At 73.6% G+C, this 114,429-nt stretch carries 98 protein-coding genes, 2 tRNA genes and 2 pseudogenes (2 of these 102 cut by a window edge); 35 read left to right on the top strand and 67 right to left on the bottom strand.

Going from position 1 to position 114,429, the window contains the following annotated elements; all coding sequences use genetic code 11:
- From ABD981_RS27050 to ABD981_RS27015, 8 genes are all read right to left on the bottom strand, one after another.
- A protein-coding gene (locus tag ABD981_RS27050) for an RNA polymerase sigma factor (protein ID WP_420865730.1) crosses the window boundary here: on the bottom strand, positions 1-385 show its 5' portion. It extends 698 nt beyond the left edge of the window; only the first 385 of its 1,083 coding nucleotides appear in the window; the start codon lies at positions 383-385; its stop codon lies off the left edge, out of view.
- Positions 386-503: 118 nt separating this feature from the next.
- Positions 504-2,402, bottom strand: a complete 1,899-nt coding sequence (dnaG, locus tag ABD981_RS27045; RefSeq protein WP_046905708.1) for a DNA primase — start codon at positions 2,400-2,402, stop codon at positions 504-506.
- A 22-nt stretch (positions 2,403-2,424) separates the two neighbouring features.
- Positions 2,425-3,696, bottom strand: a complete 1,272-nt coding sequence (locus tag ABD981_RS27040) for an NAD(P)/FAD-dependent oxidoreductase (protein ID WP_046905746.1) — start codon at positions 3,694-3,696, stop codon at positions 2,425-2,427.
- 147 nt (positions 3,697-3,843) lie between these two features.
- Positions 3,844-5,154, bottom strand: a complete 1,311-nt coding sequence (locus ABD981_RS27035; RefSeq protein ID WP_046905707.1) for a deoxyguanosinetriphosphate triphosphohydrolase — start codon at positions 5,152-5,154, stop codon at positions 3,844-3,846.
- A gap of 58 nt (positions 5,155-5,212) precedes the next feature.
- Positions 5,213-5,659: a WD40 repeat domain-containing protein gene (locus ABD981_RS27030; protein ID WP_046905706.1), complete on the bottom strand. Its 447-nt coding sequence runs from the start codon at positions 5,657-5,659 to the stop codon at positions 5,213-5,215.
- Between the two features lie 6 nt (positions 5,660-5,665).
- The gene (locus ABD981_RS27025) at positions 5,666-8,743 is read right to left on the bottom strand and encodes an NB-ARC domain-containing protein (RefSeq protein ID WP_123954111.1); all 3,078 of its coding nucleotides are present in this window, start codon (positions 8,741-8,743) and stop codon (positions 5,666-5,668) included.
- Between the two features lie 84 nt (positions 8,744-8,827).
- Positions 8,828-9,652, bottom strand: a complete 825-nt coding sequence (locus tag ABD981_RS27020) for a sirohydrochlorin chelatase (protein WP_123954110.1) — start codon at positions 9,650-9,652, stop codon at positions 8,828-8,830.
- Positions 9,653-10,116: 464 nt separating this feature from the next.
- Positions 10,117-10,818 (bottom strand): hypothetical protein, encoded by a 702-nt coding sequence (locus tag ABD981_RS27015; RefSeq protein WP_046905705.1) that lies wholly within the window; start codon positions 10,816-10,818, stop codon positions 10,117-10,119.
- Positions 10,819-10,896: 78 nt separating this feature from the next.
- Here ABD981_RS27015 and ABD981_RS27010 point away from each other — a divergent pair, with 78 nt between their 5' ends.
- The 3 genes and pseudogenes from ABD981_RS27010 (at position 10,897) to ABD981_RS27000 (ending at position 14,726) form a co-directional block, all read left to right on the top strand.
- Positions 10,897-11,706, top strand: coding sequence for an aquaporin (locus tag ABD981_RS27010; RefSeq protein ID WP_123954109.1), 810 nt, complete (start codon positions 10,897-10,899; stop codon positions 11,704-11,706).
- An 87-nt stretch (positions 11,707-11,793) separates the two neighbouring features.
- Positions 11,794-12,483, top strand: coding sequence for a SanA/YdcF family protein (locus ABD981_RS27005; protein WP_046905704.1), 690 nt, complete (start codon positions 11,794-11,796; stop codon positions 12,481-12,483).
- Positions 12,484-12,555: 72 nt separating this feature from the next.
- A pseudogene (locus tag ABD981_RS27000) lies at positions 12,556-14,726 on the top strand (molybdopterin oxidoreductase family protein).
- Here ABD981_RS27000 and ABD981_RS26995 read toward each other — a convergent pair.
- From ABD981_RS26995 to ABD981_RS26980, 4 genes are all read right to left on the bottom strand, one after another.
- The gene (locus ABD981_RS26995) at positions 14,713-15,099 is read right to left on the bottom strand and encodes a gamma-glutamylcyclotransferase family protein (RefSeq protein WP_046905702.1); all 387 of its coding nucleotides are present in this window, start codon (positions 15,097-15,099) and stop codon (positions 14,713-14,715) included. The pseudogene ABD981_RS27000 and the gene ABD981_RS26995 sit on opposite strands and share 14 nt — an antisense overlap.
- Entirely contained in the window at positions 15,096-15,413 is a 318-nt protein-coding gene (cutA, locus tag ABD981_RS26990) for a divalent-cation tolerance protein CutA (RefSeq protein ID WP_046905701.1), read from the bottom strand. The genes ABD981_RS26995 and cutA overlap by 4 nt, the downstream gene beginning before the upstream one ends.
- On the bottom strand, positions 15,410-19,714 hold the full coding sequence (locus ABD981_RS26985; protein WP_046905700.1) for an nSTAND1 domain-containing NTPase: 4,305 nt from the start codon (positions 19,712-19,714) through the stop codon (positions 15,410-15,412). The genes cutA and ABD981_RS26985 overlap by 4 nt, the downstream gene beginning before the upstream one ends.
- Positions 19,715-19,906: 192 nt before the next feature.
- Entirely contained in the window at positions 19,907-20,506 is a 600-nt protein-coding gene (locus ABD981_RS26980) for an NADPH-dependent FMN reductase (RefSeq protein WP_046905699.1), read from the bottom strand.
- 68 nt (positions 20,507-20,574) lie between these two features.
- Between ABD981_RS26980 and ABD981_RS26975 the strand changes: the two genes are divergently transcribed.
- The 3 genes from ABD981_RS26975 (at position 20,575) to ABD981_RS26965 (ending at position 22,818) form a co-directional block, all read left to right on the top strand.
- Positions 20,575-21,366, top strand: a complete 792-nt coding sequence (locus ABD981_RS26975) for an aminotransferase class IV (RefSeq protein WP_046905698.1) — start codon at positions 20,575-20,577, stop codon at positions 21,364-21,366.
- A gap of 218 nt (positions 21,367-21,584) precedes the next feature.
- Entirely contained in the window at positions 21,585-22,112 is a 528-nt protein-coding gene (locus ABD981_RS26970; protein ID WP_046905697.1) for a hypothetical protein, read from the top strand.
- Positions 22,113-22,197: 85 nt separating this feature from the next.
- Positions 22,198-22,818: a class F sortase gene (locus ABD981_RS26965; protein WP_046905696.1), complete on the top strand. Its 621-nt coding sequence runs from the start codon at positions 22,198-22,200 to the stop codon at positions 22,816-22,818.
- Positions 22,819-22,858: 40 nt separating this feature from the next.
- Here the strand turns inward: ABD981_RS26965 and ABD981_RS26960 are convergent, their stop codons facing one another.
- Genes ABD981_RS26960 through ABD981_RS26950 form a run of 3 tightly spaced genes read right to left on the bottom strand, consistent with a single transcriptional unit; the run spans position 22,859 to position 25,167 of the window.
- Entirely contained in the window at positions 22,859-23,644 is a 786-nt protein-coding gene (locus ABD981_RS26960) for a sulfite exporter TauE/SafE family protein (RefSeq protein WP_046905695.1), read from the bottom strand.
- 37 nt (positions 23,645-23,681) lie between these two features.
- Positions 23,682-23,876, bottom strand: coding sequence for a hypothetical protein (locus ABD981_RS26955; RefSeq protein WP_046905694.1), 195 nt, complete (start codon positions 23,874-23,876; stop codon positions 23,682-23,684).
- Positions 23,869-25,167, bottom strand: a complete 1,299-nt coding sequence (locus ABD981_RS26950) for a ferredoxin reductase family protein (RefSeq protein ID WP_046905742.1) — start codon at positions 25,165-25,167, stop codon at positions 23,869-23,871. The genes ABD981_RS26955 and ABD981_RS26950 overlap by 8 nt, the downstream gene beginning before the upstream one ends.
- A 369-nt stretch (positions 25,168-25,536) precedes the next feature.
- Here ABD981_RS26950 and ABD981_RS26945 point away from each other — a divergent pair, with 369 nt between their 5' ends.
- The 6 genes from ABD981_RS26945 to ABD981_RS26920 all read left to right on the top strand — a co-directional run bounded on the left by ABD981_RS26945 (position 25,537) and on the right by ABD981_RS26920 (position 32,529).
- Complete coding sequence (locus ABD981_RS26945; protein WP_123954108.1) at positions 25,537-26,754, top strand: NAD(P)/FAD-dependent oxidoreductase; 1,218 nt, start codon at positions 25,537-25,539, stop codon at positions 26,752-26,754.
- A 1-nt stretch (position 26,755) separates the two neighbouring features.
- A complete protein-coding gene (gene nirB / locus ABD981_RS26940; protein WP_046905693.1) occupies positions 26,756-29,296 on the top strand; it encodes a nitrite reductase large subunit NirB in 2,541 nt (846 codons plus the stop codon).
- Complete coding sequence (gene nirD / locus ABD981_RS26935) at positions 29,293-29,643, top strand: nitrite reductase small subunit NirD (protein WP_046905692.1); 351 nt, start codon at positions 29,293-29,295, stop codon at positions 29,641-29,643. The genes nirB and nirD overlap by 4 nt, the downstream gene beginning before the upstream one ends.
- A 29-nt stretch (positions 29,644-29,672) precedes the next feature.
- Entirely contained in the window at positions 29,673-30,257 is a 585-nt protein-coding gene (locus tag ABD981_RS26930) for a TetR/AcrR family transcriptional regulator (protein ID WP_046905691.1), read from the top strand.
- A gap of 89 nt (positions 30,258-30,346) precedes the next feature.
- Positions 30,347-31,726: an MFS transporter gene (locus ABD981_RS26925; protein WP_046905690.1), complete on the top strand. Its 1,380-nt coding sequence runs from the start codon at positions 30,347-30,349 to the stop codon at positions 31,724-31,726.
- Between the two features lie 38 nt (positions 31,727-31,764).
- The gene (locus ABD981_RS26920) at positions 31,765-32,529 is read left to right on the top strand and encodes an SDR family NAD(P)-dependent oxidoreductase (protein ID WP_046905689.1); all 765 of its coding nucleotides are present in this window, start codon (positions 31,765-31,767) and stop codon (positions 32,527-32,529) included.
- Positions 32,530-32,609: 80 nt separating this feature from the next.
- Here the strand turns inward: ABD981_RS26920 and ABD981_RS26915 are convergent, their stop codons facing one another.
- A complete protein-coding gene (locus tag ABD981_RS26915; RefSeq protein ID WP_046905688.1) occupies positions 32,610-33,020 on the bottom strand; it encodes a VOC family protein in 411 nt (136 codons plus the stop codon).
- Positions 33,021-33,139: 119 nt separating this feature from the next.
- Positions 33,140-34,723 carry a right-handed parallel beta-helix repeat-containing protein gene (locus ABD981_RS26910; RefSeq protein WP_046905687.1) on the bottom strand — a complete coding sequence of 528 codons (1,584 nt, stop codon included), beginning with the start codon at positions 34,721-34,723 and terminating at the stop codon, positions 33,140-33,142.
- A gap of 224 nt (positions 34,724-34,947) precedes the next feature.
- Between ABD981_RS26910 and ABD981_RS26905 the strand changes: the two genes are divergently transcribed.
- The gene (locus ABD981_RS26905) at positions 34,948-36,105 is read left to right on the top strand and encodes an alkaline phosphatase PhoX (protein ID WP_046905686.1); all 1,158 of its coding nucleotides are present in this window, start codon (positions 34,948-34,950) and stop codon (positions 36,103-36,105) included.
- Here ABD981_RS26905 and ABD981_RS26900 read toward each other — a convergent pair.
- From ABD981_RS26900 to dusB, 3 genes are all read right to left on the bottom strand, one after another.
- Positions 36,075-37,097 (bottom strand): ArsR/SmtB family transcription factor, encoded by a 1,023-nt coding sequence (locus ABD981_RS26900; protein WP_046905685.1) that lies wholly within the window; start codon positions 37,095-37,097, stop codon positions 36,075-36,077. The genes ABD981_RS26905 and ABD981_RS26900 overlap by 31 nt on opposite strands.
- Before the next feature lie 608 nt (positions 37,098-37,705).
- Positions 37,706-40,417: a pyruvate, phosphate dikinase gene (gene ppdK, locus ABD981_RS26895; RefSeq protein ID WP_046905684.1), complete on the bottom strand. Its 2,712-nt coding sequence runs from the start codon at positions 40,415-40,417 to the stop codon at positions 37,706-37,708.
- A 356-nt stretch (positions 40,418-40,773) separates the two neighbouring features.
- Positions 40,774-41,910 (bottom strand): tRNA dihydrouridine synthase DusB, encoded by a 1,137-nt coding sequence (dusB, locus tag ABD981_RS26890; RefSeq protein WP_046905683.1) that lies wholly within the window; start codon positions 41,908-41,910, stop codon positions 40,774-40,776.
- Between the two features lie 52 nt (positions 41,911-41,962).
- Between dusB and ABD981_RS26885 the strand changes: the two genes are divergently transcribed.
- Positions 41,963-43,459 carry an MFS transporter gene (locus tag ABD981_RS26885; protein WP_046905682.1) on the top strand — a complete coding sequence of 499 codons (1,497 nt, stop codon included), beginning with the start codon at positions 41,963-41,965 and terminating at the stop codon, positions 43,457-43,459.
- A 196-nt stretch (positions 43,460-43,655) separates the two neighbouring features.
- Here ABD981_RS26885 and ABD981_RS26880 read toward each other — a convergent pair whose 3' ends face one another.
- On the bottom strand, positions 43,656-44,630 hold the full coding sequence (locus tag ABD981_RS26880) for an MmyB family transcriptional regulator (protein ID WP_046905681.1): 975 nt from the start codon (positions 44,628-44,630) through the stop codon (positions 43,656-43,658).
- 110 nt (positions 44,631-44,740) lie between these two features.
- Here ABD981_RS26880 and ABD981_RS26875 point away from each other — a divergent pair, with 110 nt between their 5' ends.
- From ABD981_RS26875 to ABD981_RS26865, 3 genes are all read left to right on the top strand, one after another.
- Positions 44,741-46,177, top strand: a complete 1,437-nt coding sequence (locus tag ABD981_RS26875; RefSeq protein ID WP_046905680.1) for an MFS transporter — start codon at positions 44,741-44,743, stop codon at positions 46,175-46,177.
- A 110-nt stretch (positions 46,178-46,287) separates the two neighbouring features.
- Complete coding sequence (locus ABD981_RS26870; protein WP_046905679.1) at positions 46,288-47,322, top strand: aldo/keto reductase; 1,035 nt, start codon at positions 46,288-46,290, stop codon at positions 47,320-47,322.
- A gap of 17 nt (positions 47,323-47,339) precedes the next feature.
- The gene (locus ABD981_RS26865) at positions 47,340-47,927 is read left to right on the top strand and encodes a TetR/AcrR family transcriptional regulator (RefSeq protein ID WP_046905678.1); all 588 of its coding nucleotides are present in this window, start codon (positions 47,340-47,342) and stop codon (positions 47,925-47,927) included.
- 85 nt (positions 47,928-48,012) lie between these two features.
- Here the strand turns inward: ABD981_RS26865 and ABD981_RS26860 are convergent, their stop codons facing one another.
- Positions 48,013-49,392 carry a glycine--tRNA ligase gene (locus tag ABD981_RS26860; protein ID WP_046905677.1) on the bottom strand — a complete coding sequence of 460 codons (1,380 nt, stop codon included), beginning with the start codon at positions 49,390-49,392 and terminating at the stop codon, positions 48,013-48,015.
- Positions 49,393-49,458: 66 nt separating this feature from the next.
- Positions 49,459-50,928, bottom strand: coding sequence for a hypothetical protein (locus ABD981_RS26855; RefSeq protein WP_046905676.1), 1,470 nt, complete (start codon positions 50,926-50,928; stop codon positions 49,459-49,461).
- A 74-nt stretch (positions 50,929-51,002) separates the two neighbouring features.
- Here ABD981_RS26855 and ABD981_RS26850 point away from each other — a divergent pair, with 74 nt between their 5' ends.
- The 4 genes from ABD981_RS26850 (at position 51,003) to ABD981_RS26835 (ending at position 54,212) form a co-directional block, all read left to right on the top strand.
- Complete coding sequence (locus ABD981_RS26850; RefSeq protein ID WP_046905675.1) at positions 51,003-51,983, top strand: metal ABC transporter substrate-binding protein; 981 nt, start codon at positions 51,003-51,005, stop codon at positions 51,981-51,983.
- Between the two features lie 47 nt (positions 51,984-52,030).
- Positions 52,031-52,807, top strand: coding sequence for a metal ABC transporter ATP-binding protein (locus ABD981_RS26845; RefSeq protein ID WP_046905674.1), 777 nt, complete (start codon positions 52,031-52,033; stop codon positions 52,805-52,807).
- Between the two features lie 29 nt (positions 52,808-52,836).
- Positions 52,837-53,730, top strand: coding sequence for a metal ABC transporter permease (locus ABD981_RS26840; RefSeq protein WP_046905673.1), 894 nt, complete (start codon positions 52,837-52,839; stop codon positions 53,728-53,730).
- Positions 53,731-53,801: 71 nt separating this feature from the next.
- On the top strand, positions 53,802-54,212 hold the full coding sequence (locus ABD981_RS26835) for a Fur family transcriptional regulator (protein ID WP_046905672.1): 411 nt from the start codon (positions 53,802-53,804) through the stop codon (positions 54,210-54,212).
- A gap of 67 nt (positions 54,213-54,279) precedes the next feature.
- Here the strand turns inward: ABD981_RS26835 and ABD981_RS26830 are convergent, their stop codons facing one another.
- Positions 54,280-55,104: an isoprenyl transferase gene (locus ABD981_RS26830; RefSeq protein ID WP_046905671.1), complete on the bottom strand. Its 825-nt coding sequence runs from the start codon at positions 55,102-55,104 to the stop codon at positions 54,280-54,282.
- A gap of 13 nt (positions 55,105-55,117) precedes the next feature.
- Positions 55,118-55,867 carry a DNA repair protein RecO gene (gene recO / locus ABD981_RS26825; RefSeq protein WP_046905670.1) on the bottom strand — a complete coding sequence of 250 codons (750 nt, stop codon included), beginning with the start codon at positions 55,865-55,867 and terminating at the stop codon, positions 55,118-55,120.
- 82 nt (positions 55,868-55,949) lie between these two features.
- On the opposite strand from recO, the gene ABD981_RS26820 reads away from it, so the two are divergent.
- Positions 55,950-56,489, top strand: coding sequence for a hypothetical protein (locus ABD981_RS26820; RefSeq protein WP_046905669.1), 540 nt, complete (start codon positions 55,950-55,952; stop codon positions 56,487-56,489).
- A 53-nt stretch (positions 56,490-56,542) separates the two neighbouring features.
- On the opposite strand, the gene ABD981_RS26815 is transcribed toward ABD981_RS26820, so the two are convergent.
- Together ABD981_RS26815 and ABD981_RS26810 are read right to left on the bottom strand one after the other, a co-directional pair.
- Positions 56,543-57,121 (bottom strand): DUF1707 SHOCT-like domain-containing protein, encoded by a 579-nt coding sequence (locus tag ABD981_RS26815; protein ID WP_046905668.1) that lies wholly within the window; start codon positions 57,119-57,121, stop codon positions 56,543-56,545.
- Positions 57,118-57,747: a TetR/AcrR family transcriptional regulator gene (locus ABD981_RS26810; RefSeq protein ID WP_046905667.1), complete on the bottom strand. Its 630-nt coding sequence runs from the start codon at positions 57,745-57,747 to the stop codon at positions 57,118-57,120. The genes ABD981_RS26815 and ABD981_RS26810 overlap by 4 nt, the downstream gene beginning before the upstream one ends.
- A 226-nt stretch (positions 57,748-57,973) precedes the next feature.
- Between ABD981_RS26810 and ABD981_RS26805 the strand changes: the two genes are divergently transcribed.
- From ABD981_RS26805 to ABD981_RS26795, 3 genes are all read left to right on the top strand, one after another.
- Positions 57,974-58,816, top strand: a complete 843-nt coding sequence (locus ABD981_RS26805; protein WP_046905666.1) for a DUF3592 domain-containing protein — start codon at positions 57,974-57,976, stop codon at positions 58,814-58,816.
- Positions 58,817-58,982: 166 nt separating this feature from the next.
- Entirely contained in the window at positions 58,983-60,356 is a 1,374-nt protein-coding gene (locus tag ABD981_RS26800; protein WP_046905665.1) for an FAD-dependent oxidoreductase, read from the top strand.
- 85 nt (positions 60,357-60,441) lie between these two features.
- Entirely contained in the window at positions 60,442-62,094 is a 1,653-nt protein-coding gene (locus ABD981_RS26795) for a LuxR family transcriptional regulator (protein WP_123954107.1), read from the top strand.
- On the opposite strand, the gene ABD981_RS26790 is transcribed toward ABD981_RS26795, so the two are convergent.
- From ABD981_RS26790 to leuA, 3 genes are all read right to left on the bottom strand, one after another.
- On the bottom strand, positions 62,081-62,776 hold the full coding sequence (locus ABD981_RS26790) for a tellurite resistance TerB family protein (RefSeq protein ID WP_046905664.1): 696 nt from the start codon (positions 62,774-62,776) through the stop codon (positions 62,081-62,083). The two genes, ABD981_RS26795 and ABD981_RS26790, sit on opposite strands and share 14 nt — an antisense overlap.
- 184 nt (positions 62,777-62,960) lie before the next feature.
- Positions 62,961-64,277, bottom strand: a complete 1,317-nt coding sequence (locus ABD981_RS26785) for a choice-of-anchor A family protein (RefSeq protein WP_046905663.1) — start codon at positions 64,275-64,277, stop codon at positions 62,961-62,963.
- 264 nt (positions 64,278-64,541) lie between these two features.
- A complete protein-coding gene (gene leuA, locus ABD981_RS26780) occupies positions 64,542-66,305 on the bottom strand; it encodes a 2-isopropylmalate synthase (RefSeq protein ID WP_046905662.1) in 1,764 nt (587 codons plus the stop codon).
- A 295-nt stretch (positions 66,306-66,600) separates the two neighbouring features.
- Here leuA and ABD981_RS26775 point away from each other — a divergent pair, with 295 nt between their 5' ends.
- Positions 66,601-67,650 carry a M4 family metallopeptidase gene (locus tag ABD981_RS26775; protein WP_046905661.1) on the top strand — a complete coding sequence of 350 codons (1,050 nt, stop codon included), beginning with the start codon at positions 66,601-66,603 and terminating at the stop codon, positions 67,648-67,650.
- 20 nt (positions 67,651-67,670) lie between these two features.
- Entirely contained in the window at positions 67,671-67,937 is a 267-nt protein-coding gene (locus ABD981_RS26770) for a protealysin inhibitor emfourin (RefSeq protein WP_046905660.1), read from the top strand.
- Between the two features lie 11 nt (positions 67,938-67,948).
- Here ABD981_RS26770 and era read toward each other — a convergent pair whose 3' ends face one another.
- The 6 genes from era to ABD981_RS26740 all read right to left on the bottom strand — a co-directional run bounded on the left by era (position 67,949) and on the right by ABD981_RS26740 (position 73,544).
- Complete coding sequence (gene era / locus ABD981_RS26765) at positions 67,949-68,899, bottom strand: GTPase Era (protein ID WP_382748331.1); 951 nt, start codon at positions 68,897-68,899, stop codon at positions 67,949-67,951.
- 21 nt (positions 68,900-68,920) lie between these two features.
- Positions 68,921-69,910 (bottom strand): WxL protein peptidoglycan domain-containing protein, encoded by a 990-nt coding sequence (locus ABD981_RS26760; RefSeq protein ID WP_123954106.1) that lies wholly within the window; start codon positions 69,908-69,910, stop codon positions 68,921-68,923.
- A gap of 63 nt (positions 69,911-69,973) precedes the next feature.
- Complete coding sequence (locus ABD981_RS26755) at positions 69,974-71,311, bottom strand: WxL domain-containing protein (RefSeq protein ID WP_046905658.1); 1,338 nt, start codon at positions 71,309-71,311, stop codon at positions 69,974-69,976.
- Between the two features lie 202 nt (positions 71,312-71,513).
- Positions 71,514-72,005 carry a hypothetical protein gene (locus ABD981_RS26750; RefSeq protein WP_046905657.1) on the bottom strand — a complete coding sequence of 164 codons (492 nt, stop codon included), beginning with the start codon at positions 72,003-72,005 and terminating at the stop codon, positions 71,514-71,516.
- 216 nt (positions 72,006-72,221) lie between these two features.
- Positions 72,222-72,584 (bottom strand): hypothetical protein, encoded by a 363-nt coding sequence (locus tag ABD981_RS26745; RefSeq protein WP_046905656.1) that lies wholly within the window; start codon positions 72,582-72,584, stop codon positions 72,222-72,224.
- A gap of 138 nt (positions 72,585-72,722) precedes the next feature.
- Positions 72,723-73,544: a helix-turn-helix transcriptional regulator gene (locus tag ABD981_RS26740; protein ID WP_123954118.1), complete on the bottom strand. Its 822-nt coding sequence runs from the start codon at positions 73,542-73,544 to the stop codon at positions 72,723-72,725.
- 158 nt (positions 73,545-73,702) lie between these two features.
- Between ABD981_RS26740 and ABD981_RS38950 the strand changes: the two are divergent.
- Positions 73,703-75,117: pseudogene (locus ABD981_RS38950) on the top strand (MFS transporter).
- Position 75,118: 1 nt separating this feature from the next.
- On the opposite strand, the gene ABD981_RS26725 reads toward ABD981_RS38950, so the two are convergent.
- From ABD981_RS26725 to ABD981_RS26705, 5 genes are all read right to left on the bottom strand, one after another.
- On the bottom strand, positions 75,119-75,472 hold the full coding sequence (locus ABD981_RS26725) for an MmcQ/YjbR family DNA-binding protein (protein WP_046905653.1): 354 nt from the start codon (positions 75,470-75,472) through the stop codon (positions 75,119-75,121).
- Entirely contained in the window at positions 75,469-76,776 is a 1,308-nt protein-coding gene (locus tag ABD981_RS26720; protein WP_046905652.1) for a hemolysin family protein, read from the bottom strand. Before ABD981_RS26720 ends, ABD981_RS26725 begins: the two co-directional genes overlap by 4 nt.
- Positions 76,777-76,786: 10 nt before the next feature.
- Positions 76,787-77,284 (bottom strand): rRNA maturation RNase YbeY, encoded by a 498-nt coding sequence (gene ybeY / locus ABD981_RS26715; protein WP_046905651.1) that lies wholly within the window; start codon positions 77,282-77,284, stop codon positions 76,787-76,789.
- A 12-nt stretch (positions 77,285-77,296) separates the two neighbouring features.
- Positions 77,297-78,382: a PhoH family protein gene (locus ABD981_RS26710; RefSeq protein ID WP_123954105.1), complete on the bottom strand. Its 1,086-nt coding sequence runs from the start codon at positions 78,380-78,382 to the stop codon at positions 77,297-77,299.
- A 136-nt stretch (positions 78,383-78,518) separates the two neighbouring features.
- Complete coding sequence (locus tag ABD981_RS26705) at positions 78,519-79,661, bottom strand: carbohydrate kinase family protein (protein WP_382748338.1); 1,143 nt, start codon at positions 79,659-79,661, stop codon at positions 78,519-78,521.
- 240 nt (positions 79,662-79,901) lie between these two features.
- On the opposite strand from ABD981_RS26705, the gene ABD981_RS26700 reads away from it, so the two are divergent.
- Positions 79,902-81,104, top strand: coding sequence for an MFS transporter (locus ABD981_RS26700; RefSeq protein ID WP_123954104.1), 1,203 nt, complete (start codon positions 79,902-79,904; stop codon positions 81,102-81,104).
- Positions 81,105-81,236: 132 nt separating this feature from the next.
- Here ABD981_RS26700 and ABD981_RS26695 read toward each other — a convergent pair whose 3' ends face one another.
- From ABD981_RS26695 to hrcA, 7 genes are all read right to left on the bottom strand, one after another.
- The gene (locus tag ABD981_RS26695; RefSeq protein ID WP_046905649.1) at positions 81,237-82,232 is read right to left on the bottom strand and encodes an adenosine deaminase; all 996 of its coding nucleotides are present in this window, start codon (positions 82,230-82,232) and stop codon (positions 81,237-81,239) included.
- 19 nt (positions 82,233-82,251) lie between these two features.
- Positions 82,252-83,154 carry a ribonuclease Z gene (locus tag ABD981_RS26690; protein WP_046905648.1) on the bottom strand — a complete coding sequence of 301 codons (903 nt, stop codon included), beginning with the start codon at positions 83,152-83,154 and terminating at the stop codon, positions 82,252-82,254.
- Between the two features lie 14 nt (positions 83,155-83,168).
- Entirely contained in the window at positions 83,169-83,528 is a 360-nt protein-coding gene (locus ABD981_RS26685) for a histidine triad nucleotide-binding protein (protein ID WP_046905647.1), read from the bottom strand.
- Between the two features lie 103 nt (positions 83,529-83,631).
- A complete protein-coding gene (locus ABD981_RS26680; RefSeq protein WP_046905646.1) occupies positions 83,632-84,375 on the bottom strand; it encodes a 16S rRNA (uracil(1498)-N(3))-methyltransferase in 744 nt (247 codons plus the stop codon).
- Positions 84,372-85,451, bottom strand: a complete 1,080-nt coding sequence (locus ABD981_RS26675; protein ID WP_046905645.1) for a nitronate monooxygenase — start codon at positions 85,449-85,451, stop codon at positions 84,372-84,374. Before ABD981_RS26675 ends, ABD981_RS26680 begins: the two co-directional genes overlap by 4 nt.
- Positions 85,452-85,596: 145 nt before the next feature.
- Entirely contained in the window at positions 85,597-86,733 is a 1,137-nt protein-coding gene (gene dnaJ, locus ABD981_RS26670) for a molecular chaperone DnaJ (protein ID WP_046905644.1), read from the bottom strand.
- The gene (hrcA, locus tag ABD981_RS26665; RefSeq protein ID WP_046905643.1) at positions 86,734-87,753 is read right to left on the bottom strand and encodes a heat-inducible transcriptional repressor HrcA; all 1,020 of its coding nucleotides are present in this window, start codon (positions 87,751-87,753) and stop codon (positions 86,734-86,736) included.
- Between the two features lie 155 nt (positions 87,754-87,908).
- Here hrcA and ABD981_RS26660 point away from each other — a divergent pair, with 155 nt between their 5' ends.
- Together ABD981_RS26660 and ABD981_RS26655 are read left to right on the top strand one after the other, a co-directional pair.
- Entirely contained in the window at positions 87,909-88,631 is a 723-nt protein-coding gene (locus tag ABD981_RS26660) for an MBL fold metallo-hydrolase (RefSeq protein ID WP_046905642.1), read from the top strand.
- Positions 88,632-88,737: 106 nt separating this feature from the next.
- Positions 88,738-89,541: a DUF3097 domain-containing protein gene (locus ABD981_RS26655; RefSeq protein WP_046905641.1), complete on the top strand. Its 804-nt coding sequence runs from the start codon at positions 88,738-88,740 to the stop codon at positions 89,539-89,541.
- A gap of 84 nt (positions 89,542-89,625) precedes the next feature.
- On the opposite strand, the gene hemW is transcribed toward ABD981_RS26655, so the two are convergent.
- The 3 genes from hemW to lepA all read right to left on the bottom strand — a co-directional run bounded on the left by hemW (position 89,626) and on the right by lepA (position 94,897).
- Positions 89,626-90,858, bottom strand: coding sequence for a radical SAM family heme chaperone HemW (gene hemW, locus ABD981_RS26650; protein WP_046905640.1), 1,233 nt, complete (start codon positions 90,856-90,858; stop codon positions 89,626-89,628).
- Positions 90,859-90,943: 85 nt separating this feature from the next.
- Complete coding sequence (locus ABD981_RS26645) at positions 90,944-92,821, bottom strand: AMP-dependent synthetase/ligase (RefSeq protein ID WP_046905639.1); 1,878 nt, start codon at positions 92,819-92,821, stop codon at positions 90,944-90,946.
- Between the two features lie 204 nt (positions 92,822-93,025).
- Positions 93,026-94,897 carry a translation elongation factor 4 gene (lepA, locus tag ABD981_RS26640; protein WP_046905638.1) on the bottom strand — a complete coding sequence of 624 codons (1,872 nt, stop codon included), beginning with the start codon at positions 94,895-94,897 and terminating at the stop codon, positions 93,026-93,028.
- A gap of 186 nt (positions 94,898-95,083) precedes the next feature.
- Between lepA and rpsT the strand changes: the two genes are divergently transcribed.
- Positions 95,084-95,350: a 30S ribosomal protein S20 gene (rpsT, locus tag ABD981_RS26635; RefSeq protein WP_030494120.1), complete on the top strand. Its 267-nt coding sequence runs from the start codon at positions 95,084-95,086 to the stop codon at positions 95,348-95,350.
- A 183-nt stretch (positions 95,351-95,533) separates the two neighbouring features.
- On the opposite strand, the gene holA is transcribed toward rpsT, so the two are convergent.
- Positions 95,534-96,523 carry a DNA polymerase III subunit delta gene (gene holA / locus ABD981_RS26630; RefSeq protein WP_046905637.1) on the bottom strand — a complete coding sequence of 330 codons (990 nt, stop codon included), beginning with the start codon at positions 96,521-96,523 and terminating at the stop codon, positions 95,534-95,536.
- 56 nt (positions 96,524-96,579) lie between these two features.
- Here holA and ABD981_RS26625 point away from each other — a divergent pair, with 56 nt between their 5' ends.
- Positions 96,580-96,825 (top strand): hypothetical protein, encoded by a 246-nt coding sequence (locus ABD981_RS26625; protein WP_046905736.1) that lies wholly within the window; start codon positions 96,580-96,582, stop codon positions 96,823-96,825.
- A gap of 68 nt (positions 96,826-96,893) precedes the next feature.
- Here ABD981_RS26625 and ABD981_RS26620 read toward each other — a convergent pair whose 3' ends face one another.
- From ABD981_RS26620 to ABD981_RS26580, 9 genes are all read right to left on the bottom strand, one after another.
- Positions 96,894-97,778: a YceI family protein gene (locus ABD981_RS26620; protein WP_046905636.1), complete on the bottom strand. Its 885-nt coding sequence runs from the start codon at positions 97,776-97,778 to the stop codon at positions 96,894-96,896.
- A gap of 128 nt (positions 97,779-97,906) precedes the next feature.
- A complete protein-coding gene (locus ABD981_RS26615) occupies positions 97,907-99,166 on the bottom strand; it encodes an MFS transporter (RefSeq protein ID WP_046905635.1) in 1,260 nt (419 codons plus the stop codon).
- Between the two features lie 3 nt (positions 99,167-99,169).
- Entirely contained in the window at positions 99,170-99,766 is a 597-nt protein-coding gene (locus tag ABD981_RS26610) for a winged helix-turn-helix domain-containing protein (protein ID WP_046905634.1), read from the bottom strand.
- A gap of 54 nt (positions 99,767-99,820) precedes the next feature.
- Positions 99,821-102,349 (bottom strand): ComEC/Rec2 family competence protein, encoded by a 2,529-nt coding sequence (locus ABD981_RS26605; RefSeq protein ID WP_046905633.1) that lies wholly within the window; start codon positions 102,347-102,349, stop codon positions 99,821-99,823.
- Complete coding sequence (locus tag ABD981_RS26600) at positions 102,346-103,008, bottom strand: ComEA family DNA-binding protein (RefSeq protein ID WP_046905632.1); 663 nt, start codon at positions 103,006-103,008, stop codon at positions 102,346-102,348. Before ABD981_RS26600 ends, ABD981_RS26605 begins: the two co-directional genes overlap by 4 nt.
- 459 nt (positions 103,009-103,467) lie before the next feature.
- The gene (locus tag ABD981_RS26595; protein WP_046905631.1) at positions 103,468-104,313 is read right to left on the bottom strand and encodes a DegV family protein; all 846 of its coding nucleotides are present in this window, start codon (positions 104,311-104,313) and stop codon (positions 103,468-103,470) included.
- Positions 104,314-104,367: 54 nt separating this feature from the next.
- On the bottom strand, positions 104,368-105,135 hold the full coding sequence (locus tag ABD981_RS26590) for a hypothetical protein (RefSeq protein WP_046905630.1): 768 nt from the start codon (positions 105,133-105,135) through the stop codon (positions 104,368-104,370).
- A 173-nt stretch (positions 105,136-105,308) separates the two neighbouring features.
- Positions 105,309-108,179, bottom strand: a complete 2,871-nt coding sequence (leuS, locus tag ABD981_RS26585) for a leucine--tRNA ligase (protein WP_046905629.1) — start codon at positions 108,177-108,179, stop codon at positions 105,309-105,311.
- A 270-nt stretch (positions 108,180-108,449) separates the two neighbouring features.
- Positions 108,450-108,522: transfer RNA gene (locus ABD981_RS26580), tRNA-Ala, on the bottom strand.
- Between the two features lie 132 nt (positions 108,523-108,654).
- On the opposite strand from ABD981_RS26580, the gene ABD981_RS26575 reads away from it, so the two are divergent.
- Positions 108,655-110,001 carry a glycosyltransferase 87 family protein gene (locus ABD981_RS26575; protein WP_046905628.1) on the top strand — a complete coding sequence of 449 codons (1,347 nt, stop codon included), beginning with the start codon at positions 108,655-108,657 and terminating at the stop codon, positions 109,999-110,001.
- Here the strand turns inward: ABD981_RS26575 and ABD981_RS26570 are convergent.
- The gene (locus tag ABD981_RS26570; protein ID WP_005317760.1) at positions 109,980-110,213 is read right to left on the bottom strand and encodes a hypothetical protein; all 234 of its coding nucleotides are present in this window, start codon (positions 110,211-110,213) and stop codon (positions 109,980-109,982) included. The genes ABD981_RS26575 and ABD981_RS26570 overlap by 22 nt on opposite strands.
- A 165-nt stretch (positions 110,214-110,378) precedes the next feature.
- Positions 110,379-111,812 (bottom strand): MFS transporter, encoded by a 1,434-nt coding sequence (locus tag ABD981_RS26565; protein WP_205628099.1) that lies wholly within the window; start codon positions 111,810-111,812, stop codon positions 110,379-110,381.
- Between the two features lie 101 nt (positions 111,813-111,913).
- On the opposite strand from ABD981_RS26565, the gene ABD981_RS26560 reads away from it, so the two are divergent.
- Positions 111,914-112,774 carry a helix-turn-helix transcriptional regulator gene (locus ABD981_RS26560; protein ID WP_123954102.1) on the top strand — a complete coding sequence of 287 codons (861 nt, stop codon included), beginning with the start codon at positions 111,914-111,916 and terminating at the stop codon, positions 112,772-112,774.
- A gap of 131 nt (positions 112,775-112,905) precedes the next feature.
- Here the strand turns inward: ABD981_RS26560 and ABD981_RS26555 are convergent.
- The 4 genes from ABD981_RS26555 to ABD981_RS26540 form a co-directional block, all read right to left on the bottom strand.
- A tRNA-Ala gene (locus ABD981_RS26555) sits at positions 112,906-112,978 on the bottom strand.
- Between the two features lie 95 nt (positions 112,979-113,073).
- Positions 113,074-113,727: a histidine phosphatase family protein gene (locus ABD981_RS26550; protein ID WP_046905626.1), complete on the bottom strand. Its 654-nt coding sequence runs from the start codon at positions 113,725-113,727 to the stop codon at positions 113,074-113,076.
- Positions 113,724-114,191 (bottom strand): ribosome silencing factor, encoded by a 468-nt coding sequence (gene rsfS / locus ABD981_RS26545; protein ID WP_205628098.1) that lies wholly within the window; start codon positions 114,189-114,191, stop codon positions 113,724-113,726. Before rsfS ends, ABD981_RS26550 begins: the two co-directional genes overlap by 4 nt.
- A 50-nt stretch (positions 114,192-114,241) precedes the next feature.
- A protein-coding gene (locus tag ABD981_RS26540) for an LCP family protein (protein WP_046905624.1) crosses the window boundary here: on the bottom strand, positions 114,242-114,429 show its 3' end. It continues 1,564 nt past the right edge of the window; only the last 188 of its 1,752 coding nucleotides appear in the window; the start codon falls outside the window, past its right edge; the stop codon is at positions 114,242-114,244.

Here is a 114,429-nt window from a genome sequence, read left to right as displayed (position 1 = left end):
CGATGAGCCGGCGTTTGGCGATCCGGCCGAGCACCACGAGCCGGTCCAGGTCGAGGGCCAGCCGGGTGTCCAGGTCGGGGGTGCGGGCCAGTTTCTCCTCGGCGAAGAGCCCCGCCTCGACCCGGCGGGCGAGTTCGACCTCCTCCGCCGCGGTGAGCAGCGGGACGCGGCCTATCTCGCGGAGGTACTGCCGGAAGAGGTCGGAGGAGGGGCCGCCGCTGCCGCCGGGATCCACGCGGCGGCGCTGGGGCGGGACTTCGGGTTCCTGCTCGACGGCGCCGAGTTCGGCCGGAGTGGGGTCCTGGGACACGGGGACGGTCTGGGTCTGCACGGGGGGCGACCTCCAGGGTGGGTGATCGCTGCCGGTTCGGGGGCGTGACGGCAGCGGGACTGCACCGTCACCCAGTGTGCGGTACGACACATCGCCGCCACGAGGGGCGTGCGGTGACTTTTTGAGTCCGGTCCGTGACCGAACGTGTGGCGGCGGGCGTCCGCGCCCGTTCTCAGAGGGCCGCGGCGCCGTTGTTGCGCAGCGACTGCCCGTACTGGGTGAGCACCCACAGCTCGTTCTGCACGGCCGTCACCCGTCCCGGGTCGCCGTTGCCGCCGAGCCGCGCCAGGGTGCCCTGGACGTCGCGGATGCGCCGGTCGACGGCGCGCAGCCGGACGGTGACGAGCTGGTCGCCCGCGTAGGCCTCGTCGACGGTCCTGGCGAAGATCGTCTCGACGGCGAGCTCGGTGACGAGCGCGCGGACGGTGTCGTCGGGCGCGGCCTCGCGGACCGCGTCGAGGTAGTCGGAGGGGGCGTCGGTGGCGCCGCCCGCGTCCTGGATGCACTGCCGGACGGCTGCGTAGGGCGGGGCGGTGAACTCGTCGATGCCGTAGGCGTCGAAGGCCGGGGAGACCAGCTCCGGGCGCTGCAGGGCCAGCTTGAGCAGTTCGCGCTCGGTGCGGTGGGCGGGGCTGCGCAGGTTGAGCGCGGGCCCGGCGGGGGCGACGGGGGCCTGGACCTCGCCGTAGGTGCGCTGCTTCCGGGCGCCGTCGCGCGCCGGGCCCTGGTCCTTGCCGCCGCCGCGCTGCCAGCGGGCGATCTGGGCGACCCGGCGGACGACGAACTGGGTGTCGAGGATGCCGAGCATGCCGGCGAGCTGGACGGCGACCTCGTGCTGCGAGGCGACGTTCTTGATCCGGGCGACGATCGGGGCGGCCTCGTCGAGGGCGGCGGCCCGGCCGGAGGGGATCTCCAGGTCGTAGCGGCTCACGATGTGGCGCAGCGCGAACTCGAACAGCGGGGTGCGCGGCTGGACGAGGTCGGCGACGGCCTCGTCGCCCTTGGCGAGGCGGAGTTCGCAGGGGTCCATGCCGTCGGGGGCGATGGCGATGTAGGTCTCGGCGGCGAACTTCTGGTCGTCCTCGAAGGCGCGCAGGGCGGCCTTCTGGCCGGCGGCGTCGCCGTCGAAGGTGAAGATGACGCGGGCCGAGCCGTTGTCCATGAGGAGGCGGCGCAGGATCTTGATGTGCTCGCCGCCGAAGGCGGTGCCGCAGGTGGCGATGGCGGTGGTGACGCCGGCCAGGTGGCAGGCCATGACGTCGGTGTAGCCCTCGACGACGACGGCGCGGCTGACCTTGGCGATGTCCTTCTTGGCCAGGTCGATGCCGTAGAGCACCTGGGACTTCTTGTAGATCGGCGTCTCGGGGGTGTTGAGGTACTTGGGCCCGTTGTCGTCCTCGCGGAGCTTGCGGGCGCCGAAGCCGACGACGTCGCCGCCGACGTCCTTGATCGGCCACATGAGCCGGCCGCGGAAGCGGTCGATGGGGCCGCGGCGGCCCTCCTGGGAGAGGCCGGAGAGGATCAGCTCGCGGTCGGAGAAGCCCTTGCCGCGCAGGAAGCGGGTGAGGTGGTCCCAGCCGGCCGGGGAGTAGCCCACGCCGAAGTGTGCGGCGGCGGCCTGGTCGAAGCCGCGCTCGGCGAGGAACGTGCGGCCGATCTCGGCCTCGGCGGAGCCGAGTTGCTCGGCGTAGTACTGCGCGGCGGCCTGGTGGGCCTCGACCAGCCGGGTGCGTTCGCCGCGCTGGTGGCCGGGGTTGTACCCGCCCTCCTCGTAGCGCAGGGTGATGCCCGCCTTCGCGGCGAGGCGCTCGACCGTCTCCGAGAAGGAGAGGTGGTCGATCTTCATCACGAAGGCGATGGTGTCGCCGCCCTCCTGGCAGCCGAAGCAGTGGAAGAGTCCCTTGCTCGGGCTGACCTGGAAGGAGGGCGACTTCTCGTCGTGGAAGGGGCAGAGACCCTTCAGGTTCCCGCCGCCCGCGTTGCGCAGCTGGAGGTACTCGGACACGACGGCGTCGATCGGGACCGCGTCCCGTACCGCCTTCACGTCGTCATCGTTGATCCTGCCTGCCACGCATGAATTCTACGGGCCCGACTCAGCCGACTCGGTCGGTCAGGTCCTCCAGGGGGACGGACGGGTCGGCCAGGGCGTCGGTGTCCACGGCGGCACGGGAGCGGATCAGGTCCTGGATCCGCTCTGTGACGTCCCACACATTCACGTTCATCCCGGCGAGCACCCGGCGGTCCTTGAGCCAGAAGGCGATGAACTCCCGCTTGCCGACGTCCCCGCGGAGCACGACCTGGTCGTACGAGCCGGGGGGCGCCCAGCCCGAGTACTCCAGGCCGACGTCGTACTGGTCGGAGAAGAAGTACGGGACGCGGTCGTAGGAGACGTGCCGGCCGAGCATGGCGCGGGCGGCGGCGGGGCCGCCGTTGAGGGCGTTGGCCCAGTGCTCGACGCGCAGCCGGGTGTGCAGCGACGGGTGGTGGGCGGCGGCGACGTCGCCCACGGCGAAGATGTCGGGGTCCGAGGTGCGCAGCGACTCGTCGACGGCGATGCCGCCGCCGTCGGCGCGGTCGACCAGGGCGAGGCCGGAGTTCTCGGCGAGGGCGGTGCGCGGGGCGGCGCCGACGGCGGCGAGCACGTCGTGGGCCGGGTGCTCCTCGCCGTCGTCGGTGCGGACGGCGAGGACCATGCCGTCCTGGCCGGTGATCTCGGTGATCTTGGCGCCGAAGTGGAAGCGGACGCCGTGCTCGGCGTGCAGGTCGGCGAAGAGCTGGCCGAGTTCGGGGCCGAGGACGTGGTGCAGCGGGGTGGGGGCGGGCTCGATGACGGTGACCTCGGCGCCGTACTCGCGGGCCGCGGCGGCGACCTCCAGGCCGATCCAGCCGGCCCCGGCGATCACCAGGTGCCCGTTGTCGCGGCCGAGGGCGGCGAGGACGTGCCGCAGCCGCTCGGCGTGGGCGAGGCGGCGCAGGTGGTGGACGCCGGCGAGTCCGGTGCCGGGGACGTCGAGGCGGCGCGGCTCGGCGCCGGTGGCGAGGAGCAGCTTGTCGTAGCGGATCACGGTGCCGTCGCCGAGGCGGACGGTGCGGGCCTCGCGGTCGATGGAGACGACGGTCTGGCCGAGGTGGAGCTCGATGTCGGCCTGCGCGTACCAGGCGGGCTCGTGGACGAAGACGGAGTCCCGGTCCTCCTTGCCGAGGAGGAAGCCCTTGGAGAGGGGTGGACGCTCGTAGGGGTGGTCGCGTTCGTCGCCGATGAGGATCACCCGGCCGTTGAACCCCTCGGCGCGGAGGGTCTCCGCGGCCTTGGCTCCGGCGAGTCCCCCGCCGACGATGACGAAGGTCTGATCTGCGTCGACCACGTTCATTCCTCCTCGTTGCGACCGGTTCACTACGCTACGCCCCCCTGCCCGGCCCGGGCCGCACCTCCTCGGGGCGTGCATGCGAGGGTCCCGCACGACCGTGGGGCGCGGAAAGGGGGCGAACGGCCCTGACCGGTGGGACGCCCCCTAGCGGCGCGGGGTCCTGAAGCGGGCGTGGAGGCTGCGGGCGGAGGCGTCGGTGAGGGAGGCGATCTGGTCGACGATCACCCGCTTGCGGGAACGGTCGTCGGGGGCGGTGACGAAGAGGGCGCGGAACTGCGGGTCGAGCCCCTCGGGGGCACGGGCGGTGAGCGCCTCCGCGAGCTCGGCGAGGACGATCCGCTGGTCGGCGCGGAGCGCCTCCTGTTCGGCGCGCTGCATCACGTAGCGGTCGGCGACGGCCTTGAGGACGGCGCATTCGTTGCGGGTCTCGCGGGGGACGACGAGCTCGGCGCCGTAGCGGGTGAGGCGGCCGGAGCCGAAGGCCTGCCGGGTGGCGCCCTCGGCGGCGAGGCAGAAGCGGCCGATGAGCTGGCTGGTGGCGTCCTTGAGGCGGGCCTGGGCGACGGCCGATCCGTCGTAGCCGTGCGGCCACCAGTCCTGGTCGAGGAGCCGGTCGAGGGCGTCGGCGAGCTCCTGCGGGTCGGTGTCCTCGGGTACGTAGCGTCCGAGGGCGACGGCCCAGATGTCGGCGCGCTCGGGCTCGGCGAACAGCATGTTGGGGTCGATGTGCCCGGCGTGCAGGCCGTCCTCGACGTCGTGCACCGAGTAGGCCACGTCGTCGGACCAGTCCATCACCTGGGCCTCGAAGCACTTGCGGTGGGCCGGGGAGCCGGCCCGGATCCACTCGAAGACCGGCAGGTCGTCGTCGTACACGCCGAACTTCGGCGAGCCGGGGTCGGTGGGGTGGCCGCCGCGCCCCCAGGGGTACTTGGTGGCGGCGTCGAGGGCGGCGCGGGTGAGGTTGAGTCCGACGCTGAGCGGCCGGCCGGTGTCGGGGTCGGCGATGAACCGCTTGGGCTCGATGCGGGTGAGCAGGCGCAGCGACTGGGCGTTGCCCTCGAAGCCGCCGCAGTCCTTGGCGAAGTCGTTGAGGGCCTGCTCGCCGTTGTGCCCGAAGGGCGGGTGGCCCATGTCGTGGGCGAGACAGGCGGCCTCGACGAGGTCGGGGTCGCAGCCGAGCGCGGCCCCGAGCTCGCGGCCGACCTGGGCGCACTCCAGGGAGTGGGTGAGCCGGGTGCGGGGGCTGGCGTCCCAGGCGTGGCTGAGGGTGCCGGGCGTGACGACCTGCGTCTTGCCGGCGAGCCTGCGCAGCGCGGCGGAGTGCAGGACCCGGGCCCGGTCGCGCTGGAAGGCGGTCCGCCCGGGCCGTTTGTCGGGCTCTGCGGCCCAGCGCTCGGTGGCGGCGTCGTCGTAGCCGGGGGTGTCGTGGTCCGTGGGTTCCGTGATGCCTTCCATGCGTCGACGGTAACGGGCGGGACGGACAAGTGGGGCGAGGACGCGACGCGGGACGCGATCAGGCGCGGAACTCGTAGGCGTACAGGCCGCGTTCACCGACGGCGACGAGTCCCCGGCCGTCGGGGAGCCAGGCGCAGGAGGTGAACGGCGTCTCGGCGCGGGCGCCGGCGACGGTGCGGCCGGAGGCGGCGTCCCGGACCCGGAGCATGGCACCGGCGGTGGCGATCCACGTCCCGTCGGGGTGGACGGAGAGCCCGTGGACCGGGCCGTCGGGGTCGGTGACGGAGGCGAGGAGGGCGCCGGTGCGGGGGTCCCAGTGGCTCACGGCGCCGGCGGAGGAGGCGGTGAGGAGGCGGGTGCCGTCGGGGGTGGGGGCGAGGGCGGTGAGCCGCTCGCTGGAACGTATCTCGACCTGGTGGGTGGCGGCGGTGCGGTCCGGCGCGAGGTGGACCACGTACACCGCGGAGGCGTCCCCCGCCGCGCGGGACGGGTGGTGGCGCAGCACGGCCGCTCAGGACCCGTCGGGCGCGACGGCGACCGTCTCCGCTCGTCCCGCGGAGGCCCGGGGGCCCGGAACGATCGCAGTCCGGCGCTCTGGGGAGCGGTCCCACAGCTGGAGGCGGCCTTCGGAGTCCGCGACCGCGAGCCAGGTGCCGTCCGGTGCCACGGCCAGGGCGTGCGCCGAGGTGCCGGCGCCGAGATCGAGATCGGAGACGGGCGCTCCCGGTTGCGGGAGGGTGTTCCTGATCCGGACCCCGTAGCCGTCACGGACGACGGCCGCGTACCAGTCGCCGTGCGGGGCGAAGGCGACCGGCCCGTCGAGTTCTCCGTCGCGTGCTCCGTCGGGCGACGACAGCGGGCCGCCGCCGTCCTCGCCGGCCCCGTCGTGGAGCCGCGTCCGGCCGTCCGTGTGCCCGACGGCCAGTCGTCCGGCGACTCCCACGACCGTGACCGTGCGCATTCCCCCGCCGTCGCCGGACCGCGGCCGCGCGAGTTCCCGGCTGTCCCAGACCCGGACCGCGCCGTCCTCCCCGGCGCTGACGAGCCGATCGCCGTGGGGTGTGACGGCGACGGCGTGGACCGGACCCCGGTGGGCGCGGTAGCGGGCGCGACAGGCGCCCGTCCCCCGGTCCCAGACCGCGACGGAGCCGTCCTCGCCGCCGCTGACCAGCCAGGTCCCGTCGGGCGAGACCGCCACGGCGGTGGCGGGGCCGTGGTGCGCGGAGATCCGCGAGACGGTGTGGGGCGGTGTCTCGTCCCAGATCTGGAGCACCCCGTCCGCTTCGGCGGTGACCATCCAGCCGCCGTTCCGGGCGAGGGCGACGGCGTTCACCGGCGCTCCGGCGGTGGGGCCGCGGCGCTCCGTGTCGGCGAGGTCCGAGGACATCAGCCAGACGTGCCGACGGCCGCCGACGGCCAGCCATCCGCCGCCGGGGGCGAAGGCCACGCAGGTGTACTCGTCGCCCCGTTCGGGGACGGCCTGGCCGAGGTGCTGCCCGCTGCCGGAACCCCAGATCTCCAGGGTGCCGTCCGTGGCGACGGTCGCGACGCGGCCCCCGGAGACCGCCAGGGCGCGCACGGAGGCCCCGCGGCCCCCGACCGGGCCGAAGGCGCGGACCGGCGGGGTGGCGCGGTCCGGGCTCCAGGTGTGGAAGGTGCGACCGGACCCGCCCGTCGCCAGCGCGCCGCCGTCGGAGTCGACCGCGAGGACCCGGAAGCGTCCGCCCCGGACGTCGAGGTCGAACTCGCCGCCGCTCTCCGGGTCGAGCCCGCGGGCCATGCCGTCGGCTCCGACGGTGACGAGCGAGGTGCCGTCCGGGGTGACCCCGACGGACCATACGGGCCCGGTGTGGCCGAGGAAGGTGCGGAGCAGGGCCGGTTCGGGCAGGTCCGGTGGGGCGCTGCGGTGGAGGAGCTGGGGCCGGGAGGCGCAGTCGGGGTCCCAGCGGCGGGCGGCGATCCGGCCGCTCCACAGGGGCAGCGACTCCAGGCGGTCGTGCAGGACGCCGGTCAGAAGCTCCGGCGGATCGGTCGGGGTCAGCAGGTGGGCGGCGCGGGTGAGGTCGTCCGCCATGCCCGCGGCCAGTTCGGTGGGGACGTCGAACAGGTCGGCCCAGGCCGCCATGGGGCCGCGCTGGTGGAGCCGGGTCTCGATCCAGCGCAGGTCGCTCGCGACCCGTTCCGCGTCCTGCGTCCGGCCGGCGGCGAGAAGGTGCTCGATCGCGTGGTCGAGGACGTAGCCGCGGACGTCGTCGCCGGGGTTCCAGGGCGTGGCGCCCATGGTGTCGGCCAGGGTGCCGTGGAGGGCGGTCGCCGCCGGGTCGCCCAGCTCCTTGTGCAGATAGTCGCGGAGCACGTCGTGGAGGGTGAGGCGGCCTCCGTGGTCCGGGGTGAGCGAGACGAGGGACAGGCGGTCGAACTCGGCGCACAGCGACCTGGCACCGGCCTCCGTCAGGCCGCCGGTGGCCGCCCACAGGCGGGCGACCAGCGGGACGGGGATCGACTCGTCCTCGGCGAACACGGCGAGTTCCGCGAGGCGTCGGGCGCCGCCCGGGGGCAGCAGGGTCCTGGCCGCCTCGACGGTCGCCCGTACCGCTCGGGCACGGCGTACCGGATCGTCGAGGTCGGGCGGGGCGGTGTCCGCGTCCACGGCGGCCGGACCGTGCGCCGCCAGGTCGCGGAGGGTCTCCGTCGCGGCCGCGACCGGATCGGTGCCGGTGGACGTCCGGCCGGCGATCAGGCGGTTGGTGAGGCGCAGCAGGAGGGCCCAGCCGCCGGTGGCTTCCAGGAGGTCGCGTACGAGGGTCTCGGGGAGCGGCGGCAGTTCCCGGGTGAGGACGGCGCGGGCCTGGTCGGGCGTCATCCGGTCGACCGGGACCCGCTCCGTGCCGCGCGGCAGGACGCCGGGGACGCGGGTGGTGACGAGGCGGACGCAGCGGGGGCCGCCGCGCAGGAAGGGGTCGAGCTGTTCGGCGTCCCAGACGTCGTCGATGAGGAGCAGGGTGCGCGGCCGCCGGGCGAGGAGGCGGCCGAGGTGGTCGCCGGCGAGGCCGGGGTCGTCGAAGGCGGTGCTGTCGTCGGTCACGAAGCGCGTCACCTCGGCCACCTTCGCCGCGATCGCGGCGCGGCCCCGGACGTCCCGCCCGATGGTGACGGTGTAGACGCGGCCCCGGAAGCGTCGCTGTACGCGGGGGCTCGCTGCCACCGCCCGGGCGAGGACGGTCTTCCCGAAGCCGCCCGCGCCCTCCAGCGAGGTGGTGAGGGCGACGGTGCGCCCGCGGCAGACCGCCTTGACGGCGCGGGCGCGTTCGGTGCGGTCGACCACCCAGTCCGGGACGCTCGGCGCCGCCGGCGGGGGCGGGTCGCCCGCTGCCCCTGGGCCCCGTTCCTGCCGCCAGGCCATGGCGACGGCCGCCAGCACGCCGACGGCCGCGAGTCCGGCGACCCACCACCACGGCTGCTGCCGGATCCGGTCGAGCGCGCCGGGCCAACGGTCCTCCGAGGTGGCCGCGTTGGCCGCGAGCGAGGCCACGGCGGCGACGGCCGCGGCGAGCGCGGCGAGCGATGCTCCCTTGACGGCACCGCGCACGGGCCACCTCCCCTGTCCCGACCGGTCCGACGATAACCAGGGGGCGCGGAGGCGCGGTGCCGATTCGGCCGGGCGTGGCCCGTATCACGGGGCGGAGGCGGCGAGTTCCCGCTGGGGTGTGTGGGACACGGCCTCCTCGTAGCGGTGCAGGACCAGCCGGGCCAGGGCCGGGTGGTCGCCCAGCGGTTCGGCGGCGATCCAGGGGGCGTGGGCGGCGCTGCGGGTGGCGAAGAGGCCGGGGGCGGTGAAGCAGGAGGCGACGGCGACCCGGTGGCGACCGCGGGCGGCGAGGGCGCGCAGGGCCTCGGGGACGGTGGGCGTGGCGGCGGAGGCGTAGGCGGGGACGACGGGCACGCCCCCGAGCCGCTCGCCGAGCAGGGCGGCGAGCCGGCGCGTGTCGGCGCCCGACTCCGGGTCGCGCGAGCCGGCGGCGGCCAGGACCACCCCGGTGGCCCGGGAGGCGCTGTCCTCGGCGGTCCAGCCCGCCTCGGCGAGCCGCTCGGCGAGGGCCTCGACGAGCAGGGGGTGCGGGCCGAGCGGGGCGGCGACCCGGGTGCCGGCCGCGAGCGCGGCGGCGGCGGGCAGGTCGTGCTTGACGTGGTGGCCGCGGGCGAGGAGCAGCGGCACGAGGACGGCTCCCTCGACGAGCGCGTCCGGGAGCAGCGGCGGGTTCAGCTCGATGTGCGCGAGGCGGACGTCGAGGCCCGGGCGCAGTTCGCGCACCCGGTCGACGAGGAGGCGGAGGGTGGCGGCGGCGCGGGGGTCGCGGCTGCCGTGCCCGACGGCGATCAGGGCGGGTCCGCGCTCCCGCGGGCGCACCTGCCGCAGGCGCTCGCCGAGCCGGGTCCCGATCCGGCCGAGCAGGTCGGCGCTTCCGGCGAACGCGAGGTCCGGCTCGTACGTCGTCATACGGCGATTCTGCCGGGCCCGGATTGCCTGGCCGTTTCACCGGGGTCACGGTCGATTGCGACGGCCTCACGCGGGCGCGGGCGGGGCCGTCAGGCGCGGGGCCGTCAGGCGCGGGGCCGTCAAGCGCGGGGCCGCACCAGCCCGTCGGGCGTCCGGGCCACGCACGGGCGGGAGCCCCGGGCCACGCACGGGCAGGAGCGCGAGGCCGCGGGCGGGAGCCCCGCGCCCCGCACGGGCGGGAGCCCCGGACCACGCACGGGCAGGAGCGCGAGGCCGCGGGCGGGAGCCCCGCGCCCCGCACGGGCGGAAGCCCCGGGCCACGCACGGGCGGGAGCCCGGGACCGCGGGCGGAAGCCCCGGGCCACGCACGGGCGGGAGCCCGGGACCGCGGGCGGAAGCCCCGGACCACGCACGGGCGGGAGCCCGGGACCGGGTCCCGCCCGTATCGCGCGGGCCGCCGTCCGCTACGCGTCCAGCCACACCCTGAGCGGGCCGATCGTCTCGAAGCCCGCTTCCAGGGCCGGGGCGAGGTCGTCGCCCGACTCGTAGCCGACGGCGGCGCGGTCGGGGGCGAGGTGGGAGAGCGCGGCCGCCCAGGCGGTGGAGGGCTCGGTGCCGGGGGTGGTGAAGAGGTTGGAGACGCCCGTGACCGTGCCGCTGTCGGTGAGGACGGCGCCGCCGAGGACCCGCCCGTCGGGGGCGTGGCCCACGATGATCCGCGTCGCGGGGTCGGCGAGGAGCTCGGGGCGGAAGAGGGCCGCCTCCTCCTCGCCGCCGTCGCTCCAGGCGAGGGCCCAGGCGGCGAGTCCTGCCGGGTCGGTGACGGGGCGCCAGCCGGCGGGCGCGGCGGGGCGCGGGAGGCCGGCGGGACGGTGGATCCAGCGGGCCTCGAAGAGCAGCCGGAAGCCCTCGGCGGCCAGGTCGAGCCGGGCGTGGCTGTCCTTGACGGAGGCGCCGGGGACGCTCCGGTCGATGCCGGCCAGGACGTCGGCCGCGTCGGCGCTCGCGGTCAGGGTGACGGCGTCCGGGTAGTAAAGCGGGGTGCGGCGGGAGCTGGTCCAGGCGCGGGCGCCGAACTCGCCGGCCCGCCCGTGGGCCCGGCACATGGTGTCGCACCAGACCGCGTTGTTGCGGACGGCTTCGTCGAGCACGGCTTCGATGATCATGGGCGGATCGTAAGGGGGCGGGGCGGGGTGGCACCCACCCCCTTTTCGGGTTCCACTCTGCGGAATATATTTTCCACCATGAGAATGTCCCCCGCGCCGCTCCCCCGGCGCGTCACCGCCGAGTTCACCGGCACCGCCGCCCTCGTCGCCGTCATCGTCGGCTCCGGCATCCGCGCCGACTCCCTCAGCCAGGACATCGGCGTCCGGCTGCTCGCCAACGCCCTCGCCTCCGCCATCGGGCTCGGCCTGCTCATCGCGCTCCTCGGCCCGCTCTCCGGCGCCCACTTCAACCCCGTCGTCACCCTCTCCGAGTGGTGGTCCCGCCGCGGCGAGGGCGAGAGCGGCGGCGGGCGCGGCGGGGAGGCGGCCGGGTACATCGCCGCCCAGCTCGCCGGCGCCGTCGCGGGCGCCCTGCTCGCCGAGGCGATGTTCGGGCGGGCACCCGGCGCCCTCGCCACCGAGCCGCGCGCCGAACCGCACCTCCTGCTCGGCGAGGCCGTCGCCACCGCCGGGCTCGTCCTCGTCGTCCAGGGCCTGCGCCGCATCGGCCGCCCCTCCCTCGCCCCGGTCGCCGTCGCCGGCTACATCGGGGCGGCGATCTGGTTCACCTCCTCCGGCTCCTTCGCCAACCCGGCGGCCACCGTCGGCCGCTCCTTCTCCGACTCCTTCACCGGCATCGCCCCCGGCTCCGTCCCCGCCTTCGCCGCCGCCCAGCTGCTCGGCATGCTGCTGGGGATGGGCCTGGCGGCCGCGCTCTACGGCACCCGGGCAGGGACCCGGGCAGGGACCGGGGCAGGGACCGGAACCGGGACCGGGACCGACACCACGACCGGCATCGACACCGGCATCGACACCGGCATCGGCACCGACACCGGCGGCCGCGGCTGACACGGGATCGGCGCGCCGGGTGAACCGAACGGCGTTCGTACGCGTCGGAGCAGGTGACCGACCCCGCACCACCCACGGAGGACCCCCATGCGCGGCGTACGCCTGTCGCTCCCCCGGACCACCCGGGCCCGCCGCCGTACCGTCCAGGCCGTGATGCTCGGCGCCGTGCTCGCCCTCGCCCCCGCCACCTGGATGCACACCACCACCGGGGACCGGCTGCGCACCACCGCCGACGTGCCCGCCCAGGACGTCGGCGTCGTGTTCGGCGCCGGCCTGTGGAAGGGGCGCCCCACCCCGTACCTCGCGCACCGCCTCGACGCCGCCGCCGAGCTCTACCGCACCGGCAAGGTCCGGGTCCTGCTCGTCACCGGCGACAACAGCCGCACCGAGTACGACGAGCCCAGCGCCATGCGCACCTACCTCGCCGCCCGCGGGGTCCCCGACGACAAGGTCGTCAGCGACTACGCCGGCTTCGACACCTGGGACTCCTGCGTCCGCGCCAAGAAGATCTTCGGCGTGGACCGGGCCGTCCTCGTCACCCAGGACTTCCACATCAAGCGGGCCGTCGCCCTCTGCGGGGCGGCCGGCGTCGAGTCGTACGGCGTCGGGGTCCCCGAACCCCACGACTCCGTCTGGTACTACGGCACCACCCGCGAGCTCGCCGCCGCCGGGAAGGCCGCCCTCGACGCGGCCCTGCGCCCGGACCCGCACTTCCTCGGCTCCCGCGAGGACGGGGTCGCCGAGGCGCTGGCCGCCTCACCCGGGACCCGGCCCTGACCTGAGCGCTTGGCACCCCGCCCGTAATGCGGCGGGAGCCCGCCCGTAACACGGCGGCCGCACCCTCGGTCCATGCCCGAGGCCACCACCGTCCCCACGCACTGCCCCTACTGCGCCCTGCAGTGCGGCATGAACCTGCGCCCCACCCCGGACGCGGAACTCCCCGTGGAGGTGACCGAACGCCCCGACTTCCCCGTCAACCGGGGCGCGCTGTGCGGCAAGGGACGGACCGCGCCCGCCGTGCTCTCGTCCCGGGTCAGACTGACCGGACCGCTGGTCCGCGACCCCGCGACGGGCGAGCTGGTGCCCGCCGGCTGGGACGAGGCGCTCGCCGCCGTCGCCGACGGACTGCGCCGGACCCGGACCGGCCACGGCCCCGACGCCGTGGGCGTGTTCGGCGGCGGGGGGCTCACCAACGAGAAGGCGTACGCGCTCGGCAAGTTCGCCCGGCTGGTCCTCGGCACCTCGCAGATCGACTACAACGGGCGCTTCTGCATGTCCTCCGCGGCCGCCGCCCACCAGCGGGCCTTCGGCCTCGACCGGGGCCTGCCGTTCCCCCTGGAGGACGTCCCCCGGACCGGCTGCGTGATCCTCGTCGGCTCCAACCTCGCCGAGACCATGCCGCCCGCGCTGCGCTACCTCACCGAGCTCAGGGAGAACGGCGGCAGGCTGATCGTCGTCGACCCCCGGCGCACCCGCACCGCCGAACAGGCCGACCTGCACCTCGCGCCCCGCCCCGGCACCGACCTCGCGCTCGCCCTCGGCATGCTCCACCTCGTCGTCGCCGAGGGCCGGGTCGACGAGGAGTTCGTCGCCGCCCGCACCGACGGCTGGCCCGCCGCCCGCGCCGGGGCCATGTCCCACTGGCCCCGAACACGTGGAACGGCTCACCGGGATCCCGGTACCGCTGCTGCGCGAGGCGGTACGGATGTTCTGCGAGGCCGACGGCGGCATGGTGCTCACCGCCCGCGGACCCGAGCAGCAGGCCAAGGGCACCGACACCGTGGGCGCCTGGATCAACCTCTGCCTCGCCACCGGCAGGGCCGGCCGGCCGCTCAGCGGCTACGGCTGCCTGACCGGCCAGGGCAACGGCCAGGGCGGGCCGCGAGCACGGCCAGAAGGCCGACCAGCTCCCCGGCTACCGCAAGCTCGACGACCCCGCCGCGCGGGCGCACGTCGCCGGGGTGTGGGGGGTCGCGCCGGAGTCCCTGCCGGGGCCCGGGCGCAGCGCGTACGAACTCCTCGACGCGCTCGGCGGCGACGTCAAGGCGCTCCTGCTCATGGGCTCCAACCCCGTCGTCTCCGCGCCCCGCGCCGGCCACGTGGAGGAGCGGCTGCGCTCCCTCGACTTCCTCGCGGTCGCCGACGTCGTCCTGTCCGAGACGGCCGCGCTCGCCGACGTGGTGCTGCCGGTGACCCAGTGGGCCGAGGAGACGGGCACGACGACCAGCCTGGAGGGGCGGGTGCTGCTGCGCCGCCGGGCCCTCACCCCGCCGCCGGGGGTCCGCGGCGACCTGGAGGTGCTGCACGGGCTGGCCGCGCTGCTCGGCTGGGAGAAGGGCTTCCCGACCGACCCGGAGGAGGTCTTCGACGAGCTGCGGCGTGCCTCGGCGGGCGGGCCCGCCGACTACGCGGGGATCGGCTACCGCCGCATCGAGGAGGAGCAGGGCGTCTTCTGGCCCTGCCCGGAGACCGCCCCCGGCGAGCCGCCGCACCCCGGCACCCCGCGCCTCTTCCTCGACCGCTTCGCGACGCCGGACGGGCGGGCCCGCTTCGTGCCCGTCGTGCACCGCCCGTCGGCGGAGGAGACCGACGCCGACTACCCCGTCGTCCTCACCACCGGCCGGGTCGTCTCCCAGTACCAGTCCGGCGCGCAGACCCGGCGGGTCGCCGAGCTCAACGCCGCCGCGCCCGGGCCCTTCGTGGAGCTGCACCCGCGGCTCGCCGAGCGCATCGGCGTCACCGAGGGCCGGCCGGTCGCCGTGCACTCGCGGCGCGGCACGGCGGTGGCGCCCGCCCGGATCACCACCGCGATCCGCCCGGACACCGTCTTCATGCCCTTCCACTGGCCCGGCGAGGGCCGTGCCAACACCCTCACCAACCCGGCGCTCGACCCGGTCTCCCGGATGCCCGAGTTCAAGGTGTGCGCGGTCCGGCTGGAGGCCGTGGAGCCCGCGGAGTCCCCGAAGGCCTCTGAGCCCCTCGGGCCCCCGGAGTCCGCCGGGGACGCTACGGGCGCCTGAACCAGTCGCCGCCCGCGATCACCGGCCCGAGCGGCGCGCCGGGCGCCGCGAGGTACACCCAGGCGGCCAGGTGCGCCCCGTCCCCGGACCGCACCACCTCCCGCACGACCCGCTCGTACCCGGCGGGCTCCTCCAACCGGTCCAGTACGGCGAGCAGTTCGCCGTACCGGCCGGGCGCGGCCGTCAGCAGCGCCCCCGCGACCCGGCCCTCGCCGGGCACCGCGAACGGATACCCGGGCCCGTCGTGCAGGAGCGCGCCCGGCAGCACGGCGTCCTCCTCGGCGCCGGTGCGGCCGAGCAGGAAGCGGTCGTGGTTGTACGCGCCCGGGCGCAGCGTCCCGTACACGAAGAACGGCAGCACGTCCGCCGTCACGGGGCGGCGGTCTCCCGCTCGACCCAGCGCGCGTAGTCGGCGCTCGCCCGCGCCACCGGGGTCGCGAGGATCTCGGGCGTCTCGTAGTCGTGCGCGGCGAGGAGGTGCGCCTCCAGGTCGGCGTACCGCAGCTCGGTGGTCTTGAACACCACCTGCCACTCCTGGGCGGAGTCGACCGCGCCCCGCCACCGGTAGACGGACGTGACGGGACCGGAGACCTGCGCGCAGGCGGCGACCCGGGCCTCGACGGCCCCGCGGGCCAGGGCCTCGGCCTTGGTGCGGGAGTCGGTGGTGGTGAGGACGGTGAGGATCACCCGCCCACGGTACGACAGGGCGGCCCGCCCTCGGCCCCCTCCGGCAGCAGGGCGCGCTCGGCCTCGGTGAAGTCCCGGTCGAGCCCGCTCCGGCAGAGGGCCTTCGCCATCTCCTCCGGGCGCAGGTCGACGGCCTGGTGCCAGCCGTCGCCCGCGGCGAGGAGGCGGCTGCCCTGGAGGGAGATCCCGAGGCCCGCGGGCAGCGGGAGGTCGGCGAGGAGGAGGCCGGTCCCCAGGTCCCAGACGCGGGGGTCGCCGTCGGGGCCGGTGGTGAGGAACACGCCGTCGGGGCCGAAGCCGATGAGCCGGGTGAAACGGTCGGCGGTCGCGAGGGGCCGGCCGGTCCGGCGCCCGGTCTCCACGTCCCAGAAGCGCACGAACCCGTCGCCGTGGAGGGCGGCCAGCGTGCGGCCGTCCGCGCTGAACTGGAGGCGGGGCAGGCCGCCGAGCTCGCTCGCGTAGCCGAGGGCCCCGAGGGTGAGCGTGCGCAGGCGGACCCCGTCGCGCAGGTTCCACAGCTCCACCCGGCCGGCCTCCGTGCCGGTGCCCACCACGACGGCGGCCTCGTCGGGGCGGCCGGGGCGGGCCCGCACCTGGCCGGTGGCGAGGAAGAGGTCGGACCGCTCGGCCTCCGTCCTCTCCTCGGCCCGGACGACCGGGGCGAGCCGACGGCCCGTGGCGGCGTCGAAGAGCATCAGCCGGCCGTCGGAGGTGAGGACGGCGACCTCGCTGCCGGTCAGCGGCTCGATCGCCTCCACGGCCCGCGCCCCGGTGCCCCAGGCGCCCAGGTCGAGGTCGACGCGTCTGCGGGGGTCGGCGGCCGAGAAGGCCGAGACCGTGGCGTCGGCCAGGCCCAGGACGATCCAGCGGGAGTCCGCGGTCCAGAACGGGACGCCGTCCACGCCGGGTTGCGCGGGCGCCCTCCTCCCGCGCCCCGTCGCGGTCTCGACCACCTCGACGAAGCCCTCGCCCGAGCGGGCGAGGAGGGTGCCGTCGGGAGACGGTCCGCCCTTGACGAGTTCGCTCGTCGCGGTGTGCCCCGGCAGCGCCGCGAGCGGAGCGGCCCGGGCGGTGAGCAGGGTGTCCCCGGCGGGGAGGAGCACCCTGGCGTCCCGCCCGTCCGGGACGACGGCGACGGACCGGTCCAGGTCGGTGGCGCTCGCCGCTCCCGGCACGGGGAGCCTGGTCCGGTACAGGTGGCCGGTGCGCAGCTCGACCAGGGTCACCTCGGCCCGTCGCCCCTTCTCCAGGTTCTGCGCGAGGACGGCGAACCCGCCGCTCCGGTCCGGGTCGACGACGCCCTCCACCTCGGGAGGCAGGAGGACGGGACGGCCGGGGGCGCCGCTCGTGGTGAAGCTCCGGAGGGGGGTGCCCTCGGGGTCGGACGGACGCCCTCCGACGACGAGGCGCTCGCCGCCCGCGGCGATCGTCCCGTTCCGGTAGTCGGCGTCGAAGGAGCGGACCTCTCGGCCCGTCGCCAGTTCGCGGACGACCGTCTTCCCGCCTTCCTCGTCCGGGAGGAGGACGACCTGACCGGGGTCGGCCGTGAAGGCGGCGTAGCGCGGGTCCCCCGGGAGGAGGCCGGGCGCGGTGGGGAGGCGGCGGCCCGTCGTCAGGTCCCAGGCGGAGAGGGCCGCGTAGCGGTCCCGGGCGCTCTTGGCGCCCTTCCCGTCGTAGAAGGCGAGCATCCGCAGCAGCCGGCGTCCGTCGCTGCTGATGTCCAGGTGGACCCCGTTGACCCTGCGGCCCGCCGCGTCGGCGGACGTCAGGACGCGGGGCCGCGCGTCCGGGCCGGCTCCCGGGAGGTCCCACAGCCACACCCGGCCGTCCCCGGCGGCGAGGGCGAAGGTCCGCCCGTCCGGGCCGAGCTCGCTCGTGGAACCGTGGCCGGCGTCCTCCAGGGCCTCCGCCGGGACCTGCCGCAGGGGCCGCGAGCGCGGGCCGTCCCCGTCGAGGCCCGTCACCACGGACACGGCCCGCGTCCCGTCGTCCCGCATCGAGACGACCACCGCCGTCCGCCCGTCCGGCGTCACGTCCATGCTCTCGAAGGCGCCCGGCCACAGGCCCGGGTGGCTGCCGGTCAGGGACTGGCCGCGGGCGTACTGGCGGAGCAGTGCCCCGTACGTGTCCGGGCTCGGGTCCGTCGCGCGGGCCGCGAGGGCCAGTTGGAGGGCGGAGGCGGGTTCGGCGGCCTCGCGGCGTTCGGCGGTGGCGGCGAGGAGGCGCCCGGCCTGCTCCCGCAACTGCCCCTGGTAGCGGGCGTTGTTGTACAGCGCCCAGCCCGCGAGCCCGCCGGCCGTCAGCGCGAGCGCGGCGACGAAAGCGATCACCGCGTACAGCCGGCGGGTGCCGCGCCTGGCCTGGCGGTCGCCGAGGAGGATGTACGCGCGTTCCGCCTCGCCGACGTCCTCCGGGTGGCGGGCCAGCCGGTCGAGGGCGGTGGCGAGGCTGGAGCCGCGGAGCAGGGCGGCGGGCTCGCGGTCCTGGTCGCGCCAGCGGGTGAGGTCCCTGCGGAGCTGTTCCTGCCAGGCGCGGAAGTCGCGGGACTCGGTGAGCCAGTCGTGCAGGCGGGGCCAGAGGGTGGTGAGGGATTCGTGGGCGAGTTCGACGGTCTCCGCGGCGGGCCCGGTGCGGCCGGGGTCCTCGCCGCCCGCCGTCCCCAGGACGACGAGCTTCGTCGGGGCGAGCCGACGGGCGAGTTCCGCGAGGGCGGGGGCCAGTTCGGCGGTGCGGGCGGGGCGGCGGGCGAAGGAGCCGCCGGCCGCGGGGCGGGCGAGCTGGACGAACAGGCGGCGGGCCAGTGGCTCTTCGCCGGGGCGGAGCAGCTCGGCCAGGGCTTCCTCGGCGTAGCCGACGAGGGCGCCCGCGACGCCGCCGACGGCGTCGTAGGCGGCGTGGGTGAGGGTGCCGGCCTCGCGCGCCTCCCACAGGCGGGTGAGGGCGAACTGGACCAGCGGCATGCGGCCCGGCTCCTCGCCCGCGTCGGCGACGATCCGTTCGGGCAGGCCCGGTTCGAACCAGAGGCCGGGCAGGGCGGCGACGGGTCCGGTCACGGCCCGGAGCAGTCCCTCGGCGGAGAGCGGGGCGAGCAGCCGGGTCGCGTCGCTGAGCACGTCGGCGGCCTCGGGGGTGACCAGGACGCCCAGGGACTCGGCCCGGGCGGTGGCCACCACCCGTAACGCGGGCCGGCCGGGCTGCCCGGCGCCGAGGGCGACGAGGAGCCGGGTCAGGGCGCGGGCGGCGGCGGGGTCGGCCGTCGCGTACTCCTCCAGCTGGTCCACGAAGAGGACGTGTCCGCCCTCGCCCGCGTGGGCGAGGACCCGGTCCCGCACGGCGGCGGGCAGCCCGTCCGCGCTGTCGAGGAGCCGGGTGAGCTCGGCCGTCCTCCGCAGCCGGGCGAGCTCCCCGAGCTCCGGTTCGAGGACGGGCGCGAGGGCGTGGGCGAGGGCGGCGGCGGGGCGGGTGCCGGGGACGGCGCGGAGTTCGCGGACGGTGGTCCCGGCGGCCCGCAGCGCGGGCAGCAGTCCGGCCCGGACGAGGGAGGACTTGCCGGAGCCGGACGGGCCGACGACGAGGGTCAGCGGGCGGCGGGCGGCGGCGGCCAGCAGGTTCCGGGTCTCCTCCTCGCGGCCGTGGAAGACCCCGGCGTCCGCCTCGGCGAAGGGGGCGAGGCCGCGGAACGGGTTGCGCGGCGGCAGCACCGCGGGGTCGAGCAGGGTGCCGAGCGGGACGAGGTACGCGGTGGTGGAGCCGGCCGCGCCGTCGGCGGCGACCGTCATGCCGGCCACCCCGCCCAGCGTCTCGTCCCACACGGGGGTGCCGCTGAAGCCGGGGACGATCCGCTGTCCGGGCAGGGCGGTCTCCATCTGGACCCAGCCCTCGCCCTGCGGGCCGCGCAGGGTGCCGGTGGCCCAGACGCCGCCGTCGGAGTGCGCGGGGAAGCCGAGGGCCCGGAAGGGGTGCTGCCAGACCCGGGCGCCGCCGGCGTCGGCCGGGGGGACCGGGCGGCTGCCGGGGACGGGGGCGTCGAGCCGGAGCAGCGCGATGTCGTCCCGCTCCCGCCAGGTCAGGACGGTCGCGCGGGCCCGGGCGCCGCCGTGCAGCGGGAAGTCGAGGTGGACCGGCCCGTCCGGGGGCGTGGCGGGGACGCCGGACTCCCCGGCCGCCTCGGCGACGACGTGGGCGCAGGTCGCCACCGTGTCCGCGTCGACGAGGAAGCCCGCCCCGACCACCTGGCCGGAGCGGGTGCGGACGCGGACGACGGAGCGCGCCAGGTGCTCTTCCTCGTGGACGGCGGCCACGGCGGTCCCCCCTCGTCGCAGCGGTCCCGGAGGGGAGGCCGCGGGGTTCCGCCGCGCTCCCGCTCCGGTCCCGCCACGATAGGCGAACTGCCTTTCCTATGCCGCCCCTTGGGCGAACCGCGCCGCGTGCGGCCGGGCGCGGGGGCCGAGCCGGGCGGCGACGAGCCGGAGCGGCATGACGGGATTGCCCGGTCAACCGGCGTACGGGCGGACCGACTTGGCGTCACGGAGGGCGTGGGCCCACCAGGCGAGCTGGTCGAGCATGGACTTCGCGGCGGCGTCGGGGCCCTCGGGGTCCCGGGGGGTTCCGTCCTCGTGGAAGCGGCCGTGGGCGCCGTGGAAGGAGACGGTGTCGCGGACCGTGACGGCGTGCATCTCGGCGTACACCTGGCGGAGTTGCTCGACCGCGCGCAGGCCGCCGGACATGCCGCCGTAGGAGACGAAGCCGACGGGCTTGGCCTGCCATTCGGTGAAGTGCCAGTCGATCAGGGACTTGAGGGAGGCGGGGAACGAGTGGTTGTACTCGGGGGTGAGGACGACGAAGGCGTCGGCGGCGGCGAGGACCGGGGTGACCTTGGCCAGCTCGGCGCGGACGGCGGGGGCGGGGTGGTGGGAGAGGGCGGTGGGCAGGTCGACCTCGGCGAGGTCGACGAGGTCGACGGCGAAGTCGTCGCGCTCGGCGGCGCGGGCGGTGAACCAGTCGGCGACGACGGGGCCGAAGCGGCCCTCGCGGTTGCTGGCGACGATGACGGCGAGGCGGAGGGGACCCGGCTGGGCGTTCGTGATGTCCATGCCGAGGATCGTGGTACCTCAAGTTAAGTCGAGGTCAAGCCCCGGTCTCCGGGCATACGGTGGAACCCATGACCACCCCCGCCGCACCCGCCACGCCGCCCGCCGAGACCCCTGCCCTGCACGTCGAGGTCGACGGCTCCCCCGTCGCCGACCCGGAGCTCCTCGCGACCCTGATGAGCGGCTACGGCCACTTCACCGCCATGCAGGTCCGCGACGGCCGGGTCCAGGGCCTCGGCCTGCACCTGGACCGCCTGGACCGGGCCACCCGCGAGCTGTTCGACCGGGGCCTGGACGGCGGCCGGGTCCGGGCGCTGGTCGGCGCGGCCCTGGAGGCGGCCGGGCGGCGGGACGCCTCCGCGCGGGTCTACGTGTACGACGGCGCCCGGACCGTCGTGACCGTACGGGCGCCCTTCCCGCCGGACCGCACCCCGCAGGCGCTGCGCTCGGTCACGTACTGGCGTCCCGCCGCGCACATCAAGCACCTGGGCGGCTTCGGCCAGACCTTCCACGGCGAGGCGGCCCGCCGGGCGGGCTTCGACGAGGCCCTGCTGACGGGGCCGGACGGCGAGATCGCCGAGGGCGCGGTCACCAACATCGCCTTCTGGGACGGCACTTCGGTGATCTGGCCGTCGGCACCCTGCCTGGCCGGCATCACCATGGCCCTGCTCGCCCCGCGGCTGCCCTCCACCAGCCGCCGGGTGACCCTGGCGGACCTGCCCTCCTTCCGCTCGGCCTTCGTGACGAACTCGCGGGGCATCGCCCCGGTCTCCCGCATCGACGGGGTCGGGCTCGTGGTCGACGAGGAGCTGATGGACCGGGTGTACGCGGCGTACGGCGCGGCGCCCTGGGAGACCCTCTGACCCGGGCGCGGCGCCCGCTCACCCGTTCGGCACGCCCCGTCAGCTGACGCGGCGGAACCCGCCCTGAGCTGCGAAAACTCCCGGACTCCAGGCGACGCGCCGTACCGGACGGAGCAATTCTGATGGGACATCAGCAGGCGCCGGTCCCGGGCGGGCGCTTATCTCGGTCCTACGGAAGCCCCTTTCCGGAAGACCGTCCGCGCGCCACGGAGGCCCCCATGCGCCGCACCCCTGTCCCCCTGCTCACCGGTACCGCGCTGACGCTCGTCGCCCTCGGAGCCTTCGCCGCGCCCCTGGCGTACGCGAACAACGACGGGCACGACGGACGCCCCGAGGCGCTGGAGATCTACCCCTCCTCGGCCGACCCGGGCACCGAGGTCACCGTGAACACCCTCGCCTGCGGCTCCCACGGCCACGGCGTCGGGGACGCGAACTCGCTCGGCGCGGGCGACTTCCAGCTCAACCCCAGTACCCACAAGGAGGTCGTGGTCGGCCAGTTCAGGGTGCCCCACCACGCCAAGGCAGGCACCTACGGCATCAGCGTCGCCTGCGACAACGGGCGGACCGCCCGCGGCGACCTCGTCGTCAAGCACAAGAGCCCGAGCGGCCATGTGCAGACCGGCGTCGGCGGCAGCGTGGGCCCCGACACCGCCCAGGTCACGGCAGGCGCGGCGGTGCTGGCCGCGGCTGCCGTAGGCGGTACCTGGCTCCTGCGCCGCCGGGCGAGCGGCGCGCAGGGCGACTGACCGTACCGCCACCCCTCCTGCCCCCGCCGCGTGCCCGCTGACGGCCCGGCGGGGGCAGGACCACACCGCCCGTGGGAGAACGTCCGTGAGCAACAGCAGCAAGGGCTGGGGCATAGCCGTCGCCGCCTGCGCGGGCCTCTGGCTGATCCAGAACGGCTCGGGCGACGTCACCCCGCCCGTCCCGTCCGCCGCCCAGGCCTTCGCCGCCGGGCCCAGCGTCCACACGGACGCCGCCGCGGACCCGCTCCCGCCCTCGGCGCCGCTGCGGCTGCGCATCCCCGAGATCGACGTCGACGCCCCCGTGACCGGGCTCGGGCTCGACGCCGCGGGTGCCCTGGAGGTGCCGCCGGCGGCCGACCGCAACCTGGCCGGCTGGTACGAGGACGGCACCCGGCCCGGCGCCGAGGGCACCGCGATCGTCGCGGGACACGTCGACAACGACCGGGGACCGGCGGTCTTCTACGCGCTGGGCGCGCTGAAGAAGGGCCACCGGATCGAGGTGCTCCGACAGGACGGCCGGACCGCGGTGTTCACGATCGACGCGGTCGAGGTCTACGACAAGGAGCACTTCCCCGACGCCAAGGTGTACGGGGAGGCGGACCGCGCCGAGATCCGGGTGATCACCTGCGGCGGCGGCTTCTCGAAGAAGGCCGGCGGCTACCAGGGCAACGTGGTCGCCTTCGGCCATCTCATCGGGGTCCGGTAGGGACCGGCCACGGCGGACCGGGGGCGGCCGGCCACGGCGCTCACGCCCACTGGTCGAAGGCCAGCTTGGCGACCAGCGAGAAGACCACCACCAGCAGCACCCCGCGGACGAACTCGGCCCCCTTGCTCAGCGCCATCCGCGCGCCGATCATCCCGCCCGTCAGGTTGAACACGGCCATGACCGCCGCCAGCTGCCACAGCACGCTGCCGTGGTAGGCGAACATCGCGAGCGCGCCCACGTTGGTGCAGACGTTGACGATCTTGGCGGTGGCGGAGGCCGTCACCAGGTCCAGGTGGAGCACGGCGGTCAGGGCGAGCACCAGGAAGGTGCCGGTGCCGGGCCCGAACAGCCCGTCGTAGAAGCCGATGCCGCCGCCGACCACGACGATCGCGGTGACGATCCGGGCCCGGGTGAGCGGCGGCGCCGCCTCGCCCTCCACCCGGGTGCCGAAGGAGGGCCGGAAGAGCACGAAGGCGGCCACCCCGACCAGCACCACCATGATCACCGGGCGCAGCACCTCGCTGCTGATCCCGGCCGCGAAGAAGGCCCCGCCCATCGAACCGGCGAGGGCGGCGAGACCGATCCGCACCGCCCGGCCCACCTGCACGGGCGCCTTGCGGACGTAGGTGACGGCCGCGCCCGAGGTGCCGACGATCGCGACGGCCTTGTTGGTGCCGAGGATCTGGGCCGCGGGCAGGTGCGGCAGCCCGAGCAGCAGCGCGGGCAGCAGGAGCAGCCCGCCGCCCCCGACCACGGCATCGATCCAGCCCGCCACCAGCGCGGCGAGGCAGAGCAGGACAAGGGTGGTCAGGGATATGTCAGGCATGCCCGCGAGCCTAGAGCCGCGATGGCTGTGTGTTCCATCAATCCCGGGAGAGTTGAGCTTCGCCAGAGCTTACGGAGGTCAGGGTGGCGGGTTCGCGGTCCGGGGCCGGCGGGGCGGCCGGATGGAGCGCGGTGGTCAGGAACGTGGCGGCGAGCGCGCCGAAGGAGAGCAGCCCGGCGGCGGTCCGGCGGCGGGTCCGCTCGCCCGTGGCCCGGCGGTGGTGCTTAGGCATGACTGAAGTCCTCGCTGTGGATGCGGCCGGCCGGCACACCGGCCTTGATCAGGGACGCGGTCGCCGCCCGCGCCATCCCGGGCGGCCCGCACAGGTAGACGTCGTGCGCGGCCAGGTCCGGCACCAGGTCGCGCAGCGCCCGGGGCGCGAGCGGGTCGAAGGGGTCGTCGGACCGGCCGAGCAGGAAGTGCAGGGCCGCCCCGCGCTCGTACGCGATGGCCTCCAGCTCCTCGCGGAGGACGACCGCGCCGGCGTCGGAGGCCCGGTAGAGCAGGGTGAGGTCGCCGGGACCGCCGTCCAGGGTCTCGAACAGGGCCCGCAGCGGGGTGATGCCGACGCCGCCGGCGAGCAGCAGCACCTTGCGCCGGGTGCGCCGGTGGGCGGTGAGCGCGCCGAAGGGGCCGGTGGCCACCACCCGGGTGCCGGGGCGCAGCCGCCGGATCCGGCGGGTGTGGTCGCCGATCGCCTTCACCGTGATGCGCAGGGTGTCGTCCCGGACGGGCGCGGAGAGCGAGAAGGGCAGGGCGGTGGAGCGCAGCCCGGGCCGCAGGAAGCGCCAGCGGAAGAACTGCCCGGGCTCGGCCTGCAGCTCGGCCACTCCCCTGCCGCGGACCAGTACGGAGACCGTGTCGGGCCCCTCGGTGACGACCTCGACGACCCGCAGGTCGTGCCGGAGCGCCCGCCGGACGGGGACCACGATCCGGTACCAGACGAGCAGGACGCCGACCGTCGCGTGGGCCATCGCCCAGATCCAGCGGGTGAAGGGGCCCACGAGGTCCGGTCCGGCGAGCTGGTGCACGAAGCCGAGGGCGGCCGCGAGGTGGGTGAGCAGATGGACCCGGCGCCAGGTCTCGTGCCGGATGCGCCCGCGTACGGCTCCGGCGGAGGTCACCCCCACCGCGACGAAGAGGACCGTGCCCGCGCAGGCCGCGGCCACCCACGGGTAGCCGAGCAGGCCCTGGACGGCGGTGAGCAGGTCGGTGCCGGTGTGGACGGCGTAGCCGCACAGGGCGAGCAGGCCGTGGGCGGCGACGAGACCGAGGGCGTACCGGCCGCCGTGGGCGTGCCACCGGGCGAGCCGGTCGGCTCCGACGCCGTGTTCGAGCGCGGGGATCCGGGCCATGAGCAGCAGCATCACGAGCACGCCGTACCCGGCGAGCAGGCCGGTGAGGTGGGCTCCGGTCGCGAACAGGGCGTCGAGCCGGGCGGACGGGCGGGCCTGCACGCCCCAGCAGAGGGCGACCGCCCCGGCGCCCGCGACGACGGCGGTGCGGAGCCGGTCCGGGGACAGGCGGGGCGGCTCGGGCTCGGGCTCGGGGCCGGGGCGGCGCGCCGCGGGGGCGGGGCGGCGGCGCGGCTCGGGCTCGGGGCGGCGGGGCGGCTCGGGGCGGCGGCGCGGCTCGGCGGCGGCCTTCACCGGTACGGAGAGCGGGGCGTAGAGAGGGTGCGGAGCCTCGGTGGTCACGTGCGGCACCCTAGGTCGGCCGACCGGCGCCGACCGGCCGTTCGCGGCCTCCCGGACGATCCTTAAGGCCCCCTTGAGCAGGCCCTCACCGCCGGTTAATCCTCACAGTGCGGCCCCGCCGAGGTGAGATCGGCGTTCCGCACGGGAAACAGCGGGGATGCCACCGGGTAACACCCTCCGCGCACGCTGTCGGGCATGAGGACACGGATCGTGGTGGTCGGCGGCGGAACGGCGGGCGCCCGGCTGGCCCAGCGCCTGCCGGTGACGCTCCTCGGCGAGGAGCCGCACGCGCCGTACAACAGGGTGCTGCTCGCGGAGGCCCTCGCCGGCCGGTACGCCCCCGAGGTCATCGCGCTGCCCGGGACGCGGGAGCCGGCCCGGCTCGGCGTCCGGGCGGTGCGGATCGACCGCGCGGCCCGCACGGTGGAGTGCGCCGACGGCTCGCTGGTCGCATACGACCGGCTGGTCCTGGCGACCGGCTCGGCCCCGGTGCTGCCGCCGCTGCGCGGCCTGCGCGGCGCCGAACTCCCCGTGGGCGTGCACCCGTTCCGCACCCTGGACGACTGCCTGGCGCTGCGGGGGCTGGTCCGTCCCGGCACCCGGGCGGCGGTGATCGGCGGCGGCCTCCTGGGCGTCTCGGCGGCCCGCGCCCTGGCGGCGCTGGGCGCCGAGGTGATCCTGACCCAGCAGGCCGAGCACCTGATGGAACGCCAACTGGACTCCCAGGCCTCGGTCTTGCTGCGCGAGCACCTGACGTCCCTGGGCGTGGAGGTCCACACCGAATGCCGGGTGACCGGCCTGCGGACGCGGGACGGCGCCGTGACCGCCCTGGAACTGGCGGACGGCTACGTCCTGGACGCCGACGTGGTGGTCCTGGCCTGCGGCGTCCGCCCCCGGGCGGCGCTGGCCCGGGAGGCCGGTCTGGAGGTGCACCGGGGCATCGTGGTCGACGACGAGCTGCGCACCTCGGACCCGTCCGTCCACGCGATCGGCGACTGCGCGGAGCACCGGGGCCGGATCTACGGCCTGGCGGGCCCGGCCCTGGACCAGGCGGACGTCCTGGCGGAGCTGCTCCTGGCGGAGGAGGCCGGCGAGGGCTCGCCCCCGGCCGCGCCCCGCTACACGGGCACCCGCGCCCTGACGAGGCTCACCCTCACCGGCCCGCTCGCCCCCCTCGACGTGGCGACGTTCGGCGACCCGACCCCGGCCCCGGGCGACGACGTGGTGCAGCTCACCGACGCCACCCGCCGCGCCTACCGCAAGGTCGTCGTCCGCGGCGACCGCCTCGTGGGCGGCGTGCTCCTCGGCGACCTGGCCGCGGTCGGGACGCTGGCCCGGACCTGGGAGGGCGACGAGCCCCTCCCCGACGACGCCCCTCTGCTTCATCTGCTCACTCACGACGGAGGTTCCTGACATGACGACCCCGCCCACCCCCACCCTCGTCCTGGTCGGCCACGGCATGGTCGGCCAGCGTTTCCTGGAGGCGCTGGCGGACCGGGGCGTCGCCGCGCGGACCAGGATCGTGGTGCTCTGCGAGGAGCCGCGCCCCGCCTACGACCGCGTCCAGCTGACCTCGTACTTCGCGGGACGGACCCCCGAGGACCTGTCCCTGGTGGAGGAGGGCTTCTTCGAGAGGCACGGCATGGAGCTCCGTACGGGCACCGCGGCGGCGGCGGTCGACCGTGAGGCCCGCACGGTCACCACGACCGACGGCGAGGTCATCCGCTACGACACCCTGGTCCTGGCCACCGGCTCGTACCCGTTCGTCCCGCCGGTGCCGGGCAAGGACGCCAGGGGCTGTTTCGTGTACCGCACGATCGAGGACCTGCTGGCGATCGAGGCGTACGCGAAGGGCGCCACGACCGGCGCGGTGGTGGGCGGCGGTCTGCTGGGCCTGGAGGCGGCGGGCGCGCTCCGGGGCCTGGGCCTCGACACCCACGTGGTGGAGTTCGCGCCGCGCCTGATGCCGGTGCAGGTGGACGAGGGCGGCGGCGCGGCCCTGCTGCGCACGATCGAGCGGATGGGCCTGACCGTCCACACCGGGACGGGCACGCAGGAGGTGGTCACCGAGGACGGCGCGGTGACGGCCATGAAGCTCTCCGACGGCTCCGAACTGGCGACGGACCTGGTGGTGTTCTCGGCGGGCGTCCGCCCGCGCGACCAGCTGGCCCGCGACTGCGGCCTGGCGGTCGGCGAGCGCGGCGGCATCGCGGTGGACGCGCACTGCCGCACCTCCGACCCCTCGGTCTTCGCGATCGGCGAGTGCGCGCTCGCCCCGGACGGCCGGGTGTACGGCCTGGTCGCGCCGGGCTACGAGATGGCGCAGACGGCGGCGGCGACGATCGCCGAGGAGGACACCGCGGGCTTCACCGGCGCGGACCTGTCGACCAAGCTGAAGCTGCTGGGCGTGGACGTGGCCTCGTTCGGCGACGCGCACGGCACCACCGAGGGCTCGCTGGACGTCGTGTACTCCGACTCGCGCTCCGGGGTCTACAAGAAGCTGGTGGTCGACGCGGAGGGCACGCTGCTCGGCGGCGTCCTGGTCGGCGACGCCGACGCGTACGGCCTGCTCCGCCCGCTCACGGGCACGAAGCCGCCGGTCTCCCCCGAGCGGCTGGTGCTCCCGGCGGGCGCGGGCGCGCCGGCCGCGCTCGGGCCGTCCGCGCTGCCGGACGACGCGGTGATCTGTTCCTGCCACAACGTCACCAAGCACGCGATCGGCCGGTGCGCGAGCCTGTCCGAGGTGAAGAGGTGCACCAAGGCGGGTACGGGCTGCGGCAGTTGCGTGAAGGTGATCGAGAAGCTGCTGCCGCCGCCCGCCATCGCGGGCCTGTGCGGCTGCTTCCCGTACACCCGCAGCGAGCTGTACGAGATCGCCCGCACCCTCCGGGTGACCTCGTTCGCCGCGCTGCTGGACTCGCACGGCCGGGAGGAGGCGAAGGGCGGCGAGGGCTGCGAGGTCTGCAAGCCGACGGTCGGCTCGATCCTGGCGAGCCTCGCCCCGGCGATCGGGGCGGAGGGCTACATCCTGGACGGCGAGCAGGCGGCGCTCCAGGACACCAACGACCACTTCCTGGCCAACCTCCAGCGCAACGGCTCCTATTCGGTGGTGCCGCGCATCCCGGGCGGCGAGATCACCCCCGAGAAGCTGATCGTGATCGGCGAGGTGGCCCGCGACTTCGGGCTGTACACGAAGATCACCGGCGGCCAGCGGATCGACCTGTTCGGCGCCCGGGTGGAGCAGCTCCCGTCGATCTGGACCCGGCTGGTGGACGCGGGCTTCGAGTCGGGGCACGCGTACGGCAAGGCGCTGCGGACGGTGAAGTCCTGCGTGGGGCAGACCTGGTGCCGCTACGGCGTGCAGGACTCGGTGCGGATGGCGATCGGCCTGGAGCTGCGCTACCGGGGGCTGCGCGCCCCGCACAAGCTGAAGTCGGCCGTGTCGGGCTGCGCCCGGGAGTGCGCGGAGGCCCAGTCGAAGGACTTCGGGGTCATCGCGACGGCCAACGGCTGGAACCTCTACGTGGGCGGCAACGGCGGCGCGACCCCGCGCCACGCGGACCTGCTGGCCCAGGACCTGTCGGACGCGGAGCTGATCCGGCTGATCGACCGGTTCCTGATGTTCTACATCCGCACGGCCGACCGCCTGGAGCGCACCTCGGTGTGGCTGGACCGCCTGGAGGGCGGCCTCGACCACCTGCGGGACGTCGTCGTGCACGACTCGCTGGGGCTGTGCGACGAGCTGGAGGCGCTGATGGCGGCGCACGTGGCCGGCTACCGGGACGAGTGGGCGGAGACGCTGGACGACCCGGAGCGGCTGCGGCGCTTCGTGTCGTTCGTGAACGCGCCGGAGGCGCCGGACCCGACGGTGCGGTTCGTGCCGGAGCGCGACCAGATCAAGCCGGACCTGATGGTCCTGACCATCGGCACGCGTGAAGGGACCCTGACCCGATGATGCTCGAACTCTCCCACTCCGAAGGCGCGTGGACGCCGGTCTGCGAGGAGCGCCGGCTCACCCCGGGCCGGGGCGTGGCGGCCCTGCTGCCGGACGGCCGGCAGGCCGCGGTCTTCCGGGACCGCGCGGGCCGGACGTACGCGATCGACAACCGGGACCCGTTCACGGGCGCGCAGGTGCTGTCGCGCGGGCTGACCGGCTCCGCGGGCGGGCGCCCCTTCGTCGCCTCGCCGCTGCTGAAGCAGCGCTTCGACCTGGAGACGGGCCGGTGCCTGGACGACGAGGAGGTGGCGGTGGCGGTGTACCGGGTCCGCGTCGCCTCCCCGGAGGGCCAGCCTATTGACTGATCGTTCCAGAAAGGCGTAGCGTCCTCCGCATGGCCAGAACGAAGGAATTCGACCCGGACGCGGCGCTCCGCTCGGCCCTCGACCTGTTCTGGGCCCGGGGCTACGAGGCGACGAGCATGGCCGACCTGGTCGAGCACCTCGGCATCGGCCGCGCGAGCCTCTACGCGACCTTCGGCAACAAGCACGAGCTGTACCTGAAGGCGATGGAGCGGTACGCGCAGACGCAGGACCCGCGCCTGTTCGCGGAGCTGTCGGCGCCGGGGCCCGCCCTGCCGGCCGTCCGCGGCCTGGTGCGCCGCTTCGCCGCCGAGTCCGGCGCGGACGAGACCCGGCTGCGCGGCTGCCTGGTCACCAACTCGGCCGCCGAACTGGGCCCGCACGACGCCGGCGTGGCCCGCCGCGTGGAGCGCAGCTGGGAGCAGCTGGAGACGCTGCTGCACGCGGCGCTCGCGCGGGCCGTGGCGCAGGGGGAGCTCCCGGCCGACCGGGACCCTCGGGCGCTGGCGCGGATGCTGCTGGTCCTGCTGCAGGGCCTGCGGGTGGTCGGCAAGGCGTCGAGCGACCCGGGCCGGGTGCACGACGCGGCGGAACAGGCCCTGACGCTGCTCGACTGACACCCGCACGACCGGGAGGGGGCGCCGATCCGGCGCCCTTCTCTTCGGACTCCATTCTGGAATGTACGGTCCATTACAAGGGGGGGTTCATGCCCAGTACCACCACGGCGAAGGCCCCACCGGCCCCGTCGCCCGCACCGCCTCCGGCGCGGCGGCGCCCCGGCCCCGCCTTCGCCCTCCTCGGCACCGTCCAGGCGACGCTGATCTTCACCCTCGCCTCGCTCGCCGTGCCGCTGCCCCGGATCGGCGCCGAACTGCGCCTGGACCGGGCCGACCTGATCCTGCTCAGCGCCGCGTACGGACTGGCCTTCGCCGGACTGCTGCTCTTCGGCGGCCGGCTGGCCGACCGCTGCGGCGGGCGCCGGGCACTGACCGCGGGGCTCCTCGTCTACGGCGCCGCCTCCGCCCTCGCCCCGCTCGCCCCCGGCTACGGCACGCTGCTCGCCGCCCGGTTCGCCCAGGGACTCGGCGCCGCGCTCGTCGCGCCCGCGGCCATGGGGGTGCTGCGGGACCTGTATCCGGCGCCCGCCGCGTACGGCCGGGCCATGGCGACCTGGGGCGGGCTCTCCGTCCTGGGCGCGACCGCGGGCAACCTGCTCTCCGGGGTGATCTCGGCCGCCGCCTCCTGGCGCTGGAGCTTCGCCGTCCCCGTCGCGGTCACGGCCGCCGCACTGCTCCTCGGGCGGCACCTGCTGCCGCCCGCCACGGAGCAGGGCGCCGCCCGCGGGCTCGACCTCCCCGGAGCGCTGCTCGCCACCACCGGGATCACCCTCGCCAGTTACGGGCTCGTGCTGACCGACGCCCGCCCCTGGGGCTCGGCCGCCGTCCTCGTCCCGCTGCTCGGCGGAGTGGCGCTGCTCGCGGGCTTCGCACTCGTCGAGCGGCGGACCGCCGACCCGCTCCTGCCGCCCGCCTTCCTGCGCGACCGGCGGCGGGGCCTGGGACTGGCCGGCGTCGCACTCACCGCCGCCGGCACCGCGGGCGTCTTCGTCCTGCTGTCGCTCGGACTCCAGGAGGGGCGCGGCTGGTCCGCGCTGCGCACCTCGGGCGCCTTCGTGCCCTTCGCCGCCGCGCTGCTGCTCGCCGGCCGGGCCGCCGGGCCGCTGATCCGGCGGTACGGGGCGGGGCGCGCGACCGCCGCCGGGCTCGGCACCGGCGCCGTGGGCCTCGGGCTGCTGGCGGCCACCGGCTTCGACCCGGCGGTGCCCTACGCCCACGGGCTGCTGCCCGGCCTGCTGCTGCTCCCGGCCGGTGCGGCGGTCTCCTTCGCCGGGTCGAGCGTCCTGGCCACCGAAGGGGTCCCGGCCCGGCAGGGCGGCCTCGCCGGCGGCGTCCTGAACACCGCCATGGAGCTGGGCCCCACCGTCGTCTTCGCCGCCGTGCTGACCCTCGGCACGGACGCCGCCTCGCTGGCGGCGACGGCCCTCGGCTTCGCGGCCCTGGCCGCGGCGGCCGCCCGTACCCAGTGAACGTCCCCCGACCACACCCTTCCCACCCAGGAGTCACCATGACGTCCGCCCGATTCACCGACCGCACCGTCCTCGTCACCGGCGCCGGGACCGGCCTCGGCCGGGCCATCGCGCTCGCCTTCGCCGCCGAGGGCGCGAAGGTCGCCGTCGCCGGCCGCAGCGCCGCCACCCTCGACGGGACCGTGGCGCTGATCGAGGCCGCGGGCGGCACCGCCGCCGCCTTCACCGCCGACGTGGCGGACGCCGCGTCCGTGCGGCGCCTGGTGGACGCGACGGTCGCGGCCTTCGGCGGACTCGACGTCGCCGTGAACAACGCGGGGGTGTTCCGCGGCGGCCACGCGGCGGCCGACTTCCCCCTGGAGGACTGGCACACCCTCCTCGACGTCAACGTCACCGGCGTGCTGCACGCGCTCCAGGCCGAGGTCGCCCACATGCGCGCCCACGGCGGCGGGGCGATCGTCAACATCTCGTCCAACCTGGGCCCGCACGTGCGCATCCCGGGCGTCTTCGGCTACCAGGTCTCCAAGGCCGCGGTCTCCGCGCTCACCCGGGCCGCCGCCCTCGACCACGTCGCCGACGGGATCCGGATCAACGCGGTCAGCCCGGGGGCCTCGGAGTCCTCGATGTCGCTGCGGCCCGGCGAGACGGAGGCCGAGCGGGCGGTGCGGATGAAGGAGGAGTCGCCGCTGGGGCGGATCTCCTCGGCGGCGGAGGTGGCGGCGGCGGTGCTGCACCTGGCCTCCGACGCGGCCGGTTCGACGGTCGGGGCGGACCTGGTCGTGGACGGCGGCGTCTCCGCCTGACGCCGGCGGCGGAGGCCGGGTCCGGCGCCCGACCGGGCGGGCGGGCGGACCGGCCGGCCCGCCCGGACCCGCTCCGGGGCTCAGCCCTGGACGGCGGCCGGGTCCATCCAGAAGACCTCCCAGTGGTGGCCGTCCAGGTCGGTGAAGGAACGCCCGTACATGAAGCCGTGGTCGAGCGGCTCCTTCGCCGCGCCGCCGCCCGCGGCGAGCGCCGCGTCGGCCAGCTCGTCGACGGCCTCGCGGCTGTCCCGGCTGAGCGTGATCAGCACCTCGGTGCTCTTCGTCGCGTCGGAGATCTCCTTGCCCGGCGCGGTGAAGGAGCGGAACTTCTCCTCGGTGAGCAGCATCGCGAAGATCGTGTCGCTGATCACCAGACAGCCGGTCGAGTCGTCCGAGAACTGCGGGTTGAAGGAGAAGCCCAGCTTGTTCCAGAAGGCCTTGGTGGCGTCGAGGTCCTGTGCGGGCAGGTTCACGAAGATCATCTGAGCCATGGTGTCGTCTCTCTTCCGTTCCGTACGGGTCTGTCTGTTCCGTAGTGGCGCTTACGAGAGTGAAGACCGGGCGCGGCGGGGAAACTCATCGCCACGCCCGGAGTTTTTTCCGACCGGTCTCAGACCGCGTTCTGGACGGCCGTCGTCCCGGTCCCCGAGTCGACGATCGCGGGCACGCCGGCGCCCCGTCCGGTGAGGTCGTTGCCGACCACCCAGGTGTCGGTGGAGCCCGCCATGACGCCGATCGCGACCCCGGAGGCGCCGCCGGTGACGGTGCCGACGGTGTTGCCCTGGACGAAGGTCCCGGCCGCGTTCCCGCCGACGCGCACGGCGTAGGTCGCGGCGCCGGTGATCCGGTTGCCGCGCAGGGTGGCGCCGCCGACGCCCGCGCTGATGCCGTGGCCGGTGGTGGTGAGGATCGTGTTGTCGGCGACGAGGGTGCCGGTGGCGGCGGAGTCCACGCCGATGCCGTCGCCCTGGACGTCGGAGACGCTGTTGCCGGTGACGATCGCGTTCGGGGAGTTCTGGACGTGGATGGCCTGGCAGTTGCCGGTGGGGCTGGTGCGCAAGGTGGTGGTGACGGTGTTGCGGCTGATGGTGAGGCCGTCGGTCTGCGTCGCGTAGATCCCGGCCTCGCCCTTGACCGACGTGATCGTGTTGCCGCTGACGGTGACGGACCGGTGGCGGGCGCCGCCGGTGCCGACGGTGACCGAGATGCCGCCGCTCCCCTCGACGTCGCGGATGGTGTTGCCGGTGACGGTGATGCCGCTGAGGGCGTTGCCCTGGGGCGAGTTGAGGTAGACCGCGTGCGAGGCGGTACCGCTGATCACGTTGTCCGCGATGACCGAGTCCTGCCAGTCGGCGGCCCGGATGCCGTAGGCGCCGCTCTTCTCGACGGTGTTGCCGATGACCCGGATCCGCCGGTGGGAGACGCCCTTGGCGCCCCAGTGGTCCCCGCACAGCGCGCCGAACGGCCCGGTCGTCGTGCCGGGGCGCAGGGTGCAGCCGGTGATGAGGACGTCCTCGCAGGGGGTGGCGTCGTACGCGGGGGCCGGCAGGTTGCCCTCGGTGGCGCAGGTGATCTGGACGGCCTCCTTCATGGTGAGGCTCGCCCCGTCGCCCGGGTGGTGCCCGTCGAAGACGCAGTTCACGACGGCCGCGTTCTTCACCGCGTTCAGCTCGATGGCGTGCGCGGACGGGGTGTCGACGAAGGTGCAGTCCTTGATCAGCACGCCCTCGCAGTGGGCGAAGCCGATGGCGTCGCTCTGGGTGCTGAAGACGCCGCCGCGCATGTCCCAGGTGCCGCCGAGGACGGCGATCGAGCCCGCGCCCTGGTACCCGTACACGGGCGTGACGGAGTCGAAGTTCTTCAGCAGGCCGCCGTTGTTGCCGGTCCGGACGATGCGGGCGCCGTACGCGGAGACGGTGGTCCCGGCGCCGACGACGAGCCCGGCACCGGTGCGGTACGTGCCCGGCGGTATCAGCAGGGTCGCCGGACCCGCCACGGCCTTCAGGGCGACGAGCGCGCTCTTGAACGCGGCCGTGTCGTCGGCGGTCCCGTCGCCCTTGGCCCCGTGGGCGGTGACGTCGACGACGGTCCCGCCGCCGGTCACGGCCGCGGCGGCCGGCCCCGCACCGAGGACACCGCCTCCCAGGGCTCCCACGAACCCGCCCATGGCCAGCATCAACGAACGACGTTCCACGTCGCACTCCCCCTCGTCTCGGTGTTCCGGAGGAGGAGGCTACGTCAGAAGTCGATCTCCTCCCCGACCGGCCCCGACCGGCCCCGACCGGCCCCGCCCCCGCCGTTCCCCCGTCACCGGCCGTTGGCGCCCGGGCAATTCCGCCCTCCTAGGTTCCGGAGGCGCGCGACCCCGTCGCCGACCGGTGCGGCGGGGCGGTTCACACCTCGCATCAGGAGTGGAACGTGGAGCGACGCAGTTTCCTGCGTGGAGCGGTCATCGGCACGTCGGCCGCCGCCTTCGGCGGCACCTTGTGGCGCGGGGCGGCCTTCGCCGCGCCCGCCCAGCCCGGGGTCGGTCCGTACGGGGCGCTCGGCGCCGCGGACGCGAACGGCATCCAGCTGCCCACCGGATTCACCAGCCGGGTCGTGGCCCGGTCCGGCCAGGCGGTCGCGGGCACCTCGTACCTGTGGCACAGCGCGCCCGACGGCGGCGCCTGCTTCGCCGACGGGACGGGCTGGATCTACGTCTCGAACTCGGAGATCAACCCGAGCGGCGGCGCGAGCGCGGTGCGCTTCGACGCCTCCGGCGGCATCACCGGCGCCTACCGCATCCTGTCCGGCACCCGGCAGAACTGCGCGGGCGGCAAGACCCCGTGGAACACCTGGCTGTCCTGCGAGGAGGTGTCGCTGGGCTACGTCTACGAGTCGAACCCGTGGGGCGGCACCGCCTACCGCCGGGACGCCATGGGCCGGTTCAAGCACGAGGCGGCCGCGGCCGACCCGGTCCGCCGGGCGGTCTACCTGACCGAGGACGAGACCGACGGCTGCTTCTACCGCTTCCTCCCCACCACCTGGGGCGACCTGTCCGCCGGCACCCTGCAGGTCCTCAAGGCCGGCACCGCGACCTCGGGCGGCTTCACCTGGCAGACCGTGCCCGACCCGGACGGCTCCCCGACCGCCACCCGCGGCCAGGTCTCCGGCGCCAAGCGCTTCAACGGCGGCGAGGGCTGCCACTACGCCGACGACACCGTCTGGTTCACCACCAAGGGCGACAACCGGGTCTGGCAGGTGAACCTCGCCGCCGGGACCTACGAACTGGCCTACGACGACTCGCTGGTGACCGGCGGCGGGGCGCCGCTCACCGGGGTCGACAACATCACCGGCTCCTCCTCCGGCGACCTGTTCGTCGCGGAGGACGGCGGCACCATGGAGATCTGCGTCATCACGCCGGACGACGTGGTCGCGCCCTTCCTCCGGATCACCGGCCAGTCCGGCTCCGAGATCACCGGACCGGCCTTCTCCCCCGACGGCCGGCGCCTGTACTTCTCCAGTCAGCGCGGCACCAGCGGCAGCTCCTCGGGCGGCATCACCTACGAGGTGACCGGCCCGTTCCGCGCGTAGCACCGCGTCTCACGGGGACTCTGGGCGCCGCCGAGCAGGGCGGCGCCCAGCGGCGTGAGGGTGTGCAGCACCGCGTTGCCGTGGCGCAGCGTGGCGACCAGGCCGGCCTCGCGCAGCACGCCCGCGTGCTGGCTCGCGGAGGCGAGGGAGACCCCCGCCCTGCGGGCCAGTTCGCTGGTGGTGCCGCCGTCGCCGATGGCGCTGAGGACGGCGGAGCGGGTGTGCCCGACGAGCTTGGCCAGCGAGGGCAGGCCCGGCTCGCGCACGGTCGGCGCCTCGGAGTGGGTGACGGGATAGACCAGCACCGGCGGCAGCCCGGGGTCGCGGAGCACGACCGGGGTGCCGCGGCAGAAGTACGAGGGCTGGAGCAGCAGCCCTCGCCCGTCGAGGTGGACGTCCCGCTCGACCGGGTAGTCGGCCTCCAGGACGGGGCTGCGCCAGCGGAGCATCGGCGGCAGCGAGGCCAGGAGTTCCTCCGCGCCCCCGTCGAGCAGGGCCCGCCCGCGCAGCGCCCGGTCCGCCTCGACCCGGGCCTGGATGTGCGACCAGTACGGTTCGACGGCGGCCCGGTGGTAGCCGCGGAGGGCCGCGACGAGCCGCCCGAGGGGCTCCGACGCGCCCTCCGCGAGGGCCCGCAGCGCGGCCGGCACGGCGGGGCGTCCGGCGCGGGTGGCGCCCAGCAGGGCGACCTCCGCGTGGATGCGGCCGGGCGGGGTGGCGCGGATGGCGTCGAGGGCCTCATCGACTCCCAGGATGCCCTGCGGCGGGGTCAGGAAGTCGGGGAAATAGCCGCGGCCCGGAACGAGCGCGGCGAGCAGCCGGGTCTCGGCGCCCAGTCGTATGCGTGCTTCCGACCGCCATTCGCGGTAGACCACCGATCCACGTCGGTCCCTTAAACGGTGAAAACTGAGAATCGTTTCCCAGAGAACGTCCGGCCGGGCGGCCATCCGGACCCCGGCCAAGTCGTTTCCGCTGAAATGAATCCGCAGCATGGAACCCCCACCTGTGCACTCGCAACCACCCCCGACGACGAGTATGCACAGCATCACTGCACGTTACCAGGGTGTTTCAGCCACACTTGAAAAGCCTCGCGGCGAACACGGGTCAACCGAAAAGCTGTGCGTGTCGGGCAGGAAACCTTCAGGACCGAGGTGACGTGGCGAAGACCGTGGGGGGCTTCGTCTCGTCCGGCGGCGGTCGGCGAGGTTGCGGCTCACCTGCCCGATGAAAAATGGGCGCGGCCTCCGGGTGGGGATCCGGAGGTCGCGCCTGTCTCATTCTTTGCGAAAGTTCAACGTCGTTTGAACGGCGTTCGACACCGCTCATTGTCGTTCAATGTCCAATAAACCGAAGTCTCGCATTCGAGCATGGACTTGAACAGGAACTCACATTTATCCAACGATCATGTAACGCCGCACCCGGACGCCGCCGGGGGCGCCCCCGGGGCACCGACGGGACACCCCCAGGACACCCCCGGGACGACATACGACGGGGCGGACACCTCCGCACAAGGTGTCCGCCCCGCCCCTCTTGCGAACCGGAGCCGCCGCCCATCGGTATTGAGGGTCGGGGACGAGCGGCGGCTCCGGTGGTCATCGGGTCAGCGGCTGTCGCTGCCCTTCGCCTCGGCCGCCGCGCGGCCGGCCTCCAGGCGCGCCACCGGGATCCGGAAGGGCGAGCAGGAGACGTAGTCGAGGCCCACCTCGTGGAAGAAGTGCACCGACTCCGGGTCGCCGCCGTGCTCGCCGCAGACGCCCAGCTTGATGTCGGGGCGGGTGGCACGGCCGGCCTGGACGGCGCTGCGGACCAGGGCGCCGACGCCGTCCTTGTCGATGGTCTCGAAGGGGCTGACGCCGAAGATGCCCTTCTCCAGGTACGCGGTGAAGAAGCTGGCCTCCACGTCGTCGCGGGAGAAGCCCCAGACCGTCTGGGTCAGGTCGTTGGTGCCGAAGGAGAAGAACTCGGCGGCCTCGGCGATCTGACCGGCGGTCACCGCGGCGCGCGGCAGCTCGATCATGGTGCCCAGGGCCAGCTTGAGCTCGATGCCGGTCTGCGCCTGGACCTCGGCGATGACCTCCTCGGCCTCCTCGCGGACCAGCTCCAGCTCCTGGACGGTGCCGACGAGCGGGATCATGACCTCGACGCGCGGGTCGCCCTTGGCGTCGATGCGCTGGGCGGCGGCCTCGGCGATGGCGCGGACCTGCATGGTGAACAGGCCGGGGATGACCAGGCCGAGGCGGACGCCGCGCAGACCCAGCATCGGGTTCTGCTCGTGCAGCCGGTGCACGGCCTGGAGCAGGCGCAGGTCGTTCTCGTGCGGCTCCTTGCGGGCCTCGGCGAGGGCGACGCGCACCGAGAGCTCGGTGATGTCGGGCAGGAACTCGTGCAGCGGCGGGTCGAGCAGCCGGACGGTGACGGGCAGGCCGTCCATCGCCTCGAAGAGCTCGACGAAGTCCTGCTTCTGCAGCGGGAGCAGCGCCTTCAGCGACTCCTCGCGCTCCTCGTCGGTGTCGGCGAGGATGAGCCGCTCGACGTACTGGCGGCGCTCGCCGAGGAACATGTGCTCGGTGCGGCACAGGCCGATGCCCTGGGCGCCGAAGCGGCGGGCGCGCGAGGCGTCCTCGGCGTTGTCGGCGTTGGCGCGGACGCGCAGCCGGCGGACGCGGTCCGCGTAGGCCATGATCCGGTGGACCGCCTGGACCAGCTCGTCGGCGTCGTCGGCGCCGGCGTGCATGCGGCCCTCGAAGTACTCGACGACCGGGGACGGTACGACGGGTACCTCACCGACGTACACCTTGCCGGTGGAGCCGTCGATGGAGACGACGTCGCCCTCCTCGATGACCACGCCGGAGGCGGTGGTCATGCGGCGGCGCTTGGTGTCGACCTCGAGCTCCTCGGCGCCGCAGACACAGGTCTTGCCCATGCCGCGGGCGACGACGGCGGCGTGCGAGGTCTTGCCGCCGCGGGAGGTGAGGATGCCCTCGGCGGCGATCATGCCGTCCAGGTCGTCCGGGTTGGTCTCCCGGCGGATGAGGATGACCTTCTCGCCGGAGCGGGACCACTTGACGGCCGTGTACGAGTCGAAGACGGCCTTGCCGACGGCCGCGCCCGGGGAGGCGGCGATGCCGCGGCCGATCTGCTCGACCTTGGCGTGCTCGTCGAACTTGGGGAACATCAGCTGGGCGAGCTGGGCACCGTTGACCCGCTGCAGCGCCTCGGCCTCGTCGATCAGGCCCTGGTCCACGAGCTGCGTGGCGATGCGGAAGGCGGCACCGGCGGTGCGCTTGCCGACGCGGGTCTGGAGCATCCAGAGCTGGCCGCGCTCGATCGTGAACTCGATGTCGCAGAGATCCTTGTAGTGGGTCTCCAGCGTGTTCATGATCTGCATGAGCTGGTCGTACGACTTCTTGTCGATCGACTCGAGCTCGGCGAGCGGCACGGTGTTGCGGATGCCGGCGACGACGTCCTCGCCCTGCGCGTTCTGCAGGTAGTCGCCGTAGACGCCGGCGTGGCCGGAGGCGGGGTCGCGGGTGAAGGCGACGCCGGTGCCGGAGTCGGGGCCGAGGTTGCCGAAGACCATCGAGCAGACGTTGACGGCGGTGCCGAGGTCGCCCGGGATGCGCTCCTGGCGGCGGTACAGCTTCGCGCGGTCGGTGTTCCAGGAGTTGAAGACGGCCTCGATGGCGAGGTCCATCTGCTCGCGCGGGTCCTGCGGGAAGTCGCGGCCGGTCGCGGTCCTGACGATCTTCTTGAAGTGCTCGACGAGCTTCTTCAGGTCGTCGGCGTCGAGGTCGGTGTCGCTGGTGACCCCCTTCGCCGCCTTGGCCTCGTCGAGGGCGTCCTCGAAGAGCTCGCCGTCCACGTCGAGCACGGTCTTGCCGAACATCTGGATGAGGCGGCGGTACGAGTCCCAGGCGAAGCGCGCGTTGTCGGCCTGGGCGGCGAGGCCCTCGACGGAGACGTCGGAGAGGCCGATGTTGAGGACCGTGTCCATCATGCCGGGCATGGAGAACTTGGCGCCGGAGCGGACGGAGACCAGCAGCGGGTCGTCGGCCTGGCCGAGCTTCTTGCCCATCTGGCGCTCGAGGGCGTCGAGGTGCGCGGTGACCTCGTCGCGGAGCTCGACCGGCTCGGAGCCGCTCTCCAGGTAGACCTTGCAGGCCTCGGTCGTGATCGTGAAGCCGGGGGGGACCGGCAGACCGAGGTTGGTCATCTCGGCCAGGTTCGCGCCCTTGCCACCGAGAAGGTCCTTGAGGTCCTTGTTCCCCTCGGTGAAGTCGTAGACGAACTTCTGATCATTAATTTCCGACACGGGTCCCGACTCCTCGACGACTCGGTTGGCTGCCCTGACGGCGAGGAACATACCCAGATCGAAGGCTTCTGGGGAGGTACGCCTACCGGTCACCCGGTCTTAACCACCCGTCCGCCAGCACTTCGAAAGTAACCGACCGGTAGCTTCCGCTTTCACGCCCCGAAGCCCGTTTGACTCAAACCAGAGCTTCCGCGCTCAGGTGAGCGCCCAAAAGAGCATTTGCGTTCAACTCTTGAACGCAAAAAGGGTGGCACTCCGTGCCACCCTTCAAGCGGAAGATGGACCCGTAACATGCTCATCTGAGCACTACCCCTATCAAGGGTGGCGAGGATCACTCGCCGAGAAGGGCCCGAATCTCAGCCGCCGGACGTGTCCAGCTCCGCGTCCTCGCTCACTCCGGCGCAGTCGTACGGGTCCTTCAGCCAGCCATCCGGCAGGACAACCCGCCCATTTCCGGACGTACGACCCCGGGGGCCGTCGGCACCCGTCGGCCAGGGCTGCTCCAGGTCCAGCTCGCTCAACTGAGCGCTCAGTTCGTCCAGGGAGGAGGTGATGGCCAGCTTCTTGCGCATCTCCGAGCCGACCGAGAAGCCCTTGAGGTACCAGGCGACGTGCTTGCGGAAGTCGACGACACCCCGCGACTCGTCGCCCAGCCACTCGCCGAGCAGGCGCGCGTGCCGCACCATCGTGTCCGCGACCACCCGCAGCCCCGGCTGCGCGTACGCTCCGGTGCCCTCGAAGCCCGCCACGAGGTCGCCGAAGAGCCAGGGGCGTCCGAGGCAGCCCCGGCCCACGACCACGCCGTCGCAGCCCGTCTCGCGCATCATGCGGAGCGCGTCGTCGGCGGACCAGATGTCGCCGTTGCCGAGCACCGGGATCTCCGGCACGTGCTCCTTGAGCCGCGCGATCGCGTCCCAGTCGGCGGTGCCGCCGTAGTGCTGGGCCGCGGTCCTGCCGTGCAGGGCGATGGCGGTGACGCCCTCCTCGACGGCGATCCGGCCGGCGTCCAGGAAGGTGATGTGGTCGTCGTCGATGCCCTTGCGCATCTTCATCGTGACCGGCAGGTCGCCCGCGTTGGTCACGGCCTCGTGCAGGATCGCCCGCAGCAGCGGCCGCTTGTACGGGAGGGCCGAGCCGCCGCCCTTGCGGGTCACCTTGGGGACGGGGCAGCCGAAGTTCAGGTCGATGTGGTCCGCCAGGTCCTCGTCCACGATCATGCGGACGGCCTTGCCGACGGTCACCGGATCGACGCCGTACAGCTGGATCGAGCGCGGCTTCTCGGTCTCGTCGAAGCGGATGAGCTGCATGGTCTTCTCATTGCGCTCGACCAGCGCCCTCGTCGTGATCATCTCGCTGACGAACAGGCCCTTCCCTCCGGAGAACTCACGGCAGAGGGTGCGGAACGGGGCGTTGGTGATGCCGGCCATCGGCGCGAGCACCACCGGGGGCTGCACGATGTGCGGCCCGATGGCGAGGGGGGAGAACGCGGTCATCCGCCCATTGTCGCGCACTGCGGAGGTCGTTAGACAGCCGTACTATCCGCACATGTCCGAGCTCACACCCGCGCGGCTCGCCGCCGCCCCGCTCCCCCGGCGCCGCCGGCTGCTGGTGCTGGCGATCTGCTGCCTGAGCCTGCTGATCGTCAGCCTGGACAACACCGCCCTCAACGTGGCGCTCCCCGCCATGGGCCGAGAGCTGCACGCCTCGGTCTCCGGACTGCAGTGGACCATCGACGCCTACACCCTGGTGCTCGCCTCGCTGCTGATGCTCTCCGGCTCCACCGCCGACCGGATCGGCCGCCGCAAGGTCTTCACCACCGGGCTCGTGCTCTTCGCCCTCGGCTCGCTGCTCTGCTCGCTCGCGCCCAGCCTGGAGGCGCTGGTCGCCTTCCGGATGGTGCAGGCCATAGGCGGCTCCATGCTCAACCCGGTCGCCATGTCGATCATCACCAACACCTTCACGGACCCGGCGGAGCGCGCCCGGGCCATCGGCGTCTGGGGCGCGGTCGTCGGCGTCTCCATGGCGGCGGGCCCGCTGGTGGGGGGCCTGCTCGTCGGGTCGGTCGGCTGGCGTGCGATCTTCTGGGTCAACCTGCCGATCGGCCTGGCCGCGCTGCTCCTCACCCTCCGGTACGTCCCCGAGTCCCGGGCGCCCCGGCCCCGGCGCCCCGACCCGGTGGGCCAGGTCCTGGTCACGCTGCTGCTCGCCTCGCTCACGTACGCGATCATCGAGACCAGCCCGCTCTCCGCGGGTGTGGCGGCCGTCGCCCTGGCCGGGATCCTGGTCTACGAGCCGAGGCGCCGCGAACCCCTGATCGACCTGCGGTTCTTCCGCAGCGCGCCGTTCAGCGGCTCCACCGTGATCGCGGTCTGCGCCTTCGCCGCGCTGGCCGGCTTCCTCTTCCTGAACACGCTCTACCTCCAGGACGTCCGCGGCCTCTCGGCCCTGCACGCCGGGCTCTTCATGCTGCCCATGGCGGCGATGACCTTCGTCTTCGCGCCGCTGTCCGGGCGCCTGGTGGGCACCCGCGGGCCGCGGCCCCCGCTGCTGGTCTCGGGAGCGGGGATGGCGGCGGGGTCGCTGCTGTTCGCCGCCTTCCACGCGGAGACGAGCACGCCGTTGCTGTTCACCGGGTACGTGGTCTTCGGCATCGGCTTCGGCATGGTGAACGCGCCCATCACGAACACGGCGGTCTCCGGGATGCCCCGCGCACAGGCCGGGGTGGCGGCGGCCGTCGCGTCCACGAGCCGCCAGATCGGCCAGACGCTGGGGGTGGCGGTGGCGGGCGCGGTCCTGAGCGCGGGGCTGGCCTCGGCCTCGTACCCGAGGTCCCCCGGGGGCGGCGACGGCGGCGAGGCGTTCGTGGCGGCGAGCGGGCCGGCCTACTGGATCATCACCGCCTGCGGTCTGTGCGTGCTCGTCGTCGGCGCGCTGACCAGCGGGGCGTGGGCGCGCGGGACGGCCGAGCGGACGGCGGAGCGGCTGGCGGCGGAGGACCCGGACACCGGGGGGCGGGTGGGGGCGCGGACGTCGTCGTCCTGAGCGGACGGGGCGGCGGGCGGGCGGCGGAACGGCTGACGGCTGACGGCTGGCGGCTGACGGCTGACGGCTGACGGCTGACGGCTGACGGCTGACGGCTGACGGCTGACGGCTGACGGCTGACGGCTGACGGCTGACGGCTGACGGCTGACGGCTGACGGCTGACGGCTGACGGCTGACGGCTGACGGCTGACGAGGGTCAGGCGACCGCCGGCTCGGCCGCTTCGGCCTTCTGGGCCTTCTGGGCCTTCTGGGCCGTCTGGGCCGTCTGGGCCTCGGCCTCCTCGGCCAGGATCAGGGCCTGGAGCCGCTCGATCCCGGCCCGGGCGGCCTCGTCCACCGGGACGTACGTGACGAGCCGCGGTCCGGCGGCGGGGCCGAGGTAGAGGTTGGTGTGCTCCAGCCGCAGCAGCCCGACGTGGGCGTTGCGGATGAGCTTGGTGCGGCCCGACTGGTCGACCACGTCGTGCCGCGCCCAGAGCTCGCGGAACTCCGGCGAGGCCGTGCGGAGCCGGTGCAGCAGCTCCTTCCAGGCGGGTTCGGCGAGGTGCTCGGCCATGGAGGCGCGGAGTTTGCCCGCCATGGAGGCGAGGACCTCGGGCAGGTCGGTGACGGCGGCGCGGAAGTCGTCGTTCGTGAAGGCCAGCCAGAGGGTGTTGCGGTCCTCGCGGGGCAGCGCGTCCAGGTCGCAGAAGAGCCGGCCGAAGGTGCGGTTGTGGGCGAGGAAGTCGTAACGGCTGTTCTGGACGGCCGCGGGGACGGGCTCCAGCTGGTCCAGGAGGTGCCGCAGGGCGGGCGTGACGGCCGGGCAGGGCGTCTCGGGGTGCGGGTCGGACTGCCCGGCGAGCGCGAAGAGGTGGTTCCGCTCGGTGGGGTCGAGCAGCAGGGCGCCCGCGAGGGCGTCCAGGACCTGCGGGGAGACCTGGATGGGCCGCGCCTGCTCCAGCCACGTGTACCAGGTGACGCCGACGGCGGAGAGCTGGGCGACCTCCTCGCGGCGCAGCCCCGGGGTGCGTCGGCGGCGCCCGCGCGGGAGGCCGACCTGCTCGGGGCTGATCCGCTCGCGGCGGCTGCGCAGGAAGCCGGCGAGCTCGTGCCGGCGGATGGCGGGCTCGTCGGGGGTGCCGATCGCCGGGTCCGCCGTGAGGGCTGTCAGCGCTGTCACTGCCGTCATGACCGTCATGCTCCCAGGGTGCCGGGGCGCTCAGCCCGTTGCCAGGTAGTGCTTGTACCAGGATAAAGACACTCTGGTACCAGGTTGAGCGGTGACCGATCGTCGGTTGCGTGACTACGACATCCACCCCCGCCCGCACCGCCGCGGCCGTCGACCACGCCCGTCCGGCGCTCGGCACCCTCGGCCTGTTCACCGTGCTGCTCGGCGCGGCGCTGCCCCTGATCGACTTCTTCATCGTCAACGTCGCCCTGCCGACCATCGACCACGACCTCGCCGCCGGACCGGCGCTCCTGGAGCTGGTCGTCGCGGGCTACGGCCTGTCGTACGCCGTACTGCTCGTGCTCGGCGGCCGGCTCGGCGACCTCTTCGGCCGCCGCCGGCTCTTCCTCGCCGGGATGGCCGCCTTCGGCCTGACCTCGCTGGCCTGCGGGCTCGCCCCGGACGCCTGGACGCTGGTCGGCGCCCGGGTGGCACAGGGTGCCGCGGCGGCCCTGATGCTGCCGCAGGTGCTGGCGACCATTCACTCCTCGACGTCGGGAGCCCGGCACGCGAAGGCGCTGAGCCTGTACGGGGCGACCGCGGGGCTCTCGATGGTGGCCGGCCAGATCCTCGGCGGCGTGCTGGTCGCGGCCGACGTCGCCGGCACCGGCTGGCGGGCGATCTTCCTGGTCAACGTGCCGGTGGCGCTGCTCGGACTGCTGCTCGCGGCCCGCTCCGTGCCCGAGACCCGCTCGGACCGGCCGGCGCCGGTGGACGTGCCGGGCACGCTGCTGCTCGCGCTGAGCCTGCTCACGCTGCTCGCCCCGCTGACCGAGGACCGGGCGGCGGGCTGGCCGCTGTGGACCTGGCTCGCGCTCGGCGTCTTCCCCTTCGCGGCCGGGGCCTTCTGGTGGGTCGAGCTGCGGGCGGACCGCCGGGGCCGCACGCCGCTGGTGCCGCCGAGGCTCCTGGAGCTGGTCTCGCTGCGCCGGGGGCTCGCCGTGGTGCTGCCGCTGTCGGGCGGCTTCAGCGGCTTCATGTTCGTGATCGCGGTGGCGCTCCAGCAGGGCCTCGCGATGGGCGCGGTGGCCTCGGGCCTGGCGCTGGTGCCGATGGCGGTCGCGTTCTTCGCCGCCTCGCTGGCCGGTCCGCGGCTGGTACGGCGCTGGGGCACCCGGGTCGTGACGGCGGGCGCGGTGTTCCAGGCGGCCGGCATCGCGCTCCTCGCCTGGACGGTCGGGCACGGCTGGGCGGAGCTCTCGGTGGCGGACCTGCTGCCGGGCATGGCGGTCGCGGGCCTCGGCCAGGGGCTCCAGCTGCCGGTGCTGTTCCGGGTGGTGCTCTCGGAGGTGCCCGGCGAGCAGGCGGGCGTGGGCAGCGGGGTCATGGTGACCACCCAGCAGTCGGCCATGGCGCTGGGGGTGGCGACGCTCGGTTCGCTCTTCCTGTCGCTGGCGTCCTCGCCGGCCGCGATGGGCTCGGCGCTGACCACGACGCTGCTGGTCCAGCTGGGCGTGGTGGTGCTGACGCTGCTGCTGAGCCTGCGCCTCCCGCGCTCGATGGCGTGACCCGGGGGGGCGACCCCGTGACGCGACGTCGGCGTTACCCGGTGGGGTGAAAAGTGAAAGTGGAGATGACAGATATTGAAATCTGTCATCGGTCATGTCATGGTTGTGGCATGACGAACACGACCCCGCTCCCCACCCGCTCCCTCGGCACCACCGGCCCCCGGGTCTCCGCCCTCGGCCTCGGCTGCATGGGCATGTCCGCGCTGTACGGCGAGAGCGACCGTGCCGAGTCGATCGCGACCCTGCACGCCGCCCTCGACGCCGGCGTGACCCTGCTCGACACCGGCGACTTCTACGGGATGGGCCACAACGAGCTGCTGATCAACGAGGCGCTGCGCACCGCCCCCGCGGCCGCCCGCGAGCAGGCCCTGACCAGCGTGAAGTTCGGCGCGCTCCGCACGGTGGAGGGCGGCTTCACCGGATACGACGGCCGCCCGGCCGCGGTGAAGAACTTCGCGGCGTACTCGCTGCAGCGCCTGGGCACCGACCACATCGACATCTACCGGATCGCCCGCGTCGACCCGGACGTCCCGATCGAGGAGACCGTCGGCGCCATCGCCGAGCTGGTCGAGGCGGGCCACGTCCGGCACATCGGCCTCTCCGAGGTCGGCGCCGACACCCTGCGCCGGGCGGCGGCCGTCGCCCCGATCGCCGACCTCCAGATCGAGTACTCGCTGATATCCCGCGGCATCGAGGAGAAGATCCTGCCCGCCGCCCGCGAGCTGGGCATCGGCATCACGGCCTACGGCGTCCTCTCCCGCGGCCTGATCAGCGGTCACTTCACCCGCGACCGCGCGCTCGGCGCCGGCGACTTCCGCGGGATGTCCCCCCGTTTCCAGGGCGACAACCTGCGGCGGAACCTGGACCTGGTCGACCGGCTCCGCGAGGTGGCCGAGGCCAAGGGCGTGACGGTCGCCCAGACCGCCATCGCCTGGGTCCTCGCCCAGGGGCCCCGGCACGGCGCGGACATCGTGCCGCTGGTCGGCGCCCGCCGCCGGGACCGGCTCGCCGAGGCGCTCGGCGCCGTGGACGTGACGCTCGACGCGGCCGACCTGGCGGCGATCGAGGAGGCCGTCCCGGCGGGCGCGGCGGCCGGTGCGCGCTACCCGGAGGCCCAGATGGCCCACCTGGACAGCGAGCACTGACGGGTACTGTCGTCCCCATGGCCGCCACCGAAACCCTGACCGCAGAGCGCATCCTCGAAGCCACCGAGGAGGTGCTGCGCCGCTACGGCCCCGCGAAGGCGACCGTCGTGGACGTGGCCCGGGTGCTCGGCGTCAGCCACGGCAGCGTCTACCGCCACTTCCGCACCAAGGCGGCGCTGCGCGAGGCGGTCACCGAGCGCTGGCTCTCCCGCACCGAGGTCGCCCTCGCCGAGCTGACCGGCGCCCCGGGACGGCCCGCGCCGGAGAAGCTGCACTCCTGGTTCGCGACCCTCTTCGAGGCCAAGCGGCACAAGGCGGGCGACGACCCGGAGCTGTTCGCGACCTACAGCGTGCTGATCGACGAGAACAGCGACGTGGTGGACCGGCACATCGACGTGCTGATCGACCAGGTCCGCTCGATCGTCGAGGAGGGCTCCCGGGAGGCCGAGTTCACCGCCGCCGACCCGGACGCCACGGCCCGCGCGCTCTTCCACGCCACCGCCCGCTTCCACGACCCGGCCTACGCGCCGGAGTGGCGGCGGCCCGCGATCGAGGCGGAGTTCGAGTCGGTGGTCGGCCTGCTGCTGCGCGGGCTGCGCCCGTAGAGGCTCCCCACGGCGGCTCCCGGGGCACGGGAAAGCCCCCGGTTCCTTCTCGGAACCGGGGGCTTCGCCGTGGGTGCGTCCGGACTCAGCAGCCGAGCAGGCGGCTGCCCAGGTAACCCTGGATCTGGTCGAGGGAGACGCGCTCCTGCTTCATGGTGTCGCGCTCGCGCACGGTCACCGCGTTGTCCTCGAGGGTGTCGAAGTCGACGGTGACGCAGTACGGGGTGCCGATCTCGTCCTGGCGACGGTAGCGGCGGCCGATGGCGCCGGCGTCGTCGAACTCGATGTTCCAGTTCTGCCGCAGGTCGGCCGCGAGGCCCTTGGCCTTCGGCGAGAGGTCCGCGTTGCGGGACAGCGGCAGGACCGCGACCTTGACCGGGGCCAGGCGGTGGTCGAGGCGCAGCACGGTGCGCTTCTCCAGGACGCCCTTGGCGTTCGGCGCCTCGTCCTCGATGTAGGCGTCGAGGAGGAAGGCGAGCATCGCGCGGCCGACACCGGCCGCCGGCTCGATGACGTACGGCGTGTAGCGCTCGCCCGACTCCTGCTCCAGGAAGGTCAGGTTGGCGCCGGAGGCCTTGGAGTGGGCGCTCAGGTCGTAGTCGGTGCGGTTGGCGACGCCCTCGAGCTCGCCCCACTCGCTGCCGCCGAAGGAGAAGCGGTACTCGATGTCGGCGGTGCGCTTCGAGTAGTGGGAGAGCTTCTCCGCCGGGTGCTCGTACCAGCGCATGTTCTCCTCACGGAGACCCAGGCCGGTGTACCAGTTCCAGCGCTGCTCCATCCAGTATTCCTGCCACTGCTCGTCCTCGCCCGGCTTGACGAAGAACTCCATCTCCATCTGCTCGAACTCGCGCGTGCGGAAGATGAAGTTGCCCGGAGTGATCTCGTTCCGGAAGGACTTGCCCATCTGCGCGATGCCGAACGGGGGCTTCTTGCGCGAGGTGGTCTGCACCTGGGCGAAGTTGGTGAAGATGCCCTGGGCGGTCTCGGGACGCAGGTACGCGACGGAGCCGGTGTCCTGGGTCGGGCCGAGGTGGGTGGAGAGCAGGCCCGAGAACTGCTTGGGCTCCGTGAAGGTGCCCTTGTTGCCGCAGTTGGGGCAGTTGAGGTCGGTGAGGCTCTCGGGGAGACGGCCGTGCTTCTCCTCGTACGCCTCCTCCAGGTGGTCGGCGCGGAAGCGCTTGTGGCAGGAGGTGCACTCGGTCAGCGGGTCGGTGAAGGTGGCGACGTGACCGGACGCCTCCCAGACCTCGGTGGCCAGGATGACGGACGAGTCGATGCCGACGACGTCCTCGCGCGCGGTGACCATGTAGCGCCACCACTGACGCTTGAGGTTCTCCTTGAGCTCGACACCCAGCGGTCCGTAGTCCCAGGCGGCACGCTGGCCGCCGTAGATCTCGCTGCACGGGTAGACGAAGCCACGGCGCTTGCTCAGGCTGACGATGGTGTCGATCTTGTCGGCGGCCACGGTGCTCTCTTCATTACGACGACGAAGTGCGAATGCCACAGGTTACCGGCGCCCGCACCCCCTCTTTCAAATCGGTTCCCCGTCACCCCTCGGGAAGCGGAGGGAGGGAGGCACCCGGCTGTCGACGGCGGCGATCAGATCGCCTCCCGACTTGTACCAGTCTGCCTGGATATCGATGACGGCGCCGAGTTCGCCGTAGAGCACCCGCCGCCCGGACGGGAACACCCCGAGCCCCGCCACCTGGTGCCAGCGCACGCTGTGGTGACAGTGCCCCGTCCAGTGCGCGAGGCCCTCGTCGCCCAGGTACATCCGCTCGTGCCGCCCGACGGGCCCGAAGAGCCTCGGCCGGTACGTGCGCGCCTCGTGGAAGTCCTGGTCGAAGCGGTCCGGTTCGGGCACGAAGGGGCTGTCCGGCCCCGGGGCACAGTGCGCGGGGAGCACCAGCACGGCGGTCGAGGGGTATCCGGCGAGGGCGGCGCGGACGTCCTCGGCTCCGGCCGCCGCGAGGCGGGCCCGGGCGGCCGGGACGTCGAGCACCTCCAGACCGGAGACGTGGTCGAGACCGGCCCCGAACAGCTGGGCGTGCCGCCCGGCGTCCGTGTCGAGCCGCGTCGACCGGACCGCCACGGCGCGGCGCACCTCCTCCTCCGCCGGTCCCTGCGCGGCCAGCCCGCGCAGCACCGCGTCGAGCCCGTCGGCGACGGCCTGGGTGCCGAGCTCGTCGGTGGGGGCCAGCAGCCAGAAGCGCATCCGCCCACCGCCCAGGTAGGAGCTGTGCAGCTCCACCTCCCCGGTCAGGTTGGACGCGATGTCCGGGTCGTGGGCGGCCCGGACCCGGGCGACGTCGGCCGCGAGGTGGCCGACGGGCGTGGAGGGCACGTCGAAGGAGAGGGTCACCTGCTCGCCGGCCTCGTGGGGCGCCTCCAGCCAGCAGCCCGAGGTCCCGGGCAGGGGCTCCGCCACGGGCCGCTCGGCGGCCGGCCCCTCGGGCAGCCGCGGGTCGAGGGACTTCGGCGGGGGCCCGGTGAGCAGGAGCGCGGCCCCGCCGCGGGTGAAGCGCGCGGCGGCCCAGGCGCGGACCTCGGCGGCGCCGAGGCCTTCGACGGCGGGTGCGGGCCTGCCGGTCTTCCCGGGCCCGCGCAGCCCGTAGCGGAAGGCGAGCTCGCGCTCCTGGAAGCCCTCCCAGCGCTCCTCGCGCAGCTGCCGCGCCACGGCTCGGCGCACGGCGCCGGCGAGGCCGTCGACCGGGGGTTCGGCGAGCGCCCGGCAGAGCCGGTTCAGGACCTCGGCGACCCGCTCGGGCTCGCCGGCGACGGTGAAGCAGAGGTGGTCGCCCCCGACGGCGGAGGCGAGCTCGTCGCAGCCGCGGGCGGCGTCGGCGACGGCTCCCAGGGCGAGCTGTTCGGCGACCTCGGTGACGCCGCGGACCGGGAGCGGCTCGTACTCGATCCCGGTCCCGAGCAGGAGGTGGGCCGTGAAGGGGCCGGGGATGTCGTCCCAGTACAGGGGGATGCCGTTGGTCTCCGCGCGCCGCATGGCCGAACAGTAGTGCCGAGGGACACACGTACGGCAATTGACAACCGTTTCCACTTTTGTTGAAAATGAGTGTCATGAACGTACGTCGCCTGATACCCACCGCCGCCGTCGCCGGAGCCGTCACCCTCGGTCTCGTCACCCTCTCCGCCTGCTCCGGAACCTCGGACGCGGCCGACAAGGGAAGCGGCGGCAAGCTGGACGTCGTGGCGTCGTTCTACCCCATGCAGTACCTGGCCGAGCAGATAGGCGGCGGCCACGTGGCCGTCGACACGCTCACCAAGCCGGGCGTCGAGCCGCACGACCTGGAGCTCAAGCCGAAGCAGATCGGCGAGCTCGGCGAGGCCGACGTCATCCTCTACCTCAAGGGCATCCAGCCCGCGGTCGACGACGCCATCGCGCAGGCCGGCGTCCGGAACACCGTCGACGCGGCCACCCTCACCAAGCTGGAGGAGCACGGCACCGAGGTCGGCCACGAGGGCCACGACCACGGCACCGGCTCCGAGGAGGCGGGCCACGACCACGCCTCCGAGGCCGGCGCCGACCCGCACATCTGGCTCGACCCCGTGAAGTACGCCGAGGTCGCCAAGGGCGTGGGCGCCGCCTTCGAGAAGGCCGACCCCGACCACGCCGCCGACTACAAGAAGAACACCGACGCCCTGGTGAAGAAGCTCGGCGACCTGGACACCGCGTTCGAGACCGGTCTCAAGAACACCGCCACCCGCACCTTCATCACCACCCACTCCGCCTTCGGCTACCTCGCCGAGCGCTACCACCTGGAGCAGGAGGGCATCACCGGCATCGACCCCGAGTCCGAGCCGAGCCCCGCCCGCATCAAGGAGCTCCAGGACATCGCGAAGAAGGACAAGGTCTCGACCGTCTTCTTCGAGACCCTCGCCAGCGACAAGACCGCCAAGACCCTCGCGACCGACACCGGCCTCAAGACCGATGTGCTCGACCCGCTGGAGGGAATCACGGACAAGTCCAAGGGCGCTGACTACCTCGAGGTCATGCGGTCCAACCTCGCCGCGCTGCAGAAGGCCCTCGGCGCGAAGTGACACCCACCCCGCAGGGAAAGCAGCAGGAGGCACCCGTGAGCGCAGACGTGAGCGCACCCGAGGGCGACGGCCCCGTCATCTCCGTCCGCGGAGCCAGCGCGGCGCTCGGCTCGCGCCCCGTCCTGCGCGGCGTGGACCTCACCGTCCGGCGCGGTGAGGTCGTCGCGCTGCTCGGCGCCAACGGCTCCGGGAAGTCGACCGCCGTCCGCTCCGTCATCGGCCAGGTGCCGCTGACCGGCGGCAGCATCGAACTGTTCGGCACCGAGCAGAAGCGGTTCCGCGACTGGGCCCGGGTCGGTTACGTGCCGCAGCGCACCACCGCCGCCAGCGGCGTGCCCGCCACCATCCGCGAGGTCGTCACCTCCGGCCGGCTCTCCCGCCGCCGCTTCGGACTCACCACCAAGGCCGACCGGGCCGCCGTCGACCGGGCCATCGCCCTGGTCGGCCTGACCGACCGCGCCAAGGACTCCGTCTCCGCGCTCTCCGGCGGCCAGCACCAGCGCGTGCTCATCGCCCGCGCGCTCGCCTCCGAGCCCGAGCTGCTGATCATGGACGAGCCGATGGCCGGCGTCGACCTCGCCAGCCAGGAGATCCTCGCCGCGACCCTGCGCGAGCAGGTCGCCGGCGGCACCTCCGTCCTCCTCGTCCTGCACGAGCTCGGCCCCCTGGAGCCGCTGATCGACCGGGCGGTCGTGCTGCGCGACGGCTGCGTCGTCCACGACGGCCCGCCTCCGCAGGCCGTCGGCCAGCACGCGCTGCCCGGCCACGACCACGTCCACCCCCACGCGGCCGACGAGCCGCTCCGCACCGGTCTGCTGACCTGAGGACCCCGAGGATCTAGGAAAGCTGCCCCATGGAATTCCTCCAGCTCGCCTTCATGCAGCGGGCGCTCATCGCGGCCGTCCTCGTCGGCATCACCGCGCCCGCCGTCGGCATCTACCTCGTCCAGCGGCGCCAGGCGCTGATGGGCGACGGCATCGGCCACGTCGCCATGACCGGTGTCGGCCTCGGCTTCCTGCTGAACAGCAGCCCGGTGTGGATGGCCACCGCCGTCGCCGTCGTGGGCGCCGTCGCGATGGAGCTGATCCGCGCGTACGGGAAGACCCGCGGCGACCTCGCCCTCGCGCTGCTCTTCTACGGCGGCATGGCCGGCGGCGTGCTGCTGATCAACCTCTCGCCGACCGGCTCCAACGCCAACCTGAACTCCTTCCTGTTCGGCTCCCTGTCGACGGTCTCCGCCGAGGACGTCACGGCCATCGGCATCCTGGCCGCCTTCGTCGTCCTCGTCACGGTCGGCCTGCGCCGCCAGCTCTTCGCGGTCAGCCAGGACGAGGAGTTCGCCCGCGTGACCGGCCTGCCGGTGCGCCTCCTCAACCTGCTCATCGCGGTCACCGCCGCCGTGACCGTCACGGTCGCCATGCGGGTGGTCGGCCTGCTGCTGGTCAGCGCGCTGATGGTGGTCCCGGTGGCCGCCGCCCAGCAGCTGTCCCGGTCCTTCCGCACCACCTTCGTGCTCGCCGTCGTCATCGGCACCGGCGTCACCCTCACCGGCACGGTCACCTCCTACTACCAGGACGTGCCGCCCGGCGCGACGATCGTGCTCCTCGCGATCGCGGTCTTCATCGCCCTCACGCTCCTCGCGACCCCGCTCGCCCGGCGGCGCGCCCGGGCCGCCGAGACCGCCGCGCGCGGCTGCGACGCGGAGGTGCCGGGCACCCGGCGCCCGAGCGACGACGTGAAGGTCTGAGTCCGGTCCGGGCCCAGGAGGACGGGGGGCTGGCAGAATGGCGGGGGCAGACAAGAACCAAGGAGGCCCCCGTGGTGACGGCAGGACCCCCCGTACGAGGCCGCTCGACCAAGCAGCGGGCCGCCGTGTCGGCGGCGCTGAACGAGGTGGACGAGTTCCGCAGCGCCCAGGAGCTGCACGACATGCTCAAGCACCGCGGCGACTCCGTCGGCCTCACCACCGTCTACCGCACGCTCCAGTCCCTCGCGGACGCGGGCGAGGTGGACGCGCTGCGCACCAGCGACGGCGAGACGGTCTACCGGCGCTGTTCGACCGGTGACCACCACCACCATCTGGTCTGCCGCGTCTGCGGCAAGGCCGTCGAGGTGGAGGGCCCGGCCGTGGAGCAGTGGGCCGAGACGATCGCGGCCGAGCACGGCTTCGTGAACGTGGCGCACACGGTGGAGATCTTCGGCACCTGCGCGGAGTGCGCGGCGAAGTGACCTGACATACGAGGGGCCCGTACCGAATCGATTTCGGTACGGGCCCCTTCGCGTGCCGGGTCGCCGCTCAGCCCTTGTCGAGGACGGCGAGGTCCGCCGGGTCCACGCCGCCGAAGCGCCGGTCGCGCTGGGCGTACTCGACGCAGGCACGCCACAGGTCGCGGCGGTCGAAGTCGGGCCACAGCACGTCCTGGAAGACCATCTCGGCGTACGCGCTCTGCCAGATCAGGTAGTTGGAGGTGCGCTGCTCGCCGCTGGGGCGCAGGAAGAGGTCCACGTCCGGCATGTCCGGGTAGTAGAGGTACTTCTGGATGGTCTTCTCGGTGATCTTCGCCGGGTCGAGCCGGCCCGCCCTGACGTCCTCGGCGAGCGCCTGTGCCGCGTCCGTGAGCTCGGCCCGCCCGCCGTAGTTCATGCAGAAGTACAGCGTGAGCTTCGTGTTGTCCTTGGTCTGCTCCTGGGCGACCTGGAGCTCCTTGGCCACCGACTTCCACAGCTTGGGCATCCGGCCCACCCAGCGCACGCGCACGCCGAGGGAGTCGAGCTGGTCGCGGCTCTTGCGGATGAAGTCACGGTTGAAGTTCATGAGGAAGCGCACCTCTTCGGGCGAGCGCTTCCAGTTCTCGGTGGAGAAGGCGTAGAGCGAGATCGAGCCCACGCCCATCTCGATCGCGCCCTGGAGCACGTCGAGCACCTGCTCGGCGCCGACCTTGTGCCCCTCGGTGCGCGGCAGCCCGCGTTCCTTGGCCCAGCGGCCGTTGCCGTCCATGACGATCGCGACGTGCTCGGGCACGAGCTCCGACTGGAGCTTCGGCGGGCGGGCGCCGGACGGGTGCGGCTCGGGGGTGCTGTACTCCCGGCGCTGACGCCCGAGAAGTCGTGCGATGGCCATGGCGATGGATCTCCTAGCTCTTCTCTACGTACCGCAGCGAGCGCAGCCCGCGCTCCAGGTGCCAGTGCAGATAGGCGGACACGAGACCGCTGCCCTCCCTGACGTGACGCGGCTCGCACGCGTCCGCCGTCGCCCAGTCGCCGGTGAGCAGCGCGCTGAGCAGGCCTACGGCCTCCGCAGAGGGTACGACGCTTCCGGGCACCCGGCAGTCGCCGCATATGACTCCGCCCGCGGCGACCGAAAAGAACCGGTTGGGGCCGGTCAGTCCGCATTTCGCGCAATCGTCGAAACTCGGCGCGTACCCGTTCACCGCGAGCGAGCGCAGCAGGAAGGCGTCGAGGATCAGGTGCGGCGCGTGCTCACCCCGCGCCAGGGTCCGCAGGCCGCCCACGAGCAGCAGGTACTGCTGCACGGCGGGCTCGCCCTCGTGGTCGGTGAACCGTTCCGCCGTCTCCAGCATGGCGGTGCCGGCGGTGTACCGGGCGTAGTCCGTGACGATCCCGCTGCCGTACGCGGCGATCGTCTCGCTCTGCGTGCACAGCGGCAGCCCGCGCCCGACCAGCTCACTCCCCCGGGCGAAGAACTGCACGTCCACGTGCGAGAACGGTTCGAGCCGCGCCCCGAACTTCGACTTGGTCCGCCGCACCCCGCGCGCGACGGCGCGCACCCGCCCGTGCCCGCGCGTGAGCAGCGTGATGATGCGGTCCGCTTCCCCCAGCTTCTGGGTGCGCAGCACGATGCCGTCGTCGCGGAACAGACTCATGGAGCCATTCTCCCGTACGGGGAGGACAGCCCGGGCCCCCGTACCCTGTCCTTGATCGAGTCGGCGGCGGAGGGGTTGGACGATGCGCGAGTACGACGTGGCCGACGCCGCCCGGTGCGCGTCCGCGCCCACGACCGCGAGCGCCGGCGCGAGGCGGCGCGGCCCGGGATGGATCCTGGCGGGCCTCGGGCCCTCCGTCGCGGCGGTCGTCGGCACGGGTGCCCTGGTCGTGGTCCGGGACGAGCCGACGGCACTGGTCCTCACGGCGCTGCTCGGGGTCGTGGTCGTGCTGCTCAACCTCGCGAGCGCGGCGACGACGGAGCGGGGCTTCCAGATGTGGGTCCTCCCCCGGCGCGGCGTCACGGTGACGGCGGAGCGCACGAGCCCGTACGGCAAGTCGGGTGTCTACCGCTACACGGATCCGAGCGGAACGTCCCACACCTACTCCCGGCAGGCGTACGCGAGCCGGATCCGGATCAGCCACCACCCGGACGACCCTCGGCTTGCGGTGGGCGTCTACCCCGTCGTGGTGCGGGTGCTGGCGGCGCTCGGGTCCCTGGCCCTGTGGGCGGCGACCGCCGGCCTCGTCTACCTGATGTTCCGCATGGGGAACACGATCTGACCGACCGCCCCCTCGCTTCCCCCCCACTGCCCGGCCTACCCGGCCTACCCGGCCTACCCGGCGTTCTTCGTCCGCGTGACGACCGCGCCGAAGAGGGCGAGGCCCTTGATGACGACGCGGGGGGTGCCGGGCGTGCCGGTGCGGCGGGCGGCGCGCTTGCCGAAGACGCCGAAGAGACCGAGGCCGCGGACGTCGACCTCGACGTCCGCGGGGACGAGGATCCTGGTGCCGCCCCAGAGGGCGACGGCGCGGATGACGGTCTCGCGGCTGCTGAAGCGGGCCTCGGTGAGGTCGATCCTCCCGCCGCCCCACATGGACCAGAGGGTCATGCGCGGCGGCACGACCCACTGGCCCTCGCGGTGGAAGCCGCCGAAGATCCCGGCGACGAAGGCGCTCGAGGTGGGGGCCCGGTCGACGACGAGGGCGTCGCGGGGGCCGGGGGGGCCGGGGGCGGGGAGTCCGCGGCAGGCGGTTTCGAGCTCGCCCCGGGTGCGGGAGGCGTGCACCCGGTCGAGGCGGTCGGGGAGCTCGTCGAGCGGCAGCCGGCCGTTCTCGACGGCGGACCGCAGCCGTTCCTCGGCGGCGTACCGCTCCTGGTCGGAGGCGAGGAGGTCGAGGTCGTGCGGTGTCATGGCGTCAACCCTTGGAGGTAGGCGGCGAGCGCGGAGGACAGAGCGGCGCGGTAGGCGTCGTCGCGCCCCGGCTCGTCGGGGTCGTGGCCGAGGTCGGTGAGCCAGTGGCGACGGCCGAGCGCGTAGCCGTAGGCGCCGGACAGGGCGAGGAGGACGACCATCTCGATCCGCTCGCGGTCGGGCCCGTCGGGGGCCGGGAGCACGGTGCGGACGCCGGCCTCGACGGCGTCGACGAGGCGGGAGAGGTGGGTCGGGGAGTCGGGGGCCCGGGCGGCCTCCGCGTCGTGGAGCTGGGTCCAGGCCCACAGCCGGACGTACCGCTCGTCGCCGAGGATCTCGAAGAGCACCCGGGTCATGCCGTCCGCGTACGGCACGCTCCCGTCGGCCCGCAGCCGCTCCCGCACGCGCTCGCGCTTGCGCTCGCTCTCGCGCTGGAGCACGGCGCGGACGAGGGCGGCGTAGGTGCCGAAGTAGTGGGTGACGAGCCCGTGCGTGACGCCGACCGCCTCGGCGACCCGGCGCAGTCCGACGCCGTCGGGGCCGTGCCGGGCGATGAGTTCGGTGGCGGCGTCGAGGATCTCGCCCCGCGCCTGCTCAGGAGTCCGCCTCCGCCGCTTCACCGCCATGCGCCCCTCACCCCTTCCCCCGCGCCCCTTATCGGCAAGGTGGACAATAACGCGCCGCCCCTCCCGCCCTCCACCCGCCGACAGGGCCCGGGCCGCACGACCCACCGCCCCGGGAGACGGGTTGCGCGGCACCACGCCCACCGGCCCGCCCCGACGGCCCGGGCGAACGGGCGGGCGGCCCGAAAACCCACCCGGGAGTGCCGTTCGCCGCCCTACGATCACGCCCATGTCGATCACTGCGCCCATACCCGTCCTGCACGGCGGCAAGGACACCGTCGTGCGCACCGAGGGCGAGGCGCTGCTCGTGCGCCGCCCGCACGAGGAGACGCACATCCCACTGAAGGCCGTGGGCCGGGTCGTCGCGGAAGGGCGGACCGTCACGATCGAGCTGACCACCGCGCCCGCCACGGTCACCCGCCACGTCCACCGGATCTGGGACGTGGACGAGGCCGCCGCGGCCTCCTTCGCCGAGGCCGTGAACGCGGCGCTGCCGGAGCGGACCGAGGAGGCCGACGGGGCGGACCTCGTCTCGGGCGAGCGCCTCTACCAGCCGAGCTACCGGAACTGGATCCGCGGGCTGAAGCGCGGCGCCCTCCTCGGCACTCTCGCGGCCGTCGCGCTGTGCGTCCTGGTGGGCGTCACGGGGCACCCGGTCGCCATGACGGCGATCATCCCGTCCGCCTTCTTCGCGATCCCGATCACGGCCCTGGGCGCATTCCTGCTGTTCGAGCCGCACGAGGAGCGGCACCTGCGGAAGCACGGTGTCCGGACCTCCGCCATCCGACTCCGGGGCGAGCACGGCCGATACGCGTACACGGACCCCGGCGGCGTGATCCGCACCGTGCGGAGCAGCGAGCAGTCGTGGAACATCGAGGCGGCCTACGATCCCCGGGACCCCGGCCGCGTGGCGCCCCTCCGCTCCCGCGCCCGGCGCATCCGGACCGCCGCCGTGGCGCTGTCCGTCCTCGGCGTCGGACTTCTCTTCACCGCCGGCGCCGTCGGTTCGGTGGTCGCCGCCTTCCTCGGCTTCTTCGAGGGACCGGCCTGGAACGGCACCACCTCTCCATGACAAGGTGACCCGGCACGACAAGGGGCAGGCGGACTTATGGAACCCATAAGTCCGCCTTATGAGGCCATAGACCGGGGGCGGGTACCGACGCGCGCGACGCATTATTTAGGGTGACCTAAGTGCGGCGGGCCCTCGCCGACACGTCGCTTGCGAAGGGAACCCCGTCATGCCCCGCCCCCTCCGGGTCGCGATCGTCGGCGCCGGCCCCGCCGGAATCTACGCCGCTGACGCGCTGCTGAAGTCCGAGGCCGCCACCGAGCCGGGTGTGTCCATCGACCTCTTCGAGCGGATGCCCGCCCCCTTCGGCCTGATCCGCTACGGCGTCGCGCCCGACCACCCCCGCATCAAGGGCATCATCACCGCCCTGCACCAGGTCCTCGACAAGCCGCAGATCCGCCTCTTCGGCAACGTCGACTACGGCACCGACGTGCACCTGGACGACCTGCACGCGTTCTACGACGCCGTGATCTTCTCCACCGGCGCCACCGCGGACCGCGCCCTGGACATCCCCGGCATCGAGCTCGACGGCTCCTACGGCGCCGCCGACTTCGTCTCCTGGTACGACGGCCACCCGGACGTCCCGCGCACCTGGCCGCTGGAGGCCGAGAAGGTCGCCGTCCTCGGCGTCGGCAACGTGGCCCTCGACGTGGCCCGCATCCTCGCCAAGACCGCCGACGAGCTGCTGCCCACCGAGATCCCCGCGAACGTCTACGACGGCCTCAAGGCCAACAAGGCCCTGGAGATCCACGTCTTCGGCCGCCGCGGCCCCGCCCAGGCCAAGTTCAGCCCCATGGAGCTGCGCGAGCTCGACCACTCGCCGAACATCGAGGTCATCGTCAACCCCGAGGACATCGACTACGACGAGGGCTCCATCGCCGAGCGGCGCAAGAACAAGCAGACCGACATGGTCGCCAAGACCCTGGAGAACTGGGCGATCCGCGACACCGGCGACCGCCCGCACAAGCTCTTCCTGCACTTCTTCGAGTCGCCCTCCGAGATCCTCGGCGAGGACGGCAAGGTCGTCGGCCTCCGCACCGAGCGCACCGAGCTCGACGGCACCGGCAACGTGAAGAGCACCGGCCGGACCACCGACTGGGACGTCCAGGCCGTCTACCGCGCCGTCGGCTACCTCTCCGACGAGCTCCCCAAGCTGCCCTGGGACGCCGCCAGCGGCACCGTCCCGGACGCGGGCGGCCGGGTCGTCGAGGAGAGCGGCGCCCACCTGCCCTCCACCTACGTCACCGGCTGGATCCGGCGCGGCCCCGTCGGCCTCATCGGCCACACCAAGGGCGACGCCAACGAGACCGTCGCCAACCTCCTCGACGACCACGCCAACGGGCGGCTCCTCGCCCCCGAGTCCCCGCAGGAGGACGCCGTCGTGTCCTTCCTGGAGGGCAAGGGCATCGCGTACACCACCTGGGAGGGCTGGTACGCCCTCGACGCCGCCGAGAAGGCGCTCGGCGAGCCGCAGGGCCGCGAGCGGGTCAAGATCGTCGAGCGCGACGAGATGCTGCGCGCCAGCGGCGTCGACCTGGGCTGAGCCCTTCCCGCTCCCCGCGCGCTCCCTTCGCGCCGTCCCGGTCCTACGCTGAGAGGACCGGGAGGGCGCGAAGGGAAGTGACGCCATGACCGGCACGGCCGCCGTCGAGCGGGCCCGCACCGCCGCGGCCCGCGAGGACTGGACCGGGGCGTACGCCCTCCTGCACGAGGCCGACCGGCACCCCACCGGCCCCCTCGCGCCCGGGGACCTCGACGCGCTCGCCGCCTCCGCCTGGTGGTCCGGCCACGTCGACGAGTCGGTCTCCGCCCGCCTGCGCGCCCATGCCGCCCACGTGGCCGAGGGCGACTGGCGGGGCGCCGGGCTCACCGCCTGGTGGCTCCACCAGGCCTACCGGCGCCTCGGCCGGCCCGCGGCCGCCGCGGGCTGGCTGCACCGGGCCCGGCACCACCTGGACGGCCGGCCCGACTGCCCCGAGCAGTGCCTCCTCGCCCTCGCCGACCTCGACGAGGCCCAGGCGCACCACGACCCCGCCGCCACACTGGCCGCCGCCCGGCGCGTGCACCGGCTCGCGGCCCGCTCCGGCAGTCCCGACCTGCTCGCCCTGAGCCGCCGGGCCGAGGGCGCCCTGCTCCTGGCCGGCGGCCGCCGGGCCGAAGGGCTCGCGCTGCTGGACGCCGCCATGGCCCCCGTGACCCGCGGCGAGCTGAGCGGGACGACCACCGGCCTCCTGTACCGCCTGGCCCTCGACACCTGTCGGGGCGCGGCGGAGTTCGGGCGCCTGGCGGCGTGGACGGACGCGGCGATGGCCTGGTGCTCCGCCCCGCCCGCCACCGCCACCGCCACCGCGGCCTCCCCTTCGCCCCCCACCCCCTTCCGCGCCCCCCTCCGCCTCCACCACGTCGAGGTGCTCGACCTCCTCGGCGACTGGGCGCGCACCGAGGAGGAGGCGCGGCTGGTCTGGCAGGAGGCCCTGGAGGACGCGCTGGACGCGGCCGCGGGCGCCGCGTACGCCGTCGGGGAGCTCAGCCGCCGCCGGGGCCGCCCGGACGAGGCGGCCCGCTCGTACGCCCGCGCGCACGCGCTGGGCCGGGTCCCCCAGCCGGGGCTCGCCCTGCTCCGCCTCGCCCAGGGCCGTCCCGACGCGGCGCTCGCGGGGCTACGGCTGGCCCTGGACTGCCAGAGCGACCGCGCGCACGACGCCCTGGGCCGCGCCCGCCTGCTCGCCGCCCTCGCCGAGGCGCACCTCGCGGTCGGCGGGACGCGGGCCGCCGAGGAGGCGGTCGTGGAGCTGGAGGAGCCGGCCCGCGGCGTGCCGCTGCTCGCCGCGACGGCCGCCACCGCGCGCGGGGCGCTCGCGCTCGCCCGGGGCGAGGAGGCGCGGGAGCCGCTGCGGCGGGGGCTCGGGCTCTGGCTGGGGCTGGGCATCCCCTACGAGGCGGCCCGGGCCCGGCTGTTGCTCGCCGCGGCGGAGCGGGCGGCGGGCGACGAGGGAGCGGCCCGGCGCGAGCGGGAGGCCGCCCGCGCCGCCTTCCGGCGCCTCGGAGCCGTGCCGGAGGCGTACGGGACGTACGGAGCGGACGGAGCGCACGGCACACACGGCGCGGACGGCACACACGGAGCACACGAAGCACACGGATCGGATGGATCAGACGGCACACCCGGAGCACACGGAGCACACGGATCGGACGGCACACACGGCGTGCGCGGAACAGCCGCCGCGGGGCCTGTCGCCGCCTCCCCGGCCTCCCCCGCGCCCGCGGCGCCTACAGCGGCGTAGTCCGCGCCATCGCCAGCAGCCGCGCCGTGTCGTCCGTACAGAGCGCCAGCGCGTTGCCCACCGTGCCCAGGACCTCCCGCTCGGCCGGGCTGTACGGGCCGTCCGCGAGGGCGATGCGGGCGCCCTGGAGCAGGATCGATTCGCGGCCGGCGGCGGCCAGGTGCGGGGCGAGGGGTTCGAGGGCCTCGTGGAGCTCGATGGCGAGGGCCGCTCCGCCGCTGCTGATGTCGGGCAGGAAGCGCCCGGTGTCGGCGGCGAGCGCCTCGACGAGGTCGACGAGCTGGAGCGCCGTGCAGTCCGTGAACCCGGCCGCCCGGACCCCGGCGGCGGCGGTGTCGACGGCGGTGCGGGAGGTGGTGCCGCCGGCGGCGAGGACGGCGAGGGCGACGGTGTGCACGGCGTCCCGCAGCATCGCCGAGAACCTGCCGGTCGTCGGGTGGGTCAGCACGTCCGTGCCGAAGTGGGTGTGGCAGGCGGCGCACTCGACGACCGGGCCCGCCTCGCCCCGGGGCAGCAGCGGCACGCCCAGGAGGGCGAAGCGGCGGCGGCCGGTGCGACGGCGGTAGTTGCGGTCCCCGCCGCACTCCTCGCAGAAGAACTCGCCGTCGCCGATCGTGTTCCAGGAGGTTCGGATCCCGCAGAGCACCCTGCTCCGGTCCGATGACTTCCGCGCTGCCCGCACGCCGCACCTCCTTCGCTCCCCCGTGGCCTTCGGCACGGGAGGTACCCCCGGGCAACGCTGCCCGGCGTTGGCGTGATGTTAGCCACATCGATGATGCGGCGTCAGCACCTCGTCAGCAGAACGCCGGGGAGATGGCCGAGACCCGCCGCGCTCCACGGGGGCGCGGCGGGTCTCGTCCAGGGGGTCAGGAAGCGCGCTTGCGCAGCTTGGCGAAGGCCAGGAAGCCGCCGCCGAGCAGGACGACCGCTCCCGCGACGCCCATCGCGGCCGGCCCGAAGGCCGAACCGGTGGTGGCGAGATCACCCTCCGGGGTGGACGAGGGGGACGGCGCCGGGGCCGGGGCCGAGGTGGAGGGGGACTCCGAAGGCGCCGTCGGGGCCGTCTCCGACGGGGTGGGGGTGGCCGGGCCCGGCGGGGTCGTCGCCGGGGTGGTCGGGACCGGCGGCTTGCTTGGGACGTCCGTCGGGGTGGGCTTCGGCTGTTCGGGGGTGACCGGGGGCTTGCCGGGGGTCGTGCCGGTGGGCAGGCAGCCGGTGAAGTTCATCTGGTGGGTCTCGGCGCCGGGCACGGTGAGCAGCTTCTCGGCGACGACGGAGCCGTTGACGTGGCCGGGGCCGACGCCGGGGCCGCCCATCTCGACGGTGGCGTTCGGCGCGAAGATCGTGCCGGGCCAGGAGGTGTAGTTCTTCTTCACGCTCTCGGCCTGCGGGAAGTTCCACAGCAGCTTGGAGCGGACGCTCTTGAAGGCGTCGCTGCCCGCGTTGTAGTCGTCCATGACCAGGCCGCCCTTGGCCTCGTCCCAGAGGTAGACGCCGTAGGTGGGGGCGGTGCTCATGTCGTACGAGCCGCCGAGGACGTTGACGAGGGTGGAGGAGCCGGCCGGGACCTTGATCGATATCGCGCCGGCCTTCTGCAGGTCGGCGGCGGCCACGGCGAAGACGTTGAGCTTGGCGTCCGTGCCGGTGAGCATCAGGCCCTGGTAGTCGGTGGAGCGGCCGACGGTGCCGTTGGGCTCGACGGCGGCCCAGCCGGCGGAGAGGCCGCGCAGGGTGCCGAACTCCTTGCCGAAGTCGATCGGCGAGGGGCCCTCCTTCACCTTGTCGCCGTCGACGCCGAAGCCGGAGCCCTTGGTGGAGCGGTCGACGACCTTGGCGGCGACGCCGGTGCCCTTGTCGAGGACGACCTGGTTGGCGAACAGGGTGCCGCCGACGACCAGGCTGTGGCCGCCCGGGAGCGCGGCGAGGTCGCCGGAGGTGAGGCGGCTGCCGATGGAGAAGCCGGAGGGCCGCTTCGGGTCGCCGAAGGTGGCGTCGCCGCCGACGGCGACGGCTCCCTCGGAGTCGGAGTGGCGCACGGAGTCCTTCTCGACGAACTCGGCGTAGCGGCCGGCCACGCCCAGCGGGTTCGAGTCGCACGCGGTGGCGGCGGAGGCGGCGGGGGCCCAGGTGAGGGCGGCACCGGTCACCGCGAGGACGGCGGCCACGGCAGCGGACGTGCGCATGCGAGCTCCAGGTCGAGGAGTGCGGGGAGGGAGGTGTCCGAGGGGACGAGCCGACCTTCCGCCATGCGCTGATGTGGCGTCAACTCACCTGATTTCGCACCGATTCCGGCATGTCATCACGATCTTCCTTAAGCGAACCTGAAACGGTGACGCACGTCACACGCGGACCCGGCGCGCCGCCCGCGCGACCCGCAAGCGGGCGGAGCACGCGCCGCTGCCCCGCACCCCCTCGGAGGGGTGCGGGGCAGCGGGGTGCCGGATGGGTCAGCGCGCCGAGCGGTTGACCGCCGAGACGACGGCCTTCAGCGAGGCGCGGGTGGTGTTGGCGTCGATGCCGATGCCCCACAGGACCTTGCCGTCGATGGCGCACTCGATGTACGAGGCGGCCTGCGCGGAGGCGCCCTCGCTCATCGTGTGCTCCTGGTAGTCCAGCAGACGGGCGTCCACGCCGACCGCCTGCAGCGCGGCGAAGAAGGCGGAGATCGGACCGTTGCCGGAGCCGGTCAGGACGGTCTCGGTGCCGTCGACGACCGCCTCGACCTTCAGGGTGTCGGTGCCGTCGGTGTCGGAGGTCGACTGGCCGGAACGCAGCTGGATGCGGCCCCAGGCGTTGTCCGGGTTGGGCAGGTACTCGTCCTGGAAGACGGACCAGATCTGCGCCGGCGTGACCTCGCCGCCCTCGGCGTCGGTCTTCGCCTGGATGATCCGCGAGAACTCGATCTGCATCCGGCGGGGCAGGTCCAGCTTGTGGTCGTTCTTCAGGACGTACGCGATGCCGCCCTTGCCGGACTGCGAGTTGACCCGGATCACGGCCTCGTAGGAGCGGCCGACGTCCTTCGGGTCGATCGGCAGGTACGGGACCGCCCACTCGATGTCGTCGACGGTGACGCCCTTCGCGGCCGCGTCGGCCTCCATGGCGTCGAAGCCCTTCTTGATGGCGTCCTGGTGGGAGCCGGAGAAGGCGGTGTAGACCAGGTCGCCCGCGTAGGGGTGGCGGGGGTGGACCTCCATCTGGTTGCAGTACTCGGAGGTCCGGCGGACCTCGTCGATCTGCGAGAAGTCGATCTGCGGGTCGACGCCCTGGCTGAACAGGTTCATGCCCAGGGTCACCAGGTCGACGTTGCCGGTGCGCTCGCCCTGGCCGAACAGGCAGCCCTCGATGCGGTCGGCGCCGGCCATGATCGCCAGCTCGGCCGCCGCCACCGCCGTACCGCGGTCGTTGTGCGGGTGCACGGACAGACAGACGTACGCGCGGCGGGTCAGGTTGCGGGACATCCACTCGAAGCGGTCCGCGTGCGTGGACGGCGTCGAACGCTCCACGGTGGCGGGCAGGTTGAGGATGATCTCGCGGCCCGGGCCGGGCTGCCAGACGTCGCAGACCGCCTCGCAGACCTCCAGGGCGAAGTCCAGCTCGGTGTCGGTGAAGATCTCCGGGCTGTACTGGTAGCCGAAGGTGGTCTCCGGGCCCAGCAGCTTCTCGGCGTACTCCATCACCAGCCGGGTGCCGTCGACGGCGATCTGCTTGATGTCGTCCTTCGAGCCGCGGAAGACGACCCGGCGGAAGGTGGGCGCGGTGGCGTTGTACAGGTGGACCGTGGCGCGCTTGGCGCCCTTCAGGGACTCCACGGTCCGCTCGATCAGGTCCTCGCGGGCCTGGGTCAGTACGGAGATGGTGACGTCGTCCGGGATCGCGCCCTCTTCGATGATTGAGCGGACGAAGGCGAAGTCCGTCTCGCCGGAGGACGGGAAGCCGACCTCGATCTCCTTGTAGCCCATCCGGACCAGCAGGTCGAACATCTCTCGCTTGCGGGCCGGGCTCATGGGGTCGATCAGCGCCTGGTTGCCGTCGCGCAGGTCGGTCGACAGCCAGCGGGGCGCCTGGGTGATGCGCCGCTCGGGCCAGGTGCGGTCCGGGATGTCGACGGCCTCGTACTGCCCGTACTTGTGCACGGGCATCCCGGACGGCTTCTGCAGGTGCGTCGCGGTGGTGACGGGCGTGGGGCGGCTGATGAACGGCGACTGAGACATTGCGTAGGGCTCCTCGGAAGTCCTGAGAAACGGACGGCCGACTGTCGAACGCAACACCGAAACCCGCGGGGAGGGGGTCGGCCTACGACTACAGGCCCTCGCCGCGGCAGCTAAGGAGAAGCAGCCCGAAACGCATGATGTGCGTCACCATAGCCCAGGCCCGGCGGAGGCGGACGTCCCGTTTCAGTATGCGGGACGGGACCGGCGTCAATGCCGAATGGTGATCCATCACTCCATTTCGCCAATCATGGTCACAGCTAGTGACACTGGCGGCACGTGCTGCCACATTGCCGTCATGACACCCCACTTCTGCACGATCGTCCCGCCCCACATCCTGGAGCGGGTCGCGCGCTCCGCCGACCCGGCGCTCGCCGAGGCGGCCCGGCGGACCCTCGTGGTCGACGCCGCGCAGCGCACCGCCCGCGGCCTCGCGCCCACCGAGCCGGCGCACCGGGCCACGGCCAAGGCCAGGGCCGCCGGGGTCCAGCGCACGATCTACGACGTCCGCAACGGCACCGACCTGCCGGGCGCCAAGATCCGCGGCGAGGGCGGCGAGGAGACCGGCGACGTCACCGAGAACCGGGCGTACGCGGGCCTCGGCGCCACCTACGACCTGTTCAAGAACGTCTACGGCCGTGAGTCGATCGACGGCGAGGCCATGCCGCTGCTCGCGAGCATCCACTACGACGAGAAGTACGACAACGCCTTCTGGAACGGCGAGCAGATGGTGTTCGGCGACGGCGACGGCGAGCTCTTCCTCGACTTCACGATCCCGCTGGACGTGATCGGCCACGAGCTCGCCCACGGCGTCACCCAGCACACCGCGGACCTCGCCTACTACGGGCAGTCCGGGGCGCTCAACGAGTCCATGTCCGACGTCTTCGGCTCCCTCGTGAAGCAGTACGCGCTCGGGCAGACCGCCGACCAGGCCGACTGGCTGATCGGGGCCGGGCTGCTCGGCCCCGCCGTCGACCGGGGCGAGGCCCTGCGCTCCATGAAGGCGCCCGGCACCGCGTACGACGACGACGTCCTCGGCAAGGACCCGCAGCCCGCGACGATGGACGACTACGTCCGTACGCACGCCGACAACGGCGGCGTCCACATCAACTCGGGCATCCCCAACCACGCCTTCTACCTGGTCGCCACCGCCCTCGGCGGCAACGCCTGGGAGCGGGCCGGGCAGATCTGGTACGACACGCTGACCGGCGGGTCCCTGAGCTCGGAGGCCGATTTCGCCGAGTTCGCGGCGGCCACGGTCGCGGCGGCGAAGGCCCGCTACGGCGACGGCGAGGAAGTCACGGCCGTGCGGGACGCCTGGTCTGCCGTGGGAGTGCCGGTCGACTGAGGGTGCGGTAGACAGGCCCCATGAGGATTCGCGTCGTACGCACAGGGGGCTTCGCGGGGATCGAGAAGTCGGCGGAGGTGGAGACCGACGGCCGGCCCGACGACGAGCGGCTGCGGGGGCTGGCCCGCGAGGCCCTCGCCGCACCGCCGCCGCCGGAGAGCCGCGGGGTCCCGGACGGCTTCTCGTACGAGATCACGATCGACGGGCAGACGGTGAAGTGGGCGGATCCCCACCTCACCGCCGAGCAGCGCGAGCTGATCCAGCTCGTGCTGAAGGAGGGCGCCTGAGCCCTCAGGGCTCAGAAGCCGAGCTTCCGCAGCTGCTTGGGGTCCCGCTGCCAGTCCTTGGCCACCTTCACGTGGAGGTCGAGGAAGACCGGGGTCCCGAGCAGCGCCTCGATGTGCTTGCGGGACTTCATGCCGACCTCCTTGAGGCGGCTGCCCTTGGGGCCGATGATGATGCCCTTCTGGCTGGGGCGCTCGATGTACACGTTGGCGTGGATGTCGAGCAGCGGCCGGTCCGCCGGGCGGTTCTCGCGCGGGATCATCTCCTCGACGACCACCGCGATGGAGTGCGGCAGCTCGTCCCGTACGCCTTCGAGCGCGGCCTCGCGGATCAGCTCGGCGACCATGACCATCTCGGGCTCGTCGGTGAGGTCGCCCTCGGGGTAGAGCGGCGGGGACTCCGGCAGGAGCGGGATGAGCAGGTCGGCGACGAGCTGGACCTGCTTGTTGCCGACGGCCGAGACGGGGACGATCTGCGCCCACTCGAAGCCGAGCTCCTTGCCGAGCTGGTCGATCGCGATCAGCTGCTCGGCGAGGGTCTTGGAGTCGACCAGGTCGGTCTTGGTGATGATCGCGACCTTGGGCGTCTTCTTGATCTCGGCGAGCTCCTTGGCGATGAAGCGGTCGCCGGGGCCGAGCTTCTGGTCGGCGGGCAGGCAGAAGCCGATCACGTCGACCTCGGCCCAGGTGGTGCGCACGACGTCGTTGAGCCGCTCGCCGAGCAGCGTGCGCGGCTTGTGCAGGCCCGGGGTGTCGACCAGGATCAGCTGGGCGTCGGGACGGTGCACGATGCCGCGGACGGTGTGCCGGGTGGTCTGCGGCCGGTTGGAGGTGATGGCCACCTTCTGGCCGACCAGAGCGTTCGTGAGGGTGGACTTGCCCGCGTTGGGGCGGCCGACGAAGCAGGCGAAGCCGGCCCGGTGGGGGGCGGTGTTCTCATCAGTACGAGCGCTCATGGGGGCCATTCTCCCCGATGGACGGCCGGCTCACGTACTCAGCGCCCGCCGCCGCCGTATCCAGAGGCCGAGGACCCCGGCCGCGCCCCCGCCGAGGAGCACCGCGAGGGGCAGCCAGGGCAGGGCGAGGAAGGAGACCCGGCCGGACTCGCGGACGTCCTTGGCGGTCGCGGTCAGGGTCAGCTCGCCCCAGTCGAGCTGCGGGGATCCGGTCCACCGCTCGCTGAGCCGGATCTTCTGCCGGGGCAGCAGTTCGGCGGGCAGCCGGTCCAGGTCCCGGGTGAGCAGGGTGCGGCCGAACAGCCCCCGGGCCTTGAGGGCGACCTTCGGGTTGAGGGTGACGTTGCCGCGGTTGTAGAGGGTGTACGAGACGACGGCGGTGCTGGTGCCGGTGCCGGGGACGAGCGGCCGGTCCTGGGCGAGGGTGACGTCCTCGACGCCGAGGGCGGGCACGGTGGGCCCGCCGACCCGCAGGTAGACCCGGGCGCCGACCGCGCGCTGCACGCCGAGCGCGACGGAGCCCCCGGAGCCCTCGGCGATCCGCTCGTCGAGGGCGACGACCGCGCCGGGGTGGTCGCCCGGCTCGGCGTCGGCGGGGACGGTGAGGGTGTAGGGGACGGTGACGGCGGAGTGCGGCGGGACGGTGACCCGGTCGCGGTCGGGCCGGATCCAGGCGCCGGCGCCGGTCTGCTTCTCCTGCCGGGTGCGGACGGCGAAGCCTCCGTCGCGTTCGGTGTTGTAGGCGTCGGCCCCGTACAGCAGGAAGCTGAGCGGGGCGGCGGTCTTGTTGGCGACGGTGACCCGGTCGGTGACGGTGCCGCCGGGGTCCGCGGAGAGGTAGAAGTACGGGCGGCTGCCCAGCTGCGAGGCGGCCGGGTAGACGGCCCACTCGCCGTTCTCGGCGGCGGAGGCGGGCCCGGCGGCGGGCCAGGCCAGCAGCAGCGCGGCGACGGGCAGGGCGGCGACCGGCAGGATCAGGCCGCGGAGGACGCTCAGGAGGGAGGCGTACGGCTTGCGCACGGGTGCGGACCCCTTGGGAAGTGGCGACGGGCCGGCCGGGTGCGCGGCCGGCCCGTCGGGCGGTCAGGACAGCGTCAGGGTGAGCACGCCCGCGTAACTGCCGGGCGCCGTGAACGCCGGGACGTCGAGGGAGAGCCCCGCGTCGATGGTGAACTCGCCGCCGGTGAGGGTGCCGTTGGGCGTCGAGGCGAGGGTGGCGCCGGTGCCGCCGACGGGGCCCGCGGTGCCGGGGACGCAGGTGCTGGGGCTGCCCGCCTTGGTGGTGCAGGACGGCGTCCAGCTGAGCTTGCCCGCGCCGATGGCCCCGCCCGGTCCGGTGAAGTCGGTGACCTTCCCGGTCAGGGACCAGCCCGCGGGGCCGCCGCGGAAGTCCTTGACCGTCACCGTCTGCAGGGGTCCGGTGGCGGCGCCGCCCTGGCCGAAGTCGACGGCCGAGAGCTGCACGGCGTCACCGGCCTGGGTCATCGACAGCTGGCCCGCCGTGACCGAGGCCGTGATCTTCTGGCTGTTCGGCGGGGTCGGGGTGTCGTCGATGACCTGGTACGCGACGGGGCCCGCGCCCTTGTCGGGGTCCCAGGCCGCGCCCTCGTAGGCCACGATCCCGGTGGTCGCCTTGTCGTTGACCTTCAGGCGGGCCGCGAAGCCGCCCTCGCTGTCGGTCGTGACGGTCATCCGGTCGGCGGTCTCGGCCGCTCCGGCCCGGCCGACGACGGTGACCTCGGCGAGCGGGGTGAACTTGGTCCCGGAGACGGTGACGCGGACGCCGGGGGCCCCGGAGGCGTTGTCGAGCTGGAGCGCGCGCTCGTTGGCCCCGGGCTGCGCGGTCGCGGTGACCGTCTCGGAGACGGGCGCGTTGGCGACCGTGCAGGGGGTGTCCAGCTCCATGATGTAGCTGGTGTGGATGTTGTAGTCGCCGGGCGAGAGGGTGATCGCGCCGGGCGTGGTGACCGTGAAGGTGCCGGTCATGGAGAACGCCGGGAAGCTGCCCTTGCCCGGGACGGGCGGGTTCTTCTTGGGTCCGGTGACGGTGACCGCGCCGGACTGGGCACCGCCGAGGGTGACCTTGCCGCTCGGGGTCATGATGTCGGCCGGGAGGGCGAGGTCCACCGGGTTGGAGGCGGCGGGCTTGGTGACCGTGTAGGTGACGGTGACCGTGTCGCCTACCTTGGCCGCGGCCTTGTCGACCGTGATCTGCGCGGTGGTGGTGCCGTCGATGGGCGGGATGCCCGCGATCGGCGGCGGCACGCAGTGGGTCGCGAACTCCACGGGCACGGAGGTCGTGGTGGCCCCGGCCGGGGCGGCGAGCGCGCCGCCGGCGGTGAGCGCGAGCGCGGTGGCGCCGAGGACGGCCGTCCAGCGACGCCGTCTTCGAGCCGCCGCGCGGCTTCGTTCGAATGCCATGTGGGTCCCCTCCTGAGGGATGAGAGGGCGCCATTGACGGCTGCGGGCCGAGAGAAGTCAATGGAATCGAAATGCATCGACTGATGACCCATCAGATACTGTCAAGATCACCGCATCCCCGGATACCCGCAGGTCAGGACCGGTGGACACAGCAGCGACCGGCACCGCCCTCGGCGGTACCGGTCGGCCGTGCGGGGAGGGATCAGCTGAACACGAAGGGCCCGGGCGACTGCGAGGTGAGCGCGTCGCAGTTCACGGTGACGCCGAAGATCACCATCTTGAGCGCGGTGCCCGCGAAGTAGGAGTTGAGGCTGTCGCCGGAGGCGACCGTCCCACTGAGCGGGCCCATGGTGACCGAGGTGTTCGCGGGGATCGCCGGGTTCTTGGTCCCGGTGAACACCCGCGTACCGCCGCCGGCCTTGGCCAGGGTCAGGGTGGAGCTGATGGTGTCCTTGCCGACCGAGATCGGCGTCTTCACCGCCGAGGTGATCGTGATCGTCGCGGACGTGCCGCTCTGCGTGGCGGTGAGGGTGGCGCTGCCGCCGCCCCAGGACCCGCAGTCATAGGTCGCCGTGGCCGAACCGGGCGACACGGCGTAGGCGCCCGGCGCGAAGGCGAGGCCGGCGGCGGCGAGCGCTCCGGCGAGCACCGCGGCGGTCCCTAAGACGTTTCTGTTTCTGCTTCCGCTTCTCATGGCGAGGTCGTACCCCTTCCGATGACGAACGCAGGGGTGCGGACACTGCGTCTGCGAGGAGATCTGACGGCCCGTCGGACCGGTCGCTGTTATTGATGCGCACCGGAGCGGGGAAGGCAAGAGAAGTTCCGTTGATCCTTCACAAACGCGCAAGAGGCCCGGCACGGGACGCGTACCGGGCCCCTCGACGCACACGCGCACGAGCGGATACGGGCCTCAGCCCGCGGAGACCGCCGCCTTCAGCCGCCCGTCCGTACCGGCCAGCAGCACCGGGGTCTCCGGCCCGCCCAGGTCCCGCACCGCCGCGCGGTCCGCGTCGGACGCGGCCTCCGCGGCGGAGACGACGGCCGCGGCCTCCAGCGACTGGGCACCGCTGGCCACCGCCATGGCGACCGCGGTCTGCAGCGCGCTCAGCTTGAGCGACTCCAGCTCGACCGTGCCCGCGACGTACGTCCGCCCGGTCTCGTCGCGCACCGCCGCACCCTCCGGCACCCCGTTGCGGGCGCGGGCGCTGCGCGCCAGCGTGATGATCTTGAGGTCCTCTGCGCCGAGGTCGTCGTGCTCGCGGTTGAGTGTCATGATCCGAGGATAGGTCGGACCCCTCCGCCCACGGGCGGCCGCCCGACCCGCGGACACCGGCCTACCGGCCTGCGGACACCGGCCCCGGACACCGGCCGGCTCAGCCCCGCCCCCGTACACCGAGCCCAGGGCGTCCGCTCAGCCCGCCACCGGGTACATCGCCCCGCGCCGGCCCTCCGGGGAGACCAGCCACTCCAGCTTGGCGGCCGTGTCCGCCTCCTGGAGCGGGGTGTGCAGGACGATCACCAGGTCGGGGCGGGCCGGGACGCGCAGCTGGGTGGCCTCCACCACCAGCGGGCCGACCAGCGGGTGGTCCATCTCCTTGCGGTTCTGGCCGCCCGGCAGGATGTCCCGGCGCTCCCACAGCTCGGCGAACTCCGCGCTCGCCGCCTTGGCCTCCTCGACCACCTGCCGGAAGCCCTCGTCGTCCGGGCACTCCGAGCAGGCCGAGCGGAACTGCGCGACGACCTTCGGCGCGAGCTCGCACCAGCGGGGCGAGCGCACCCGGTAGATCGGGTCCGTGAAGAAGGCGATCAGGCAGTTCTGCACGATCTCCGGCCGCATGCCGAGCACGATCGCCGCCGCGTCGTTGTACATCACGGTGTTCCAGTACTGGTCCATGATGTGCGCCGGGAACGGCATCCAGGTGTCGATCAGCCGCCGCAGCCCGTGGCACATGTCCCGGTCCTCCGGGGCGAGCTCCGGCGCCGGCGGGTTGAGCGCCGCGAGCACGTACAGATGGCGCCGCTCGACCGGGCTGAGCCGCAGCACCCGCGCCACCGAGTCCAGGACCTGCGGCGACACCGTGATGTCCCGGCCCTGCTCCAGCCACTGGTACCAGGACACCCCGACCCCGGCGAGGACGGCGACCTCCTCGCGGCGCAGCCCGGGGGTGCGGCGGCGGGCGCCGCCGTCCGGCAGGCCCGCCTCGGCGGGGCTCACCCGGGCCCGACGGCTCATCAGGAACTCGCGGAGCTCGGCCAGTCGGTGCGCCTTGGCGGCGGTGCTCTCCAGTGCCGTGGCCACGTGCGCTTCCTCCCCCTGGATGCCTGGTGGTGCGACCAACAGGATAAGTACCCGCTCCCCACCTTTGTTCCCGGGCCACGAGAGTCGTGGGCATGGCAACAGTGACCTCCCGCCCGACCCCGCAGACCACCCCCGCCCCCGATCCCGCGCCCGCTCCCCCGGCCCTCTCCGGCCGCGCCCGGCTCATCCTGATCGTGCTGTGCGCCGCCCAGTTCATGGTGGCGCTGGACTTCTCCGTCCTGAACGTCGCCCTGCCCGTGCTCGGCGCCGACCTCGGCCTCAGCCCCGCCGCCCTGCAGTGGGCGGTCACCGCCTTCGCCCTGCCCTCCGGCGGCTTCCTGCTGCTGTCCGGCCGGCTCGGCGACCTCTACGGGCGCAAGAAGCTGTTCCTCGCCGGTCTCGGGCTGTTCGGCGCGGCCTCCCTGCTCGCCACCCTCGCCTGGGACCCGGCCTCCTTCCTCACCGCCCGCGCCCTGCAGGGCGTCGGCGCGGCGGCGATCGTGCCGACCGGCATGTCCCTGCTGACCACCACCTTCCCCGAGGGCCCGCAGCGCGACCGGGCGCTCGGCATCTCCGGCACCCTGCTGTCGCTGGGCTTCACGGTCGGCATGGTGCTCGGCGGGGTCATGACCGACACCCTGGGCTGGCGCTCCACCATGGGCCTGCTCACCCTGTTCAGCCTGATCGTGCTGCCGCTGGCGCCGGGCCTGCTGCCCGAGTCCCGGACCCCGGACCGGCCGAAGCTGGACGTGCCGGGCGCGGTGACCGTCACCGGCGGTCTGCTCTCGCTGATCTACGCCCTGTCGACCGCGGCCGAGCGCGGCTTCGGCGGCGCCGACGTCCTGGTCACCCTGGTCGCGGGCCTGGCCCTGCTGACGGCGTTCGCGGTCGTGGGTCCCGCAGCCCCTCCCCGCTGGTGTCGCTGCCGATGCTGAGGCGGCGCACGGTCGCCTTCGGCAACGTGGGCGGGCTCGTCACCTTCTCGATGATGTCGACGGTCGTCTTCGTGCTGACCCTGTACCTGCAGGAGACGCTGGGCCTCTCCGGCTTCCTCACCGGTCTGGTCTTCGGCGTCCAGGGCCTCGTGTCGGTCTTCGCCGGCTCGCTCGCCCCGAGGGTGATCGGCCGCTTCGGCGCCCGCCGCACCCTGGTCCTCTCCCTCGTCGGTCAGGGCCTGTTCACGGCGGCGATCCTGGGCATCGGCTCCGCCTCGGGCGCGGTCCTGGCCGCCGTCTTCGTCTCGCTGGCCTCGATGTGCCACCTGGGCGCGATCATCGCGTACGGCGTGACCGTCACCTCCGGCGTGCCGGACGAGGAGCAGGGCCTGGCGACCGGTCTGGTGACCACGACCCAGCAGGTCGGCATCACGGTCGGCATCCCGCTGCTCGGGGTGCTCGCCACCACGGGCGGGAGCCTGTACGGAGGTGTCCGCACGGTCCTCGCCCTGGACGCGGCGATCGTGCTCGGCACGGCCGTCCTGGTCGCCCTCGGCCTGCGCCGCCGGTGACTCAGGGGCGGTCGAGGCGGAGCCGTACCGCCTTCGGCAGTCCGGCGACCACGAGGTCGTACGAGTCCTCGACGAGCTCCCGGACCATCCGGTCCGGGAGTTCGTCGACGGTCACGGTGTTCCAGTGCCGCTTGTTCATGTGGTAGCCGGGCGCGATCGCCGGGTGCTCCTCGCGGAGCCGTACGGCGTCGTCCGGATCGCACTTGAGGTTGACCCGCAGCGGCTCGGAGTCGAGCGCGGCCAGCGCGAACATCTTCCCGGCGACCTTGAAGACGGAGGTCTCCGGCGTGAAGGGGAACTCCTCCGTCGCGTCGTTGAAGTCCAGGCAGAAGGCGCGCAGCTGGTCGGGGGTCACGACTCCGGGTCCTCCTCGGCGCCGGCCGGCTCGACCGGTTCGGCGAGCACGGTCACGATCTTGTTCCGGCGGCCGGCCGGGGACTCGGCGGTCAGCCGCAGCCGCCGCTTGTCCGGCAGCTCCACCACGGCGTTGGCCCCGGCGATCGGCACCCGGCCGAGGGCCTTGGCGAGCAGTCCGCCGACGGTCTCCACGTCCTCGTCGTCGTACTCGTCCGGCCCGAAGCCGTAGAGCTCGCCGAGGTCGCCGATGTCGAGGCGGGCGGTGACCCGGTAGCGGTCGTCGCCGAGCTCCTCGACGGGCGGCAGCTCCCGGTCGTACTCGTCGGTGATCTCGCCGACGATCTCCTCCAGGATGTCCTCGATGGTGACGATCCCGGCCGTGCCGCCGTACTCGTCGATGACGACGGCGACGTGGTTGCGCTCCTGCTGCATCTCGCGCAGCAGGTCGCCCGCGTTCTTGGTGTCGGGCACGAAGGCCGCCGGGCGCATCGCCGTGGACACCAGGTCCGCCTCGGCGTCCCGGTTGATGTGCGTCTTGCGGACCAGGTCCTTCAGATACACGATGCCGACGATGTCGTCCTCGTTCTCCCCGGTCACCGGGATGCGGGAGAAGCCGGAGCGCAGCGCGAGGGTGAGCGCCTGGCGGACGGTCTTGTAGCGCTCGATGCAGACCAGGTCGGTGCGCGGCACCATCACCTCGCGCACCAGGGTGTCGCCCAGCTCGAAGACGGAGTGCACCATGCGGCGCTCGTCGTCCTCGATGAGCGACTCCTGCTCGGCGAGGTCGACCATCGCGCGCAGCTCGGCCTCGGAGGCGAACGGGCCCTTGCGGAAGCCCTTGCCGGGCGTGAGCGCGTTGCCGATGAGGATGAGCAGCTGCGGGATCGGCCCCATGATCCGGGCCAGCGGCAGCAGCACGTACGCGGCGGCGGTCGCCGTGTTCAGCGGGTGCTGGCGCCCGATGGTGCGCGGGGAGACGCCGACGGCGACGTACGACACCAGCACCATGACGGCGATGGCGACGAGCAGCGCCTCCCAGGTCTCCGGGAACTCCTCCAGGCAGGCGTACGTGACGAGCACGCCGGCCGCCATCTCGCAGGCGACCCGGACGAGCAGCGCCACGTTGAGGTAGCGGGTCGGGTCGGCGGCGACCTGCGCGAGCTTCTCGGCGCCGCGCCGCCCGGACCGCACGGCCTCGGCGGCGCGGAAGCTGGAGACGCGGGCGATGCCGGCCTCGGCGCAGGCGGCGAGCCAGGCGACGACGACCAGGGCGACCGCGCCCAGGATCAGCTGAGCACTCATGGCCGCCCGCTCAGGAGACGGTGGGGGCCGGGGACGGGCCGGTCAGGCCCTTCTCCGCGCGCCAGCCGTCCACGATGGCGGCCTGGAGACCGAACATCTCGGCCTTCTCGTCCGGCTCCTCGTGGTCGTAGCCCAGCAGGTGCAGCACCCCGTGGACGGTGAGGAGCTGGAGCTCCTCGTCCATGGAGTGCTGCGTCGGGGCGTCCTTGCCCTGCTGGGTGGCGACCTCGGGGCAGAGCACGATGTCGCCGAGGAGCCCCTGCGGGGGCTCCTCGTCGTCCTTCTGGGGCGGCCGGAGCTCGTCCATCGGGAAGGACATGACGTCCGTCGGGCCCGGGAGGTCCATCCACTGGATGTGGAGCTGCTCCATCGCGTCGGCGTCCACCACGATCACCGAGAGCTCGGAGAGCGGGTGGATCCGCATGCGGGCGAGCGCGTAGCGGGCGATGTCGAGGATCGCCTGCTCGTCGACCTCGGTTCCGGACTCGTTGTTGACGTCGATCGACATGTGCTGCTGTTTCTACTTCCCGTTGCGGCCGCGGCCGCGGCTCTCGCCACGGCCCGCGTCGCGGCCCTGGTTGCGGATGTCGTACTGCTCGTACGCGTCGACGATACGGCCGACGAGCTTGTGCCGTACGACATCCTGCGACGTGAGCGTCGAGAAGTGGACGTCCGGGACCCCCTCCAGGATGTCCCTGACCTGGCGCAGACCGCTCTTCGTACCGCCCGGGAGGTCGACCTGGGTGATGTCACCGGTGATGACGATCTTCGAGTCGAAGCCGAGGCGGGTGAGGAACATCTTCATCTGCTCGGGACTGGTGTTCTGCGCCTCGTCGAGGATGATGAACGCGTCGTTGAGCGTCCGGCCCCGCATGTACGCCAGCGGCGCGACCTCGATCGTCCCGTTCGCCATCAGCTTGGGGATCGAGTCGGGGTCGAGCATGTCGTGCAGCGCGTCGTAGAGCGGCCGCAGGTACGGGTCGATCTTCTCGTAGAGCGTGCCCGGCAGGAATCCGAGCCGCTCGCCCGCCTCGACGGCCGGCCGGGTCAGGATGATCCGGGTGACCTGCTTGGACTGCAGGGCCTGGACCGCCTTGGCCATGGCCAGGTAGGTCTTTCCGGTACCGGCGGGGCCGATGCCGAAGACGATGGTGTGCTTGTCGATGGAGTCGACGTAGCGCTTCTGGTTGAGGGTCTTGGGGCGGATCGTGCGACCACGGCTGGAGAGGATGTTCTGCGTGAGCACCTCGGCCGGGGTCTCCTGGCCGCCCTCCCCCTGACCGTCCTCGCTCGCCCTGAGCATGGCGATCGAGCGTTCCACTGCGTCCTCCGTCATCGGCTGACCGGTGCGGAGCACCAGCATCATCTCGTCGAACAGGCGCTGGATCAGCGCGACTTCCGCGGCGTCCCCGACCGCGGTGACCTGGTTCCCCCGGACGTGGATGTCCGCCTGCGGGAACGAGTCCTCGATCACGCGCAGCAGGGCGTCTCCCGACCCGAGGACGGTCACCATGGGGTGCTTGGCGGGGACGGTGAAGAGCGCGCGGGCCTGTCCGGGCGTCCCGTCGAGGGGCGCTCCGTTGTGGGCTGTGGGTGTCTGAGTCATGGGCCGGCACTGAGGCCTGCGCATACCTCCCGTTGCAGGGTTCTCGCTGCTCGACAACCTCTCGGGTACCAAGCCTACGACTCGGTACGGACAACCCCGAAGCGGTTTACGGCGGGCGCCTTCCCGGGCTCCCGTCCTAGGAGGCCGCGGCCCGGAAACCGATGGTGGGCACCGCGCGGCGCAGCGGCCAGGCGCGGTCCGGGACCGGCAGCAACCGCTCCAGGAAGGCGTAGCGGCTGCGCAGCGCCTCCGGGTCCTGGCCCTCGTGGCCCTGGACGGTCTGCCACCAGGCGGCGATCTCGCCCCAGGTGGGCGCCGAGAGCGAGCCGCCGAACTCCTGCACGGACAGCGCGGCGGTCAGCCCGGCGAAGGCGAGCCGGTCGGCGAGCGGCCAGCCGGCCAGGGTGCCGGTGACGAAGCCGGCGACGAAGACGTCCCCGGCGCCGGTCGGGTCGAGCGCGGCCACCTGGATCGCGGGCACCTCGGCGGTCTCGCCGGTGGCCCCGTCCACGGCGTAGGCCCCCTCGGAGCCCAGCGTGACGACGGCGTACCGCACCTTGTCGGCGAGGGCCCGGGCGGCGGCGCGCGGGCAGTCGGTGCGGGTGTAGCGCATCGCCTCGGCCGCGTTGGGCAGGAAGGCCTCGCAGTGCTCCAGGTCGGCGAGGCCCGCCAGGTCCCACCGGCCCGTGTCGTCCCACCCGACGTCGGCGAAGACCTTGGCGCCGCCGCGGGCGGCCCGGGCCACCCACTCCTCGCTGCGGCCGGGCACCAGGGAGGCGACGGCGGCGCGGGCGTGCGGCGGGTAGGCGTGCGTGGGGTAGGCCGGCAGGGAGCCGTCGAGCGGCGGGGCGGCGTGCCCGTGGGACACCATGGTGCGCTCGCCCTCGTACGCCATGGAGACGGTGACCGGCGAGTGCCAGCCGGGCACGGTCCGCGACAGCGAGAGGTCGATCCCCTCGCCCTGCTCCAGGGCGTCCCAGCAGTACTCGCCGTAGTGGTCGTCGCCGAACGCGGCGGCGAGCGAGGTGCGCAGCCCCAGCCGGGCGAGCGCGGTGGCCATGTTGGCGACGCCGCCGGGGCTCGACCCCATCCCCCGGGCCCAGGACTCGGTGCCGCGCACGGGGGCGCTGTCGAGGCCGGTGAAGATGATGTCGAGGAAGACCGTGCCCGTGAGGAAGACGTCGCAGTCCGGGTCGGTCGGCTCGCGCAGCCGGACCAGCGGGTCGACGTCGGTGTCGCGTTCGGTCACGGCAGGCTCCCCGGTCGTGGTGCGGCGGATCGGCACCCTGGTGCTGATCCGGACAGTGTGCCCGAAGGGGGTGGCGGGGCAGGGGTGACGCAACGAGGTCGCCGCTTGATACCCATCGAATCCCAGTCCAAACCGATCGTGACCCGTCTCACAGATCCAATCGGGGGACAACGCCTTCTCCGCCCACTCGGATGCTTGATACACATGGTGCCGCGACCCCGTGGATCACCGGGCGCCATCTCATTTCCCCGTTCAGTCCCTGGAACGCCCATGCCCGCGCGCCCGCGTGCCCTGGGGGCCCTCGTCGCCCTTTTCACGGCCGGATACCTCGCCCCGTACCTGCTGCCGACGGTCGTCGGCAGGCTCTCCGCCGGGCTCGCCCTCAGTACCGCCCAAGCCGGTCTGATCGGCTCGATCCTGCTGCTCGGCTCCGCCGGCGCCGGCTTCACCCTGGCCTCCCGCGTGGAACGGATCGGCCCCCGCCGGGCCGCCCGCCTCGGCCTGCTCGCCATGGTCCTGGGGTACGGGACGGCCGCCGCGAGCGGCACGGTGCCGCCGGTCGTGGCGGGCGCGGTCCTCGGCGGCTTCGGCTCCGGCACCGCGACCGCCGTCGCCGCGGCGGGCATCGCCGGCCGCCCCGACCCCCACCGCGCGGCCACCCTGGGCCTCCTCACCGTCTCCGCGACGGCGGGCGCCCTCTACCTGACGCTGCCGCACCTGGGCGGCGGCCACATGCTGCCCTTCGCGGCCATAGCGGTGGCCGCGGCACTGGTGTGGCCGGTGACGGGACGGCTGTCCGGGCCGGCCGCCCCGGCCACGAGCACCCCGCTCGCGCCCGCCTCGGCGCCCTTGCCGTACCCCCGCGCCGGAGCCGTGCTCGCGGGCTCGATCCTCTGCTGGTCGATGGCGCAGAACGCGCTCTGGGGCGTCAGCGGCCGCATCGGCCTCACCCAGGCGGGCCTCTCCGAGGTCGCCCTCGGGCTGGTCTTCGCCGTCGCCCTCGGCGCCGGCCTGGCCGGCGTGACCGTGGCCGGGGCTCTCGGCCGACGCCTCGGCCGCGCGCTCACCATCGGCGCCGGCACGGCCGTCATCGCCCTGTGCGTGCTGCTCAGCTCGGCGGCCGAGGGCCCGTACGCCTTCGCGACCGGCGAGATCCTGTGGAACGCGGTCTACCCGGTCGTCCTGTCCTACCTGCTCGGCCTCGCCGCCTCCCTCGACCCGCGCGGCCGCTGGGCCGTCCTGGTCGGCTCGGCCTCCTCCCTCGGCGTGGCCTGCGGCCCCGTCACCGGCAGCCTCCTCGCGGAGACGGCCGGCTACCCCGGCATGGGCCTGGCCCTGTGCGCCCTGCTCCTCGCCGTGGCGGCCCCCATGACGGCGGTGGCCCGGCACGCGGCGGGCCGCCCGGCGCTGCCGGTGCCGGCTCCCGGGCGGGAGGTCGTCGCCGTCCCGAAACCCAGCCCCGCAGGCGTGTGAGGCGCATCCGGCCCCGCCGGTGTTCGAGGCGCGGGGTCCTGGGCGGAGCCCCGGTCCGGGAAGGGGCGGGCGGGGAGAGCCCGCCGCGGGCGCCCCCGTCCGGCCGATCCCGACGCCCCGCCTACGCCCCGCCTACGCCCCGAACCCGTACGCCTCGACCTCCGCGAGATACCGCCCCCGCAACTCCTCGTCGTCCTCCAGGAACGCCGCCAGGAACGAGTTCCGCGCCAGGGTCCGCAGCTCCTCCTCGCCCAGCCCCAGCGCGTCCCGCACCGCGTCGAAGTTGTCCTCCACGTAGCCCCCGAAGTACGCGGGGTCGTCGGAGTTGACCGTCGCCACGAGCCCGGCCGCCAGCATCGTCCGCAGCGGGTGGTCCCCGATGGCGTCGATCGCCCGCAGCCGCACGTTGGACAGCGGGCAGAGCGTCAGCGGCACCCGCTCCCGCGCCAGCCGCTCGACCAGCTCGGGGTCCTCCAGGCAGCGCAGCCCGTGGTCGATCCGCTCCACGCCGAGGACGTCCAGCGCCTCGCGGACGTACGCCGCCGGACCCTCCTCTCCCGCGTGCGCGACCCGGCGCAGACCGAGCCGGGCGGCCTCCTCGTACACCTCGCGGAACTTCGCCGGCGGGTGACCGACCTCCGCCGAGTCGAGGCCCACCCCCGTGATCCGGCCGAGGTACGGCTTCGCGGCCTCCAGGGTCGCCATCGCGGACTCGGCCGACTCGTCGCGCAGGAAGCACATGATCAGCCGGGTGGAGATCCCGTACCGCTCCTCCGCACGGTCGAGGGCGGCGCAGAGCCCCTCCACCACGACCCCGAACGGGACCCCGCGGGCCGTGTGCGCCTGCGGGTCGAAGAAGATCTCGGCGTGCCGCACGCCCTGCTCCCCGGCCCGCGCGAGGTAGGCGTCGGCGAGCTCGGTGAAGTCCTCGGCGGTGCGCAGGACCGCCATCAGGCCGTAGTACAGGTCCAGGAAGGACTGCAGGTCGCTGAAGCGGTAGGCCTCGCGCAGGGCCTCGGTGTCCGCGTACGGCAGGGTGACGCCGTTGCGCGCGGCGAGGGCGAAGGCCAGCTCGGGTTCGAGGGTCCCCTCGATGTGGAGGTGCAGTTCGGCCTTGGGTACGGGCATGGTGCTGGTGCTTTCTGGTCTAGCGCTTGGGTACGGGGATCCGCATCAGGTCCTGGGCGATGCTCAGCTCGCCCTCGAACCCGGCCGCCCGCGCCTGCCGCTCGAACTCCGCGGGATCGGAGTACCGCTGCGAGAAGTGGGTCAGGACGAGATGGCGCACGCCCGCGTCCCGGGCGACCGCCGCGGCCTGGCCGGCCGTCAGGTGCCCGTGGTCGGTGGCGAGCCGGACGTCCTCGTCGAGGAAGGTCGACTCGATGACGAGCATGTCGGCGCCCTCGGCGAGCGCGTACACCCCGTCGCACAGCCGGGTGTCCATCACGAAGGCGAAGCGCTGGCCGCGCCGGACCTCGCTCACCTCGTCGAGGGTCACGCCGTCCAGCACCCCCTCGCGCTGGATCCGGCCGACGTCGGGGCCCTTGATGCCGTGCGCGGCGAGCCGCTCGGGCAGGATGCGGCGGCCGTCCGGCTCGGTGAGCCGGTAGCCGTAGGACTCCACGGGGTGGGAGAGCAGCCGGGCGTCGAGGGTGTACGCCCCGGTGACCGCGAGCGGCCCGTCGGCGTCGACCGGCGCCTCGCTCAGCCGTACGGTCTCGCGGTAGGCCGTGGCGTACCGCAGCCGCTCGAAGAAGCGCTGCCCGCTCGCCGGGTAGTGCGCGGTGACCGGGTGCGGGACCTGGTCGAGGTTGATCCGCTGGATCACCCCGGCCAGGCCGAGCGAGTGGTCGCCGTGGAAGTGCGTGACGCAGATCCGGTCGAGGTCGTGCGCCGCGACCCCGGCCCTCAGCATCTGCCGCTGGGTGCCCTCGCCGGGGTCGAAGAGGATGCCCTGCCCGTCCCAGCGCAGCAGGTAGCCGTTGTGGTTGCGGTGCCGGGTCGGCACCTGGCTCGCGGTGCCGAGGACGACCAGTTCGCGTACGGACACGGTGACGTCCGGTCCTATCCGGGGGGCCAGTTGAGGCCGCGGCCGCCGAGGACGTGCGCGTGGGCGTGGAAGACGGTCTGGCCGGCGCCGGCGCCGGTGTTGAACACGATCCGGAAGCCGTGGCCGTCGATCTTCTCCTCCGCGGCGACCTCGCCGGCCTCGCGCAGCACGTCCGCGGCGACCGTCGGCGCGGCGGCGGCGAGGGAGGCGGCGTCCGGGTAGTGCAGGCGCGGGATGACCAGGACGTGGGTGGGTGCCTGGGGGTTGATGTCGCGGAACGCGACGGTCGTCTCCGTCTCGCGCACGATCGTCGCCGGGACCTCCCCTTCCACGATCTTGCAGAACAGGCAGTCGCTCTGCGGCTCTCCGGCCATGGCCCGGTCCTCCTCGACTCCGTTGATCAGTACCCGCGCATGCTATCGGGACCCCGCCGGGGCGGGGCCGGGGCCGGGAAGAGTCCGGCAGGTCACGTCGCCCCTACGACCAGCGCCCGGTGCGGCCCAGCACGAGCGCGGCCGCCGCCGTGCCCGCGGTGGAGGTGCGCAGCACGCTGTGGCCGAGGCGGTACGGCTTGGCGCCGGCCTCCTCGAAGAGCGCCAACTCCTCCGGCGACACGCCCCCTTCGGGCCCGACGACGAGCACGATCTCGCCCCGCGCGGGGAGTTCGGCGGTGGCGAGCGCCCCGCTCGGGTGCTCCCTGTCCTCGTGCAGCACGGCCGCGAAGTCCGCGCCGGCGAGGAGGGCGGCGACCTGCTTGCCGCTCATCGCGTCGGCGACCTCGGGGAAGCGGGTGCGGCGGGACTGCTTGCCGGACTCGCGGGCCGTCGCCCGCCACTTGGCGAGGGCCTTGAGCCCGCGCTCGCCCTTCCACTGGGTGATGCAGCGGGACGCGGCCCACGGCACGATCGCGTCCACGCCGGTCTCCGTCATGGTCTCGACGGCCAGCTCGCCGCGGTCGCCCTTGGGGAGGGCCTGGACGACGGTGATGCGGGGCGCGGGCGCCGGGTCCTCGTGGACGGCGGTGACCTCGACGGTCAGCTGGTCCTTGCCCTCGGCGGCGGCGACCGTGCACGCGGCCCAGGCGCCGTTCCCGTCGGTCAGCACCAGCTCCTCGCCCGCGCGCAGCCGCTTCACGGACACCGCGTGGCGGCCCTCGGGCCCGTCGAGGAGGAAACCGCCCGGCGGGGGGACGGTGTCGACGACGAAGACGGGTGCGGTCACGAGGCGCTCCTGGAGCTTGCGAGGGCGGTGTGGAGTTCTTCGGCGAGGACCTCGACGAGCCGGCCGGCCGGGAGGTCCCGGGCCAGGCGGTGGCCCTGCCCGGCCCACAGGGCCATGCCCTGCGGGTCGCCGGCGGTCGCGGCGGCCTTGCGCAGCGGGGCGGTGAGGTGGTGGACCTCGGGGTAGGCGGCGGGGGCGTACGGCCCGTGCTCGCGCATGAAGCGGTTGACCAGGCCGCGGGCCGGGCGGCCCGAGAAGGCCCGGGTGAGTTCGGTGCGGGTGAACAGCGGGTCGGTCAGGGCCCGCTTGTGCAGCGGGTCCGCGCCGGACTCGGGGCAGGGCAGGAAGGCGGTGCCCAGCTGGGCGGCGTCGGCGCCGGCGGCGAGGACGGCGGCGATCTGGCGGCCGCGCATGATCCCGCCGGTGGCGACGATCGGCAGCCGGACGCTCTCGCGCACCTCGGTGAGCAGCGCGAGCAGCCCGCCGCCGCTGCCGGCGGACGGCCCGTCGGCCGGGTCGTCGCGGTGGGTGCCCTGGTGCCCGCCCGCCTCGGTGCCCTGCACGCACAGGGCGTCGGCCCCGGCGCGCTGGGCGGTGCGGGCCTCCTCGGCGGAGGTGACGGTGACGATCGTGAACGTACCGACCCGGGCGAAGGCGTCGAGCGCGTCGCGGTCGGGACAGCCGAAGGTGAAGGAGACCACCGGCACCGGGTCGTCCAGGAGGATCGCCAGCTTGGCCTCGTACCCGTCGTCGCGGCCCTGGTCGGGGTCGCCGAGCTCGGTGTCGTACCAGCCGGCCTCGCCGGCCAGCTGGTGCCGGTAGACCTCGACGGCGGCGGGGTCGGCGGGCTGTCCGCTCTGCGGCATGAAGAGGTTGACCCCGAACGCCCGCGCGGTGAGGCCGCGGACCCGCTTGATCTCCTGGTACAGCCCGCCCGCGGTCTTGTAGCCGCCGGCCAGGAACCCGAGGGCTCCCGCCTCGCACACGGCACCGACGAGCTCGGGAGAGGAGGCGCCACCCGCCATGGGGGCCTGCACGATCGGATGACGAAAGAGATCGTTCAGTGCGGTGGACATGCAGGCATCGTGCCATGCCCGCGCGGACGCGCCGAATCGGCCGACGAGGGGGTACGCGGGAGGGGCGCGACGGCGCCGGGAGGGGGTACGCGGGAGGGCGGCCCCGCACGCTGCGGGACCGCCCTCGGACGGAACGAAGCCGGGCTCAGCGCCCGTTGAACGCGTCCTTCAGTCGCGAGAACAGCCCCTGCTGCCCGGGCTGGAACTGCCCCGTCGGGCGCTCCTCGCCGCGCAGCTTGGCCAGCTCGCGGAGCAGGCGCTCCTGCTCCGGGTCCAGCTTGGACGGGGTCTGCACCTCGACGTGGACGATCAGGTCGCCCCGGCCGTTGCCGCGCAGGTGGGTGACGCCGCGGCCGTGCAGCGGGATCGACTGGCCGGACTGGGTGCCCGGGCGGATGTCGACGTCCTCGAGACCGTCCAGGGTCTGGAGCTGCACCTTCGTGCCGAGCGCGGCGGCCGTCATCGGGATGGTGACCGTGCAGTGCAGGTCGTCGCCGCGCCGCTGGAAGACCTCGTGCGGGGTCTCGTGGATCTCGACGTACAGGTCGCCGGCGGGGCCGCCGCCGGGGCCGACCTCGCCCTCGCCGGCCAGCTGGATCCGGGTGCCGTTGTCGACACCGGCCGGGATCTTGACCGTGAGCGTGCGGCGGGAGCGGACCCGGCCGTCGCCCGCGCACTCGGGGCACGGGGTCGGGACGACGGTGCCGAAGCCCTGGCACTGCGGGCAGGGGCGGGAGGTCATGACCTGGCCGAGGAAGGACCGGGTGACCTGGGAGACCTCACCGCGGCCGCGGCACATGTCACAGGTCTGCGCGGAGGTGCCGGGCGCGGCGCCCTCCCCGGAGCAGGTGGTGCAGACCACGGCCGTGTCGACCTGGATGTCCTTCGTCGTGCCGAACGCGGCCTCGTCGAGGGTGATCTCCAGGCGGATCATCGCGTCCTGGCCGCGCCGGGTGCGCGAGCGCGGGCCGCGCTGGGACGCCGTCCCGAAGAAGGCGTCCATGATGTCCGAGAAGTTCCCGAAGCCGCCCGCGCCGAAGCCGCCGGCGCCACCGCCGCCCGAGGCGGAGAGCGGGTCGCCGCCGAGGTCGTAGACCTGCTTCTTCTGCGGGTCCGACAGCACCTCGTAAGCGGCGTTGATCTCCTTGAACCGCTCCTGGGTCTTCGGGTCCGGGTTCACGTCCGGGTGAAGCTCGCGGGCGAGTCGGCGGAAGGCCTTCTTGATCTCGTCCTGCGACGCGTCGCGGCGTACGCCGAGTACGGCGTAGTAGTCCGTGGCCACTTACGACTCCGCCAGGATCTGTCCGACGTAACGTGCCACTGCGCGTACCGCTCCCATCGTTCCGGGGTAGTCCATGCGGGTCGGTCCGACCACGCCGAGTTTGGCGACTGCCTCGCCGCCGGAACCGTAGCCGACCGAGACGACCGACGTGGACGTCAGCCCCTCGTGGGCGATCTCGTGCCCGATGCGTACGGTCATGCCCGATTCCTTGGCCTCGCCGAGCAGCTTGAGGAGCACGACCTGCTCCTCCAGGGCTTCCAGGACGGGCCTGATCGTCAGGGGGAAGTCGTGTCCGAAGCGGGTCAGATTGGCGGTGCCGCCGATCATGAGCCGCTCCTCCTGCTCCTCCACGAGCGTTTCGAGGAGGGTCGCCAGCACGGTCGTGACCGTGCCGCGGTCCTCGACCTCCTCGAAGGACTCCGGCAGGTCCTGCACCAGCTGCGGCACGTCCGCGAAGCGGCGGCCGACGACCCGGCTGTTGAGCCGGGCCCGCAGGTCGGCCAGCGAGGTCTCGCCGAAGGGCGCCGGGCAGTCGATCACCCGCTGCTCGACCCGGCCGGTGTCGGTGATGAGCACCAGCATCAGCCGGGCGGGAGCCAGCGACAGCAGTTCCACGTGCCGGACCGTCGAACGGGTCAGCGAGGGGTACTGCACCACCGCGACCTGCCGGGTGAGCTGCGCGAGCAGCCGCACCGTGCGGCCGACGACGTCGTCGAGGTCGACGGCTCCGTCGAGGAAGTTGTGGATCGCCCGCCGCTCGGGGGTCGACAGCGGCTTGACGCCGGCCAGCCGGTCCACGAAGAGGCGGTAGCCCTTGTCGGTGGGGATGCGCCCGGCGCTGGTGTGAGGCTGGGCGATGTAGCCCTCCTCCTCCAGCACCGCCATGTCGTTGCGCACGGTGGCGGGCGACACGCCGAGCTTGTGGCGCTCGGTCAGCGCCTTGGAGCCCACCGGCTCCTCCGTCCCGACGTAGTCCTGGACGATGGCGCGCAGCACCTCGAGTCTGCGTTCGCTGAGCACCGCGCACACCTCCAGCTGTCGATCCGGTTCCGGTTCTTCCGGTTTTGGCACTCGCCCTGCCCGAGTGCCAGGAATCCCCCGGCCAGTGTACGGCGGCCGACATCGCTCCTGGCAAGGAGGCGGGTCGGCGGGGTCGCAGCGGTTAGCGTCGCCGCATGGACATCGCATGGGAAGAGTACGGCTGGGAGCGGCTCGCGGAGGGCGTCGGCAGGCGGCGGCTGCCGGGCTGGGACGCCACGGTGGGCCTGGTGGTCGGGCGGGACGCGGTGCTCCTGTGCGACACGGGATCGAGCCTCGCCGAGGGCGCCGAGCTGCGGGCCCAGGTGGCGGCGCTGACGGGCGACCGCCGGGTGACGCATATCGCACTGAGCCATCCGCACTTCGACCACGTGCTGGGCACGGCGGTCTTCGCCGGGGCGGAGGTCTTCGGGGCGGTGGGCATGGACACCCTGCTGCCGCGCGAGCGGGAGGCACTGTGCCGGGACGCCGTGCAGCAGGGCGTGGACGAGCGGACCGCGGCGGAGGCGGCCGAGGTCCTGGTGGCGCCGCGCCACACGGTCTCGGGCGAGTGGACCCTGGACCTGGGCGGCCGCCAGGTGCTGCTCGCCAACGTCGGCCCCGGCCACTCGGGGCACGACCTGGCCGTCTTCGTGCCGGGCGCGCCGGAGGTCGTCTTCTGCGGCGACCTGGTCGAGGAGTCCGGCGAGCCCCAGGCGGGTCCGGACGCGATCCCCGGCCGCTGGCCGGCGGCCCTGGACCGGCTGCTGTCCCTGGGCGGCGAGGACGCGGCGTACGTGCCGGGCCACGGCGCGGTGGTGGACGCCGCGTTCGTGCGGCGCCAGCGCGGTGAGCTGGCACGGCGCTTCGGGGTGTCGTAGCGTCGGCCGGATGCCCGTCCCCGGGACGGGATCTGACGCCCCCTCGGCCGTCCGGCCCGGATGCGACGACCCCACCCGGGCCCCAGGACAGAACAGAATCGAGCCCATGCGCAGCTACAACCCGGATCTGACGCCCCCCTGGAAGCGCCCGTCGCCCGTCCCGGAGGTCCCGGCGGACCACGATCTCGTCGTGGAGGAGGCCGCGACCGGCTTCTGCGGGGCCGTGGTCCGCTGCGAGGCGGACACGGTGACGCTGGAGGACCGCTTCGGCAAGCACCGGGTCTTCCCGATGGAGCCGCGCGGCTTCCTCCTGGAGGGCCGGGTCGTCACCCTGGTCCGCCCCTCCCGCCCGGCCCCGTCCCGGCCCAGCCGTACGGCCTCCGGCTCGATCGCGGTCCCGGGCGCCCGGGCGCGGGTGGCCCGGGCGGGGCGGATCTACGTCGAGGGCCGCCACGACGCCGAGCTGGTGGAACGGGTCTGGGGCGACGACCTGCGCATCGAGGGCGTCGTCGTGGAGTACCTGGAGGGCATCGACGACCTCCCGGCCATCGTCGCCGAGTTCGCGCCCGCCCCGGACGCCCGCCTGGGCGTCCTGGTCGACCACCTGGTGCCGGGCTCCAAGGAGTCCCGCATCGCCGCCCGGGTCACCTCCCCCGACGTCCTGGTGGTCGGCCACCCGTACATCGACGTCTGGGAGGCCGTGAAGCCCTCCTCCGTCGGCATCCCGGCCTGGCCCGCGGTCCCCCGCGGCCAGGACTGGAAGACCGGCGTCTGCCGCGCCCTGCGCTGGCCGGAGAACACCGGCGCGGCCTGGCAGCACATCCTGTCGAAGGTGACCTCGTACAAGGACCTGGAGCCGGAGCTCCTGGGCCGGGTGGAGGAACTGATCGACTTCGTGACGGCCCCGTAGCCCGACGGGGCCAGGGGACGGGCCCGCGCGGGCGGGGTCCGTTCGCACGGCCCCGGCCGTCCGGGCGGTGGCCCGCCCGGGCGGCTAGTCGACCAGGTCCCGGACCACCGCGTCGGCCAGCAGGCGGCCGCGCAGGGTCAGGACGGCCCGTCCCTCGGCGTACGGGCCGTCGTCGAGGAGTCCGTCCGCGAGGGCCCGTTCCGCCGCCGCCAGGCCCGCCGGCTTCAGCAGCTCCAGCGGGCAGCCTTCGCGCAGGCGCAGCTCCAGCAGGACGCGCTCCACTCGCCGGTCCTCCGCCGACAGCACCTCGCGCCCGGCGCCGGGCGAGCGGCCCTCGCCGAGCGCCGCCGCGTACGCGCCCGGGTGCTTGACGTTCCACCAGCGCACCCCGCCCACGTGACTGTGGGCGCCGGGCCCGGCGCCCCACCAGTCGGCGCCGCGCCAGTAGAGCTCGTTGTGCAGGCAGCGCCCGGCCTCCGAGGTGGCCCAGTTGGACACCTCGTACCACGCGAAGCCCGCCCCGGAGAGCACCTCCTCCGCCATCAGATACCGGTCGGCGTGGACGTCGTCGTCGGTCATCGGTATCTCGCCGCGGCGGATCCGCCGGGCCAGCTGGGTGCCCTCCTCCACGATGAGCGCGTAGGCGCTGACGTGGTCGGGTCCGGCGCCGATCACCGCGTCGAGGGAGGCCTGCCAGTCGTCGTCGGACTCGCCGGGGGTGCCGTAGATGAGGTCGAGGTTGACGTGCTCGAAGCCGGCCGCCCGCGCCTCGGCGACGCAGGCCTCGGGCCGCCCGGGGGTGTGGGTGCGGTCGAGGATCTTCAGCACGTGCTGCCGGGCGCTCTGCATCCCGAAGGAGATCCGGTTGAAGCCGCCCTCGCGCAGCGTGGCCAGGTACGCGGGGTCGACGGACTCCGGATTCGCCTCGGTCGTCACCTCGGCGTCGTCGGCGAGCCCGAACTCGTCCCGGATCGCCCCGAGCATCGCGACCAGGTCGCCCGCGTCGAGCAGCGTGGGCGTGCCGCCGCCGACGAAGACGGTCCGGACCGGGCGCGGGTCGTCGCCGAGGACCTTGCGGGCGAGCCGTATCTCCTCGGTGACCTGGCCCGCGTAGTTGTCGCGGGAGGCGAGCACGCCGCCGGCACCGCGCAGCTCGCTCGCGGTGTACGTGTTGAAGTCGCAGTAGCCGCAGCGGGTCGCGCAGTACGGCACGTGCAGATAGAACCCGAGCGGCCGCTCGCCGGCCCCTTCCAGGGCGTGGGCGGGCAGCGCCCCGTCCTCGGGCATGGGCTCACCATCGGGCAGTACGGAAGGCATGCAGCCATTGTCCCGTACTGCCCGACGTGACCGTCGAACCTGTGGATAACCGGGGAAACCCCAGCTCAGAAGGGCGTGGCCCGGCTCAGGCCTCGCGCGCCCCCTCGTACATCTCCTCGATCAGGTGCTGGTAGGTCCGCTCCACGACCGGCCGCTTCATCTTGAGGCTGGGCGTGAGCTCGCCGTGCTCGACGTCGAGGTCGCGCGGCAGCAGACGGAACTTCTTGATCGTCTGCCAGCGCTGCAGCCCCTCGTTGAGGCGGGCGACGTAGCCCTCGATGAGCTTCTGGGTCTGCGGGGCGGCGACGACGTCCGCGTACGACAGACCGCCGAGCTCGTGCTCGGCCGCCCAGCCGAGGATGGCGGGCTCGTCGAGGGCGATGAGCGCGGAGCAGTAGTTCCGGTCGGCGCCGAGCACCACGATGTTGGAGACGAACGGGCAGACGGCCTTGAACTGGCCCTCGACCTCGGTCGGGGCGATGTACTTGCCGCCGGAGGTCTTGAACAGGTCCTTCTTGCGGTCGGTGATCCGCAGGTAGCCGTCGGCGGACAGCTCGCCGATGTCGCCGGTGTGGAACCAGCCGTCGGCCTCCAGGACCTCCGCCGTCTTCTCCGGCAGGCCGTGGTAGCCCTCCATGATGCCGGGGCTGCGCAGCAGGATCTCGCCGTCGTCGGCGATGCGGACCTCGGTGCCGGGCAGCGGCTTGCCGACGGTGCCGGTGCGGTAGGCCTCGCCCGGGTTGACGAAGGAGGCGGCGGAGGACTCCGTCAGGCCGTAGCCCTCCAGGATGTGGATGCCGGCGCCGGAGAAGAAGTAGCCGATGTCCGGGGCGAGCGCGACGGAGCCGGAGACGGCGGCGCGCAGCCGGCCGCCGAAGGCCTCGCGGAGCTTCTTGTAGACGAGCGCGTCGGCGACCTTGTGCTTGGCGGCGAGGCCGAAGGGCGCGGAGGCGGTGCCGGTGCGGCGGAAGTTGTCCTGGGTGACCTTGGCGTACTCGCGGGCGACCCCGGCCGCCCACTGGAAGATCTTGTACTTGGCCCCGCCGCCCTCGCGGGCCTTGGCGGCGACGCCGTTGTAGACCTTCTCGAAGATGCGCGGGACGGCGGCCATGTAGGTGGGCTGCACGACCGGCAGGTTCACGATGATCTTGTCGATGCGCCCGTCGACGGCGGTGACGTGGCCGACCTCGATCTGGCCCGAGGTGAGCACCTTGCCGAAGACGTGGGCGAGCGGCAGCCACAGGTACTGCACGTCGTCCTGGGTGACCAGGCCGGTGGCGGCGATGGCCTTCGCCATGTACGACCAGTTGTCGTGCGGGAGGCGGACGCCCTTGGGGCGGCCGGTGGTGCCCGAGGTGTAGATGAGGGTGGCGAGCTGCTCGGCGGTGATCGCCCCGACCCGCTCCTTGACGGCCTCCGGGTGCTTCTCCAGGTACGCCTTGCCGCGGGCCTCCAGGTCGGCGAGGGTCAGCACCCACTCGTCGTCGGTGTCGGCGCCCGTGGGGTCGATGACGACCACGTGGTGGAGGTGGGGCAGGTCGGCGCGGCGCTCGACGGCCTTGGCGAGCTGGGCGGCGTCCTCCGCGATCAGGACGCGCGAGTCGGAGTCGGAGAGGATGAACGCCGACTCCTCGGCGTTGGTCTGGGGGTAGACCGTGGTCACGGCGGCGCCCGCGCACATCACGCCGAGGTCGGCGAGGATCCACTCGACCCGGGTCGAGGAGGCGAGCGCGATCCGCTCCTCCGGCTGGACGCCGAGGTCGATGAGGCCGGCGGCGATCCCGAACACCCGCTCGGCGGCCTGCGCCCAGCTGAGCGACTTCCACTCGTCGGGGCCCTGGCCGGAGGCGGCGGGCACCGGGTAGCGGTAGGCCTCCGCATCCGGGGTCCGCTCGACGCGCTCAAGGAAAAGGGTCGCCACGGACGGCGGCCGGTTCTCGATCAGGGTCTGTGTGTCGCTCACGACGTCCTCCGGGCGGCGGCGGTGCGGTCAAGCGCTGCGGTCAGGCGCTGCGGAATTAACTGGCGAGTAACCTTCGAGCGGCTTCAGCGTAGAGCGCCGGAGACTGGCGCGTAAGGGCTTGCATATAACGAACGGGTCTGAGCGCTCTCGGCGCCCAGACCCGTTCGTTGTACATGGCAGCTATCCTGCGGCCGCCGGCCGGGGCTACTTCTTGCCCTTGCCGCCCGCCGCGTCGTCGCTCGACAGGACGGCGATGAAGGCCTCCTGCGGGACCTCCACGGAGCCGACCATCTTCATCCGCTTCTTGCCCTCCTTCTGCTTCTCCAGCAGCTTCCGCTTACGGGAGATGTCACCGCCGTAGCACTTGGCGAGGACGTCCTTGCGGATGGCGCGGATGGTCTCGCGGGCGATGACCCGGGAGCCGATCGCGGCCTGGATCGGCACCTCGAAGGCCTGCCGCGGGATCAGCTCGCGCAGCTTGGCGACCAGCCGCACGCCGTAGGCGTAGGCGGCGTCCTTGTGGGTGACGGCGGAGAAGGCGTCGACCTTGTCGCCGTGCAGCAGGATGTCCACCTTGACCAGGCTGGACGCCTGCTCGCCGGTGGGCTCGTAGTCGAGGGAGGCGTAACCGCGCGTCTTGGACTTCAGCTGGTCGAAGAAGTCGAAGACGATCTCGGCGAGGGGCAGGGTGTAGCGGATCTCGACCCGGTCCTCGGAGAGGTAGTCCATCCCGATGAGCGTGCCGCGACGGGTCTGGCACAGCTCCATGATCGCGCCGATGAACTCGCTGGGGGCGAGGATCGTGGCGCGCACGACGGGCTCGTACACGTCGCTGATCTTGCCCTCGGGGAACTCGCTCGGGTTGGTGACCGTGTGCTCGCTCCCGTCCTCCATGACCACGCGGTAGACCACGTTGGGGGCGGTGGCGATCAGATCGAGCCCGAACTCGCGCTCCAGGCGCTCGCGGATCACGTCGAGGTGGAGCAGGCCGAGGAAGCCGACGCGGAAGCCGAAGCCCAGCGCGGCGGAGGTCTCCGGCTCGTAGACCAGCGCGGCGTCGTTGAGCTGCAGCTTGTCCAGGGCCTCGCGAAGGTCCGGGTACTCCGAGCCGTCGAGCGGGTAGAGACCCGAGAAGACCATCGGCTTCGGGTCCTTGTAGCCGCCGAGGGCCTCGGTCGCGCCCTTGTTGAGGGAGGTGATCGTGTCACCGACCTTGGACTGGCGGACGTCCTTCACACCGGTGATGAGGTAGCCCACCTCACCCACGCCGAGACCGTCGGACGCGGTCATCTCCGGCGAGGAGACGCCGATCTCCAGGAGCTCGTGGGTCGCGCCGGTCGACATCATCTTGATGCGCTCGCGCTTGTTGAGCTGGCCGTCGACGACACGGACGTAGGTCACGACGCCGCGGTACGAGTCGTAGACCGAGTCGAAGATCATCGCGCGGGCCGGGGCGTCCGCGACGCCCACCGGGGCCGGGATGTCCCGGACCACGCGGTCGAGCAGCGCCTCGACGCCCATGCCGGTCTTGGCGGAGACCTTGAGGACGTCCTCCGGCTGGCAGCCGATGAGGTTCGCCAGCTCCTCGGCGAACTTCTCCGGCTGGGCGGCCGGCAGGTCGATCTTGTTCAGCACCGGGACGATGGTGAGGTCGTTCTCCATGGCCAGGTACAGGTTGGCCAGGGTCTGCGCCTCGATGCCCTGCGCCGCGTCCACGAGCAGGATCGTGCCCTCGCAGGCCGCGAGCGATCGCGAGACCTCGTAGGTGAAGTCGACGTGCCCCGGCGTGTCGATCATGTTCAGGATGTGCGTCCGGCCCTGCTCCGGCCCCTCGGTGGGGGCCCAGGGGAGACGGACCGCCTGGGACTTGATCGTGATGCCGCGCTCACGCTCGATGTCCATCCGGTCGAGGTACTGGGCGCGCATCTGCCGCTGGTCGACCACACCGGTCAGCTGGAGCATCCGGTCGGCGAGCGTGGACTTGCCGTGGTCGATGTGCGCGATGATGCAGAAATTGCGGATCTGAGCCGGGTCGGTTCGGCTCGGCTCGGGCACGTTGGTAGGAGTCGCGGGCACGCAGGGTTCTCGTCTCGGGCGATGTTCAGAACGGATACGTAGGCTCCATGGTCCCATGACTGCGGTCCGACGCTCGGTTTGGGCGGGGTGGAGTGCGGCTGATACCGTGGACAGCTGTGTCTCGTATGCCCTCTCAGCTTGCGCGGCACATCCTGAAGAAACATCGAACCTGTAAAGGCTCTTTTCGTGGCGAACATCAAGTCCCAGATCAAGCGGAACAAGACCAACGAGAAGGCGCGCCTGCGCAACAAGGCCGTCAAGTCGTCGCTCAAGACCGCGATCCGCAAGGCCCGTGAGGCTGTCGCCGCCGGCGACCTCGAGAAGGCCACCGTTGCCGCTCGTGCCGCCTCGCGTCAGCTCGACAAGGCTGTCTCGAAGGGTGTCATCCACAAGAACGCCGCCGCCAACAAGAAGTCGGCGCTGGCGATCAAGGTTGCCTCCCTCCAGGGCTGAGCTCTGATGTGAACGGCCGCACGGGAACCAAGCGGGCCCTCTAACCGCTCCCGCCCGGCCACCCCGGCCACGTACGCGAGACGCGTTCGCCACGCGTGTACGGGCCACCCAAGCGTGAAACCGAAGGCCCCGCGCCCTCCTTCCCCAGGAGGACGCGGGGCCTTCGGCGTGTCACCGTCGGGGTCAGCCCCGTCGCATCCGCGCCGCCCTGGCGATCGTGACGACCGCCTTCTCCAGCGCGTACTCCGGGTCGTCGCCGCCGCCCTTGACCCCGGCGTCCGCCTCCGCGACCGCCCGCAGCGCGAGGGAGACCCCGTCGGGGGTCCAGCCGCGCATCTGCTGGCGCACGCGGTCGATCTTCCACGGCGGCATGCCCAGCTCGCGCGCGAGGTCCGCGGGCCGGCCGCCGCGGGCCGAGGAGAGCTTGCCGATGGCGCGGACGCCCTGGGCCAGGGCGCTGGTGATCAGGACGGGCGCGACACCGGTCGAGAGGGACCAGCGCAGGGCCTCCAGGGCCTCCGCCGCCCGCCCCTCGACGGCCCGGTCCGCGACCGTGAAGGAGGAGGCCTCGGCGCGGCCCGTGTAGTAGCGCCCGACCACCGCCTCGTCGATCGTGCCGTCGACGTCCGCCGTCAGCTGGGCCACCGCCGCGGCCAGCTCGCGCAGGTCGCTGCCGATCGCGTCGACCAGCACCTGGCACGCCTCGGGCGTGGCCGAGCGCCCCAGCGAGCGGAACTCCTGCCGCACGAAGCTCAGCCGCTCCGCCGGCTTGGTCGTCTTGGGGCAGGCCACCTCGCGCGCGCCCGCCTTGCGGGCCGCGTCGAGCAGTCCCTTGCCCTTCGCGCCGCCGGCGTGCAGCACCACGAGGGTGATCTCCTCGGCCGGCGCGTCGAGGTACGCCTTGATCTCCTTGATCGTCTCCGCCGGGAGGTCCTGGGCGTTCCGCATGACCAGGACCTTGCGCTCGGCGAAGAGCGAGGGGCTGGTCAGCTCCGCGAGGGCGCCGGGCTGGAGCTGCTCGGGCATGAGGTCGCGGACGTCCGTGTCGGCGTCGGCGGCGCGGGCCGCCGTCACCACCTCGCGGACCGCGCGGTCGAGCAGCAGGTCCTCCTGGCCCACGGCGAGCGTGACGGGGGCGAGGAGGTCGTCGGTGGAAGTCTTTCTGGTGGCCATCGCGATCCAGCATCCCACGGGCCACCGACAGCCGGACCATCGTCGAGAATGTGCACGTGAGCGATGTGAGACACGTACTGGTACTCCCCGACCGCGACGCCGCCGAGGAGGTCGCCGAGGCCCTGCCCGAGCGCTTCGGCCTGACCGAGGAGCCGCAGCTGTTCCGGGACGCCCTGGCCGGCGAGGACGACGCCGAGGACGCCCAGTGGCTGGTGGTCGTGGAGGACCCGCGGGGCCTGCTCGACCCGGCGGCCCTCGACGCGCTGGCCGCCGAGCACGAGGGCTGGCTGGAGGCCCCGTAGGCAGAGGCCCCCTGGTCCGCCGGGCGGGAGCCGGGCTCTTCCTTCCGGCCTGATCCGGGTGAAGGGGCCTAGCCCTTCTTGGGGACGATCTGGACGTCCAGGTCGATGGTGATGCTGGAGCCGACCGCCGCGATGCCCCGCGCGAGCAGCGTCTGCCAGGTCAGTGTGAAGTCCTCGCGGTGCAGCTCCGTGGTGGCCCGGCAGGCGCCCCGGGTCTCGCCCTCCAGGCCGCTGCCGAGGCCGAGGTACTGGGTGTCGAGGGTCACCGTGCGGCTGACGCCGTGCAGGGTGAGCGCGCCGGTGACGCCCCAGCGGCTGCCGCCCCGGTGGACGAAGCGCTCGCTGTAGAACTCCATCGTCGGGTACGCGCCGACGTCGAGGAAGTCGCTCGACCGCAGGTGGTCGTCGCGCATCTGCACGCCGGTGTCGATGGAGGCCGCGTCGATCACGACGTGCATGGCCGACTGCTCCATGCGCTCGGCGATCCGGACGACGCCGGCGAAGCCGTTGAACCGGCCGTGGATCCGGGCCAGGCCGATGTGCCGTGCGGTGAAGCCGACCTGGGAGTGCGTCGGATCGATCTCCCAGTCGCCGGGCGCGGGGAGCTGCGCCTGGGGCGCGATCTGGAGCTTCAGGTCGCCCAGGCCCGCGTGCCCGTGCTCGGCGACGACGGCGGCGCCGTGGTACGGGGTGTAGCCCTCCGCGGTGACCGCGAGCCGGTACTCCCCCGCCGGGACCGTCGCCAGCACGCTGCCGTACGGGTCGGTCTCGCCCGCGAGGACCTTGCGGCCCGCGGTGTCGCTGAGCACGAACTCGGCCTGCCGGACCGGCTCGTCGACGGGGTCCAGCACCCGGCAGCTCAGGACGCCCGCCGACGGCGGGACCGTGAGCCCCGCGAGCGGGCCGCTACGGGCGGCCGCGGAGCCGCGCTTGCCGAACAGACCACCGAACATTCCACGTACCCCCGGACCAACCACCGGCTGTCCACCGGCGTTTCCTCGTCGACAAAAGGGCATTCGATCACTGTTGAGTTGTTCGAGGCAAACGGCGTAAGTGTTACCGGGAGTCCGAAGTGTTCCCTTCAGGCCCGCGCCGGGACGGGCTCCCGCTCCGGCAGGTCCCGCAGGCGGGCCAGCGGCGAGGGCAGCAGCCACAGCACGGCCAGGACGGCCCCGGCCGTCGCCAGCCAGAGCGTGGGCCGCAGCCCGAGGGTCGTCCCGAGCAGGCCGCCGGCGAGGGCGCCGAGCGGACGGAATCCGTGGTTGAGCGTCCGGAAGGCACCCATCACCCGGGCGCGGATGGCGTCGGGTATCAGCGCCATCTGGAACGAGCCCGCGGCGATGTCCGCCGTCATCACGCCGGCGCAGGACAGGAACTCGGCCACGAACAGCAGCCCGAGCACCAGCGGCAGCGGCCCCGCGGCGAGCGGTATCAGGACCAGCGGCAGGGTGAAGCCGACGAACCCGGCCACCAGCGACGGGCCGATCCCGATCCGCGCGACGATCGCGCCGCTCCACGCCGCCCCGAGGAGGCCGCCCACCGCCCCCGCCGCGAGCACCGCGCCCAGCACGCCGGCACTCAGGCCGAGTTCGGCCGTGGCGTAGAGCACGAACAGGGTGTGGAACATGTAGTTGAAGAACTGGACCGTCCCGGAGGCGGCGAACAGCGCGCGCATCGACGGGTTCCGCACCACCCAGCGCAGCCCCTGGACTAAGTGCCCCTTCTCGACGGGCGCGGGCGGCGGCTCCACCGGGCTGATCCGGGCCAGGTACCCGGCCGAGACGAGGTACGTGAGCGCGTCCGCGAGCAGGGCGAAGGGCGCCGTGAGCACCTGCACCAGCACGCCGCCGATGCCGGGGCCCGCCAGCCACGCCATCGAACGGCTGCCGTTGACCAGCGAGTTGGCCCGGACGTAGCTCTCGGTGGGGACCATCGCCACGAACAGGGTGGTGTTGCACACCTCGAACAGCACCGTGAGCGCGCCCACCCCGAAGGCCACCGCGTACAGCTGGGCGAGCGTCAGCGCGTCGAGCAGGTAGGCGACGGGGAGGGTGAGCAGCAGCGCCGCCCTGCCGAGGTCCGCCGCGATCATGGCGCGGCGGCGCCGGGCCTGCCGGTCGACCCAGGCGCCGAGCGGCAGGTTGAGCAGCAGCGCGGGCAGCAGCTCGGCCGTCTTCAGCCAGCCCATCTCGGCGGCGTCGGCCCCCAGGACCAGGACGGCGGCGAGCGGGAGCGCCATCAGCGAGATCTGGTCGCCGACGAAGGAGACGGTCTGCCCGGTCCAGTACCGCCGGAAGGGGCGCTCGCGCAACAGCGCGGGTAGGCGGTCGGCGATCGCCATCGCTCACGCCTCCCCTGCGTCGGAGTCGGACTCGCGGTCCACGAAGGCGATCCGCAGGATGCCCACGGGACGGGCGCCCTCGGGCCGCAGGGCCGGTTCGGCCTCCCGCTCCTCGTACGGGCGCAGCAGCTCGTCGATCCGCTGCCCGAGCCCGGTCAGCTCCTCGGGGGTGAGGTGGAGCAGCGTGTCGCCGAACTGCTCGGCCTCGCGCCACTCCTCGGGCAGGGCGTGCCGGTTCTCCAGGGCCTTCAGGACCCGCTGGAAGTAGTGCTCCGTCACGGCGGCGCTGAGCGCGTCCGCCGCCTGGGCCACCGCGGCGTCCTCGCTGCGGTCCGGCCACTCGGTGAACCGGGCCGTCGCCCGCCAGGGCTTCTCCCGTCCCTTGCCGCCCGGGGCCTGCTCGACGAGCCCGTACTTGGCGAGTATCCGCAGGTGGTACGAGCAGCTGGCCACGGACTCGCCGGTCAGCTCGGCCGCCTTGGTGGCGGTGAACGGGCCGCTCTTGCGCAGCAGGCCCACGAGGGTCATCCGGGTGGGATGGGCGTAGGCGCGCAGGGCGCGCGGGTCGGTGAGCTCGATGCTGTGCGACTGCTCCGTCATGATGGAAACATATCTTTAGAAAGATTCCTTTACAAGGGTTTCTTTAGATGGTGCTCAGTCCGCCCCGGCCCCGAGCGCGTGCGCCACCAGCGCCGGACCTGCCCCGGTCACCGCGATCGCCCCGTCCCTGTCGGTGCTCAGCACCCGGGCCCCGCCGGCCCGCAGCGCCCCGAGGGTCAGCGGCGAGGGGTGCCCGTAGGGGTTGTCCCGGCCCGCCGACACCAGGGCCAGCCGGGGCCGCACCGCCCGTATGAGCCCCAGGTCCTGATGGGCGGACCCGTGATGGGCGACCTTGAGCACGTCGACGGGCGGCAGCGCCGGATACGCCCGCAACAGGCCCCGCTGGGCCGGGGGTTCGAGGTCCCCGAGGAGCAGCAGGGTCAGCCCTCCCGCGGTGCGGACGAACAGCGTGACGCTGGCGTCGTTGGCCCCGGAACCGCCCTCCGCCCCTCCGGAATCCGAGCCACCGGGGTCCGCCCCGCCGGAACCCGTCCCCCCGTGCCCGGCCCGGCCGGGTACGGCCCCCGGCCACAGCACCCGCCACTCCAGCGGGCCCAGCACGCGCCGCTCCCCCGCCCCGGCCGGCACCAGCGGGACCCCCGCCGCCGCGGCCGTCCGGCGCACGAACTCGGCCTGCTCCGGCGGCTCCGCGAGCCCGGTCGTCTGGATCGCTCCCACCGCCCGTCCGCGCAGCACACCGGGCAGCCCCGCGACGTGGTCCGCGTGGAAGTGGGTCAGCACCAGCAGCGGGATCCGGCGCACCCCGAGGTCCCGCAGGCACCGGTCGACCGGCGCCGGCTCGGGCCCCGCGTCCACCACGACGGCCGCGTCCCCGCCGGCCGCCAGCACCGTCGCGTCGCCCTGGCCGACCTGGCACATCGCGAACACCCAGCCCGACGGCGGCCACCCGGTCACCAGCCGGGCCAACGGCGGCGGCCGCACCACCGCCAGGAACAGCAGCACCCCGCAGCCCGCCCCGATCCACCGCCGGTACGGCAGCCGCCGCGCGGCCAGGACCACGATCCCGGAGAGCAGCGCGAGCAGCAGCCCGCCCCACCAGCCGTCCGGCCACTCCGTCTCCGCCCCCGGCAGCCCCGCCCCGGCACGGGCCACCCCCGCGATCCAGCCGGCGGGCCACCCGGCGGCCCACGCCACGGCCCCGGCGGCCCACGGCCACACCTGCGCGAGCCCCAGGGCGGCGAACCCGAGCACCGTGGCCGGGGCCACCGCGGGCTCCGCGAGGACGTTGGCGGGGACCGCCACCAGACTCACCCGGGCCGCGAACACCGCCACCACGGGCGCGCACACCGCCTGCGCCGCCAGCGTGGCCGCCAGCGCCTCCGCGACCCGGCCCGGCACCCCGCGCCGGGCCAGCGCCTCGCTCCATCGTGGGGCCACCGTCAGCAGCGCCCCGGTGGCCAGGACCGACAACAGGAAGCCGTAACTGCGGGCCAGCCACGGGTCGTACAGCACCAGGACGAGCACCGCCGCCGCGAGCGCCGGGATCAGCGACCGGCGGCGGCCCGTCGCGATGGCCAGCAGCGTGACGAGCCCGCAGGCCGCCGCCCGCAGCACGCTCGGGTCGGGACGGCAGACCACGACGAAGGCGAGCGTGAGACCGCCCCCGGCCAGTGCGGTGGTCCGCAGCGGGATGCCGAGCCTCGGGGCGAGACCGCCCCGCTCGCTCCGCTGCGCGCTGCCGGGACGGCCGATGAGGAGGAGCAGCACGAGCGTGAGGTTCGACCCGGACACGGCCAGAAGGTGCGTGAGGTCGGTCGCCTCGAAGGCCTCCTCCAGCTCCGGACCGATCCGGGAGGTGTCCCCGACCACCAGGCCCGGCAGCAGGGCCCGCGCGTCCGGGGGCAGGCCCTCCGTCGCCCGCCGCAGCCCTGCCCGCAGGCTCCCGGCGGTGCGCTGGAGCCCGCTCGGCGGCCCCGTGACGCGGGGCGGTCCCGCACCGTCCGCCCGCAGCACCGCGGCGAAGGGGTCGCCCGCCCGGGCCGGGAGCGCGAGCCGCCCCGTCACCCGCAGCCGGGTCGACGGCAGCAGTCGCAGCCACTCCCGGCGCCCGTCTCCCGCCACCACCACGACCAGGACCGGGGCTCTGGTCCGGTGCACCGCGCCGTCCCGGTCCTCGACGCGGACCACCTCGCCCTCCAGGACCACCGAGACCGGAGCCGCCCGGCTCCCGCCCGCCCTCGGCCGGGTCAGCCGCGGATCGGAGGCGACGACCACCTCCGCCCCCACCCGGCCGCCGTCCCGGGCGAGTCCAGGCACCGGACCGCGCCGCAGATCGGCCGCGTGCAGCCCGCCGGACGCGGCCCCGGCGGCGGCGCAGAGCAGCACCCCGGCACAGGCGGTCGCCCGTAACCCGCGCCGGGCGGCCGGGCGGAGCAACAGCGCGGCCCCGGCCAGACAGAGCAGCACGCCCGCCACGCTCCACCAGCCGACGACGCCCACGGCGACGGCCGCCCCGCCCCACGCGGCCAGCGCAGGCGGCACGAGCCGCAGATCGGCCGGGCCCTCGTCCCACCCGGCGGGCCCCTCGGGACGTCCGCCTCCGGCCGGGACGGCGGGGCTCATGGCCGCACCAGCGGTTCGAGGTCCGCGAACCGGCGCTCGCCGATCCCGTCGACCTCGCGCAGCTCGGCCACCGACCGGAAGCCGCCGTGCTCGATCCGGTGCTCCACGATGTGGCGGGCCAGCACCGGGCCCACTCCCGGCAGGGTGTCGAGCTGCTCCGCGGTCGCCGCGTTGAGGCTCAGCGGCTGCGCGGGCCCCGCCGCCCCCACACCCGTCCCGCCCGCGCCGGGCATCCCGGCCGTCCCGGCCATCCCCGGCAGCCCGACCACGACCTGCTCGCCGTCCAGGAGGACCCGGGCCCGGTTGAGGCCCGTGACGTCCGCACCCGGCCGGACCCCGCCCGCCGCACGCAGGGCGTCGGCGACCCGGGATCCCGCGGGCAGCGTGAGCACCCCCGGCCGGAGCACCTTGCCGCCGACGTCCACGACGACCACCGGCGGGGCCGAGGCCGCGGGCGACGGGAACCCCGGCTCCGCGGGGGAAACGTCCGCCGGGGGCAGCGGCCTGGCCGCGCCCACCACCTCGGGCGCCCTGACCTGCTGGGGCCGCCCCGCCCAGAAGAACGCGCCCGCGACGCCCGCGGCCACGACGAGGACCACGGCGAGCGCGGCCAGCGAGCGCCGTTCGAGCCCGCACCGGGACTGGACCCACAAGGGCATCCGCTCCCGCAGCGCGAGCCACAGCCGTTCCCTCCGTCGAGGCGGCTCCGGTCGCCGTGCCGGCGAGGGTGGGGGCGGAGGCGGCGGAGGTGGTGGCGGAGGCGTGGGGACGGCCGGGGGCTCCGCCGCCGGGAACAGCGCGTCGCCCCGGAGCCGTACCCCTCCCGGAGGCCCTCCCGCAGCCGCTCCCGGAGGCCCTCCCGGAGCCCCCGCCGCGTGCCTCGCCCGGGTCCGCCGCCGGGCCCTCCCGTCCGAGCCGGGCGGCCGGCCGGGACCGCTCGTGGCCACGGCGCCGCGTGCACGCCGACGGGTCGTTGCGATGTGTGTGCGAAGAGTCATGGACGAGACGGTAGGCAGATTCCTCGGATCTCGCCGAGACGCCCCGATTCCCGGGGAAAACGGTCCGGTTGGGGAAAACCTCGCCACTCGGACGGGGGATACCGGACGCGGCGGGAACCGTCAGCGTGGAGAGACGACCACCGCGAGCAGGCCCGGCCCGGTGTGTGCGCCGATCACCGCGCCCACCTCGCTGACCTCCAGGTCCTCGATGGCGGGCAGCCTGCCGCGCAGCCGCTCGGCCAGCGCGGCGGCGCGGTCGGGGGCGGCGAGGTGGTGGACGGCGATGTCGACGGGTCCGGCGCCGGCCCGCTCGACGGCGATCTCCTCCAGCCGGGCGATCGCCTTCGAGGCCGTGCGCACCTTCTCGCGCAGCTCGATCCGCCCGCCGTCCAGTTCGAGCAGCGGCTTCACGGCCAGCGCGGATCCGAGCAGCGCCTGCGCCGCCCCGATGCGCCCGCCGCGGCGCAGGTAGTCGAGGGTGTCGACGTAGAAGAACGCGGAGGTCCCCTCGGCCCGCTTCTCGGCCGCCGCGACGGCCTCGTCGAGCGAGCCGCCCGCGTCGGCGACCTCGGCCGCGGCCAGGGCGCAGAAGCCGAGCGCCATCCCGACCATCCGGGTGTCGACGACCCGTACCGGCACGGGGGCGTCCTTGGCGGCCACCACGGCGGCGTCGTAGGTACCGGAGAACTCGGCGGACAGGTGCAGCGAGACGATGCCGCGGGCCCCCGCCTCGGCGGCCGTGCGGTAGGCCGCGGCGAAGACCTCGGGGCCGGGCCGCGAGGTGGTCACCGAACGGCGCTTCTGCAGCGCCTCGGCGAGGGAACGGGCGGAGATCTCGGTGCCCTCCTCCAGCGCGCGGTCGCCGATGACCACGGTGAGCGGGACGGAGGTGATGGCGTGCCGCTCCATCGTCTGGGGTGGCAGGTAGGCCGTGGAATCGGTGACGATCGCGACATGCCGGGACATGAGCGGGAGGTTACCCGCAGGGGCCGCGGCACGGCAGCCCGGCCCCCACCGCTCTCAGGTGGTGGTCTCCGGCCGGCTCGTCTTCTCCCACGGATAGGGCGTCCGCAGCGGGTCGGGGCCGGTGATCGCCTGCGGCCGCCCGGGCGCCGCGGACTCGGCTCCCGCCCAGCTCCGCCCCTGCTCGGCGGCGGCCGCCGGAGCCCCCGCCTCGGGCCACGAGAACCCGGCCGCGCCCGCCGTGCTCCCGGCCGCCCCACCGCCCGCGGCCCCGGTGTCGGAGCCCGTCCAGTGGCGCAGGGCACCGGCCTCCATGTCGATCTGGGCGCTCAGCGAGGACAGCTCGTCCTCGGCGAACCGGTGGGCCCGGTCCCTGGCCGCCCAGCGCAGCGAGTCGGCGGAGTGGGTGATCTGCTCCGTGCGCCGGCGGAGCTCCCCCAGCTGGTCCCGGACCCGCGCCTTGTCCGGCTCCCGTTCGAGCCGCTTGAGGTCCTCGTCCAGCTCGCGCCCGTGCGTGCTCAGCCGCTGGAACAGGTCCAGGGACTCCTTGAGGGAGGCGTCCTCGGCGACGCCCGCCTGCAGCGCGTCCTGGGTGGCCCGCATCGAGGTCCGCAGCGAGAGGCGCAGCTGCGCCAGCTCGCCCGCGGTGCCGGTCTGGCCGAAGCTCTTGGCCCGCAGGGTCGTGTCCTCGACCGTGCGCCGGGCCTGGTCGATCGTGCGGTCGACCCCGCGCTTGGCCGCCTTGGCCACCTTCACCGTGGCGTAGACCCCCAGCGCCACGAAGGCGACGAAGAGCAGCGCCATGATCGTGATCGCGGCTTCCATGTGCCTCGCCCCTCCGCCTTCGCTTGTGGTTCTTCCACGGTAAACGGAAAGGGCAGGCCGGGGGTTCCATCGGAACCCCCAACCTGCCCCCAGCATCCCCCTAGGGGACGCCGTGCATCAGGCGCCGTGCATCACAGGCCGTGCATCACACGCCGTGCATCACACGCCGCGCGTCAGGCGACGATGTTGACCAGCTTCGGCGCGCGGACGATCACCTTGCGGATCTCCGCACCGCCCAGCGCGGCGACCACGTGCGCGTCGCCCAGCGCCAGGGCCTCCAGCTCCGCGTCGGTGATCGACGGGGAGACCTCGAGGCGGGCCTTGACCTTGCCCTTGATCTGCACGACGCAGGTCACGGTCTCGTCGACGACGTACGCCGGGTCGGCGACCGGGAAGTCCTGGTGGACGACCGAGTCGCCGTGGCCCAGGCGGTGCCACAGCTCCTCGGCGATGTGCGGGGCCAGCGGGGCGACCAGCAGCACCAGCTGCTCGGCGACCGGGCGGGACAGCGCGCCACCGGACTTGGTCAGGTGGTTGTTCAGCTCGGTGATCTTGGCGATGGCCGTGTTGAAGCGCATCCCGGCCATGTCCTGCGAGACACCGTCGATGGCCTTGTGCAGGGCGCGCAGGGTGTCCTCGTCGGCGGGCTCGTCCACGACGGTGGCCTCGCCGGTCGACTCGTCGACGATGTTGCGCCACAGCCGCTGCAGCAGCCGGTACTGGCCGACCACGGCGCGGGTGTCCCACGGACGGGAGACGTCCAGGGGGCCCATGGCCATCTCGTACAGGCGCAGGGTGTCGGCACCGTACTCGACGCAGATCTCGTCCGGGGTGACCGCGTTCTTCAGGGACTTGCCCATCTTGCCCAGGACGCGGCTGACCTTCTCGCCCTCGTACCAGAACGCGCCGTCGCGCTCCTCGACCTCGGCGGCCGGGACCGCGATGCCGCGGGCGTCCCGGTACACGAAGGCCTGGATCATGCCCTGGTTGTACAGCTTGTGGAAGGGCTCGGCCGAGGACACGTGGCCCAGGTCGAACAGCATCTTGGACCAGAAGCGGGCGTACAGCAGGTGCAGCACGGCGTGCTCGGCACCGCCGACGTACAGGTCGACGCCGCCGGTGGGCATGCCCTCGCGCGGACCCATCCAGTACTGCTCGACGGCCGGGTCGACCAGCTTCTCGTCGTTGTGCGGGTCCAGGTAGCGCAGCTCGTACCAGCAGGAACCGGCCCAGTTGGGCATGGTGTTGGTCTCGCGGCGGTACTTCTTCGGGCCGGCCCCGTCGCCCAGGTCCAGGGTCACGTGGACCCAGTCCTCGTTGCGCGACAGCGGGGTCTCCGGCTGGGTGTCCGCGTCCTCGGGGTCGAAGGTGCGCGGCGAGTAGTCCTCGACCTCCGGCAGCTCCAGCGGCAGCATGGACTCGGGCAGCGCGTGGGCGACGCCGTCCTCGTCGTAGACGATCGGGAAGGGCTCGCCCCAGTAGCGCTGGCGGCTGAACAGCCAGTCGCGCAGGCGGAAGTTGACGGTGCCCTCGCCGATGCCGCGGTCGGCCAGCCAGGCGGTGATCCGCTCCTTGGCCTCGACGACGCCCAGGCCGTCCAGCGCCACGTCCTCGTTGGAGGAGTTGACCAGCTTCGCCTCGTAGGAGGAGAAGGCGTCGTCCCACGTGGCCGGGTCGGTGCCGCGGCCGTCGGAGGGCTCCACCACGCAGCGCATCGGCAGCTCGAAGGCGCGCGCGAAGGCGAAGTCGCGGCCGTCGTGCGCCGGGACGGCCATGATCGCGCCGGTTCCGTAGCCCATCAGGACGTAGTCGGCGATGAAGACGGGGACCTGCTCGCCGCTGACCGGGTTGGTCGCGTACGCGCCGGTGAAGACGCCGGTCTTCTCCTTGGCCTCGGCCTGACGCTCGACGTCGGACTTGGAGGCGGCCTGCTTGCGGTAGGCGTCGACGGCCTCGGCCGGGGTGGCGTGGCCGCCGGTCCACACGGCGTGGGTGCCCTCGGGCCAGGCTGCCGGGACGATCTTCTCGACCAGCTCGTGCTCGGGGGCCAGCACCATGTAGGTGGCGCCGAACAGGGTGTCCTGGCGGGTGGTGAAGACGGTGATGGCACCGGCCTCGCCGACCTGGAAGTCGACGCGGGCGCCCTCGGAGCGGCCGATCCAGTTGCGCTGCTGCAGCTTGATGGCCTCGGGCCAGTCCAGCGCGTCCAGGTCGTCCAGCAGGCGGTCCGCGTAGGCGGTGATGCGCATGTTCCACTGGCGCAGCTTGGACTTGAAGACGGGGAAGTTGCCGCGCTCGGAACGGCCGTCGGCGGTGACCTCCTCGTTGGCCAGCACGGTGCCCAGGCCGGGGCACCAGTTGACCGGGGCGTCGGAGGCGTACGCCAGGCGGTACTCGCCCAGGACGTCGGCGCGCTCGACGGCGCTCAGGGCGTTCCAGTCACGGCCGCCGGGGACCTCGCGGGTGCCGTTCTCGAACTGCTCGACCAGCTCGGCGATCGGGCGGGCCTTCGCGGCGTCCGTGTCGTACCAGGAGTTGAAGATCTGCAGGAAGATCCACTGGGTCCAGCGGTAGTACTCCGGGTCGATCGTGGCGAACGACCGGCGCTTGTCGTGACCCAGGCCCAGCCGGCGCAGCTGGACCTTCATGTTCTCCATGTTGGCCTCGGTCGACACGCGCGGGTGCGTGCCGGTCTGCACGGCGTACTGCTCGGCCGGCAGGCCGAAGGCGTCGAAGCCCAGGGTGTGGAGGACGTTGTGCCCGGTCATGCGCGCGTGACGGGCGAAGACGTCGGTGGCGATGTACCCCAGGGGGTGGCCGACGTGGAGGCCCGCGCCGGAGGGGTACGGGAACATGTCCATGATGAACTTCTTGGGGCGGGCCACGACGGCCGCGTCCCCGGCCAGGTCACCGGTGGGGTTCGGGGCCTCGTAGGTGCCCTCGGCGTCCCAGGCGTCCTGCCAGCGTGCCTCGATGTCGGCGGCCATGGCCGCCGTGTAGCGATGCTGGGCCGCCGTCTCGGCAGCCGTGTTGATCTCGGTCATGATCCTTGAAGCTCCATCGATCGTCTCTGCCCACTGCCAGCAACTGCCACGAAACGAAAAAACCCCTCGCACAGGAGGGGGCGCCGCGCCGATGCCGACCGGATCTTCATCCGTCGGGACTGATCAGCGCGGCTCGCTAAGCAGAAGGCGTACGGCACGCATGGCGCCAGGGTACCGCAGCGCCTGCGCGGGCCGCATCGACGTTCCAGGGGGCGGGCCGGCACATAAAGAAAGCGGGCCATCCGATCCGGATGACCCGCTTCTTTTCTGTGGAGCTAAGGAGATTTGAACTCCTGACCCCTTGCATGCCATGCAAGTGCTCTACCAACTGAGCTATAGCCCCTTGTCGTTCATCCCCGCTTCGGTTTCCGTTTCCGTTTCCCTCGCGGCGACAGACAGAACATTAACCGGCTCCTCGCCAGATCGCCAAATCGGTTCCCGGCAGGTCCGGGCCCTGCGGGTAGGGTCGCCCCCTGTGACCCAGTCCGTGCTTGCCCGATCCCCCGCCCGCCGATGGCCCCTGGCCACCGCCGCCACCGTCTGCCTGCTCTCGTTCGCGGCCTTCTGGGTGGCGCAGCGCCTCGCCCACGTGAACATGCTCGACGTGATGGTCTACCGGGCCGAGGGCGAGACGCTGCGGGCCGGCGGCGACCTGTACGCGATGCGGGCCACGTCGGCGAACCTCGCCATGACCTATCCGCCGTTCGCGGCCGTGCTCTTCCTGCCGCTGACGCTCGTGAGCGTCCCGCTGATGCGGACGCTCACCACCGCGGGGAACCTGCTCCTGGTGGTGGCGCTGGTCCAGCTGTCGCTCCAGCTGGTCCGCCCGGCGCTGTCCCGCGCGGGGTCCCGCGCCGAGCTGTGGCGCACGACCCTGTGGGTCGCCGCGATCGTGGTCTGGTGCGAGCCGGTGTGGACGACGCTGCGGTACGGGCAGATCAACCTGCTCGTCGCGGTGGCGGTGCTGTGGGACCTCACCCGGCGCGAGGGCAGCCGCTGGGCCGGGCTGGGCATCGGGCTCGCGACCGCGGTGAAGCTCACCCCGGGCCTCTTCGTGGTCCTGCTGCTCGCCGCGGGACTGCTGCTGTGGCGCCGGGACCGGAACCTGAACCAGTGGCTGCGGACGGCGCTGACGGCGACCGGGGTCTTCCTGGTGACGACGCTCACGATGGCGCTGGCCCTGCCCGCCGACTCGAAGAAGTTCTGGACGCAGACCCTGTTCGAGACGGGCCGGGTCGGTCACGCCGAGGAGACCGCCAACCAGTCGATCAGCGGGGTCCTGGCCCGGCTGATGCACACCGACGCGCCGGGCCTGTGGTGGGTGGCGGCGGCCGCCCTGCTGGGCGGCGCGGCGATGGTGCTGGCGGTCCGGGCGGCGGTGCGCGGCGACAGGGCGGTGGCCGTGGTCGTGACCGCCTTCACGGCGCTGATGATCAGCCCGATCTCCTGGTCCCACCACTGGGTGTGGTGCGTGCCGCTGCTGATCCTGCTGTACGACCGGACCACGCGCTTCTGGCCGGTGACGGGAGCGGTGGCGCTGGCCTTCGCCTCGTTCGCGCTCTGGTGGGTGCCGCACGACCCGGGCCGTCCCGAACTGGACCAGAACGCGGGCCAGATGCTGCTCTCCGCGGTCTATCCGCTGACGGCCACGGCGGTGTTCGCCGGTTATGCGATCGCGCTGCGGCGCCGGGCGGCCGGCGGTCGGCGCCCGGCCCGTGAGGAGTCCTCGGCGCCCACGGCCCGTGAGGCCCACGAGGCCCCCGCGGCTCCCTCGGCCCACGGGGCTCCGCGGGCGTCGGCTCAGGCCGTCGCGAAGGAGTAGAAGCGCTTGAGGGTGCAGTGTTCGTCGAGGAGCCGGCCGTAGATCGGCTCCCCTTCGAGCTCACGGTAGGTCTCGATCGGGTCGCCTTTTATGATCAGCGCCCGCGCGCATTCCTCGCACCAGTACTGGAACTCGGGATTGACCGGGTCCATGTCCCGGACGATGGGCGTGCCGCTGCCGCACCAGTCGCACTTCCGCCTGTGTGCACCCATCGGTCAGCTCCGGTCGCGGCGGGACGTACACGCACGGGGCGCGGCTGGTTCCGCGACGGCATCGGCTTCGGTCACCTCGGCACCGTCCACGGCCATGCGCGCTCCCTCCCGCCCGGACCCACGTCCCCTCCGGCGGTCCGATTCTGCCATGGCCCCGCAAGGTGGTCAGCGCCGTCTGCGGACGAGACCGGTGGCGGCGCCCGTGATCGCCGTCGCGGCCAGCGCGACGGCGCACAACCAGAGCGCGTCCGCCGACGCGCGCGCCCCCGGTGCGGTGATCCCGCCGAAGTAGAGGCTGCCGAAGGCGGCGACCCCGATCAGCTGCCCGAGCTGGGTGACGGTGGCGAGCAGCCCGCTGGCGTCGGCCGCGTCCTCGGGCCGTACGGTCGCGAGCGCGCCGGTCAGGGCCGGGCTGAAGGCCAGCGCGAGCCCGGCGCCCATCGCGCACAGCACCGGGTAGAGCTCCCGGCCGCCGTCGCCGCCGTCCGCCAGGACGCCGCCGACGGCGAGCGCGGCGACGGCCGTCAGCAGGAAGCCGCACGGGACGAGGAAGCGCTGCCAGGCGGCCGGCCAGCGCCGCCAGGTGAGGCCCACGAGGCCGAAGACGGCGGCGGTCGGCGCGAAGGTGAGCCCGGCCCGCAGGGCGCTGTGCCCGAGCGCGCCCTGCAGGTGCAGGGTGAGGGTGAACAGGAAGCCCGCGTTGACGGCCATGACCGCGGCGATCCGCAGCGCGGCCCGCCCGATGCCCGGGATCCGCAGGACCCGGGGGGCGATGAGCGGGGCGCCGCCGCGCCGGGCCAGCCGGGCCTCGTACGCCCCGAAGGCGGCCAGGAAGAGCGCGGAGCCGCCCAGCGAGAGCCAGGTCCACAGCGGCCAGTCCGCCTCCTGGCCCAGGACGAGCGGGACGGTGAGCAGGGACACGGTGGCGGCCAGCAGGAGCAGCCCCGGCAGGTCGAGGGAGCGGGCCCGCCCGGGCGCGGTGCGCGCGTCGCGGGGCAGCACCTTGGCGCCGAGGAGGAGCAGGGCCAGCCCGATGGGCACGTTGACCAGGAAGACCGGCCGCCAGCCGGTGCCGAACAGGTCGGCGCTGACCAGGAGGCCGCCGGCGACCTGGCCGGCCGCGGCGCCGGTGGCGAGGACGGCCGCGTAGGCGCCGAGCGCCCGGACCCGGGCCTCCCCGGTGAAGTTGCGCTGGATGAGGCTGAGCACCTGCGGGATCATGAGCGCCGATCCCGCGCCCTGGGCGATCCTGAAGGCGATCAACTGCCCGGTGCCGGCGGCCAGTCCGCAGGCGAGCGAGGCGGCGGTGAAGAGGGCGAGGCCCACGAGGTACATGCGCCGGTGGCCCGCCAGGTCGCCGAGGCGGGCCCCGGTGATGAGCAACACGGCGTAGGCGATGGCGTATCCGGCGACGACCAGCTGGATTCCGGCGCCGGAGGCGGCGAGTTCGAGGCGGATGGTGGGGGCGGCGACGTTGACGATGAAGACGTCGAGGAGCGCCATGAACTGGGCGGCGAGCACGACGGCGAGCAGCGGACCGCGACGATTGTCGGTGCCACCGTCTTTACTGAGTACGGGACGTGTTGTGGTCGTCGTCATACGAGCAGCGTGACGCCGGTCCGATACGGGTGACGAGAGCCCGCCGATGCTGGTACCGGCAGCACCTGGCAACGGCGGCACGGGGACTCGACCATGGGGGTGTGACGACGTTGGCAGCGATCCAACAGCGCCGCAGACCGGAGCTGGCCGCCTTCCTGCGCGCCCGCCGGGCGCGGGTGACACCGGAGGACGTGGGCATGGCCCCCGGCCTGCGGCGGCGCACGCCGGGCCTGCGCCGGGAGGAGGTGGCCCAGCTCTCGGGCGTGGGCGTGACCTGGTACACGTGGTTGGAGCAGGGCCGTCCGATCAACGCCTCGGCCCAGGTCCTCGACGCGGTGGCCCGCACCCTGCGCCTGGACCGGCCCGAGCGCGAGCACCTCTACCACCTGGCGGAGGTGCCGTACGAGCCGGAGACGGCCACCGAGGACGCGGCGGGCGTCAGCCCGGAGATCCAGGGCGTCCTGGACGCCCTGGCGCCCCAGCCCGCGGTCGTCTACAACGCGCGGTACGACGTGCTGGCGACGAACACGACGTACGACCTGCTGTTCGACGTCGAGGCACTCACCCGGGAGCCCGGCCCCGGCGGGATACGGAACGTGCTGTGGAGCCTGTTCACGATGCCCGACCTGGAGTGCCCCCTGGTCGACAAGCGGCTGGAGCTGCCCCTGATGGTGGCCCAGCTGCGGGGTTCGTACGGGCGCCATGTCGGCGAGCCCGCCTGGGAGGAGCTCGTCCGGTGCCTGTCGGAGGCCAGCCCGTACTTCGCGGAGCTGTGGCGCAGCGGCGACGTCCTGCCGCCGGGCACCCGGGTGAAGAGCTTCCGGCACCAGGCGGTGGGCGAGATACGGATGACCTCGGTGTCGCTCTCCATCAACGGGATGCCGGGGTGCCGGATCGTCACCTACACGCCGAACGACGAGGCGAGCCGTCGCGCCATCGGCGCGCTGTGCGAAGGCGCCTGACCCGGCGGAGGCCGCAGGAGGCCGATGGCGTCCGGCGGAGCCGGCGGAATCCGCGGGAAGGCCGGCGGAATCCGACGAGGGGCGGGAAACGACGAATCCCGCCCCCTTGTGGGGACGGGATTCGAGGATTGTGGAGCTAAGGAGATTTGAACTCCTGACCCCTTGCATGCCATGCAAGTGCTCTACCAACTGAGCTATAGCCCCTCGTGTTCTTCGCGCTCTGCGCTGCGAACAAGAAGAACTCTAGCCTGAGACCTACCGGAAAGTGAAATCCGGGGTCTGCGGGGCCCGGGCCGGGCTCAGTCGTCGTCGCCGAGCACGGGCTCGGGCAGCGTGCCGGCGTTGTGCTCCATGAGGCGCCAGCCCCGCGCGCCCTCGCCGAGGACGGACCAGCAGCAGTTCGAGAGCCCGCCAAGGCTCTCCCAGTGCTGGGCCTCCAGACCGAGCAGCCGGCCGATGGTGGTGCGGATGGTGCCGCCGTGGCTGACCACGACGAGCGTGCCGTCCTCGGGCAGCTTATCGGCGTGCTCCAGGACCACCGGGGCGGCCCGGTCGGCCACCTCGGTCTCCAGCTCGCCGCCACCGCGGCGCACCGGTTCGCCCCGCTTCCAGGCGGCGTACTGCTCGCCGTAGCGCGAGGTGATCTCGTCGTGGGTCAGCCCCTGCCACTCCCCCGCGTAGGTCTCCCGCAGGGCGGAGTCATGGGCGACCACATGACCCGTGATCGCGGAGAGCTCGGCGGCCGTGGCCGCCGCCCGCTTCAGGTCGGAGGCGACGATGGCGTCGGGCTCCAGGGCGGCGAGCAGCCGGGCGGCCCGACGCGCCTGGGCGACGCCGGTCTCGGTCAGCTCGATGTCCGTGGACCCCTGGAAGCGGCGCTCCAGGTTCCAGGAGGTCTGGCCGTGCCGCCACAGGACGATGCGGCGGCCCGTGCCGCCCTTGCCGCCGGTCAGCTCAGCTCACCGTCCGCCCCGTCGGTGCCCATGAGACGGGCGTGCTCCTCGGCCTTGCCGCGGGTCTGCACGGCGTCCTCGGGGAGCGCGATCTCGGGGCAGTCCTTCCACAGCCGCTCGAGGGCGTAGAAGACACGCTCCTCGCTGTGCTGGACGTGGACGACGATGTCGACGTAGTCGAGGAGGATCCAGCGGGCGTCGCGGTCGCCCTCCCGGCGCACCGGCTTGGCGCCGAGCTCCTTGTTCAGGCGCTCCTCGATCTCGTCGACGATCGACTTGACCTGGCGGTCGTTGGGGGCGGAGGCGAGCAGGAAGGCGTCGGTGATCGACAGCACATCGCTGACGTCGTAAGCGATGATGTCGTGCGCGAGTCGGTCGGCCGCCGCCTGGGCGGCGAGGGTGACGAGCTCGATGGAGCGGTCCGTGGCGGTCACAAGCAGGCTTTCGTCGGCGGTCTGAGTCACCTCAAGGGTCTCACGTACCGCCGACGGGCCCGAAAAGGATTAACGGAAGGTCACCGTTCGGCTCCGCGAACCTTGTAGTCCTGCCCCAGCACCACGGTGACCTCGGCGTTTCCGGCGGCCTTGCCCTTGGTGACGGATCCGGCGGGCAGACCGAGGGTGGCCGCGACCTCGACCGCGTCCGCCTTCCGCGCCTCGTCGCCGTAGATCACCTGGGACTTCTCCTGCTCGTCGGCCTTGG

The organism is Streptomyces showdoensis, assembly GCF_039535475.1.
GTDB classification, from domain to species: domain Bacteria; phylum Actinomycetota; class Actinomycetes; order Streptomycetales; family Streptomycetaceae; genus Streptomyces; species Streptomyces showdoensis.
The sequence above is the reverse complement of the archived record's forward strand: the minus strand, read 5'-3'. Positions and strand labels throughout refer to the sequence as shown.

Coding starts and splice junctions, on each gene's coding strand:
- ABD981_RS27035 (WP_046905707.1), bottom strand. CDS start 5,154: ATGGAAGGCATCACGGAACCCACGGACCACGACACCCCCGGCTACGAC.
- ABD981_RS27020 (WP_123954110.1), bottom strand. CDS start 9,652: ATGACGACGTACGAGCCGGACCTCGCGTTCGCCGGAAGCGCCGACCTG.
- ABD981_RS27015 (WP_046905705.1), bottom strand. CDS start 10,818: ATGATCATCGAAGCCGTGCTCGACGAAGCCGTCCGCAACAACGCGGTC.
- ABD981_RS27010 (WP_123954109.1), top strand. CDS start 10,897: ATGAGAATGTCCCCCGCGCCGCTCCCCCGGCGCGTCACCGCCGAGTTC.
- ABD981_RS27005 (WP_046905704.1), top strand. CDS start 11,794: ATGCGCGGCGTACGCCTGTCGCTCCCCCGGACCACCCGGGCCCGCCGC.
- ABD981_RS26980 (WP_046905699.1), bottom strand. CDS start 20,506: ATGGACATCACGAACGCCCAGCCGGGTCCCCTCCGCCTCGCCGTCATC.
- ABD981_RS26975 (WP_046905698.1), top strand. CDS start 20,575: ATGACCACCCCCGCCGCACCCGCCACGCCGCCCGCCGAGACCCCTGCC.
- ABD981_RS26970 (WP_046905697.1), top strand. CDS start 21,585: ATGCGCCGCACCCCTGTCCCCCTGCTCACCGGTACCGCGCTGACGCTC.
- ABD981_RS26960 (WP_046905695.1), bottom strand. CDS start 23,644: ATGCCTGACATATCCCTGACCACCCTTGTCCTGCTCTGCCTCGCCGCG.
- ABD981_RS26955 (WP_046905694.1), bottom strand. CDS start 23,876: ATGCCTAAGCACCACCGCCGGGCCACGGGCGAGCGGACCCGCCGCCGG.
- ABD981_RS26945 (WP_123954108.1), top strand. CDS start 25,537: ATGAGGACACGGATCGTGGTGGTCGGCGGCGGAACGGCGGGCGCCCGG.
- nirB (WP_046905693.1), top strand. CDS start 26,756: ATGACGACCCCGCCCACCCCCACCCTCGTCCTGGTCGGCCACGGCATG.
- nirD (WP_046905692.1), top strand. CDS start 29,293: ATGATGCTCGAACTCTCCCACTCCGAAGGCGCGTGGACGCCGGTCTGC.
- ABD981_RS26930 (WP_046905691.1), top strand. CDS start 29,673: ATGGCCAGAACGAAGGAATTCGACCCGGACGCGGCGCTCCGCTCGGCC.
- ABD981_RS26925 (WP_046905690.1), top strand. CDS start 30,347: ATGCCCAGTACCACCACGGCGAAGGCCCCACCGGCCCCGTCGCCCGCA.
- ABD981_RS26920 (WP_046905689.1), top strand. CDS start 31,765: ATGACGTCCGCCCGATTCACCGACCGCACCGTCCTCGTCACCGGCGCC.
- ABD981_RS26915 (WP_046905688.1), bottom strand. CDS start 33,020: ATGGCTCAGATGATCTTCGTGAACCTGCCCGCACAGGACCTCGACGCC.
- ABD981_RS26900 (WP_046905685.1), bottom strand. CDS start 37,097: ATGCTGCGGATTCATTTCAGCGGAAACGACTTGGCCGGGGTCCGGATG.
- dusB (WP_046905683.1), bottom strand. CDS start 41,910: ATGACCGCGTTCTCCCCCCTCGCCATCGGGCCGCACATCGTGCAGCCC.
- ABD981_RS26885 (WP_046905682.1), top strand. CDS start 41,963: ATGTCCGAGCTCACACCCGCGCGGCTCGCCGCCGCCCCGCTCCCCCGG.
- ABD981_RS26880 (WP_046905681.1), bottom strand. CDS start 44,630: ATGACGGCAGTGACAGCGCTGACAGCCCTCACGGCGGACCCGGCGATC.
- ABD981_RS26870 (WP_046905679.1), top strand. CDS start 46,288: ATGACGAACACGACCCCGCTCCCCACCCGCTCCCTCGGCACCACCGGC.
- ABD981_RS26865 (WP_046905678.1), top strand. CDS start 47,340: ATGGCCGCCACCGAAACCCTGACCGCAGAGCGCATCCTCGAAGCCACC.
- ABD981_RS26855 (WP_046905676.1), bottom strand. CDS start 50,928: ATGCGGCGCGCGGAGACCAACGGCATCCCCCTGTACTGGGACGACATC.
- ABD981_RS26850 (WP_046905675.1), top strand. CDS start 51,003: ATGAACGTACGTCGCCTGATACCCACCGCCGCCGTCGCCGGAGCCGTC.
- ABD981_RS26840 (WP_046905673.1), top strand. CDS start 52,837: ATGGAATTCCTCCAGCTCGCCTTCATGCAGCGGGCGCTCATCGCGGCC.
- ABD981_RS26830 (WP_046905671.1), bottom strand. CDS start 55,104: ATGGCCATCGCACGACTTCTCGGGCGTCAGCGCCGGGAGTACAGCACC.
- recO (WP_046905670.1), bottom strand. CDS start 55,867: ATGAGTCTGTTCCGCGACGACGGCATCGTGCTGCGCACCCAGAAGCTG.
- ABD981_RS26820 (WP_046905669.1), top strand. CDS start 55,950: ATGCGCGAGTACGACGTGGCCGACGCCGCCCGGTGCGCGTCCGCGCCC.
- ABD981_RS26815 (WP_046905668.1), bottom strand. CDS start 57,121: ATGACACCGCACGACCTCGACCTCCTCGCCTCCGACCAGGAGCGGTAC.
- ABD981_RS26810 (WP_046905667.1), bottom strand. CDS start 57,747: ATGGCGGTGAAGCGGCGGAGGCGGACTCCTGAGCAGGCGCGGGGCGAG.
- ABD981_RS26805 (WP_046905666.1), top strand. CDS start 57,974: ATGTCGATCACTGCGCCCATACCCGTCCTGCACGGCGGCAAGGACACC.
- ABD981_RS26800 (WP_046905665.1), top strand. CDS start 58,983: ATGCCCCGCCCCCTCCGGGTCGCGATCGTCGGCGCCGGCCCCGCCGGA.
- ABD981_RS26795 (WP_123954107.1), top strand. CDS start 60,442: ATGACCGGCACGGCCGCCGTCGAGCGGGCCCGCACCGCCGCGGCCCGC.
- ABD981_RS26785 (WP_046905663.1), bottom strand. CDS start 64,277: ATGCGCACGTCCGCTGCCGTGGCCGCCGTCCTCGCGGTGACCGGTGCC.
- leuA (WP_046905662.1), bottom strand. CDS start 66,305: ATGTCTCAGTCGCCGTTCATCAGCCGCCCCACGCCCGTCACCACCGCG.
- ABD981_RS26775 (WP_046905661.1), top strand. CDS start 66,601: ATGACACCCCACTTCTGCACGATCGTCCCGCCCCACATCCTGGAGCGG.
- ABD981_RS26770 (WP_046905660.1), top strand. CDS start 67,671: ATGAGGATTCGCGTCGTACGCACAGGGGGCTTCGCGGGGATCGAGAAG.
- era (WP_382748331.1), bottom strand. CDS start 68,899: ATGGCCCCCATGAGCGCTCGTACTGATGAGAACACCGCCCCCCACCGG.
- ABD981_RS26755 (WP_046905658.1), bottom strand. CDS start 71,311: ATGGCATTCGAACGAAGCCGCGCGGCGGCTCGAAGACGGCGTCGCTGG.
- ABD981_RS26750 (WP_046905657.1), bottom strand. CDS start 72,005: ATGAGAAGCGGAAGCAGAAACAGAAACGTCTTAGGGACCGCCGCGGTG.
- ABD981_RS26745 (WP_046905656.1), bottom strand. CDS start 72,584: ATGACACTCAACCGCGAGCACGACGACCTCGGCGCAGAGGACCTCAAG.
- ABD981_RS26740 (WP_123954118.1), bottom strand. CDS start 73,544: ATGAGCCGTCGGGCCCGGGTGAGCCCCGCCGAGGCGGGCCTGCCGGAC.
- ABD981_RS26720 (WP_046905652.1), bottom strand. CDS start 76,776: ATGAGTGCTCAGCTGATCCTGGGCGCGGTCGCCCTGGTCGTCGTCGCC.
- ybeY (WP_046905651.1), bottom strand. CDS start 77,284: ATGTCGATCGACGTCAACAACGAGTCCGGAACCGAGGTCGACGAGCAG.
- ABD981_RS26710 (WP_123954105.1), bottom strand. CDS start 78,382: ATGACTCAGACACCCACAGCCCACAACGGAGCGCCCCTCGACGGGACG.
- ABD981_RS26700 (WP_123954104.1), top strand. CDS start 79,902: ATGCCCGCGCGCCCGCGTGCCCTGGGGGCCCTCGTCGCCCTTTTCACG.
- ABD981_RS26695 (WP_046905649.1), bottom strand. CDS start 82,232: ATGCCCGTACCCAAGGCCGAACTGCACCTCCACATCGAGGGGACCCTC.
- ABD981_RS26685 (WP_046905647.1), bottom strand. CDS start 83,528: ATGGCCGGAGAGCCGCAGAGCGACTGCCTGTTCTGCAAGATCGTGGAA.
- ABD981_RS26675 (WP_046905645.1), bottom strand. CDS start 85,451: ATGTCCACCGCACTGAACGATCTCTTTCGTCATCCGATCGTGCAGGCC.
- ABD981_RS26660 (WP_046905642.1), top strand. CDS start 87,909: ATGGACATCGCATGGGAAGAGTACGGCTGGGAGCGGCTCGCGGAGGGC.
- ABD981_RS26655 (WP_046905641.1), top strand. CDS start 88,738: ATGCGCAGCTACAACCCGGATCTGACGCCCCCCTGGAAGCGCCCGTCG.
- hemW (WP_046905640.1), bottom strand. CDS start 90,858: ATGCCTTCCGTACTGCCCGATGGTGAGCCCATGCCCGAGGACGGGGCG.
- holA (WP_046905637.1), bottom strand. CDS start 96,523: ATGGCCACCAGAAAGACTTCCACCGACGACCTCCTCGCCCCCGTCACG.
- ABD981_RS26620 (WP_046905636.1), bottom strand. CDS start 97,778: ATGTTCGGTGGTCTGTTCGGCAAGCGCGGCTCCGCGGCCGCCCGTAGC.
- ABD981_RS26615 (WP_046905635.1), bottom strand. CDS start 99,166: ATGGCGATCGCCGACCGCCTACCCGCGCTGTTGCGCGAGCGCCCCTTC.
- ABD981_RS26610 (WP_046905634.1), bottom strand. CDS start 99,766: ATGACGGAGCAGTCGCACAGCATCGAGCTCACCGACCCGCGCGCCCTG.
- ABD981_RS26605 (WP_046905633.1), bottom strand. CDS start 102,349: ATGAGCCCCGCCGTCCCGGCCGGAGGCGGACGTCCCGAGGGGCCCGCC.
- ABD981_RS26600 (WP_046905632.1), bottom strand. CDS start 103,008: ATGCCCTTGTGGGTCCAGTCCCGGTGCGGGCTCGAACGGCGCTCGCTG.
- ABD981_RS26595 (WP_046905631.1), bottom strand. CDS start 104,313: ATGTCCCGGCATGTCGCGATCGTCACCGATTCCACGGCCTACCTGCCA.
- ABD981_RS26590 (WP_046905630.1), bottom strand. CDS start 105,135: ATGGAAGCCGCGATCACGATCATGGCGCTGCTCTTCGTCGCCTTCGTG.
- leuS (WP_046905629.1), bottom strand. CDS start 108,179: ATGACCGAGATCAACACGGCTGCCGAGACGGCGGCCCAGCATCGCTAC.
- ABD981_RS26570 (WP_005317760.1), bottom strand. CDS start 110,213: ATGGGTGCACACAGGCGGAAGTGCGACTGGTGCGGCAGCGGCACGCCC.
- ABD981_RS26565 (WP_205628099.1), bottom strand. CDS start 111,812: ATGACGACGACCACAACACGTCCCGTACTCAGTAAAGACGGTGGCACC.